General features: G+C 69.6%; 91 protein-coding genes and 2 pseudogenes (2 of these 93 only partly in view). 34 read left to right on the top strand and 59 right to left on the bottom strand.

Annotated elements, in window-relative coordinates:
* From F1734_RS13635 to F1734_RS13560, 16 genes are all read right to left on the bottom strand, one after another.
* Window positions 1–126, bottom strand: the beginning of a protein-coding gene (locus tag F1734_RS13635) for a primosomal protein N' (RefSeq protein WP_203010684.1). It extends 1,893 nt beyond the left edge of the window; 126 of the gene's 2,019 nt are visible here — the first part of the coding sequence; it begins with the start codon at window positions 124–126; its stop codon lies off the left edge, out of view.
* 21 nt (window positions 127–147) lie between these two features.
* A complete protein-coding gene (gene metK / locus F1734_RS13630) occupies window positions 148–1,362 on the bottom strand; it encodes a methionine adenosyltransferase (protein WP_003935404.1) in 1,215 nt (404 codons plus the stop codon).
* Window positions 1,363–1,577: 215 nt separating this feature from the next.
* Entirely contained in the window at window positions 1,578–2,861 is a 1,284-nt protein-coding gene (coaBC, locus tag F1734_RS13625) for a bifunctional phosphopantothenoylcysteine decarboxylase/phosphopantothenate--cysteine ligase CoaBC (protein ID WP_203010683.1), read from the bottom strand.
* Window positions 2,858–3,160, bottom strand: a complete 303-nt coding sequence (gene rpoZ, locus F1734_RS13620) for a DNA-directed RNA polymerase subunit omega (protein WP_003935406.1) — start codon at window positions 3,158–3,160, stop codon at window positions 2,858–2,860. Before rpoZ ends, coaBC begins: the two co-directional genes overlap by 4 nt.
* The gene (gmk, locus tag F1734_RS13615; protein WP_216534801.1) at window positions 3,157–3,804 is read right to left on the bottom strand and encodes a guanylate kinase; all 648 of its coding nucleotides are present in this window, start codon (window positions 3,802–3,804) and stop codon (window positions 3,157–3,159) included. The genes rpoZ and gmk overlap by 4 nt, the downstream gene beginning before the upstream one ends.
* A gap of 67 nt (window positions 3,805–3,871) precedes the next feature.
* Window positions 3,872–4,192, bottom strand: a complete 321-nt coding sequence (gene mihF / locus F1734_RS13610; protein ID WP_003935409.1) for an integration host factor, actinobacterial type — start codon at window positions 4,190–4,192, stop codon at window positions 3,872–3,874.
* Window positions 4,193–4,603: 411 nt separating this feature from the next.
* Window positions 4,604–5,428, bottom strand: coding sequence for an orotidine-5'-phosphate decarboxylase (gene pyrF, locus F1734_RS13605; protein WP_010595126.1), 825 nt, complete (start codon window positions 5,426–5,428; stop codon window positions 4,604–4,606).
* Window positions 5,425–8,832, bottom strand: a complete 3,408-nt coding sequence (carB, locus tag F1734_RS13600) for a carbamoyl-phosphate synthase large subunit (protein WP_017682102.1) — start codon at window positions 8,830–8,832, stop codon at window positions 5,425–5,427. The genes pyrF and carB overlap by 4 nt, the downstream gene beginning before the upstream one ends.
* Entirely contained in the window at window positions 8,833–9,996 is a 1,164-nt protein-coding gene (carA, locus tag F1734_RS13595; protein WP_017682103.1) for a glutamine-hydrolyzing carbamoyl-phosphate synthase small subunit, read from the bottom strand.
* A 96-nt stretch (window positions 9,997–10,092) separates the two neighbouring features.
* Window positions 10,093–10,599 (bottom strand): PH-like domain-containing protein, encoded by a 507-nt coding sequence (locus tag F1734_RS13590; RefSeq protein ID WP_203010682.1) that lies wholly within the window; start codon window positions 10,597–10,599, stop codon window positions 10,093–10,095.
* Complete coding sequence (locus F1734_RS13585) at window positions 10,599–11,918, bottom strand: dihydroorotase (RefSeq protein WP_010595130.1); 1,320 nt, start codon at window positions 11,916–11,918, stop codon at window positions 10,599–10,601. The genes F1734_RS13590 and F1734_RS13585 overlap by 1 nt, the downstream gene beginning before the upstream one ends.
* A 65-nt stretch (window positions 11,919–11,983) precedes the next feature.
* Entirely contained in the window at window positions 11,984–12,928 is a 945-nt protein-coding gene (locus F1734_RS13580; protein ID WP_010595131.1) for an aspartate carbamoyltransferase catalytic subunit, read from the bottom strand.
* Window positions 12,925–13,524: a bifunctional pyr operon transcriptional regulator/uracil phosphoribosyltransferase PyrR gene (gene pyrR / locus F1734_RS13575; protein ID WP_010595132.1), complete on the bottom strand. Its 600-nt coding sequence runs from the start codon at window positions 13,522–13,524 to the stop codon at window positions 12,925–12,927. Before pyrR ends, F1734_RS13580 begins: the two co-directional genes overlap by 4 nt.
* 191 nt (window positions 13,525–13,715) lie before the next feature.
* Window positions 13,716–14,225: a transcription antitermination factor NusB gene (nusB, locus tag F1734_RS13570; RefSeq protein ID WP_017682106.1), complete on the bottom strand. Its 510-nt coding sequence runs from the start codon at window positions 14,223–14,225 to the stop codon at window positions 13,716–13,718.
* Window positions 14,226–14,789, bottom strand: a complete 564-nt coding sequence (gene efp / locus F1734_RS13565; RefSeq protein ID WP_010595134.1) for an elongation factor P — start codon at window positions 14,787–14,789, stop codon at window positions 14,226–14,228.
* Between the two features lie 35 nt (window positions 14,790–14,824).
* Entirely contained in the window at window positions 14,825–15,919 is a 1,095-nt protein-coding gene (locus F1734_RS13560; RefSeq protein WP_124259416.1) for a M24 family metallopeptidase, read from the bottom strand.
* A 101-nt stretch (window positions 15,920–16,020) separates the two neighbouring features.
* Between F1734_RS13560 and F1734_RS13555 the strand changes: the two genes are divergently transcribed.
* Together F1734_RS13555 and F1734_RS13550 are read left to right on the top strand one after the other, a co-directional pair.
* The gene (locus tag F1734_RS13555) at window positions 16,021–16,599 is read left to right on the top strand and encodes a B-4DMT family transporter (protein ID WP_203010681.1); all 579 of its coding nucleotides are present in this window, start codon (window positions 16,021–16,023) and stop codon (window positions 16,597–16,599) included.
* A gap of 72 nt (window positions 16,600–16,671) precedes the next feature.
* Complete coding sequence (locus F1734_RS13550; RefSeq protein ID WP_124259418.1) at window positions 16,672–17,892, top strand: patatin-like phospholipase family protein; 1,221 nt, start codon at window positions 16,672–16,674, stop codon at window positions 17,890–17,892.
* Between the two features lie 21 nt (window positions 17,893–17,913).
* On the opposite strand, the gene F1734_RS13545 is transcribed toward F1734_RS13550, so the two are convergent.
* A complete protein-coding gene (locus F1734_RS13545) occupies window positions 17,914–18,798 on the bottom strand; it encodes an oxygenase MpaB family protein (RefSeq protein ID WP_225222418.1) in 885 nt (294 codons plus the stop codon).
* 110 nt (window positions 18,799–18,908) lie between these two features.
* On the opposite strand from F1734_RS13545, the gene F1734_RS13540 reads away from it, so the two are divergent.
* The 3 genes from F1734_RS13540 to F1734_RS13530 all read left to right on the top strand — a co-directional run bounded on the left by F1734_RS13540 (window position 18,909) and on the right by F1734_RS13530 (window position 20,521).
* Window positions 18,909–19,529, top strand: coding sequence for a TetR/AcrR family transcriptional regulator (locus F1734_RS13540; RefSeq protein ID WP_010595139.1), 621 nt, complete (start codon window positions 18,909–18,911; stop codon window positions 19,527–19,529).
* Between the two features lie 160 nt (window positions 19,530–19,689).
* Window positions 19,690–19,833: a hypothetical protein gene (locus tag F1734_RS13535; RefSeq protein WP_017682110.1), complete on the top strand. Its 144-nt coding sequence runs from the start codon at window positions 19,690–19,692 to the stop codon at window positions 19,831–19,833.
* A 130-nt stretch (window positions 19,834–19,963) separates the two neighbouring features.
* Window positions 19,964–20,521 carry a hypothetical protein gene (locus F1734_RS13530; RefSeq protein WP_010595140.1) on the top strand — a complete coding sequence of 186 codons (558 nt, stop codon included), beginning with the start codon at window positions 19,964–19,966 and terminating at the stop codon, window positions 20,519–20,521.
* 110 nt (window positions 20,522–20,631) lie between these two features.
* Here F1734_RS13530 and thrS read toward each other — a convergent pair.
* The 5 genes and pseudogenes from thrS to F1734_RS13505 form a co-directional block, all read right to left on the bottom strand.
* Window positions 20,632–21,870, bottom strand: a pseudogene (gene thrS, locus F1734_RS13525) (threonine--tRNA ligase); the annotation flags it as partial.
* 425 nt (window positions 21,871–22,295) lie between these two features.
* Window positions 22,296–23,405 carry a 3-dehydroquinate synthase gene (gene aroB, locus F1734_RS13520; protein ID WP_124259437.1) on the bottom strand — a complete coding sequence of 370 codons (1,110 nt, stop codon included), beginning with the start codon at window positions 23,403–23,405 and terminating at the stop codon, window positions 22,296–22,298.
* Complete coding sequence (locus F1734_RS13515) at window positions 23,402–23,986, bottom strand: shikimate kinase (protein ID WP_017682112.1); 585 nt, start codon at window positions 23,984–23,986, stop codon at window positions 23,402–23,404. Before F1734_RS13515 ends, aroB begins: the two co-directional genes overlap by 4 nt.
* Before the next feature lie 4 nt (window positions 23,987–23,990).
* A complete protein-coding gene (gene aroC / locus F1734_RS13510) occupies window positions 23,991–25,178 on the bottom strand; it encodes a chorismate synthase (protein WP_026138085.1) in 1,188 nt (395 codons plus the stop codon).
* Window positions 25,179–25,225: 47 nt separating this feature from the next.
* Entirely contained in the window at window positions 25,226–25,831 is a 606-nt protein-coding gene (locus F1734_RS13505) for a prepilin peptidase (RefSeq protein WP_203010680.1), read from the bottom strand.
* Between the two features lie 163 nt (window positions 25,832–25,994).
* Here F1734_RS13505 and F1734_RS13500 point away from each other — a divergent pair, with 163 nt between their 5' ends.
* The gene (locus F1734_RS13500; RefSeq protein ID WP_010595145.1) at window positions 25,995–26,369 is read left to right on the top strand and encodes a DUF1622 domain-containing protein; all 375 of its coding nucleotides are present in this window, start codon (window positions 25,995–25,997) and stop codon (window positions 26,367–26,369) included.
* Here F1734_RS13500 and F1734_RS13495 read toward each other — a convergent pair.
* The 3 genes and pseudogenes from F1734_RS13495 to F1734_RS13485 all read right to left on the bottom strand — a co-directional run bounded on the left by F1734_RS13495 (window position 26,362) and on the right by F1734_RS13485 (window position 29,044).
* Entirely contained in the window at window positions 26,362–27,585 is a 1,224-nt protein-coding gene (locus F1734_RS13495) for an RNA polymerase sigma factor (protein ID WP_010595146.1), read from the bottom strand. The genes F1734_RS13500 and F1734_RS13495 overlap by 8 nt on opposite strands.
* Window positions 27,586–27,592: 7 nt before the next feature.
* A complete protein-coding gene (locus F1734_RS13490; RefSeq protein WP_010595147.1) occupies window positions 27,593–27,946 on the bottom strand; it encodes a YciI family protein in 354 nt (117 codons plus the stop codon).
* Window positions 27,947–27,963: 17 nt separating this feature from the next.
* Window positions 27,964–29,044 (bottom strand): annotated as a pseudogene (locus F1734_RS13485) (AraC family transcriptional regulator).
* Window positions 29,045–29,326: 282 nt separating this feature from the next.
* Between F1734_RS13485 and F1734_RS13480 the strand changes: the two are divergent.
* The 9 genes from F1734_RS13480 to F1734_RS13440 all read left to right on the top strand — a co-directional run bounded on the left by F1734_RS13480 (window position 29,327) and on the right by F1734_RS13440 (window position 37,964).
* Window positions 29,327–30,301: a quinone oxidoreductase family protein gene (locus F1734_RS13480; protein ID WP_010595150.1), complete on the top strand. Its 975-nt coding sequence runs from the start codon at window positions 29,327–29,329 to the stop codon at window positions 30,299–30,301.
* A 47-nt stretch (window positions 30,302–30,348) separates the two neighbouring features.
* On the top strand, window positions 30,349–31,239 hold the full coding sequence (locus tag F1734_RS13475; RefSeq protein ID WP_203010679.1) for a TauD/TfdA dioxygenase family protein: 891 nt from the start codon (window positions 30,349–30,351) through the stop codon (window positions 31,237–31,239).
* 52 nt (window positions 31,240–31,291) lie between these two features.
* The gene (locus F1734_RS13470) at window positions 31,292–32,344 is read left to right on the top strand and encodes a beta-keto acid cleavage family enzyme (protein WP_203010678.1); all 1,053 of its coding nucleotides are present in this window, start codon (window positions 31,292–31,294) and stop codon (window positions 32,342–32,344) included.
* A gap of 153 nt (window positions 32,345–32,497) precedes the next feature.
* The gene (locus tag F1734_RS13465; protein WP_102030724.1) at window positions 32,498–33,856 is read left to right on the top strand and encodes an MFS transporter; all 1,359 of its coding nucleotides are present in this window, start codon (window positions 32,498–32,500) and stop codon (window positions 33,854–33,856) included.
* Window positions 33,857–33,898: 42 nt separating this feature from the next.
* Window positions 33,899–34,486 (top strand): RBBP9/YdeN family alpha/beta hydrolase, encoded by a 588-nt coding sequence (locus F1734_RS13460; RefSeq protein ID WP_010595154.1) that lies wholly within the window; start codon window positions 33,899–33,901, stop codon window positions 34,484–34,486.
* Between the two features lie 71 nt (window positions 34,487–34,557).
* Window positions 34,558–35,316 carry a CoA transferase subunit A gene (locus F1734_RS13455; protein WP_003935440.1) on the top strand — a complete coding sequence of 253 codons (759 nt, stop codon included), beginning with the start codon at window positions 34,558–34,560 and terminating at the stop codon, window positions 35,314–35,316.
* Between the two features lie 49 nt (window positions 35,317–35,365).
* Window positions 35,366–35,971 carry a 3-oxoacid CoA-transferase subunit B gene (locus F1734_RS13450; protein WP_048773580.1) on the top strand — a complete coding sequence of 202 codons (606 nt, stop codon included), beginning with the start codon at window positions 35,366–35,368 and terminating at the stop codon, window positions 35,969–35,971.
* 35 nt (window positions 35,972–36,006) lie between these two features.
* Window positions 36,007–37,593 carry a long-chain-fatty-acid--CoA ligase gene (locus F1734_RS13445; protein ID WP_203010677.1) on the top strand — a complete coding sequence of 529 codons (1,587 nt, stop codon included), beginning with the start codon at window positions 36,007–36,009 and terminating at the stop codon, window positions 37,591–37,593.
* Window positions 37,590–37,964 carry a carboxymuconolactone decarboxylase family protein gene (locus tag F1734_RS13440; RefSeq protein WP_029540089.1) on the top strand — a complete coding sequence of 125 codons (375 nt, stop codon included), beginning with the start codon at window positions 37,590–37,592 and terminating at the stop codon, window positions 37,962–37,964. Before F1734_RS13445 ends, F1734_RS13440 begins: the two co-directional genes overlap by 4 nt.
* A gap of 62 nt (window positions 37,965–38,026) precedes the next feature.
* On the opposite strand, the gene F1734_RS13435 is transcribed toward F1734_RS13440, so the two are convergent.
* From F1734_RS13435 to F1734_RS13395, 9 genes are all read right to left on the bottom strand, one after another.
* Window positions 38,027–39,805 carry a glycoside hydrolase family 15 protein gene (locus tag F1734_RS13435; protein ID WP_203010676.1) on the bottom strand — a complete coding sequence of 593 codons (1,779 nt, stop codon included), beginning with the start codon at window positions 39,803–39,805 and terminating at the stop codon, window positions 38,027–38,029.
* Window positions 39,806–39,890: 85 nt separating this feature from the next.
* Window positions 39,891–40,088, bottom strand: a complete 198-nt coding sequence (locus tag F1734_RS13430; RefSeq protein WP_003935445.1) for a DUF4177 domain-containing protein — start codon at window positions 40,086–40,088, stop codon at window positions 39,891–39,893.
* A 78-nt stretch (window positions 40,089–40,166) separates the two neighbouring features.
* The gene (locus tag F1734_RS13425; RefSeq protein ID WP_003935446.1) at window positions 40,167–40,988 is read right to left on the bottom strand and encodes a class II glutamine amidotransferase; all 822 of its coding nucleotides are present in this window, start codon (window positions 40,986–40,988) and stop codon (window positions 40,167–40,169) included.
* A gap of 105 nt (window positions 40,989–41,093) precedes the next feature.
* Window positions 41,094–41,630 carry a hypothetical protein gene (locus F1734_RS13420; RefSeq protein ID WP_010595158.1) on the bottom strand — a complete coding sequence of 179 codons (537 nt, stop codon included), beginning with the start codon at window positions 41,628–41,630 and terminating at the stop codon, window positions 41,094–41,096.
* Between the two features lie 106 nt (window positions 41,631–41,736).
* Window positions 41,737–43,473 carry a SulP family inorganic anion transporter gene (locus F1734_RS13415; RefSeq protein WP_099527974.1) on the bottom strand — a complete coding sequence of 579 codons (1,737 nt, stop codon included), beginning with the start codon at window positions 43,471–43,473 and terminating at the stop codon, window positions 41,737–41,739.
* Window positions 43,474–43,664: 191 nt separating this feature from the next.
* Window positions 43,665–45,410: an alpha/beta hydrolase gene (locus F1734_RS13410; protein ID WP_203010675.1), complete on the bottom strand. Its 1,746-nt coding sequence runs from the start codon at window positions 45,408–45,410 to the stop codon at window positions 43,665–43,667.
* Between the two features lie 31 nt (window positions 45,411–45,441).
* Window positions 45,442–45,774 (bottom strand): three-helix bundle dimerization domain-containing protein, encoded by a 333-nt coding sequence (locus F1734_RS13405; RefSeq protein WP_003935450.1) that lies wholly within the window; start codon window positions 45,772–45,774, stop codon window positions 45,442–45,444.
* 166 nt (window positions 45,775–45,940) lie between these two features.
* Window positions 45,941–46,357: an SHOCT domain-containing protein gene (locus F1734_RS13400; RefSeq protein WP_003935451.1), complete on the bottom strand. Its 417-nt coding sequence runs from the start codon at window positions 46,355–46,357 to the stop codon at window positions 45,941–45,943.
* A gap of 388 nt (window positions 46,358–46,745) precedes the next feature.
* Window positions 46,746–48,320 (bottom strand): MFS transporter, encoded by a 1,575-nt coding sequence (locus F1734_RS13395; protein ID WP_234420186.1) that lies wholly within the window; start codon window positions 48,318–48,320, stop codon window positions 46,746–46,748.
* A 102-nt stretch (window positions 48,321–48,422) separates the two neighbouring features.
* Here F1734_RS13395 and ppk2 point away from each other — a divergent pair, with 102 nt between their 5' ends.
* Window positions 48,423–49,310, top strand: a complete 888-nt coding sequence (gene ppk2 / locus F1734_RS13390) for a polyphosphate kinase 2 (protein WP_010595162.1) — start codon at window positions 48,423–48,425, stop codon at window positions 49,308–49,310.
* A 43-nt stretch (window positions 49,311–49,353) separates the two neighbouring features.
* Window positions 49,354–52,152 carry a cation-translocating P-type ATPase gene (locus tag F1734_RS13385; RefSeq protein WP_010595163.1) on the top strand — a complete coding sequence of 933 codons (2,799 nt, stop codon included), beginning with the start codon at window positions 49,354–49,356 and terminating at the stop codon, window positions 52,150–52,152.
* Window positions 52,153–52,300: 148 nt separating this feature from the next.
* Here the strand turns inward: F1734_RS13385 and F1734_RS13380 are convergent, their stop codons facing one another.
* Window positions 52,301–52,603: an SHOCT domain-containing protein gene (locus tag F1734_RS13380; protein WP_003935456.1), complete on the bottom strand. Its 303-nt coding sequence runs from the start codon at window positions 52,601–52,603 to the stop codon at window positions 52,301–52,303.
* 56 nt (window positions 52,604–52,659) lie between these two features.
* Window positions 52,660–53,109, bottom strand: a complete 450-nt coding sequence (locus F1734_RS13375) for a DUF6325 family protein (RefSeq protein WP_029540091.1) — start codon at window positions 53,107–53,109, stop codon at window positions 52,660–52,662.
* 364 nt (window positions 53,110–53,473) lie between these two features.
* Here F1734_RS13375 and F1734_RS13370 point away from each other — a divergent pair, with 364 nt between their 5' ends.
* Entirely contained in the window at window positions 53,474–53,866 is a 393-nt protein-coding gene (locus tag F1734_RS13370) for a DUF7144 family membrane protein (RefSeq protein WP_017681929.1), read from the top strand.
* 171 nt (window positions 53,867–54,037) lie between these two features.
* Here F1734_RS13370 and F1734_RS13365 read toward each other — a convergent pair whose 3' ends face one another.
* From F1734_RS13365 to F1734_RS13340, 6 genes are all read right to left on the bottom strand, one after another.
* The gene (locus tag F1734_RS13365) at window positions 54,038–54,871 is read right to left on the bottom strand and encodes a shikimate dehydrogenase (RefSeq protein WP_124258895.1); all 834 of its coding nucleotides are present in this window, start codon (window positions 54,869–54,871) and stop codon (window positions 54,038–54,040) included.
* Window positions 54,861–56,624 carry an endolytic transglycosylase MltG gene (locus F1734_RS13360; protein WP_203010674.1) on the bottom strand — a complete coding sequence of 588 codons (1,764 nt, stop codon included), beginning with the start codon at window positions 56,622–56,624 and terminating at the stop codon, window positions 54,861–54,863. Before F1734_RS13360 ends, F1734_RS13365 begins: the two co-directional genes overlap by 11 nt.
* The gene (gene ruvX, locus F1734_RS13355) at window positions 56,621–57,145 is read right to left on the bottom strand and encodes a Holliday junction resolvase RuvX (protein ID WP_190242399.1); all 525 of its coding nucleotides are present in this window, start codon (window positions 57,143–57,145) and stop codon (window positions 56,621–56,623) included. Before ruvX ends, F1734_RS13360 begins: the two co-directional genes overlap by 4 nt.
* Complete coding sequence (alaS, locus tag F1734_RS13350; protein WP_203010673.1) at window positions 57,145–59,811, bottom strand: alanine--tRNA ligase; 2,667 nt, start codon at window positions 59,809–59,811, stop codon at window positions 57,145–57,147. The genes ruvX and alaS overlap by 1 nt, the downstream gene beginning before the upstream one ends.
* A 207-nt stretch (window positions 59,812–60,018) precedes the next feature.
* Entirely contained in the window at window positions 60,019–61,119 is a 1,101-nt protein-coding gene (locus F1734_RS13345) for a cytochrome P450 (protein WP_172603565.1), read from the bottom strand.
* A gap of 74 nt (window positions 61,120–61,193) precedes the next feature.
* A complete protein-coding gene (locus F1734_RS13340) occupies window positions 61,194–62,603 on the bottom strand; it encodes a replication-associated recombination protein A (protein WP_010595172.1) in 1,410 nt (469 codons plus the stop codon).
* Window positions 62,604–62,752: 149 nt separating this feature from the next.
* Between F1734_RS13340 and F1734_RS13335 the strand changes: the two genes are divergently transcribed.
* The 3 genes from F1734_RS13335 (at window position 62,753) to F1734_RS13325 (ending at window position 66,179) form a co-directional block, all read left to right on the top strand.
* Complete coding sequence (locus tag F1734_RS13335; protein ID WP_082170408.1) at window positions 62,753–64,396, top strand: alkaline phosphatase D family protein; 1,644 nt, start codon at window positions 62,753–62,755, stop codon at window positions 64,394–64,396.
* On the top strand, window positions 64,393–65,667 hold the full coding sequence (locus tag F1734_RS13330; RefSeq protein ID WP_082170409.1) for an alkaline phosphatase family protein: 1,275 nt from the start codon (window positions 64,393–64,395) through the stop codon (window positions 65,665–65,667). Before F1734_RS13335 ends, F1734_RS13330 begins: the two co-directional genes overlap by 4 nt.
* A gap of 86 nt (window positions 65,668–65,753) precedes the next feature.
* On the top strand, window positions 65,754–66,179 hold the full coding sequence (locus F1734_RS13325; RefSeq protein ID WP_010595175.1) for a CBS domain-containing protein: 426 nt from the start codon (window positions 65,754–65,756) through the stop codon (window positions 66,177–66,179).
* Between the two features lie 139 nt (window positions 66,180–66,318).
* Here the strand turns inward: F1734_RS13325 and F1734_RS13320 are convergent, their stop codons facing one another.
* Both F1734_RS13320 and aspS read right to left on the bottom strand, forming a co-directional pair.
* Complete coding sequence (locus F1734_RS13320; protein ID WP_017681672.1) at window positions 66,319–67,458, bottom strand: hypothetical protein; 1,140 nt, start codon at window positions 67,456–67,458, stop codon at window positions 66,319–66,321.
* 215 nt (window positions 67,459–67,673) lie between these two features.
* Window positions 67,674–69,452: an aspartate--tRNA ligase gene (aspS, locus tag F1734_RS13315; protein WP_010595178.1), complete on the bottom strand. Its 1,779-nt coding sequence runs from the start codon at window positions 69,450–69,452 to the stop codon at window positions 67,674–67,676.
* 145 nt (window positions 69,453–69,597) lie between these two features.
* Between aspS and ypfJ the strand changes: the two genes are divergently transcribed.
* Window positions 69,598–70,512, top strand: coding sequence for a KPN_02809 family neutral zinc metallopeptidase (ypfJ, locus tag F1734_RS13310; protein ID WP_010595179.1), 915 nt, complete (start codon window positions 69,598–69,600; stop codon window positions 70,510–70,512).
* Between the two features lie 88 nt (window positions 70,513–70,600).
* Window positions 70,601–72,040: a lipase maturation factor family protein gene (locus F1734_RS13305; protein ID WP_017681674.1), complete on the top strand. Its 1,440-nt coding sequence runs from the start codon at window positions 70,601–70,603 to the stop codon at window positions 72,038–72,040.
* A 406-nt stretch (window positions 72,041–72,446) separates the two neighbouring features.
* Here F1734_RS13305 and F1734_RS13300 read toward each other — a convergent pair whose 3' ends face one another.
* From F1734_RS13300 to F1734_RS13290, 3 genes are all read right to left on the bottom strand, one after another.
* On the bottom strand, window positions 72,447–73,853 hold the full coding sequence (locus F1734_RS13300; protein ID WP_017681676.1) for a wax ester/triacylglycerol synthase family O-acyltransferase: 1,407 nt from the start codon (window positions 73,851–73,853) through the stop codon (window positions 72,447–72,449).
* Between the two features lie 43 nt (window positions 73,854–73,896).
* On the bottom strand, window positions 73,897–74,547 hold the full coding sequence (locus F1734_RS13295; RefSeq protein ID WP_017681677.1) for a response regulator: 651 nt from the start codon (window positions 74,545–74,547) through the stop codon (window positions 73,897–73,899).
* Between the two features lie 90 nt (window positions 74,548–74,637).
* Entirely contained in the window at window positions 74,638–75,060 is a 423-nt protein-coding gene (locus F1734_RS13290) for a pyridoxamine 5'-phosphate oxidase family protein (protein WP_010595183.1), read from the bottom strand.
* Window positions 75,061–75,271: 211 nt separating this feature from the next.
* Here F1734_RS13290 and F1734_RS13285 point away from each other — a divergent pair, with 211 nt between their 5' ends.
* Entirely contained in the window at window positions 75,272–76,978 is a 1,707-nt protein-coding gene (locus tag F1734_RS13285) for a sensor histidine kinase (protein WP_017681679.1), read from the top strand.
* 115 nt (window positions 76,979–77,093) lie between these two features.
* Here the strand turns inward: F1734_RS13285 and F1734_RS13280 are convergent, their stop codons facing one another.
* Complete coding sequence (locus tag F1734_RS13280; RefSeq protein WP_017681680.1) at window positions 77,094–78,263, bottom strand: RNA polymerase sigma factor; 1,170 nt, start codon at window positions 78,261–78,263, stop codon at window positions 77,094–77,096.
* A 7-nt stretch (window positions 78,264–78,270) separates the two neighbouring features.
* Complete coding sequence (locus tag F1734_RS13275; protein WP_026137985.1) at window positions 78,271–78,678, bottom strand: YciI family protein; 408 nt, start codon at window positions 78,676–78,678, stop codon at window positions 78,271–78,273.
* 210 nt (window positions 78,679–78,888) lie between these two features.
* On the opposite strand from F1734_RS13275, the gene F1734_RS13270 reads away from it, so the two are divergent.
* Together F1734_RS13270 and F1734_RS13265 are read left to right on the top strand one after the other, a co-directional pair.
* On the top strand, window positions 78,889–79,299 hold the full coding sequence (locus F1734_RS13270; protein WP_059174720.1) for a hypothetical protein: 411 nt from the start codon (window positions 78,889–78,891) through the stop codon (window positions 79,297–79,299).
* 95 nt (window positions 79,300–79,394) lie between these two features.
* Window positions 79,395–80,564, top strand: a complete 1,170-nt coding sequence (locus tag F1734_RS13265) for a carboxylate-amine ligase (protein ID WP_119700299.1) — start codon at window positions 79,395–79,397, stop codon at window positions 80,562–80,564.
* Between the two features lie 6 nt (window positions 80,565–80,570).
* On the opposite strand, the gene F1734_RS13260 is transcribed toward F1734_RS13265, so the two are convergent.
* The 3 genes from F1734_RS13260 to F1734_RS13250 form a co-directional block, all read right to left on the bottom strand.
* Window positions 80,571–81,008, bottom strand: coding sequence for a nucleoside deaminase (locus F1734_RS13260; protein ID WP_010595190.1), 438 nt, complete (start codon window positions 81,006–81,008; stop codon window positions 80,571–80,573).
* A gap of 65 nt (window positions 81,009–81,073) precedes the next feature.
* The gene (locus F1734_RS13255; protein ID WP_040271257.1) at window positions 81,074–82,975 is read right to left on the bottom strand and encodes an ATP-binding protein; all 1,902 of its coding nucleotides are present in this window, start codon (window positions 82,973–82,975) and stop codon (window positions 81,074–81,076) included.
* 111 nt (window positions 82,976–83,086) lie between these two features.
* Complete coding sequence (locus tag F1734_RS13250; protein WP_010595192.1) at window positions 83,087–83,689, bottom strand: LppP/LprE family lipoprotein; 603 nt, start codon at window positions 83,687–83,689, stop codon at window positions 83,087–83,089.
* 118 nt (window positions 83,690–83,807) lie between these two features.
* On the opposite strand from F1734_RS13250, the gene F1734_RS13245 reads away from it, so the two are divergent.
* Window positions 83,808–84,443 (top strand): hypothetical protein, encoded by a 636-nt coding sequence (locus F1734_RS13245; RefSeq protein WP_040271254.1) that lies wholly within the window; start codon window positions 83,808–83,810, stop codon window positions 84,441–84,443.
* A gap of 218 nt (window positions 84,444–84,661) precedes the next feature.
* On the opposite strand, the gene F1734_RS13240 is transcribed toward F1734_RS13245, so the two are convergent.
* From F1734_RS13240 to F1734_RS13225, 4 genes are all read right to left on the bottom strand, one after another.
* Complete coding sequence (locus tag F1734_RS13240) at window positions 84,662–86,188, bottom strand: SIR2 family NAD-dependent protein deacylase (RefSeq protein WP_172603513.1); 1,527 nt, start codon at window positions 86,186–86,188, stop codon at window positions 84,662–84,664.
* 65 nt (window positions 86,189–86,253) lie between these two features.
* Window positions 86,254–89,031, bottom strand: a complete 2,778-nt coding sequence (locus tag F1734_RS13235; RefSeq protein WP_203010672.1) for a DEAD/DEAH box helicase family protein — start codon at window positions 89,029–89,031, stop codon at window positions 86,254–86,256.
* A 50-nt stretch (window positions 89,032–89,081) separates the two neighbouring features.
* On the bottom strand, window positions 89,082–93,989 hold the full coding sequence (locus tag F1734_RS13230) for a DEAD/DEAH box helicase (RefSeq protein WP_203010671.1): 4,908 nt from the start codon (window positions 93,987–93,989) through the stop codon (window positions 89,082–89,084).
* Window positions 93,986–97,402, bottom strand: a complete 3,417-nt coding sequence (locus tag F1734_RS13225; RefSeq protein WP_040271251.1) for a hypothetical protein — start codon at window positions 97,400–97,402, stop codon at window positions 93,986–93,988. Before F1734_RS13225 ends, F1734_RS13230 begins: the two co-directional genes overlap by 4 nt.
* Window positions 97,403–97,662: 260 nt before the next feature.
* Here F1734_RS13225 and F1734_RS13220 point away from each other — a divergent pair, with 260 nt between their 5' ends.
* Genes F1734_RS13220 through F1734_RS13195 form a run of 6 tightly spaced genes read left to right on the top strand, consistent with a single transcriptional unit; the run spans window position 97,663 to window position 111,235 of the window.
* On the top strand, window positions 97,663–101,160 hold the full coding sequence (locus F1734_RS13220) for a helicase-related protein (protein WP_238423947.1): 3,498 nt from the start codon (window positions 97,663–97,665) through the stop codon (window positions 101,158–101,160).
* A 3-nt stretch (window positions 101,161–101,163) separates the two neighbouring features.
* A complete protein-coding gene (locus F1734_RS13215; RefSeq protein ID WP_203010670.1) occupies window positions 101,164–105,750 on the top strand; it encodes a DNA methyltransferase in 4,587 nt (1,528 codons plus the stop codon).
* A 55-nt stretch (window positions 105,751–105,805) separates the two neighbouring features.
* Window positions 105,806–107,350 (top strand): competence protein CoiA family protein, encoded by a 1,545-nt coding sequence (locus F1734_RS13210; protein WP_203010669.1) that lies wholly within the window; start codon window positions 105,806–105,808, stop codon window positions 107,348–107,350.
* The gene (locus F1734_RS13205; protein WP_203010668.1) at window positions 107,341–109,482 is read left to right on the top strand and encodes a coiled-coil domain-containing protein; all 2,142 of its coding nucleotides are present in this window, start codon (window positions 107,341–107,343) and stop codon (window positions 109,480–109,482) included. Before F1734_RS13210 ends, F1734_RS13205 begins: the two co-directional genes overlap by 10 nt.
* Complete coding sequence (locus tag F1734_RS13200) at window positions 109,479–110,573, top strand: hypothetical protein (protein ID WP_203010667.1); 1,095 nt, start codon at window positions 109,479–109,481, stop codon at window positions 110,571–110,573. The genes F1734_RS13205 and F1734_RS13200 overlap by 4 nt, the downstream gene beginning before the upstream one ends.
* A gap of 5 nt (window positions 110,574–110,578) precedes the next feature.
* Window positions 110,579–111,235, top strand: a complete 657-nt coding sequence (locus F1734_RS13195) for a DUF6308 family protein (protein ID WP_203010666.1) — start codon at window positions 110,579–110,581, stop codon at window positions 111,233–111,235.
* A gap of 50 nt (window positions 111,236–111,285) precedes the next feature.
* Here the strand turns inward: F1734_RS13195 and F1734_RS13190 are convergent, their stop codons facing one another.
* From F1734_RS13190 to F1734_RS13180, 3 genes are read right to left on the bottom strand one after another with little or no spacing between them, the layout of a single operon-like run.
* Window positions 111,286–111,729, bottom strand: coding sequence for a hypothetical protein (locus tag F1734_RS13190; protein WP_203010665.1), 444 nt, complete (start codon window positions 111,727–111,729; stop codon window positions 111,286–111,288).
* Window positions 111,726–112,700, bottom strand: a complete 975-nt coding sequence (locus F1734_RS13185) for a WXG100 family type VII secretion target (protein WP_203010664.1) — start codon at window positions 112,698–112,700, stop codon at window positions 111,726–111,728. The genes F1734_RS13190 and F1734_RS13185 overlap by 4 nt, the downstream gene beginning before the upstream one ends.
* On the bottom strand, window positions 112,688–113,005 hold the full coding sequence (locus tag F1734_RS13180; protein ID WP_203010663.1) for a hypothetical protein: 318 nt from the start codon (window positions 113,003–113,005) through the stop codon (window positions 112,688–112,690). The genes F1734_RS13185 and F1734_RS13180 overlap by 13 nt, the downstream gene beginning before the upstream one ends.
* Before the next feature lie 182 nt (window positions 113,006–113,187).
* On the opposite strand from F1734_RS13180, the gene F1734_RS13175 reads away from it, so the two are divergent.
* Window positions 113,188–115,343 carry the 5' portion of a DEAD/DEAH box helicase gene (locus tag F1734_RS13175; protein ID WP_203010662.1) on the top strand. 4,294 nt of this gene lie beyond the right edge of the window, so the window shows 2,156 of its 6,450 coding nt (coding positions 1–2,156); its start codon is at window positions 113,188–113,190; the stop codon falls past the right edge of the window.

Genomic DNA, 115,343 nt, shown 5'->3' with positions numbered 1-115,343 from the left:
CCGCGCCTCGGCATCGAACTCCCGCGGGATCAGATAGTCGAACTCGCGGTCGAGGTGGGGCAACGGCAGCAGCGGCAGGATCCGCGCCACCGGATCCGTCTCGGCCGCGGTCCTGTCGGTGGCCACCCGGACCGTCGGGGGTCCGGGTTACAGACCGGCGGCGGCGCGCAGCTTCTCGGCCCGGTCGGTGTTCTCCCACGGCAGATCGATGTCGGTGCGGCCGAAGTGCCCGTACGCGGCGGTCTGCGCGTAGATCGGCCGCAGCAGGTCCAAGTCCCGGATGATCGCACCCGGTCGCAGGTCGAACACCTCGGTGATCGCCTGCTGGATCCGCGCCGGGTCGGTCTTCTCGGTGCCGAACGTCTCGACGAACAGCCCCACCGGGGCGGCCTTGCCGATGGCGTAGGCCACCTGTACCTCGAGCCGGCCGGCCAGCCCCGCCGCCACGGCGGTCTTGGCGACCCACCGCATCGCGTACGCGGCCGAGCGGTCCACCTTCGACGGGTCCTTGCCCGAGAACGCGCCACCGCCGTGCCGGGCCATGCCGCCGTAGGTGTCGACGATGATCTTGCGGCCGGTCAGGCCGGCATCCCCCATCGGACCGCCGAGGACGAACGACCCGGACGGGTTCACCAGCAACCGCAGGCCGGTGGTGTCGAGGCCCGCGAGGCTCGGGTCCGCCAGTACCGCCTCGACGACGTGGGTGCGCAGATCCGGGGTGAGCAGGTTGTTCAGGTCGATGTCCGCCGCGTGCTGGGTGGAGATCACCACCGTGTCCAACCGGACCGGGCGGTCGCCGTCGTACTCGATGGTGACCTGGGTCTTGCCGTCCGGCCGCAGGTACGGCAGCACCCCGGTCTTGCGGACCTCGGTGAGCCGGCGCGAGAGCCGGTGCGCCAGCGCGATCGGCAGCGGCATCAGTTCCGGGGTGTCCGAGCAGGCGTAGCCGAACATCAGGCCCTGGTCACCGGCACCTTGACGGGCCACCTCGTCGTCGGTGAGCACCCCGGTGCGGGCCTCGTGCGAGACGTCGACGCCGCCGGCGATCTCCGGGGACTGCGCACCGATGGCGATGTTGACCCCGCAGGAGTTGCCGTCGAAACCCTTCGAGGAGGAGTCGTAGCCGATCTCGAGGACCCGGTCCCGCACGATCTTCGGGATGTCCGCGTAGGCCGAGGTGGTGACCTCCCCGACCACGTGCACCTGCCCGGTGGTCACCAGGGTCTCGACCGCGACGCGGGCGCGGGGGTCTTCGGTGAGCAGCGCGTCGAGGACGGAGTCGCTGATCGCGTCACAGATCTTGTCCGGGTGTCCCTCCGTCACGGACTCACTGGTGAAAAGCCGACCGCCGGTCTTGCTCACGGAACTCCCTCTCGACTGGTTGTGTCTAGCTCGAACGGACGAACTGATGTCAACGATATGGGCGACGCTACTGTTCCGGTCGCGCCGACGCGAGACTTTCGCTCACGGGCGCGCCGCCCCCCGGGTCACGGGCGTGCCGCCCCCGGGTCACGGGCGCGCCGCCCCCCGGGTCACGGGCGTACCGCCCCGAGGTCACGGGCGCCCCGCCCCCGAGGTCACGACCGGTTCTGCGCCAGCAGCGGACCCAGCGCGTCGAGGACGCGGCTGGCCATCAGCGCCTTGGAACCGTGCGCGAGGGCGGTCTCGGAACCGTCCGCCGCCAGCAGCCACCCGTCGTTGTGGTCGACCTCGAACGCCTTCCCCTCGCCGACGGCGTTGACGACCAGCAGATCGCAGCCCTTGCGGGCCAGTTTGGCGCGGGCGTGGGTGAGGACGTCGCCCTCGGCGTCACCGGTCTCGGCGGCGAAGCCGACGATGACGGTGCTCGCCGGCAGCGTGCCCTCGGTGCGGGCGGCGACCAGCCCGGCGAGAATGTCCTCGTTCTTGGTCAGCGCGATCGCCTCCGGCTCGCCCGCGCCCTTCTTGATCTTGCTGGTGGCGAAGGTGCTCGGCCGGAAGTCGGCGACGGCGGCGGACATGACGACCGCGTCCGCACCGGCGGCATGCTTGGTGACCGCGGCCTGCATCTGGGCGGCGGTCTGGACCTGCACCACCTCCACCGCGGCGGGATCGGCCAGCCCGGCCACCGCCCCGGCGACGAGGGTGACGTCGGCGCCGCGCTGGGCGGCGAGCCGGGCGAGGGCATAGCCCTGCTTGCCGGAGCTGCGGTTGCCGAGGAACCGCACCGGGTCCAGCGGTTCGCGGGTGCCGCCGGCGGAGACGACGATGCGCCGCCCGGTCAGATCCCGCGGCAACGCGTCCGGTCGTTCGAGCAGCAGCGACGCCAGTCCGAAGATCTCCTCGGGTTCGGGGAGCCGGCCGGCGCCGGTGTCGTGCCCGGTGAGCCGGCCGGAGGCGGGCTCGACGACGACGGCGCCGCGGCGGCGCAGCGTGGCGACGTTGTCCACCGTCGCCGGGTGTTCCCACATCTCGGTGTGCATCGCAGGCGCGAACACGACCGGGCACCGCGCGGTGAGCAGCGTGGCGGTGAGCAGGTCGTCGGCACGGCCGTGGGCGGCGCGGGCCATCAGGTCGGCGGTGGCGGGGGCGACGACCACCAGGTCGGCCTCCTGTCCGAGCCGCACGTGCGGAACCTGCGGCACGTCGGCGAACACGCCGGTGTGCACGGGGTTGCCGGACAGGGCCTCGAAGGTGGCGCGGCCGACGAACTCGAGCGCCGAGTCCGTCGGGATGACCCGCACGTGGTGTCCACTTTCGGTGAACGCCCGGATCAGCGCGCAGGCCTTGTAGGCGGCGATGCCGCCACCGACGCCGACGACGATGCGGCGGCGTTGCGCGAATTCCGAGTGGTCCGCGGTGCCCGCGGCGCGCTGGCTCACTCGCCTTCGGCGTGCTCGAGCAGGTCTGCGTGGATCTCCCGCAGCGCGATCGACAGCGGCTTCTCCTGCAGGCCGGGCTCGACGAGCGGGCCGACGTACTCGAGGATGCCGTCGCCGAGCTGGTTGTAGTAGTCGTTGATCTGCCGGGCACGCTTGGCTGCGTAGATCACCAGCGCGTACTTCGAGGAGGTGCGCTCGAGCAGCTCGTCGATGGGCGGGTTGGTGATGCCCAGCGGGGTGTCGTAGGCCGGCAGGTCGTGGCCGGCGGTGTCGGACACGGCTGCTTGGGTGCTGCTCACTCGGTGTTCTCCTGTGTCGTTCCGGAGCTCTGGTGGGGCCCGGGATTCGGGTTCGAGGCGGGGAAGGTCGTGATCGGCTGCGGACGGTCGGGGCGATCGTCGCGGGGACCGACCAACAAGGATACCAATTCGTCGCAGGCGCGGTCGACGTCCTCGTTGACGATCACCGTGTCGAACTCGTCGCGGGCGTCGAGTTCGGTCCGGGCGGTCTCGAGCCGGCGGCGGACCACCTCGTCCGATTCGGTGCCGCGGCCGGTGAGGCGGGCGACCAGCACATCCCAGCTCGGCGGCGCCAGGAAGGCCAGCACGGCCTCCGGCATGGCGGCGCGCACGGAGCGGGCGCCGGTCAGGTCCACCTCGACGAGCACGGGGCGTCCCGAGGCGAGCGCGTCCCGCACGGGACCGGCGGGGGTGCCCGAGCGTTGCAGCCCGCCGTGGATCTCGGCCCACTCGAGCAGGTCCCCGGACTCGATCATCCGATCGAACTCGTCGCGGCTGACGAAGTGGTAGTCCACCCCGTTCACCTCGCCGGGCCGGGGTTCGCGGGTGGTGGCCGACACGCTGAACAGCAGGTCGGGCACCCGGCTGCGGAGCCGGCGGACAACGGTGGACTTCCCGACGGCGGAGGGGCCGGCCAGCACCACCAGCCGGCCCCTCCGCGTCGTGGAACCGCTGTCCGACACGGTGTGTGCGTCAGCTACCACCGGTCGCTCAGGCGTCGAAGTCGAACCTGGCGAGCAGCGCCTTGCGCTGACGGTCGCCCAGGCCGCGCAGGCGGCGCGTCGGGGCGATCTCGAGTTCGGTCATGATCTCCTGCGCCTTGACCTTGCCGACCTTCGGCAGGGCCTCGAGCAGGGCGGACACCTTCATCTTGCCGAGGATCTCGTCGTTCTCGGCATCGGCCAGGACCTGCTTGAGGTCGGTGCCGCCGCGCTTCAGGCGGTCCTTGAGCTCAGCCCGGGCGCGACGGGCAGCAGCCGCCTTCTCCAGAGCAGCGGCGCGCTGCTCGTCGGTCAGCTGGGGAAGGGCCACGGTTCCTCCGTCTCATCGTTGGCAATCAGTCTCATCCGCCGGTTAACCAGCGGCGATAGCGACCGTACTCACGCCGGACGACGATTGCGAACCCACCCCCCGGCGTTTCGGCTCGAAAACACGTGCGGTAGTGCGCCCGCAGCGTGGCCCGCGGGCAGGTCCGGCCCGGGGACGTAGGCACCGCCCCTCACCTCGGCGAACCCGGCATCGCCGCAGGTAGCGGCGTTGTGGATGGCAGTTCGGCCCGGCGCGGGTGCTGGTCTGCGGGCCGGCGCCGTTTCCGGCGCGTCCACGCCGGAAACGGCCCGGAAAAATTTCCGCGCACGAGCGTGTCGGGGGGGCTCCCACCTGCACCGGAACGGACATCCGGCCCGGAGCCGGGAGCCGGATCCGGGCCGGATGTCCGGGCCGTCAGGCCCGCAGGAAGGCGAACGCGTCCACGGTGCGGGACACGGCGTCGCGCAGCGCCGCGGGCGTCGGGCCCGCCCGCAGCACCTCGCGGGAGACGTTGGGCACGACGGCGTCGAGGCGGTCGCCCGCCAGCCGGCGCACGTCCTCCGCGGTGCCGCCCTGGGCGCCCACCCCGGGCATCAGGATCGGGCCGTGCAGCGCGCTCAGGTCCGGTGCCCGGGTGAGGGTCGCGCCCACGACGACGCCGACGGAGCCGAGCGTGTCGGCGCCGGCGTTGCGGGCCGCGGCCTCGTCGACCATCACCTGCGCGACGCTGCGCCCGTCGGCGGTGCGCGCCTGCTGCACCTGGGCGCCCTCGGGGTTGGAGGTGGCGGCGAGGACGAACACCCCGCGCCCGTCGACGGCGAGGCGCAGCGCGGGCTCGAGCGCGCCGAACCCCAGGTACGGCGAGACGGTGACCGCGTCGGAGCCCAGCGGGGACGCATCGGTCAGCCACGTGCGGGCGTACGCGTCCATCGTCGAGCCGATGTCGCCGCGCTTGGCGTCCGCAAGGACGAGGGTGCCGGCGCCGCGCAGGGCCGTCACGGTGCGCTCGAGCACCGCGATGCCCGCGGCACCGAACGCCTCGAAGAACGCGACCTGCGGCTTGACGAGGGCCACCCGCCCGGCGAACGCGTCGACACACGTCCCGGCGAACCGCTCGAGGCCCGCGACGTCGACCGGCAGCCCCCACGCCGCGAGCAGTTCCGGGTGGGGGTCGATGCCCACACACAGCGGCCCGCGCTCGGCGAGGGCCGCGTGCAGACGCTGCCCGAACGTCGTCACGACGCCGTGTCCGCGAGTCCGTCGCGCAGCCCTCCGACGCCGCCGGACGCCCCGGCGTCCTCGCGGAGGCTGCCCTGGTCCTCCCGGAGCCCGGCGTGCATCTCCTGCAGGGAACGGACCCCGATGTCGCCACGGATGGCGGCCTCGATGCCCTGCACGGCCGCGGAGGCACCCTGCACGGTCGTGATGCACGGGATGTTCGCGGCGACGGCCGCGGTGCGGATCTCGTAGCCGTCGATGCGCGGCCCGGAGTTGCCCCACGGGGTGTTGATCACCATGTCGACCTCACCGGCGCGGATCTTCTCGACGATGGTGTGGGCCCCCTCGGGCCGTTCCTCCTCCGACACCTTGTACACGTGCTCGCACGGGATGCCGTTGCGGCGCAGCACCTCCGCGGTGCCGATGGTGGCGAGCACCCGGAAGCCGAGGTCGGCGAGCCGCTTGACGGGGAAGATCAGCGACCGCTTGTCCTTGTTGGCGACCGAGACGAACACAGAGCCGGAGGTGGGCAGCGAACCGTAGGCGGCGGTCTGGCTCTTGGCGAACGCGGTGCCGAAGTCGTCGTCGATGCCCATGACCTCGCCGGTGGACTTCATCTCCGGGCTGAGCAGCGAGTCGATGCCGGTGCCGTCGGCGCGGCGGAACCGGTTGAACGGCAGCACCGCCTCCTTCACCGCGACCGGGGCGTCGACCGGGGCGTGCCCGCCGTCGCCGTGGGCGGGCAGGATGCCCTCGGCGCGCAGGTCGGCGATGCTCTCGCCCATCATGACCCGCGCGCAGGCCTTGGCGAGCTGCACGGCGGTGGCCTTCGAGACGAACGGCACGGTGCGGGAGGCACGCGGGTTGGCCTCGAGCACGTAGAGGACGTCGTCCTTGAGGGCGTACTGCACGTTGAGCAGGCCCTTGACGCCGATACCGTGCGCGAGGGCCTCGGTGGAGCGGCGCACGTTCTCGAGGTCGGACCGCCCGAGGGTGATCGGCGGCAGCGCGCACGACGAGTCGCCGGAGTGGATGCCGGCCTCCTCGATGTGCTCCATGATGCCGCCGATGTAGACGTCGGTGCCGTCGCACAGGGCGTCGACGTCGATCTCGACCGCATCGTCGAGGAAGCGGTCGACCAGCACGGGCCGGTCCTCGGAGATCTCGGTGGCGCGGGAGATGTAGCTCTCGAGCGCGTTCTCGTCGTAGACGATCTCCATGCCGCGCCCGCCGAGGACGTAGGACGGACGGACCAGCACCGGATAGCCGATGCCGGCGGCGATGTCGCGGGCGCCCTCGAAGGTGGTGGCGGTGCCGAACTTCGGGGCCGGCAGGCCCGCCTCGGTGAGCACCCGGCCGAACTCGCCGCGGTCCTCGGCCAGGTCGATGGCCTCGGGGCTGGTGCCCACGATCGGCACCCCGGCGGCCTTCAACCGTCGCGCGAGCCCGAGCGGGGTCTGGCCGCCGAGCTGGACGATGACCCCGGCGACGGTGCCGGACTGCGACTCGGCCCGGTACACCTCGAAGACGTCCTCGAAGGTGAGCGGCTCGAAGTAGAGACGGTCGGCGGTGTCGTAGTCGGTCGAGACCGTCTCGGGGTTGCAGTTGACCATGACGGTTTCGTAGCCGGCCTGCGACAGGGTCAGGGCGGCGTGCACGCACGAGTAGTCGAACTCGATGCCCTGACCGATGCGGTTGGGGCCCGAGCCGAGGATGAGCACCTTCGGCCGCTCGCGCTGCTCGGCGACCTCGGTCTCGGCGTCCGGGTCGAGTTCGTACGTCGAGTAGTGGTACGGGGTCTTGGCCTCGAACTCGGCGGCGCAGGTGTCGACGGTCTTGTACACCGGATGCACGCCGAGCTGCTCGCGCAGGGCCCGCACCGCGTCCTCGTCGCCGAGTTCGGGGCGCAGCGCCGCGATCTGCCGGTCGGAGAAGCCGTGGTGCTTGGAAAAGCGCAGTTCCCGCTCCCCGAACGTCTCGGCGGCGCGCACCGTCTCCCCCAGCTCGACGATCTGCTGGATCTGATCGAGGAACCACGGGTCGATCTTGGTGGCGTCGAACAGCTGCTCGACGGTGGCGCCGAGCTCGAAGGCCTTGGCGATGCCGTAGAAGCGGCCGTCGTGCGGGACCTCGAGCTCGCCGAGGAGGGTGCCGAGATCGGCCGCCTCGACCTCGGGGCCGGTCCAGAACCCGGAACGCTTGGTTTCGAGGGACCGCAGGACCTTGCCGAAGGCCTCGGTGAAGTTGCGGCCGATCGACATGGCCTCGCCGACCGACTTCATGGTGGTGGTGAGGGTGCCGTCGGCGCCGGGGAACTTCTCGAACGCGAAGCGCGGAGCCTTGACGACGACGTAGTCGAGCGTCGGCTCGAAGCAGGCCGGCGTCTCCTTGGTGATGTCGTTGACGATCTCGTCGAGGGTGTAGCCGATGGCGAGCTTGGCGGCCATCTTCGCGATCGGGTAGCCGGTGGCCTTCGAGGCCAGCGCGGACGACCGCGACACCCGCGGGTTCATCTCGATCACCACGAGACGACCGTCGCGCGGGTCCATCGCGAACTGGATGTTGCAGCCGCCGGTGTCGACGCCGACCTCGCGCAGGATCGCGATCGACAGGTCGCGCATCTTCTGGTATTCGCGGTCGGTCAGGGTCATGGCGGGGGCGACGGTGACCGAGTCGCCGGTGTGCACGCCCACCGGGTCGACGTTCTCGATGGAGCAGACGATCACGACGTTGTCGCGGCCGTCGCGCATGAGCTCGAGCTCGTACTCCTTCCAGCCGAGGATGGACTCCTCGATGAGCACGTTCGCGGTGGGCGACGCGGCGAGGCCGCCGCCGGCGATGCGCTCGAGGTCGGCCTCGTCGTAGGCCATGCCCGAGCCGAGGCCGCCCATGGTGAACGACGGGCGCACCACGACGGGGTAGCCGAGCTCGGCAACGGTGTCGCGCACCTCGTCCATCGTGTAGCAGACCCGCGAGCGCGCGGACTCGCCGCCGCACTTGGCGACGATGTCCTTGAACTTCTGCCGGTCCTCGCCGCGCTGGATGGCGTCGAAGTCGGCGCCGATCAGCTCGACGTCGTACTTGGCGAGGATGCCCTGCTCGTGCAGGGCGACGGCGGTGTTGAGCGCGGTCTGCCCGCCGAGGGTGGCGAGCACCGCGTCGATCGGGGTGCCCTTCGCCTGCTCGGCGGCGATGACCTTCTCGACGAACTCGGCGGTGATGGGCTCGACGTAGGTGGAGTCGGCGAACTCCGGGTCGGTCATGATCGTGGCCGGGTTGGAGTTGACGAGGGAGACCCGCAGGCCTTCCTCGCGCAGCACGCGGCACGCCTGGGTGCCGGAGTAGTCGAACTCGCAGGCCTGGCCGATGACGATCGGGCCGGAGCCGATGACGAGGATGTGGGAGAGGTCGGTACGGCGTGGCATCTAGTTCTTCTCTCCCTCGAGCATGCTGGTGAACCGGTCGAACAGGTAGGAGGCGTCGTGCGGGCCGGCCGCCGCCTCGGGGTGGTACTGCACGGAGAAGGCGGACCCGTCGAGCAGGCGCACGCCCTCGACGGCGCCGTCGTTGGCGCAGGTGTGGCTGATCACGGCCCGGCCGAACGGGGTGTCGAACTCCTGGCCCGCCTCGCCCTCGAGCGCGAAGCCGTGGTTCTGGGCGGTGATCGCGATCCGCCCGGTCTCGTGTTCGATGACCGGGATGTTGATGCCGCGGTGCCCGAACTTCATCTTGTAGGTGCCCAGACCGAGGGCGCGGCCGAGGATCTGGTTGCCGAAGCAGATGCCGAACAGCGGCAGTCCCTGCCCGAGCACTTCCTGGGTCAGGTGCACCGCGCCGTCCGCGGTGGCCGGATCCCCGGGACCGTTCGAGAGGAAGACGCCGTCGGCCTTCAGGTCCAGGATGTCGTGCAGCGTCGCGGTGGAGGGCAGCACGTGCACGCGCATGCCGCGCTCGGCGAACATCCGCGGGGTGTTGGTCTTGATGCCGAGGTCGATCGCGGCGACGGTGAAGCGGGCCTCGCCGTCGGGCTCGACGACGTAGCCGCTGGTGGTGGTGACCTCGCCGGCGAGGTCGGCGCCGAGCATCGACGGCTGGCTCCGGACCCGGTCGAGCAGCTCGGCGTCGTCGGCGAGGGCGTCGCCGGAGAAGACACCCGCCCGCATCGAGCCGCGGGTGCGCAGATGCCGCACCAGGGCGCGGGTGTCGATCCCGGCGATGCCGACGATGTTCTGCCGCTCGAGTTCGTCCTGCAGGGAGCCGGCCGCGCGCCAGCTCGAGGTGCGGCGCGACGGGTCGCGCACGACGTACCCGGCGACCCAGATCTTCGCGCCGGCGGGGTCACCGGTGGGGCCGACGGACTCGTTGTCCTCGGCGTTCCACCCGGTGTTGCCGATCTGCGGGGCCGTGGACACCACGATCTGCCGGTGGTAGCTGGGGTCGGTGAGGGTCTCCTGGTAGCCGGTCATGCCGGTGCTGAACACCGCCTCGCCGAGGGTCTGGCCCACCGCACCGAAGACGGTGCCGCGGAACGTGCGACCGTCCTCGAGCACCAGTATCGCGGTGTCCGTGTCGAAGTTGTTGCCGCTCATGCGTTCTCTCCGTTCTGCTCGACCTCACCGGAGCTCGCCGCATCAGCCGAAATCTCGCGTGCCGTCGTCGCTGTACCAGCCGTCCAGGCTGTCGTCCTAGCTGTCACTGTCCCGGTGATTCTCGTTCGTCTCCTGCACCCACTGGGGGTAGATGGTCTTGTCGTCGCCGCGGAATCCGGTGTCGACCTCGGTGCCGGACGGCAGCTGCCAGCGGATCACCAGCACCCCGTCCTTGGTCATCACCTTTCCCGCGAGGCCACGTTCGGTGCGCACCGCCCGGATCGAGTCCTGCGGGATCCAGATCGGCGAGGCGCCGTCCCGTTCGAGCAGCACCCCGGCGCGGTAGCGGCTGATCTCGCCGGCCGCGCGGTGGCCCAGGTCGCCGACGGCGACCCGGTCCTGCCAGCTCGGCGCGAGGGTACTGCCCACGTACAGGCCGGTGCTCGGGGCCACCAGCTGCTCCCCCAGCTCGGCCGGCACCGGCGGGAGGGCACCGACGGCCTCGGCCTGGCGGCGGCCGCGGCCGCGCCAGCCCTTCCACATCAGCAGGACCAGCACCACCCACAGGGCGACGAAGCCGAGCGTGAGCCACAGGCGGTCCATCACCGCACCCCGCTTCCGGTGCCGGGCCGGACCGCTCCGTCGAGTGCGGTGATGCGGCCGCGCAGCACGGTCGCAACGACCTTGCCGGGCAGCGTCATCGCCTCGTACGGCGTGTTGTGCGCCACCGAGGCCAGCTCCGGTCCGCGCACCGTCCATTCGGCGTCGGGGTCGACGAGCACCACGTTGGCGGGCTCGCCCACCTCGAGCGGGCGCCCCTGGTCGTCGAGGCCGACGATCTCGGCGGGCCGTTCGCTCATCACCTTCGCGACGCCGCGCCAGTCCAGTAGCCCGGGACGGACCATCGTCTCGACGACGATCGACAGGGCCGTCTCGAGCCCCAGCATGCCGGGCCGGGCCTGCGAGAACTCGCAACACTTGTCCTGCTCGGCGTGCGGGGCGTGGTCGGTGGCGATGCAGTCGAGCACGCCCTCGGCCAGTCCGCGGCGCAGCGCCTCGACGTCGGAACGCTCGCGCAGCGGCGGGTTGACCCGGTTGATGCCGTCGTAGGTCTCGAGCCGCGAATCGTCGAGCATCAGATGATGCGGGGTCACCTCGGCGGTAATCGGGATCCCTTGTGCCTTGGCCCATTTCACCAGTTCGACGGTGCCGGCGGTGGAGGCGTGGCAGATGTGCACGCGGGCTCCGGCGTCCCGGGCGAGCAGGGCGTCGCGCGCGACGATCGACTCCTCGGCCGCGCGCGGCCAGCCGGCCAGTCCGAGACGCGCCGCGGTGGGTCCCTCGTGCGCGACGGCCCCGGCGGTCAGCCGCGGCTCCTCCGCGTGCTGGGCGATGAGCACCCCGAGCGAACTCGAGTACTCCAGCGCCCGCCGCATGATCAGCGGATCGTGGACGCAGTGCCCGTCGTCGGAGAACATCCGGACGCGGCCGACGCCGGCGGCCATGGTGCCCATCTCGGCGAGCTGCGTGCCGGCGAGCCCGACGGTGACGGCACCCACGGGGTGCACATCGACGAGGCCGACCTCCTGCCCCCGTCGCCACACGTGGTCGGTGACGACGACGGAGTCCGCGACGGGGTCGGTGTTGGCCATCGCGAACACCGCGGTGTAGCCGCCGAGCGCCGCGGCCGCGGATCCGGTGTCGATGGTCTCGGTGTCCTCGCGGCCGGGCTCACGCAGATGCGTGTGCAGGTCGACGAAGCCGGGCAGCAGGATCCGTCCGGCGCCGTCGATCACCTCGGCGTCGGGGCTCGCCTCGAGGTCGGGGCCGAGGGCGAGGATCTGTTCGTCGCCGAGCAGCACGTCGGTCGGCGCACCCTCCCCGTAGACGAGCACGTTGCGGATGAGCACCTGCGGCGACACCGAATCTTCTCCTGTCCCACTGTTCTTCGTCTTCTGCGCGGACGTCCGGTCCGCATACGCGTCGGTCATGCGATTGCGCTCTCCGTGCCGACGAGCAGCCGGAACAGCACGGCCATGCGCACGTGCACCCCGTTGCTCACCTGCTGCAGCACCGCGGTCTGCGGGGCGTCGGCGACCGCGGAGGCGATCTCCATGCCGCGCAGCATCGGGCCGGGGTGCAGCACCACGGCGTGCTCGGCGAGCATCGCCAGCCGCTTCTCCGACAACCCGTAGCCGATCGAGTACTCGCGCGCCGACGGGAAGAACCCGCCGTTCATGCGTTCGGCCTGCACCCGCAGCATGAGCACCGCGTCGAGGCCGGGCAGTTCGGCGTCGAGGGAATGGGAGACGGTGACGGGCCAGGTCTCGACGCCCACCGGCAGCAACGTGCGCGGCGCGACGAGCACCACCTCGGCCCCGAGCGTGGACAGCAGCAGGGCGTTGGAGCGCGCGACCCGGCTGTGCAGGATGTCGCCCACGATCGCGATGCGCCGGCCGGCGATCGATCCGAGCCGCTGCCGGAGGGTGAGCGCGTCGAGCAGAGCCTGCGTGGGGTGTTCGTGGGTGCCGTCGCCGGCGTTGATCACCGCCGGTCCCCCGCCGTCGCCGTCGCCGGTCCATTCGGCGATCCGGTGCGCGGCGCCCGACGCGGGGTGCCGCACGATCAGGGCGTCGGCGCCGGCGGCGTGCAGGGTCAGCGCGGTGTCGCGCAGCGATTCGCCCTTGGCGACCGACGAACTCGACGCGCTGACGTTGATGACGTCGGCGCTCATCCACTTGCCGGCGACCTCGAACGAGACCCGGGTGCGGGTGGAGTTCTCGAAGAACACCGTCATCACGGTGCGGCCGCGCAGGGTCGGCAGCTTGCGCACCTCACGGCCGAGCAGCGCCTGCTCGAACCGTTCGGCCTCGTCGAGAAGCTCGGTCGCGGACTGCTCGGTCAGGTCCGCGATGGAGAGCAGGTGCTTCACGAAATCTTGCCTCCGGAGATCACCACGGCGTCGCGGTCGTCCTGCTCGGTGAGCAGGACCCGCACGTCCTCGGCGCGGGCGGTGGGGACATTCTTGCCGACGTAGTCGGCGCGCAGCGGCAGTTCGCGGTGCCCGCGGTCGACCAGGACGGCGAGCTGCACCGCGCGGGGCCGGCCCAGGTCGCGCAGGGCGTCGAGGGCGGCGCGCACCGAGCGACCCGAGAACAGGACGTCGTCGACGAGGACGACGAGGGCGTCCTCGACGCCGCCCTCGGGCACCGATGTGCGCTCGAGCGGCCGGTGCGGCTTGGTGCGCAGGTCGTCGCGGTAGAGGGTGATGTCCAGGGAGCCGACGGGCACGCGCACCCCGGAGAACTCGGCGATGCGTTCGGCGAGCCGGTGCGCGAGGGTGGTGCCGCGGGTGGGAATGCCGACGAGGACGACGCGGGGGGCTTCACCCGCGGGGGCGTCGAGCGCGGTCTTCTCGATGATCTGGTGCGCGATGCGGGCGACGGTGCGACCGACGTCGGCTGCGGAGAGCAATTCGCGGGCCGGACCGGGCGGGGATGCCGGTGACCCGTCTTCGGACATGGCCATACTGCGACCTCCTTCTCCGCCTCGCTGGACGGATCGTTAAAGGATGCCTGACGGTGCTCCAGCCTAGCAGCGGCCGGTGCCCGCCAGACACGGATGCGGGGTGAAGCCCGACACAGGCCGGGGTCCCCGAAGCGGCGAGCGGGCCCGGCCGGCGACCTCCGTCGCCGGCCGGGCCCGCTCCCGCTGCGTTGTCAGGGCCGCTCGGAGTCCCGCTGCCCGGCCGGGTCGGCGGCGCGCGACGAGGTGGCCGCCGCGGCGGCACGCACCTGGTCGGCGAGCGCCACGATCTGACCGAGGATGCCGTTGACGAAGGCCGGCGAATCGTCGGTGGACAGCTGCTTGGCCAGCTCGACCGCCTCGTCGACGGCCACCACCGGCGGCACGTCGGGGGCGTGGAACAGCTCCCAGACCGAGATGCGCAGGATCGCCCGGTCCACGGCGGGCAGCCGCTCGAGCGTCCAGTCGTGCAGGTGCTCGGCGATCACCTGGTCGAGCTCGTCGAGTCGCTCCGCCACGCCGCGCACGACGGTCTGCGTGTACGGCGGGACCTGCGCGACCTGGTCGTCGGTGACGGCGAGCGCGATCCGGTCGGCGGCGAGACCGACCGGATCGATGTCGCGGGCCTCGGCCTCGAACAGCAGATCCACGGCGCGCTTACGCGCCTTGTGCCGGGCTCCGAGTTTCTTCTGCGTACCGGACACTCAGGAATTCACTCGCCCGAGGTAGCTGCCGTCACGGGAATCGACCTTGAGCTTGTCACCGGTGTTGATGAACAGGGGCACCTGGATCTCGGCGCCGGTCTCGAGGGTCGCGGGCTTGGTGCCGCCGGTCGAGCGGTCGCCCTGCAGGCCGGGATCGGTGTGGGTGACCTCGAGTTCGACGGTGACGGGCAGTTCGACGAACAGCGGGGTGCCCTCGTGGGTGGCCACCTGCACCTGCATGTTCTCGAGGAGGAATCGGGCGCCGCCGCCCAGGGTCTCCTCGCTGATCGAGATCTGGTCGTAGGTCTCGCCGTCCATGAAGACGTAGTCGGTGCCGTCGTGGTACAGGTACGTCATGTCGCGACGGTCGACGGTGGCCGTCTCGACCTTCACGCCGGCGTTCCAGGTCTTGTCGACGGTCTTGCCGGAGAGCACGTTCTTGATCTTCGTGCGGACGAACGCCGGCCCCTTGCCGGGCTTGACGTGCTGGAACTCGATGATCTGCCACAGCTGACCGTCGATCTTCAGCACGAGCCCGTTCTTGAAATCGCTGGTATCGGCCACTTGGTTTCGCGTCTCCTAGAGTCGAGGTACCGCCCTTATACGACGGTCAATGTCTTGTCGGTGAGTGTGAGCAGCTCCGGTCCCTGCTCACGCACCACGAGCGTGTCCTCGATCCGCACGCCTCCGCGCCCGGAGAAGTACACGCCCGGTTCGACGGTCACCGCCGCACCGCAGGCAAGTGTACCGGTCGCGGCCTGGCCGATTCCGGGTGCTTCGTGGATCTCCAGACCGACGCCGTGGCCGAGTCCGTGCAGGAACAGCTCACCGTGGCCGGCGGCGGCGATCACGTCGCGGGACGCGGCGTCCACGGCGGCCAGGTCGACGCCCGGCACGAGCGCCGCCCGCCCGGCCGCCTGGGCGCGCGCGACCAGGTCGTACACGTCACGCTGCCAGTCGGCGGCCCGGCCGAGGACGTAGGTGCGGGTCATGTCGGAGTGGTATCCGCCGACCTGTGCACCGAAATCGAGCTTGACGAAGTCGCCGGCGGCGAGCACGGCGTCGGTGGGCCGGTGGTGCGGCACGGCCGAGTTCGCCCCGGTCGCGACGATCGTCTCGAAGGAGATGCCGTCGGCGCCGTGGTCGAGCATGCGGGCCTCGAGATCGCGGCCGACCTGCCGTTCGGTGCGGCCCGGGCGCAGGCCGCCGGCGGCGACGAGATCGGCCAGTGCCCGGTCGGCCACGGCGCACGCCGCCGTGAGCAGCCCGACCTCGTGTTCGTCCTTGACCATGCGCAACTGCTCGACCAGCCCGGGCGCGGGGGTGAGGGTGAGCGGGCTGTCCAGCCCCGCCCAGCGCACGTGCGCGTCGACGGTGACGACATGGCTCTCGAAGCCCCACCGGGCCGGCGTCGCCGCGGAACGGACCAGGTGATCGGCGCTGGCGCGGGCGATCTCGGCCCGCAGATCGGGCACCTGCGCGGCGACCTGGGTGAGGTAGCGGCCGTCGGTGCACACGACGGTGCGGGACTCGTCGAGGTCGTCGTCGGTGGTGACGAGCAGCGCGGCGTTCGAGCCGGTGAATCCGGTGAGGTAGCGGATGTTGAGCAGGTCGGTCACCAGGAGCGCATCGAGGTCGCGGTCGGCGAGCAACCGGCGCAGCGCGGCGCGGCGGGCGGAGTGATCGGCGGACATGGGGTCAACGTACTCCCGCGCCGACAGCCGGGACGGCCGTCGACGGTCACGAATGTGGGGCGGGACACATCCGCGCCGATCCAGACGTTACTCTGAGGTACATGAAACCCTGGTTGCTTCGCGGGCTCGGCCTGACCCTCGTGCACGTGCTGGTACGGGTCCTGCTGGGGGTCGCCCTGGTGCAATGGCCGCTGCAAGGCTCGATGCTGCGGATGGTCGCGTTGGCCGTCGTCGTGCTCGCCGCGATCGTGTGGGCCGGGCTCGACGGGATCCGCGATCAGCGGGCGCACCCGCAGTCGGAGGACGGGGCGGACCTGACGATGCTGTGGCTGAAGGCCGCGGCGGTCACCGGTCTCGCCGCCGGCCTGCTGACGTGGCTGATCGACACGGTCAGTCCGATCCAGGTCGGGGTCAAGTCGCTGTTCTTCGAACTGACCTCGGGTGCGGCGTTCACCGTGCTGCTGGTGTTCGTTCCCGCGACGGCCGCGGTGATGCTCGGGCGGCTGCTGGTGCGTCGAGATCAGCGCAAGTCTGCGGGGACGGCGACGGGGACGGCGACGGGGAAGCCGGACGACGGGCCGGCACCGGTCACGGCGTCCGCTGCCCCGGATCAGGGGTGGCGTGACGACGACGCGCCCACCGAGGTGTTCGAGCGGATCGATCCGGACCGCCGCCCCTAGCACCTGCCCGGGTCTGCACCGGTCGCGGAGAATCGGGTCCGCGGTCCGGAGCAGGCAGGTACCGTTCGGCCCATGGCCGGACGCGGGACGAGCGGCACCCACGGACGCCGGCGGACGGCGCTGGTCGTCGCGGGCGCGGGTGCGCGCGGCGCGTATCAAGCCGGCGCGATCACGACCCTTCTCCCCCGGATGACGCGGCACCACGGAGCGCCCCGGATCCTCGTCGGGACCAGCGCCGGCGCCATCAACGTGGTCGGGCTCGCCGCGTTCGCCGACGAGGGACTGCCGACGGCCGCCGAACGGCTCGTGGACCTGTGGACCGGGGTGGTCTCGTCCGACGTGTACTCGTCGGTGCACAGCATGCTCGGCACCGGCGCGGCGTTCCTGGGTCAGGCGATCGGGTTTCCCCGCACGCGTCTCGTCAGCCTGCTCGACACGACCCCGATCCGGGGGACCCTGCAGCGCCTGGTGCCGTGGGACCGGCTGCACGAGAACATCCGGGCCGGGCTGGTGGACGCGGTCGCGGTCGCGACGACGTCCGTGGCCACCGGCGGGACGGTGGTGTTCGTGGAGAAGAACGCCTCGGTGCCGCTCCCCGAGTACGACATCCGCCGCAACATCAGCTACGTCGAGACGACCCTGACCGTCGACCACCTGCTGGCGTCCTCCGCGGTGCCGATCCTGTTCCGGCCCATCCACGTCACCGACCGGTGCGCCCCGCAGCGCTCCGGCTGGTACATCGACGGCGGTCTGCTGCTCAACACCCCGATCAAGCCCGCGCTCGTGCTCGGCGCGAACGACGTCGGCGTCGTGGCGACGCAGCCGCGGATGTGGCCCCCGCCGGTGTCCGCGCGCACCGGCAGGCGCCGACCGGCACCTCCCGACGTGGCCGGCGTCGCGGCCCTGGCGCTGCGGGCGATGCTCGGCTACCGGATGATCGAGGACCTGCACACGCTCGAGTTCCGCAATGCCCGCATCGCCCAGACCCGAGCCGTGTCCCCCACCGACCGTCCCATCGGGATCGACTTCGCCGGCCCGCCGCCCGGCCAGGCCGGGCGGATCGCCGAGATCGCGGAAGGGGTGGTCCGTCGCCGCCCCGCCGTGCGCCGGTTCCTGCGCAACCCCGCGCCGTCCGTCGTCGCACGATTGATCGGTGGCGACGACGAGGATCGCGGCGACCTGCTCAGCTTCCTGCTGTTCGATCCCGAATTCACGTGCGCGATCGCCGAACTGGGTCGCGAACACGGCGCCGAACCGAGCACCGCACAGCCTGCCGCCGAGCTCCGGGCCTGATCCCCGCGCCGATCCGGGCGGTCAGGGCCGTCGCGCCGGGGCCGGGCGCCGATATCCCACCGCATCCCGGTCACGGGGCCCGTACCGCGCCGTCCCGAAGGTCTCCACGAAACTGCGGTCGCGCCGTACCGGCCGCAGCCCGGTGGCGGCGAAGTAGGTGCGCACCGCGGATCGCGCGACGTAGGCCAGAGCGGGCCGCGGCTCGGGCAGGCTCTGCACGGCCCGTAGGCGGTCGTCGCAGAACGTCGACAGCACCTCCGGCGCGAGCGGTCGCAGCGGACCCGGAAACCAGCGGTCCGCGAAGTCGTCGACGAGTCGCCGGGTCACGGCGAGCCCGTCGTCGGTGCGCGCGTATTCCGCGGCCTCGAAGTCGGCGGTCCACCGCGCGAGCTCGTCGCGGGAGCCGGGGATGTCCGTGATGCGCTGGGCGGCCGCCACGCCGCGCCAGAAATGCCACTGCGCTTGAAGTTCCGTCCCGGAGAACGGCCGGGACCCGACGAGCGCGGCGATACGCTGCGGTTCGAGCACGAGCGTGGCGAGCGTGTAGAGCGAGTCCTCGTTGCGGATCGGGAAGTGCCCGTGGATCTCGTTGAGCCGCTCGATCCATGCGAGCCCCTCGGACGTGTCGTAGCCGAGTTCGAGGAACTTGCCGAAGAACACCATCGTGTCGTCGTTGCGCTTCGCCGTGCGGACGACGATGTCGCCGCGTCCGCGGCGGTGCAGGATCTTCGCGATGCCGGGCACGGCCACCTGCCGGATGAACGACACCGTGAACAACGCGTTGACGAGCATCGCGTTCCCGTGCAGGACCTCGAGCGAGAGTCGAGCGACGGCGCGATCGTCGCGGAGCGGATCGAGACGCTCGATTTCCCGTCGGACCTGCCGTCCGATCGTCACATTCCTCATTCGTCCTCCGTCGCTCTCCCGGCCCCCGTAGTGGACAACATATGTTGTCCACTACGGGCGGGTCAACGGCCGTTCCCGGTCCGACCGATCGGTCCGGCAGGATGGGATCCATGCGCACCCCCCCGAGCCGCAGCTGGCACGGCGTCAGCGCCGACGACCGGCGCGCGCAGCGCCGTACCCGGATCCTCGCGGCGGGTACCGAACTGCTCGGCACCGGCGGAGGCCGCGCGGTCACGGTCCGCGCCGTCTGCCGGGCCGCCGGGGTCAGCGAGCGGTACTTCTACGAGAGTTTTCCCTCGCGCGACGAACTGGTCGCCGCAGTCTTCGCAACGACGGCGGAGGGCCTCATGCGTCACATGCAGGCCGTCGTGGCCTCCGCCCCGGCGGAGGTCGCCGCGCGGGCCCGCGCCTTCGTCTCCGGAGCGATCGACTTCTTCGCCGCCGACCCCCGCCGCGGCCGGGTGCTGGTCCGCGAGGCGATGACCGAGCCGGCGTTGTCGCAGCAGGGCCTGCACGCAGCACCCGCCCTGCTCGGCGCCCTGCTCGTCGGCGTCGCTGCGCCGGAACCGGACGCCGAGTCCCGGCTGATCAGCGGCGCCGTCCTGGGCCTGGGCATCGGGGCGCTGATCGTCGCGTGGATCGACGGGCAGGTCGACGTCGAGCGAGAGGCGCTCGTCGAGCACTGCACCCTGCTCGTCCGACGCGCCGTCACCCCCTCGGAGTCCGGGTAGGTTCCCCGGAACCGGACTCGCCGGGCGGAACGGACCGATTCGGACGGAAGCAGTGTCACGGGACGTGCCGGTGGTGTAAATGTGAACTGTCGGGGTCGAGAACCGGGAACCGGCAGGGGCACGCCGGTCACCCGACCGCACGCACCGAGGGGGGATTGCGATGGCCGAATTCGAGCGATGGCCGACCGATCTGCTCGCCGAATTCGTAGCCGACCTCGAACTGGGACGCACCCTGACACTTCCGGCCGCCGTCGAAATCGCCGCGCGCGAGGAACTGGCCCACCGGAGCATCGACGCCGGATGAGTCCGATCCGCGGCACCGGCCGCGGCGGCCCCGCGCACCGGGACATCGGGCACAGGAGCCGCCGCTCCCCCGTCATGCGATCGCCGAAAACCAATCCCTCTGGCGCCCAGCACATTTAAGGTAGGGAAGCATGGGAGAGCGCGCCCCGATACGTCCCGACCGGAAGACGGTCCCGAACGGCTCGGACGAGGGCGGAGCCTTCGCGTCGCGGACCGGCGGCGAGCCGCAGCTGGGGCGACTGCTCGGGGCGATACTGCCGCTGACGCACCCCGGAGGGCTGTGGTCCACGACGCGGGGGCTCGTGAAAGGAACGTGCAGCGCCGCGGCGGCGGTGGGCGGACGGGTGCTCGGTCTCCGCCACCCGGGCGCCCGGCAGGCGGCCGACCCCGTCCTGCCGGCGAACTGGTGGCCCGACGACCTCGATCTCGAGGCGGCGGCCCGGAAGTGCCCGGGGGTGGATCTGTATGCGGTGACCGTCGACTTCGTCGAGCGCCACCACGGGTTCGCCCTGTCGATGCTGGGCGGGATCCCGTCCTGGACCGCCGCCTGGTACTCCCGGGTCGGCGTGGCCTATCTGCAGGCCCACCGGATCGCCCGCCCGGACCGGGACGAACGGGCCCGCCGCGGGGCACCTCCGTCGGCGCGGGCGACCCGTCCCGGCCTGCAGGTCGTGCACGGCGCCGAGTAGCCCGGCCGGGGCCGGCCGCGCCGGCGCGCGGGTGACCGGTCCGCGCGCGCGTCGCCGTCCCGGCCCGGCCCGATCGATCATGGTCCGGCTCGACGACGGCGAGAGCACCCTCACGGCAGTGCGGACGGGCCCAGGACCCGGCCCCGGACGTCGGCCAGCACCCGGCGCACGAACTGCTCGTGCCCGATGCGCGCCCGCTGACCGCACTGCGGCACCAGGACGCTGACGGTGCCGTCCGCGAGTTCCTCGTCGCCGACGATCGCGAGGTAGGGATCGCGGTGCAGGCGCGCAGCGCGGATCCGGCTGCCCAGCGATCCACCGGAGAGCACCTCGGCGCGAATCCCCTCGTCCAGCAGCCTGTCCCGCAACGCGCCGGCCTCGTCGCGGTGTGGGTCACGGACCGGCAGGACCGCCACTTGGCGGGGCGAGAGCCACGGCGGCATGCGCCCTTCGAAGCGTTCGACGAGCATCGCGGTCAGCCGCTCCATCGATCCGAGCACACCCCGGTGGATCATCACGGGCCGGTGCCTGTGCCCGTCCTCGCCGGTGTATTCGAGGCCGAAACGCTCGGGTTGAGTGAAGTCGAACTGGACGGTGGACACGGTCTCCTCGCGCCCGTGCGCCCCGGCGACCTGGACGTCGATCTTCGGACCGTAGAACGCGGCCTCCCCCTCGGCTTCGAAGAAGTCCAGCCCACACCGTTCGAGCGCACCGCGCAGCTGACCCTGAGCATGCGCCCACTGCTCGCCGGAGCCGAGATAGCTGCCCCCGGCACCGCGGAGGGAGAGGCGGTAGCGCCGGGCGTCGAGCCCGAGAACCCGATAGCAGCGCTCGATCGCACTCAACGCGAGTTCCACCTCCGCACCGGCCTGTTCGGGCGCGCAGAACACATGCGCGTCGTCGAGACCGATCTGCCGGACCCGGCTCAGGCCGCCGAGCACGCCCGACAGTTCGCTGCGGAACATCGATCCCAGCTCCGACAGGCGGATCGGCAGGTCGCGGTAGCTGCGGGCCCGCGAGGCGAAGATCTGGGCGTGATGGGGACAGTTGGCGGGCCGCAGGACGAAACTCTCGCCGCCGACCCGCATCTCGGGGAACATGTCGTCGGCGAACTTGGACCAGTGGCCCGACCGGACGAACAGCTCCTTCTTGGCGAGCACCGGGGTGTAGACGCGGCGACAGCCGGACTCGGCCGCCACCTCGGCGGCGAAGGCCTCGAGCTCGGCACGGATCACCGCACCGTCCGGCAGCCACAGCGGAAGACCCGCACCCACAATCGGCGCGCTGGCGAACATGTCGAGTTCGCGACCGAGCACTCGGTGATCTGCACCGTTCATTTCCTGTTCCTCGACTCTCGTCTCGGCGAGAGGGAGCGACGTGCCCGAACACGACGAAAGCCCCGGGACGTCGACTCCCGGGGCTCGCTTGGTGGGTCAGCAGTGAGCGACGCGGCGCCGGAAGGCATCCGGCGTCGTCGTGACCTGCTGAGCGTTCATCACGACCGGAATCGTACGGCCGGTTTCGCCCGGAAATCAACGGCGAAGAGCGATTGCATCCCGGAGCTCCTGCGCGCCCGGGTTTTTCATCGTCTTTTCGGTAGGCGGCCGTTCGGCTCGGGCGGGGACCAGGAATTCGGAGAATTCCTGCGTTCCGTCCAGGGCGAATTATCCGCGCGGTGGTGAACCGGGAAGATCCCCGACGAGGACGCGGGCCGTCGCACCCCGAGGGTGCGACGGCCCGTCGACGACGGTCGGCAGCTCAGCCGGTCAGCAGCTCACAGGAGCACGGTGCCTGCGTCCGCGGTGCCCTCCCGCGCGACCGCCGAGTACGCCGCGGCGAGCAGCGACGGATCCGGTCCCTCGAGGCGCCCGGGCTTGGCGAGGCCGTCGAGGACGACGAACCGCAGCATCCCCGCGCGGTTCTTCTTGTCGGTCTGCATGCCCTCGAGCAGCTGGGGGAAGGCGTCGGCATCGTAGGTGGTGGGCAGGCCGACGAGCTCGAGGATGCTGCGGTGCCGGTCGGCGGTGGCGTCGTCCAGGCGCCCCGCGAGGCGTCCCAGCTCGGCGGCGAAGACGAGACCGACGGCGACGGCGGCGCCGTGCCGCCACCGGTAGCGTTCGCGCCGTTCGATGGCGTGACCGAGGGTGTGCCCGTAGTTGAGGATCTCGCGCAGGCTCGACTCCTTGAGGTCCGCGGCGACGACCTTCGCCTTGACCTCGACCGAGCGCCGGATCAGTTCGGGCAGCACCGTTCCCGTCGGGTCGAGCGCGGCCTCCGGATCCGCCTCGATCAGCTCGAGGATCTTCGGGTCGGCGATGAAGCCGGTCTTGATCACCTCGGCGAGGCCGGCGACGATCTCGTTGCGCGGCACCGTCTCGAGCGTGGCGAGGTCGACGAGCACCGCGGACGGTTCGTGGAAGGCACCGACGAGGTTCTTGCCGGCCTCGGTGTTGATGCCGGTCTTGCCGCCGACCGCGGCGTCGACCATGGCGAGCAACGTGGTGGGGACGTGCACGATCCGCACGCCGCGCATCCACGTGGCGGCGACGAACCCGGCCAGATCGGTGGCCGCTCCCCCGCCGAGGCTGACGATCGCGTCGCTGCGGGTCAGCCCGATGCGCCCGAGCACCTCCCAGCAGAACCCCGCCACCGCGAGGTCCTTGCCGTCCTCGGCGTCGGGGATCTCGACGCGGTGAGCGTCGATTCCCTTCTCCGCCAGCGCGGCACGGACCGCCTCGGCGGTCTCCGCGAGCGGCGGCTGGTGCAGGATCGCCACGGTGCGGGTGCCGGCGAGTTCGTCGACGAGCTCACCGAGCAGGCCCCGACCGATGATCACCGGGTAGGGCTGGGCCGTCTGGACGTCGACGCGTACCGGTTCGGTCACGATTGATTGCTCCGATTCTCTGTACTGGTCGTGCTGGGCGCGGACGGGTGGGCGCCGGTGGCAGCCAGATCCGACTGGGCCTCCAGCTTGGCGAGGACCTGCTGCACCACGCGGCCCGGGCTGCGTCCGTCGGTGCGCACGCGGATGGTGGCCGCCTGCCGGTACAGCGGGCGGCGCCGGCGCATCAGCTCCCGGTACTTCGCCGCGGGGTCCGCCCCGGCGAGCAACGGTCGCGTGGTGTTGGTTCCGGTGCGGCGCAGGCCCTCGGCGACGCTGATCTCGAGGTAGATCACCGTTCGGCCCTGCAGCAGGGCGCGGGTGCGCTCGGACAGGATCGCGCCGCCGCCGAGGGAGACGATGCCGTCGTGCCGGGCGAGCGCGTCGGCCACCACCTCCTCCTCGATCCGCCGGAACGCCGGTTCGCCGTCGGTGCCGAAGATGTCCGGGATGGTGCGGCCGGTGGTGCGCTCGATCTCGGCGTCGGTGTCGAGCAGCGGCAGATCGAGCGCCTGGGCGAGCCGCCGGCCGATGGTCGACTTGCCGGCCCCGGGCGGCCCGATCAGGACTGCGCGTGGCGTCATGGCGTCACCGTGGCACCCGGGCCGCGACGGCCTCGAGGTAGTTGCGGACGTTGGTGCGGGTCTCGTCGATCGAGTCGCCCCCGAACTTCTCGAGCGCGGCCTGCGCCACGACGAGCGCCACCATCGCTTCGGCCACGACACCGGCCGCGGGCACGGCGCACACGTCGGAGCGCTGATGGATCGCGACGGCCTCCTCGCCGGAGGCCATGTCGACCGTGGCGAGGGCGCGCGGCACCGTCGAGATGGGCTTCATCGCCGCCCGTACCCGCAGCGCCTCGCCGTTGGTCATGCCACCCTCGAGGCCGCCGGCCCGGTTGGTCGAGCGGAGCACGCCGTCCGGGCCGGGCCGGATCTCGTCGTGGGCGACGCTGCCGCGCCGGCGGGCGGTCTCGAAGCCGTCGCCGACCTCGACACCCTTGATCGCCTGGATGCCCATGAGGGCCGCGGCGAGCCGGGCGTCGAGCCGGTCCGCACCGCTGATGAACGAACCCAGGCCCACCGGCAGGCCGTGCACCACGACCTCCACGACACCGCCGAGGGTGTCACCGTCGCGCTTGGCGGCCTCGATCTCGGCGATCATCGATTCCTCGGCCGCCTTGTCGAAGGCCCGCACGGGGCTGGCGTCGATGGCGGCGAGATCGGCCCCGGTCGGCTCCGCTCCCACGTAGGGTTCGGACGCGCCGATGGAGATCACATGCGAGACGACCTCCGCGCCGAACACCTGGCGCAGGAAGTTGCGGGCCACGGTGCCGGCGGCGACCCGGGCCGCGGTCTCCCGGGCGCTGGCGCGCTCGAGGACGGGACGCGCGTCGTCGAAGCCGTACTTGAGCATCCCCGAGTAGTCGGCGTGACCGGGTCGCGGGCGGGTGAGCGGTGCGTTGCGGGCCTGTCCGACGAGCAGTTCGGCGTCCACCGGGTCGGCGGACATGATGGTCTCCCACTTGGGCCACTCGGTGTTGCCGATCTCGATGGCCACCGGGCCACCGAGGGTGTGGCCGTGCCGGACGCCGCCGAGAATGGTGACCTTGTCGGCCTCGAACTTCATGCGTGCGCCGCGGCCGTAGCCGAGGCGCCGCCGCGCGAGCTGCTCCGAGATGTCGCTCGACGTCACCTCGACACCGGCGACCATCCCCTCGAGCATCGCGACGAGGGCGGGACCATGGGACTCTCCAGCAGTTATCCAGCGCAGCACAGGACCATCCTTCCACGTTCGCCGCCACCGGCGGGACGCCGCCCCGGTCAAGCCGCCGCGAGGACCCCGGCGACGGCTGCCGCGCACATCGACGGCCCGTGTGGCAGCACCACACCGCGCGGGCGACGGTGTGCCCGTGCCCAACCCACGGCGGCGACGACGACGCCCACCGCGGCGGTGAGCAGCGGCGGCAGCAGGGCCGCCGTCGTCCACGCTCCCGCGCCGGCGGCGCCCGCGGCTGCCCCCAGCCCGGCCGCGAGCTTCACGTCGCCCGCGCCGAGACTGCGCGGGGCGGCCAGGTGGGCAAGCAGGTACGGTCCCGCCAGCAGGCACGCGCCGACGAACGCCGGGACTGCCTGCCCCGCTGCCGCGGCGACCGTGAGGACGACGCCGGTGCCCGGCACGGTCAGCACGTTCGGCAGCCGCCGCGCCGACAGGTCGGCTGCGCTCAGGCACAGGCACCACCAGGTCAGCGCCGCGACGGTAACCGCCCCCGGCATCGTCGAGGTCCCGAGCACGGCCACGGCACCACCGCCCGCGCCGGCCACCTCGCACATCCCTCGTAGTGGGAGACGCCGGACGAGGCGGGCGACGAGCCGCCGCATGCCGGCTCCGGCCACGGCACCGAGAACGGCGAACACCACAACGGTCATGGCGTCAGCGTGCCGTCCGGGTGGCACCCGAACGGCGCTCTCGCCGCCCACGGCCGGAATCTGTGGACGAACGGGCCGGGTGTGGACAACCCGGTTGCCGGGACGGATCGAGCCGGACCTGCGACCATGACCGAATCGTCCCGTCCGCATCCCGGAGGTTCGCATGGAGCTGGCCCGCGTTCTCGAGACCGTCGGCGGCGCCGTCGACGTGGTCGGGGTGGCGGTGATCGTCGTCGGTGCGGCGGTGGCGAGCTGGATCGCCCTGCGGTCCTGGCGCCGCTCGCCGGGTGCGCCGATCTACGAGCGCTACCGGCGTGATCTGGGACGGTCCATCCTGCTCGGCCTCGAGTTCCTGGTGGCCGCGGACATCATCAAGACGGTCGCCGTGACCCCCACCTTCACGTCGGTGGGGGTCCTGGCGATCATCGTCCTGATCCGGACCTTCCTCAGCTGGTCGCTGCAGCTCGAGATCTCCGGCCGGTGGCCGTGGCAGAACGGCAGGAGCGGACCGCAGAGCGAGAAGGAACCGGTCAGCTGAGTTCGGCGCGGCGACGTTGCAGGAAGCCGCGCTCGGCGGCGTTGGTGGCCCGGGCGAGCGCGGCGTCGTATGCCGCGGCGGCCTCCGGGAGACGACCAAGCCGGCGGAGCAGGTCGGCCCGCACCGCGTGCCACAGGTGGTACCGGTCCAGGTCGAGGGCGTCGACCAGGTCCAGACCCGCGGCGGGGCCGTCCACCTCGGCCACCGCGACGGCCCGGTGCAGGGCGGCGACGGGGGTGGGTGCGACGACGAGCAACTGATCGTAGAGTGCGACCACCTGCCGCCAGTCGGTCGTCTCGATCGTGGCGGCGTCGCTGTGGACGGCGGCGATCGCGGCCTGGATCTGGTACGGGCCGGGCCGGCGCAGTTGCAGGCAGCGGCGGACGAGGGACTGTCCCTCGGTGATCAGGTCTCGGTCCCAGAGCGTGCGGTCCTGCGCGGCGAGCGGGATCAGGTCGCCGTCGGCGTTCGTGCGGGCCGGTCGTCGCGCGACGGTGAGCAGCAGCAGCGCGAGCAGGCCCAGCACCTCGGGCTCGTCGGGCAGCAGTTCGGCCAGCAGGCGGGCGAGCCGGACCGCCTCCACGCACAGGTCGTCGCGGACCAGGCGGTCCCCACCGGCCGCGGTGTGCCCCTCGGTGAAGACGAGATAGACGACGGCGAGGACGGAGGCGAGGCGGGCGGGCAGTTCCGCGGGGCCCGGAACGCGGTACGGGATCCGGGCGTCGCGGATCTTGCCCTTGGCGCGCACCAGCCGCTGCGCCATGGTCTTCTCCGGAACGAGGAAGGCGTGGGCGATGTCGGCGGTGCTCAGGCCGCCGAGCAACCGGAGCGTGAGAGCGACGCGGGCGGCGGGCGCCAGCGCGGGATGGCAACACGTGAAGATCAGGCGCAGCCGGTCGTCGGGCACGGCATTCTCCTCGTCGACGGCGCTGGTCCCGACCTCCTGCAGGCGGGCGGCCTCGGCGTGTTTGCCTGCGCGGGCGTTCTCCCGGCGGATGCGGTCGATCGCGCGGCGCCGGGCGGTGGTGACGATCCAGCCGGCCGGGCTCGGCGGCAGTCCGTCGGCGGGCCACCGGGCGACGGCGACGGCGAACGCGTCCTGCACGGACTCCTCGGCAAGGTCGATGTCCCCGAATGCGCGGACGAGCACGGCGACCGCGCGGCCGTGCTCGCTGCGGAACACACGCGCGATCTCCGCGGCCGTCACCGCGGCCACGGCCGACTCACCCGCAGTGCCCGCCCTGCAGCGGCCGCACCTCGATCGGCAGTGTGATCGCGCGGGCGAGTTTGCGGCCCCATTCGAGGGCGGCGTCGAGGTCGGGCGCCTCGACGACGGTGAACCCACCGATGTGTTCCTTGCCCTCGAGGTACGGGCCGTCGGTGGTGAGGATTCCGTCGCCGTCGAGCCGGAGCACGGTGGCCGTGCTCGGCGGGTGCAGTCCACCGGCGAACACCCAGGCGCCGGCGGCGCGCATCTCGGCGTCGACGGCCTCGACGTCGCGCATGATCGGTTCGAGGATCGCCGCCGGTGGCGGGTCGCCGTCCGGCTGGTAGATGCTCAGCAGGTACTGGGTCATGGCACTCCTCCTCACGATCACCGGACCGGCGCCGGTGATCCACCCTCTACACGATCGGCGGGCCGCCGAATCGACATCGCACTCGCCGGCTCGGAACGTCCCTCTTCCTCCGCGCGCCATCGGCTCGGGCTGCACCCGAACCGGTTCCTGAACCAGCGGGAGAAGTTGCTGGGCGCGGAGAACGACAGCAGGTCGGAAACCTCGGTGAGCGAGTGTCGTCCGCTGCCGACCATGCGCGTCGCCAGGTCCGCGCGGGTGGCGTCGAGGACGGACGAGAACGTCTCCCTCTCGTCCGCGAGCCGGCGGTGCACGGTGCGGCGGTCGATGCCGAGACTGCGGGCCACCTGGTCGACCGAGCACCGGCCGGTGGGAAGGAGCAACTCGATCAGCTCCCGCACCCGGTCCACCGTGGTGGTCTCGCGTGGACTTCCGACCGAGTCGAGGAACTGCTGCGCGTACGACCGCAGCAGCGGATCCGCCATGGCATTGGGCGCGTCCAGATCCGCGGTGTAGAGGACGATTCCGTCGAAGTCCTGATCGAAGTCGACGGCGGTGCCGAAGACGCGGTGGTGAGTGTCGCGGTGCCGGGGTGCGGGATGCGCGAACGAGACGGACAGCGGACGCCATTGCGGACCGAGGAAGCCCTGCAGCAGACGATGCATCACTGCTACCGCGAGTTCGACGGATTGGTGGAACTCCCCCGGTCCGGCCGACGTCGAGGGTGATGCGGATGGTGGCGATACCGTCCTGTTCGGTCAGGCGGGTGTGCAGGGCCTCGTTGTACATGTGCTCGTAGCGCACGAGGATTCGCAGCGCGCTGCGGACGTCCGGCTCCTCGCGGACCACCAGGCTCAGCGGGCCCAGGTTGGAGAACCGTCGTCGCTCGGCCAGCACGAGGCCGAAGTCGTCGCGATCGGCTGCCGCGGCGGAACGTTCGAGCAGGTCCGCGATCGCCTCGGCCGGTACCCACCGGTCCTGCAGGCTCAGGCCGGCCAGGTCGAGACCGGACGCGCGGAGCAGCGTCGCCGGATCGATCTTCGACGAATGTGCCAGTTCGACATAGCTGTTCAGTGCGGCGTAGCGCGCCAGTGGTTTCACTACCGGTCCTGTCCCGAAATGAATGGCAATCCGTCCCCAGGGGATAAGCATATCGCCTCGGGACCCCCTACTGTTAGTTGCATCACAAGGTACGGCGAAGTGTGACGGAGCGGATCGAGAGTCCAGACGCCCCAGCAGCTCCGCTTCCATCGCCCCGGGGTCCTCGGCCGCACCCACGGCCGAGAGCCGGGATCGCCGCCACCGGCGCTCCCGTCCCACCGAGTTCATACACATCTGCCCTCCGCCGGCCCCCGGCCTGCGAGTGCGCGTTCAGGAGGAAACATGGCAAAGGCTGTCCGCTTCTACGAGACCGGTGGTCCGGAGGTTCTGCAGTGGGAGGCCGTCGAGGTCGGCGAACCGGGCCCCGGCGAGGTCCGCATCCGGCACGAGGCGGTGGGCCTGAACTTCGCCGACACCTACTTCCGCACCGGCCTGTACCCGGCACCGCTGCCCGCCGGTATGGGCGTCGAGGCTGCCGGGGTGGTCGAGGCGGTGGGCCCAGGCGTGACGTCGGTCCGGGAAGGCGACCGGGTGACCTACACCGGCAGCCCGCTCGGGGCCTACAGCACCGAACGGGTGATGCCCGCCGAGCACCTGATCGCGCTGCCCGACGCCATCGGCTTCGACACGGCCGCGGCGATGACGATGCGCGGTCTGACCACCGCCTACCTGCTGCGGCGCATCTGGCCGCTGGCGGCCGGGGACACGGTGCTGCTGCACGCCGCCGCCGGCGGCGTGGGCCTGATCTTCTGTCAGTGGGCGAAGCTGCTGGGCATCCGGGTGATCGGCACGGTCTCGAGCGAGCGCAAGGCGCAGGTCGCCCGGGCACACGGCTGCGACGAGGTCGTCATCTACACCGAGGAGGACGTGGCGCAGCGGGTGCGGGAACTGACCGACGGCAAGGGCGTTCCGGTGGTGTTCGACAGCGTCGGCGCCACCACTTTCGAGACCTCACTGAATTCGCTGGCCCGCCGCGGCCTGCTGGTGTGCTTCGGCACCGCCTCGGGGCCGATTCCGCCGATCGATGCCATGCAGCTGGCGATCAAGGGTTCGGTGTACGTCACCCGTCCGGCGCTGGCGGACTACATCGCCGACCCGGCCGAGCGGGCCGCCCTCGCCGCGGAGCTGTTCTCGCACGTCGCGACCGGCGAGATCGCGATCGAGATCAACCAGCGGTACGCACTCGAGGACGCGGTGCAGGCGCATCGCGATCTCGAGGCCGGCCGCAGCATCGGCTCGTCGGTCTTCGCCCTCTGACCCGGTCCGGGCCGTACCCGGAGTCCGCCCACTTCCGAAGGACATCCATGACCACCGCCACCCGACCGCCGAGTCCGGTCTCCCCGGCCTTCCGGGTCGAACCACTGACCTGCACGATCGGCGCCGAACTGTTCGACGTGGACCTCGGTGAGGTCTCGCGCGACGACACGCTGTTCGCCGAGCTGCGAGCCCTGTTGCTCGAGCACAAGGTGCTGTTCTTCCGCGATCAGGACATCACCCGTGCCGAGCACGTCGCCCTGGCCGAGCGGTTCGGCCCGCTCGAGGATCACCCGGTGGTCGGCAGCGACCCCGACCATCCCGGGCTGGTGCGGATCTACAAGGACCTCGACAGCCCGCCCGAGCACTACGAGAACGCCTACCACTGCGACGCCACGTGGCGCGACAACCCGCCGCTGGGATGCGTGCTGCGCTGTGTGCAGACCCCGCCGGTGGGCGGGGACACCATCTGGGTGAACATGGCCGAGGCCTACCGGCGGCTGCCCGGCTCGGTCAAGGAGCAGATCGCCGGCCTGCGGGCCCGGCACAGCATCGAGGCGAGCTTCGGCGCCCGGTTGCCGCTCGAACAGCGGCATGCGCTGCACGCCCGCTACCCGGATGCGGAACATCCGGTGGTGCGTACCCACCCCGAGACCGGCGAGAAGATCCTGTTCGTCAACTCCTTCACCACCCACCTGGTCAACTACCACACCGCCGAGAACGTCCGATTCGGCATCGACTACGCCCCGGGTGCCGGCAACCTGCTGCAGTTCCTGACGAGCCAGGCGTCGATTCCCGAGTACCAGGTGCGCTGGCGCTGGACGGAGAACAGCGTCGCCATCTGGGACAACCGCTCCACGCAGCACTACGCGGTGCAGGACTACTGGCCCGCCGTTCGCAAGATGGAACGCGCCGGGATCGTCGGCGACCGGCCGTTCTGAGTTCTTCCCTTCCCTCTCTTCACCGTCCACATTCCGAAACGGAGACCCGACAATGCACTTCCACGACGACGCCCTGTTCCCCGAGAACCAGGAGAAGCTGGTCATCACCGCCGCGCCCTACGGCCCGGAATGGGAGCTCGACGACTTCCGCGAGGATCTTCCCCTGACCATGGAGGAGCACGTCCAGCAGGCGGTGGACTGCTACGAGGCGGGCGCGACCGTGCTGCACATCCACGTCCGTGAACTCGACGGCAAGGGCAGCAAGCGACTGTCGAAGTTCAACGAGCTGCTCGCCGGCCTGCGCGAAGCGGTGCCGGACATGATCCTGCAGGTCGGTGGATCCATCTCCTTCGCCCCCGAAGGCGAAGGCGCCGAGGCGAAGTGGCTCTCGGACGACACCCGGCACATGCTCGCCGAGCTCGACCCGGCGCCGGACCAGGTGACCATCGCCATCAACACCAGCCAGATGAACATCATGGAGCTGATGACGGCCGACGACATCGCCGGCACCTCGATGGAGCGTCCGGAACTCGCGGCGACGTACCGGGAGATGACCGTGCCCGCCGGTCCGGAGTGGGTTGCGGAGCATCTGAAGCGACTGCAGGCCAAGGGTATTCAGCCGCACTTCCAGCTCTCGTCCATCCCGCAGCTCGAGACCGTCGAGCGACTGATCCGGCGCGGGGTCTACACCGGACCGTTGAACCTGACGTGGGTCGGTATCGGCGGCGGCTTCGACGGCCCCAATCCGTACAACATCATGAATTTCGTCCAGCGGGTTCCGGACGGCGCCTGCCTGACCCTCGAGACGCTCATGCGGTCCGTGCTCCCGGTCAACGCGATGGCCATCGCGATGGGCCTGCACACCCGCTGCGGCAACGAGGACACCATCTGGGGCCGCAAGGGCGAGAAGATGACGTCGGTGCAGCAGATCCGGCAGCTGGTCCGCATCGCCGGGGAACTGGGCCGCGAGGTCGCCACCGGCAAGGAGGCCCGCGAGATCTACCGGATCGGCGAGACCTACCGCGACGCCGACGAAACCCTCGCCAAGCTCGGCTATGCCCCCAATCGCCGGCCCGGACAGGTCGGCTTCACCCACCACGGCTGACCCACCGACCCCCGGGGCACGCGACCCGCACCGCGTGCCCCGGGACCCGGCCGGTGACCGAGTCCGTCGAGCCCTCCCTGTCCTCGCCCCTCTCGCGGTGGGCGCTCCCCGATGCGCATCCCCGCCCGCCGCCCCAGCCTTGCAGGAGCACCCATGGGATCGTCCACCTCCTCCCTGGAGAACCACACCGCCACCAGCACCCCCGCCGGTCCGAGGACCCGATCGCGGAAGTACCCGTGGCTCGTGTTCGCTCTCACCTTCGGACTGTTGTTGTCGGACTACATGTCCCGGCAGGTTCTCAGTGCCGTCTTCCCGTTCCTCAAAGCCGAATGGGCCCTGACCGATTCCCAGCTCGCATCGTTGACGAGCATCGTGGCGCTCATGGTCGGACTGCTCACCCTCCCGCTGTCGCTGCTGGCCGATCGGTGGGGCCGGGTCAAGAGCCTGGTGCTCATGGCGGTGCTGTGGTCGGTGGCCACTCTCATGTGTGCGGTGGCCACCAACTTCGAGCAGATGCTCGGCGCGCGATTCCTCGTCGGCGTCGGCGAGGCCGCCTACGGCAGTGTCGGAATCGCGGTGGTACTGAGCGTGTTCGCTCCCCGGGTCCACGCCTCCCTCAGTGGGGCGTTCATGGCCGGCGGCTCGTTCGGCTCGGTCCTCGGTGTCGCCCTCGGCGGCGTCATCGCCGTTCATCTGAGCTGGCGGTGGTCGTTCGCGGCGATGGCGGTCTTCGGGCTCATCCTGGTGGCACTGTTCCGCGCCCTGGTCACCGAGCGCAGGCTCGCCGCGCACGCCGCCGACGACCGGCCCGCTGCCGGCGACGAGCGACCCGCCGGTGCCGCGACCACACCGCCGGACGGATTCCGCGCGCCGGTGTCGAGCCTGTTCACCAACCCCGCCGTGCTGTGCGCCTACGCCGGCGGCGGCCTCCAGATGTTCACCGCCGCGGTCCTGCTGTCGTGGACGCCGAGCTTCTTCAACCGCTACTACGGCCTCGCCCCGGACAAGGCCGGCGTCGCCGCCTCGATCGTCGTCCTGCTCGTCGGCAGCGGCATGGTGGTGTGCGGGATCGTCACCGACCGCGTCGGACGGCACGACATCACCCGCAAGTGGACCACCGCGATCGCCTTCTGCGCCATCTCCCTGGCGTGCCTGGCCCTCGCGTTCCGTCTCGACACGGGCACCGCGCAACTGGTGCTGCTCGGCATCGGTGCGTTCTTCTCCGCCGGATCCTCCGGACCCACCGCGGCCATGGTCGCCAACCTCACGCACTCGTCCGTCCGCGCGTCCGCCATGGGGACGCTGACCGTGGCCAACAATCTGCTCGGCCTCGCCCTCGGGCCCTTCGTCGTGGGCATCCTCGCCGACCGACTCGGCCTGCGGGAAGCGCTGCAGCTGTCCCCGCTGGTCTACGTCCTCGCCATCGGCGCACTGGTAGCAGGCAAACGCCTCTACCCGCTGGGCCTGCGCAAGTTCACCACCCTCGGCACCGGCCCCGGCACGGCTGCCTGAACGACTGTCGTCCCGTTCCCACCCCATCTCCCGGAGTCACCCGTGAACCCCTCCCACTCCCCGACCGTGGTCATCGTCCCCGGCCTGCGCGACCACGTCGCCGATCACTGGCAGACCCTGCTCGCCGAACGTCTTTCCGACGTCCGGACCGTTCCTCCGCTCGAGCGCGACAAGCTCAGCCGCGCTGCCCGCGTCGCCGCACTCGACGACGTCCTGCGTGAGATCGACGGACCCGTGGTGCTCGTCGCCCACAGCGCCGGCGTGATGATCACCGTGCACTGGGCGCAGAACCCGACGCGTCCGATCCAGGGCGCGCTGCTGGCCACGCCGGCAGACCTGGAACTACCCCTGCCCGAGGGCTACCCGACCACCGACGACCTCGACCGGGGCGGATGGAACCCCATCCCCCGCCGCAGGCTGCCGTTTCCGAGCATCGTCGCCGCCAGCCGCACCGATCCGCTCGGTGGCTACCGGCGCATCGCCGGCATGGCCGAAACGTGGGGCAGCCGCCTGGTGGACCTCGGCGACGTCGGGCACCTCAATCCCGCCGCCGGATACGGCTACTGGCCCGACGCCGAGAACCTGCTCCGGCAACTGCTCGACAGCACCGCCCTCCCGGTACACAGCTGAACCCCACCGGCACCGCGACTCCGTCCCCGTCCACACTCCGAGCGCCTCGCTCACGTCCGGAAAACCACGAAATGACCAAGATCTATGAAACGGCCGCCGAGGCGGTCGCCGACGTTCCCTCCGGAGCCTCCCTCGCCGTCGGCGGGTTCGGCCTGTCCGGCATCCCGGACCAGCTGATCGCCGCGATCGCCGCCGGGGACGCGACCGACCTCGAGGTGTTCTCCAACAACTGCGGCGTCGACGGCCGCGGACTGGGAATCCTCCTCGAACGACGACGGATCCGACGAGTGACGGCCTCCTACGTCGGCGAGAACAAGGAGTTCGCCCGGCAGTACCTCTCCGGTGAACTCGAAGTGGAACTGACGCCGCAAGGCACCCTGGCCGAGAAGCTGCGCGCCGGCGGCGCCGGCATCCCAGCCTTCTTCACCCCGGCCGGTGTCGGCACCCCCGTCTCCGATGGTGGCCTGCCGTGGCGCTACCACCCCGACGGCTCGGTGGCAGTCGCGTCCCCACCGAAGGAGATCCGCGAGTTCGGCCGCAAGCAGTACGTGCTCGAAGAGTCCATCACCGCCGACTATGCACTGGTACACGCCCTGCGCGGCGACACCGAGGGCAACCTGGTGTTCAACAAGGCCGCAATGAACTTCAACCCGCTCGCCGCGACGGCCGGACGCATCTGCATCGCCCAGGTCGAACAGCTGGTCGCACCGGGCGAGATCGACCCGGGCCAGGTACACCTGCCGGGCGTCTTCGTCGATCGCATCGTGCACACCGGCGCCCAGGACAAGCAGATCGAAAAGCGCACCGTCTCGACGGGAAAAGGAGCCTGACGTGACCGTAGTAGCAGAACCCAAGATCCTCGGATGGTCGCGGACCGAGATGGCCGCCCGTGCCGCGGCCGAACTCTCGCCCGGCCAATATGTCAACCTCGGTATCGGACTGCCGACACTGATCCCGAACCATCTGCCCGCCGGGGTGAAGGTCACCCTGCACAGTGAGAACGGAATCCTGGGCACCGGCCCCTACCCCACCGAGGAGCAGGTGGACGCGGATCTGATCAACGCGGGCAAGGAGACCGTCACGGTCGAGCCCGGCGCGTCGTTCTTCGATTCGGCGACGAGCTTTTCGATGATCCGCGGCGGTCACATCGACACCGCGGTGCTCGGCGGGATGCAGGTCTCGGCCACCGGTGACCTCGCGAACTGGATGGTGCCCGGCGCGATGGTCAAGGGCATGGGCGGGGCGATGGACCTGGTCCACGGCGCCGCCAAGGTCATCGTGCTCATGGAACACACCGACAAGCACGGCAATCCGAAGATCGTCGAGAAGTGCACGCTGCCCCTCACCGGCCGAGCCGTGGTGCAGCGCATCGTCACCGATCTCGCGGTCGTCGACGTCACCGACCACGGACTGGTCCTGGTCGAGACCGCGCCCGGCGTCACCGACGAGCAGGTCCGCGCCGCCACCGGCGCTCCCCTCGTCTGATCCCCTCGTCCCCTTCCGACAGGACATCGATTCGTATGCTCAATCTCTCCGTGTTGCTGGAGGACTCCGCGCGCCGCTACCCCGACCGGACCGCGCTGGTCCTCGGCGGCGAACGACTCACCTACGCGCAACTCGACGCGCAGGCCAACCGGATCGCCAACCTGCTCGTCGCCGAGGGCGTCGCGCCGGGCGACAAGGTCGCGCTCTCGTGCCCGAACGTCCCCCAGTTTCCCGCCGTCTACTACGGCATCCTCAAGGCCGGCGCGGTGGTCGTGCCCCTGAACGTTCAGCTCAAGCCTCGCGAGATCGCCTATCACCTCGACGATTCCGGTGCCGCCCTCTACCTCTGCTTCGAAGGGACCGCGGAACTTCCCGTCGGCGAATACGGCAGGGCCGGTTTCGACCGGGCCGACCGTTGCCGCACCATGCTGCTGATCACCCGCGATCCGCAGGCCCCGTCCCCGCTCGACGGCGTCGCCACCCTGGCCCACGCCACCGCCGAGCAGCCGGACACGTTCGCCACCGCCGTGCGCGAACCCGTCGACACCGCCGTGATCCTCTACACCAGCGGCACCACCGGCCGGCCCAAGGGCGCCGAACTGACCCACGCCAACATGGTGCTCAACGCCCTGACCGCGAACCGCCTGTTCGACAGCACCCCGCAGCGTCCGGACACCTATCTGCTCACCCTGCCGCTGTTCCACTCCTTCGGCCAGACCGTGACGATGAACGCCGCACTGTCGGTCGGTGCCACCTGCGTGCTCATGCCCCGCTTCGACGCCCCCGCGGCGCTGCACCTGATGGACGAGCACGACATCACCGTGTTCGCCGGGGTGCCGACAATGTACTGGGCGCTGCTCGGTGCGCTCGACGCCGCGAAGGCGGCCGGCGTCGACGTCGAAAAGATCGCGCGGACCATGCGTCGGGCGATCTCCGGCGGCGCGGCGCTGCCGGTGGAGATCCTCACGCAGTTCAAGGACAGGTTCGATGTCCAGATCCTCGAAGGCTACGGACTGTCCGAAACCTCGCCGCTGGCGATGTTCAGCGACCCCGAACGCGCCCCGCGTCCCGGTTCGATCGGCGTACCGGTGTGGGGCATCGAGGCCGCTCTCGTCGACGAACACTGGAATCCCGTCCACGACGGCGTCGGAGAACTCGTCCTGCGCGGCCACAACATCATGACGGGCTACCTCGGACGACCCGAGGCGACCGCCGAGGTGATGCGCGACGGCTGGCTGCGCACCGGCGACCTGGCCCGGCGTGACGAGGACGGGTTCTACTACATCGTCGACCGCGCCAAGGACCTCATCGTCCGCGGCGGTTTCAACGTCTACCCCCGCGAGATCGAAGAGGTCCTCATGACCCACCCGGCCGTCTCCCTCGCCGCCGTCGTCGGCGTCCCCGACGATCGTCACGGCGAGGAAGTCAAGGCGTTCGTCATCCGCGAACCGGGCGCACCGATCACCGAACCCGAGCTGATCGCCTGGTGCAGGGAGCAGATGGCCGGCTACAAGTATCCCCGTCACATCGAGTTCGCCACCGTATTGCCCATGACCGCCACCGGAAAGATCCTCAAACGCGAACTGGTTCCAGCCGTCGCAGGTCAGGGCAGTGGCCGATGACAACCCACGAAGCAGCTTCGTCCATCGTCGACCGCCTCAAGCGCGAGGGCAGTTGGAATCCGATGTGGGACGGACTCGACGAACTCGATCCCGGATGGACCGAGCACTACCTGACTGCGACGATGCAACCCTACGAAAGCGGTGTGCTCCCGCCGCAGGTCGTCCAGTTGCTGTGCATTGCGGTCGATGCCTCCTGCACCCACATGTACGGCCCCGGACTGCAGCGGCACATCCGGGCCGCACTCGATCTGGGCGTCACCGCACACGAAATTCTCGAAGTCCTCAAACTCGCCACGACCGTCGGCATCCACTCGCTCAACCTCGGCGTGCCGATCCTGCTGGAGGAACTGTCCGCGCGAGACTCGTCCTGACCTCCACCGGCCGTGCCGAGGCACCGAGGCCGGCAGTCCTGACATCTCGTGCCGCGTACCGGTCACCTCTCGTCGGCTGCGCCCTCTGCCGCGGCGATCGCGTAGGCCGCACCGATCAGGGTCAGGTGGCTGAACGCCTGCGGGAAGTTGCCGACCTGGCGACGACGTCCGACGTCGTACTCCTCCGCCAGCAACCCGAGATCGTTGCTCAAGGCGGCGAGCCGCTCGAACAACGTCCGAGCCTGCTCGACACGGCCGTTGCGGGCGAGCGCAGCGACCAGCCAGAACGAGCACGCCAGGAACTGGCCTTCGTCGCCGGGCAGACCGTCGTCCGTCCGGGAGGTCGAGTACCTCGAGACGAACCCGTCGCGCCCGAGTTCGCGGGTGACCGCGTCGATCGTGCCAGTCACCCGCTCGTCGGTGCCCGGCAGGAAGCCGACGAGCGGAATCGTCAGCACGCTGGCGTCGAGTTCCTCCGATCCGTAGTACTGGGTGAAGGTGTTGCGCTGCGCATCGTAGCCGCGCTCGCACACCTCGTCGTGGATCTCGTCCCGTAGCCGCCTCCACCGTTCGACCGGACCGTCCAGGTCGTAACGTTCGACCAGGCGGACCGCCCGGTCGAACACCACCCATGCCATCACCTTCGACTGGGTGAAGTGCCGCCGCGGCCCGCGGGTCTCCCAGATTCCGTCGTCGGGTTCACCCCAGATCGACTCGACGTATTCGATCAGAGTGCGCCAGCGCGGCCACAGGTGCGGTTCGACCCGCCCCACGGCCTCGGTGCTGAGGAAGGCGACGCCGATCAGTTCGCCGTAGACGTCGAGCTGGAACTGTTCCGAGGCGGCGTTGCCGACCCGTACCGGGGCGGATCCCTCGTATCCCGGCATGTCGGGCAGCTCGAACTCCGTCAAGCGCCGCTCACCGCCGATGCTGTACATGATCTGGATCTTCGCGGGGTCTCCCGTGCCGACCCGCTGGAGGAAACTGCGGAACGAGAACGCCTCCTCGGTGTATCCGCCGGCGAGAAGGGATTCCAGGGCCAGCACAGAGTCACGGATCCAGCAGAACCGGTAGTCCCAGTTGCGCACTCCCCCGATGTCCTCGGGCAGGGACGTCGTCGGCGCTGCGATCAGCGCGCCGGTCACCTCGTAGGTCATGGCCTTGAGCACGATGAGGGAGGTGAGTACCTCGTCCCGGTACGGTCCGGCGTACTCGAGCCGGCTGCTCCACTCGTGCCACCACGCCTGCGTGCGGGCCAGCGCCGAGTCCGCGTCCTCGACCGACGGCGGGGGACCGAAGGAGTAGTGCCAGCACAGCGTGAAGCGCTCGCGTCGCCCCTCGGCGACGGTGAAGTCCGCCGTCGCATCACCATCCGATATCCCCAGCGGCACCGGAGTACTCAGCCGGAACGAGTCGGGTCCCGCGGTGGCGAGTACACCGTCGGCAGCGGGCTCGACCCAAGGCGTGATCGTGCCGTAGTCCGGTCGGAGCGACAGACGCATCCGCATCGACACCCTGCCGCGCAACCCCTCGACGATGCGCATGAGCCGCGGAGGTCCGTCGCCGCGGCGCGGCATGAAGTCGATCACGCGGACCGCACCGTCCGCGGTCTCGAAGTCGGTCTCCAGGATGAGCGTTCCGGGGCGGTACCGCCGCGTGACCCCCGTGGTCTCGGCTGCCGGGCGCAGACTCCAGTGCCCGTGCCGATCGTCACCGACCAGCGCGGCGAAGCACGACGGCGAATCGAACCGAGGCAGGCACAACCAGTCGATGTTGCCGGCGCGGCCGACGAGCGCGGCACTCTGCAGATCTCCGATCAGACCGTAGTCTTCGATACGCATCGCATACTCCCGCTGGTCGGTCGTGTACCGCCGGTGATGCACACACGTGCGGTTCCGGTGACGCGCCGGGCGCCGCCGGCGTGTCTCAGTCTTCGCGCTCGAACGTCACGAGCATTCCCTCGACGCCGCCTGGACCGAGCCGGCCCTTGATGTCCGCCGACGTGATCGCCTTCAAGCGCCACCCCTGTCGGGCCTGTTCGTTGAGGAGCCGCTCGAGCTTGTCACCCGACATCTTGCCGCCGAGCATCTTCTCGCGAACTTCGATCACCTTGTACGTGTACACGCCGCCTCCTCCTGATTGCCGGATGTGTCCGCCGGGCCGGGTGCCCAGCACGACTCGCGACATTCCTTCAGGTGAATGTCAGACCGGCTCGAGCGGCCGGAACGGGAGGATCTCGTCCGCCCCGGGCCGGACGATTCCGACGGACGCCTCGGGCACCTCGTTCCAGGCACCCGGCAGGTCGCGCAGTGGTTCGGAGACCACGAAGCGGGTCTCGGGGCCGAGGCGATGCAGCACCTCCACCTCCGGATGCAGCGCCCGGACCTTGTCGACCGCCGTGGAAAAGAACAGCGAGCGGCTGCGGCCCACGCTCGAGTACCGGAAGACCCACAGGGATTCGCCGTCGGTGGTGGCCACGGTCATCTGCACCGGGTCGTCGACGCCCTTGGCGCGAGCGACATGTTCGACGGTCCCGACGGCCCTGGAGACCGCGGTGATCGGATCGTCCGACAAGCCGAAGGTCAGGGCGAGGAAGAACAGTACCTCCGAATCCGTCGACCCCTCGATGTCCGGATACAGTTCCGGATCGACCGCCAGCACCAGATCGCGTTTGATGCGCCGGAATTCGCTCAGCACCCCGTTGTGCATCCACAGCCAACGGCCGTGACGGAACGGATGACAGTTGCTGCGCTGAACCGGTGTGCCCGTCGAGGCGCGGATGTGCGCGAGGAGCAGCGGCGTGCGCACATGGGCGGCGAGTTCCCGGAGATTGCGGTCGTTCCACGCCGGATCGACCCCTTTGAACACGGCCGGCTCGTCCTCCTCGCCGTACCACCCGATCCCGAATCCGTCACCGTTGGTGGTGGTCGCCCCGAGCCGCGAGTGCAGGCTCTGGTCGATCAGGGAATGCTCGGGCTTGAACAGCAAGTCCTCCACGAGGATCGGATCGCCCGAGTAGGCCATCCATCTGCACACCACCTCATTGCATCACACCGGCGCCATCCCCGGCTCGAGAATGCCGAGGTTGCCGCCGGAACCGAGCGGTCCGGTACCCCCTCGTGACAAGGGTCAGTGAGTGAGCACGATCTTCACGATCACGACGACGGTCGCGATCGCGGTCAAGAGCGCAGCAGCAACCACCGACGCACGGGTGGGACGTTCGCCCTTCAACCGGCCGATGACCCACACGATTCCTCCGATGCGGACCAGCACCGCGACTTCGGCCACGATCTGGGCGGTCCTCGGCTCGAGCCATCCCAGCAGCGCGGTCCCGAGGACTGCACACGGCAGCACAGCGGAACTGAGAATCGGTACGGAGTTGCGCAGCTCGCGGATCTTGTCCGCTCGAGTCACCGTGATTCCTTCTCGGACACTCTGACCCACGCCTTCGGCGAAGGCATGGGCAAGGAAGGTGGACAGGGCCGTGCCGAGGACGACGAGAATCCCGACGCGCTCACTCGAAGTGGCGATCGGCACCAGCGCCGCAAGGACGAGGACATTGCCGTAGACGTAGGCGCTGATCCGACTCGCCGCGTTCTCGCGGTCCAACGGTCGACGGCGCGAGAACAACGGGCCGTGAAGCAGCGCGTGCGTATCGGTTCCCATCGGATCCCACCTTTCTCCTCAACCGGATCGAGCCGTGGCTCGCAGGTCACATCGTGGGACCGTCGTACAGCGACGTGCCGTTCGGTCGAGCGGACCGCTCCGGGTGTCACGATTCCGCGCCGTCGTCGTCTCCCGGTCGGATCGGGTCGTGCAGCCGATCGCGGGACTCGAAGGCGTCCACGGCAGCCTCGAGCGTGGGATGGAAGCGGGACGGATCGAAGCGGTCGCCCACACCGAACCGCACCAGCCGATCCTTGATCGGGCCCTTCATCTCCGCGAACACCAGCCTGATGCCGCAACTCTCCAGGTAGCGGTCGAGGTCGACGAGTTCGTCGACCGCGGTGGTGTCCAATCCGATGATGGGTTCGGCGGCGAGCACGACCCATTCGACCGGACGGGGAGAATCGGTCACCAGCGAGCGAACGTAGCGATCGAACATCTCCCCGTTGGCGAAGAACAGCGGTGCGTCGAATCGGACGATGACCAATCCCGGGATGCGCCGGCCCTCGGGATGACGGGCGAGGTCGTGGAAGCCCTCCCGATCGGGCACGGCCACCAATTCGGCCCGGTACGGCTGCCACACCCGCACCACCACCGCGAGGAACGACAGTCCGATCGCGACCAGGATGCCCTGCAGGACTCCCACCAGTGCGACGCCGACGAATGCCGCGGCCGCGAGCAACGCCTCCGTCCGGCTCATACGCCACATCTGCACCAGCCCGCGGACGTCGACCAGCGCCGTCGCCGCGACGATCACCACCGCTCCGAGGGTCGCCTGGGGCAGGTACGCGGTCACTCCCGGTGCCAGGAGGACGAACAACAGCACCGCCACGGCGCCGACCACGCCGGCAAGCTGGGTACGCGCCCCGCTCTGCTCTGCCACAGGCGTGCGCGATCCGCTGGCAGAGATGGGAAACCCCCCGAACATGCCACTGGCCACGTTGGCGACCCCGATCGCCTTCATCTCCGTGTTCCCGTCGACGCTTTCCCCCCGCCGGGCAGCGAAGGTGCGGGAGAGCACACCGGAGTCGGCGAATGCGATCAGCGCGATGCCCGCGGCCGGTCCCACCAGAGACGCGACGTCACCCCAGTCGACCCCGCCGAACGAGGGACGCGGCAGGCCCTCGGGCAGTGCGCCGACCATGTCGATGTCGTCGCTCAGATCCGCCACCGCGGCCACGATCACGGCTCCCACGACCGCGACGAGCACCCCCGGGACCCTCGAATGCAGCACCTTGAAACCCACGATGACCAGCAGCGATGCGACTCCGACCCAGGCAGCTGTCGGATCCACCTGCCCGTCCCCCACCGCGCGGGCGATCGCGCCGATCTCACCGAGCAACCCGGACGCGTCCACCGAGAAGCCCAGCAGCTTCGGCAACTGCCCGACGATGACGACGAGCGCGATGGCGTTGAGGTATCCCAGCCGCAACGGCTTGGACAGCAGCTCGGTGACGAAGCCGAGGTTCAGGAATCCGCCCGCGATCATGATGGCACCCACGAGCACGGCGAGGACGCCGGCCAATGCGAGGGCGCTCTCGGGGTCGTCGGTCACGGCCAGCGGCACCACCGCCGCCGCGATCAACGGCGCCAGCGACGAATCGGGGCCGAGGACGAGGATCTTGGACGGCCCCACGATCGCGTAGGCGAGCAGCGGAACGATCGTCGCGTAAAGCCCCGCGTACGCGGGCAGTCCCGCCGCCTCGGCGTATCCCATGCCGGCGGGGATCAACAGGGCAGTGAGAACGAGACCCGCGACGAGATCCGAGCGCAGCCAGTCCCGACGGTAGCCCCGTACCGTCTCGACTCCGGGCAGTCGAGCGAGAGCTCGCCTCCGAGACATTCCGCAAGTATGGCACCGCCCACAGGGCGCTCACCGCACTTCGGGCAGTCCGCATACCTGCTGCCGCGCGAACGAATTTCGTGGCACGGCCTCGCCGGCATCCGACGGGACGCGGCCGCTCGTGCCGCGCTGCGTCGACCGGATCCCGAACGCCGTGCGCGGGAGGACGGCGATCCGCATCGACCGGTGCCCTACTCCCCCGCGTCGATGATGTCCCGGAGGGTGGCGAGTTGCTCGGTGGTGATCCCCACCGGTTGCACGACCGTGTTCAAGCCGTCGACGTACTCGCCGGTGTATTTGTGGCCGTGGCCGCCGGGCACTCCGGTGGAGAACGGCAGATCGGCGGTGACCTGCCAGAACGTGACGAACGGAATCCAGACCATGTCCTCGAGCACGTCCCGGCCGGGTGCCTCCCCGATCCAGTCCGGTTCGCGGAGAATCAGATTCGGGCTCCACCACACGATGGGATCGGACGGATGCATCAGGTACAGCACCCGGCTGCCGTCCCACGGACGATCCGCGGGAGGAATGCCGCCCTGCGGATCGTTGGTGAACCGCACGGTGCGCCCGTCCTTGTAGACCGGTTCGACCTCCGGACTGCCGGGTTCACGCCGGTCGCTGAATTCCCGGAACAGCGTGTTGAAGTTGGGGGGCCCGGCGAACACGGTTCCCGAGGTGCGGTTACGCAGATCGTATTCGCCGCTGAAGGCGGTCTCGCCGCCGAACGAGCCGAGACTCTCTCCGGCGACGAACAGTCGGGGACGGGCGTCCTGGGGCAGCTTCGACCACACGTCGTACACCGCGTCGAACAGATCGCGACCGGCCTGCCGAGCCTTCGATTGGTCCACCAGATAGGAGATCCACGACGGCAGGTACGAATACTGGACCGTCACGGTCGCCGCGGCGCCCCCGGTGAGGTACTCGAACGAATCCACCAGCGCCGGGTCCACCCACCCGCTCCCCGTGGTCGTGACCACGAGCAGATTCGCCCGCTCGAAGCCTCCGGCACGCTCCAGATCCTGGACCGCCGCCGCTGCCCGAGCCTCGGAGTCGTCCGCCGACGCCAGACCGGCATACGTCCGAATCGGCTCCACAGCCGGGCGGCCGACGAACTGTGCGATCTCCTCGGTGGTGGGGCCCGAGCCGATGAAGGTGCGCCCCTGGTACCCCAACGAGTCCCACGGCACCACCGAACCCGGTCCACCCGATCGCAGGCTCGTCTCGGGTTGCTGCACGCCCTCGGGAGTCGTGGTGTCGCGCAGAGAGAATGCGGAGTTGGCGACGTTGACGAGGCCACCGAGCAGCACACCCGAGACGACCGCGTAGACCAGCCAGGCGACCGCGATCCACCCGAGCACCCTCGCCGCGCGATGCCCGATCCATCTGTCGAGCAGAGTGGTCAGCCACCGGTACGCGCCCCGCACGCCACGTCCGATCGCGAGCAGGAGACCGAAGACGAGCACTGCCACGAACGGCGAGAGGACGACGAGCGCGACGTTGTACTCGGTGACTCCCATCAACGTGCGGATCTGGTGCTGCCAGTATTGTCCGGCGGCGAAGGAGCCGACGAACAGCACCGTCGCCGCGGCGAGGAAGACGTACCAGGAGCCGCGCCGCGGGCGCCGGGGACCGCGATCGGCGAAGGCGCGCCACACGTACGCCGCGAATACTCCCAGCCCGTAGCCGATCGCGGCGGTGATGCCGCAGATCACGCCCTGGAGCAGGCCTCCTCGAGGCAGCAGCGACGGCGTGAACGACAGGCACGCGAAGAGCAGTGCGCCCCAGCACCCCGGAAGGGTGACGAACAGCAACCTCCGGCGGCGCCCGGTCTCGCGATCCGTGTCGTCCGCACTCGGCGCGTCCTGGGGCTCGGTGCCGGCAGCACGGACTCCGCTGTTCTGCTTCCCGGGCGTGCTCGCCGCCGGTTCGTCCTCCACCCTGGGTCCGTGCGCTGTCATCGCCGTCCGCCTACGCGAGTTCGATCCGAGACGACGCTGTGCCCTCATCGATCTCGCGGCGGGCTGCCTTCTCGATCAACAGGGACAGGAAGTCCCGGACCTTCGCGTCGGCGAACCGCTTCTCGACGGTCCGCACCACGACCTCGATGTCGCCGCGCGACATCGACGGAAAGCGCACGGCGAGGCGAGTGACGATCAGCTCGAGCTGCACGGCTTCGTCCCCGCCCGGTGGGGGCACGTCCCGGGTGCGGACCCGCCTCAGGTCGCTGGTGGCCGGCTGCGGAGCCGACCGCGCCGACGCGGGACGGACATCGCTCCTCGGGTCGAGGGCACTGTAGACCATGTCGCACTCCTTCCGCGTGCACCGGCCGACTCCGCCGGATCCGTCCCCGAGAGTTGGAATCTACTTCTGCCGCAACGGACCCGATCACGAATTCGACTGCCGGCCACCTGCCCTCACCGACATGATGAAAGGACGATCGCACCGGACTTCCGGTCCCGCTCGCGACTCAGCCGACGGGGACGCCGTCACGACCAGCGGTACCCCGTCCCAGCGCCTGAGCTTTGAGGTGCTCGAACTCGGCGGCCGTGATCGCACCCGAGTCGAGTAGCGCCTTGGCGTCGGCGATCTGCTCGGCCGGGGACTTGCCGGCCGCGACGTTCCGGATGTACTCGTCGGTGGCCTGCTTGGCTTCCGCCTGTGCCTGCTGCGCCCGTAGCGCCATCCCCCGGCCTCGGACGATCAGGTAGACCAGTGCGCTGATGTACGGGAAGAGCACCAGCACGACCACCCACACCGCCTTGGCGAAGCCGGATACGGTGTGATCGCGGAACAGGTCGACGAGAATCTGGAACAGCACGATCAGATACGCCACGAAGGCGAATACGACGACCGTGTACCACACGTAATCCCAGAAGGAATCCATCAGGTCAGCCTCCTCGACCGGACCGGCAAGGTGATTTCCCGAAGCCGGCCGGAATGAAATTCTCGGATCCTGCTACGGCGATCCCGGCGCGCTACGGTACCGCCGTCGTCCGCGACTCGACCGAGTTCAGCGGACCCCGACGGAGGAACCGTCCCCCGGGTTCCGGCAGATCCGACTCCGGAACCCCGCTCGAATTACCGACGCCCACCACCACCGCGGCCTCGAGGACCGCGGGTGGTACATCGCCACCGAAATCGGTGGTAAGCCGATCGACCGTGACAGCGTCGGCACCAGCACCCGGCATGCTCATCTCGCATCCATGTGGCCCCTTTTGCGGGACGACCGTACATATCGTACGCCGCCCATATACGCAAAGCCCCCGAAACCGTCAACGTGGTGCCGGAGTTCGATCGGGTGTGCCGGGGAGAAGCAGCGCCGCCACCAACCCGATCAGACCGAGGACGGCCAGCACTGTCATGGCCAGCGCGTACGCGCGGTCGGGCGAGGTCAACCCGGCGACCAGGACGGTACCCGCCACAGCCGTACCCAGCGACGATCCGAGATTGGATACGCACCGCGACAACCCCGAGATCTCGCCTTGACGCTCCTCCGCGAATGCGGACTGCACCACGTTGACCGACGGCGTCAGCATCGTCCCGAGTCCGATGCCGATGAGCAGCAGCCCTGGCGTGAATGCCCATGCACTCGTCCAAGCCCGCACGAGCAGGAGAAGGACACCGACACCCGCGAGGGTGGTGACGAACCCGGCTGTGATCAGCGTGCGCTGCGGGTACTTCGCCGTCAGCCGCTCCGCCACGAGCGAGGCACCGAGGATGCCGGCGGTGGCCGCGGTGAAGATCACGCCGGTCTCGATCGCGTTGTATCCCCGGACGACCTGCAGGAAGGCGGAAACGACGAACGCGATCCCCATCAGCAGCAGCCACTGGATGTTCTGCGTCACCAGCGCGAGGTTCGAGGTGCGGTTGCGGAACAGTGACAGCGACAGCAGTGGCTCCTTGCCGGCCCGTTCACGGGCCCGCACGTACAGCAGGAACCCCATGATGAACAGCGCTCCCACCACGACCAGGATCGCCATCAGGACGACATCGGTGTCTGCCTGCAGGATCCCCATCACGAGACAGACCAGGCCGGCGGCGGAAAGGAGGGCGCCGACGGCGTCGAACGGTCGCGCCGGGTCGGGAGGCACCGGGTCCACGATCCCCCGGCTGAGCACGAGGATGGCTCCGATGATCAGCGCCTGGAACACGAAGGCCGCGCGCCAGTCGATGCCGGTGGTGATGACACCACCGATCAGCGGACCTGCTGCCGCTCCGATGCCGCCCATCCCGGTGATGACACCGAATGCCCGCGCTCGAGAGGTCAGATCACTGAAGAGCATCGTGGTGAGGATGTACACCGGCGGAATCAGCAGCGCGGTGCCCACCCCTTCGAGGATCGAGTTGCCGATGATCAGTACCCCGAGGTTGGGCGAGACCGCGCTGATCAATGCTCCGATGCCGTACAGAACGAGACCGAGCACAAAGCACCGCTTACGCCCCCACCGGTCGGTCAGCTTGCCTCCGGGGATCATGAACGCGGCCATCACCAGCAGGAACACGGTGATCGCGGTCTGCACACCCTGCACGGTCGTCCCGAGATCCGCACTGATGTCGTTGATCATCACGTTCATGTTCGACCCGGCGAAGCTGCAGATGAACTGTGCCAGAGCGAGCGGCACGAGCATCCGCCGCAGGGTCGAGGACGGGCGCGGAGAGTCGAGACTGTCCGGCATGGCGAGCCCTTCCGCTCGACAAAGAGATGCACTGACTCGTGCACAACGTGGCCAGTGACATTCTGGGGCATTCGAAGAACCCAAGGTGGCAATTTCGAGCGTCCACCGCCGCCGTTGCGTCGCCCCGATCGAGCCGGCGAAATGGTCGAAATCCGGCGGATTTCTCGGCACTGATGGAAAATCGCTTCCATGCACCTTCCGGCGATCGCTCCGGAAGTGCCGGCCGTTCGATGAGGCCCCTCGCCTCCAGTCCACACATCGGGAGAGTCGGTCATGGGTTCCAAATCGGCCCGGAAGAAGGCACCGAAGGGCGGCCACGGCCGGAAGCGCGTTGACGAAGCCGGGGAGCTCCGTTCGCCCGCTGCGGAACCGGGAACGCCGGCGAAGAAGCCGATGAAGAACAAGGAGTATCTACGACGTCTCAAACCGCTCCAGGGTGAACTCGTCGCCATGCAGGAATGGGTCAGATCCTCCGGCGCGAAAGTCTGCATTCTGTTCGAGGGCCGCGACACCGCCGGAAAGGGCGGCGTCATCAAGGCGATCACCGAACGCGTCAGCCCGCGTGTGTTCCGCGTGGTCGCCCTGCCCGCGCCGACCGAGCGCGAGAAGAGCCAGATGTACGTGCAGCGGTACCTTCCGCATCTGCCGGCCGGTGGCGAGGTGGTGATCTTCGACCGCAGTTGGTACAACCGCGCGGGAGTCGAACGGGTGATGGGGTTCTGTACCGACGAGGAAGCGCGGCACTTCCTCGAGATGACGCCCGCGGTCGAACGGGCGATCGTCGACTCGGGCATCGTTCTGCTCAAGTACTGGCTCGAGGTGAGTCAGGAACAGCAGACGGTGCGGCTGCAACGCCGGATCGACGATCCGCGCAGGATCTGGAAACTCTCGGACCTCGATCTACAGTCGTACAGCCGGTGGTACGACTATTCGCGGGCACGCGACGAGATGTTCCGCTACACCGACACCGGCTGGGCACCCTGGTATGTCGCCGACAACGACGACAAGAAGCGCGGCCGGCTCAATGTCGTCAGCCACCTGCTGAGCCAGATTCCCTACGAACCGCTCGAACACCGCGACATCACCCTGCCGGAGCGTCGGGGTCCGCACGGATACCGGACGCCCAGGCAGCAACTGCACTGGATCCCCACGCCCTTCTGAGGAGTCGTCTCCGACGAGTCGTCTCCGGCGAGGAGAAGCGATCATGGCTCTCACCGAACACCCCCCGGATCAGGGGCATCCCACCGACACCGACGACGTGCAGGCCGAGCGGAACACCTGGCACGTCCAGGAGCCGGATACCGTTGTCGCGGTGCTGAACTCGGATCGGCACTCGGGGTTGACCGCGGGAGAAGCCGGTGCCCGCCGCCGCCGGTACGGCCTCAACGAGATCGCCTCCGAGCCCGGACCGTCGATGTGGGCGATCGCGCTTCGGCAGCTCGAAGATCCGATGAACCTGATGCTGGTCGCGGTCGCCGTCGTCAGCATCGTCATCGGTGAGGTACCGACGGCGATCGTGGTCGTGGTGCTCGTCGGACTCAACATCGTGCTGGGCACGCAACAGGAACTGAAGGCTCGTGCCAGCGTCGATGCGCTCGCGAGGATGCAGACCCCGCAGACGCGCGTGATCCGTGACGGCATCCTGGTTCAGCTCGCCGCCACCGACCTCGTCCCGGGCGACATCGTGCAAGTGGAGGCCGGCGACATCGTGCCCGCCGACGGTCGGCTGCTCACGACGGCCACCCTCGAGACGCAGGAGGCGGCGCTGACGGGTGAAAGTACCCCCGTCCCGAAGGACCCCCACACGCTCGACACCACCGATGTCGCCCTCGGCGACCGCAGCAACATGGTCTTCCAGAACACGTCGGTCACCCGGGGCACCGCCACGATGATCGTCACGGAAACCGGCATGCACACGGAGATGGGCCGGATCGCGTCGATGCTGTCGGCCGTCGCACCGAGCAAGTCGCCGCTTCAGCGCGAGCTGGACTCACTGACCAAGATTCTCGGGATCATTGCGTGGGCTGCGGTCGCGATCATCGTGATCATCGGGTTGGTTCGGGGGCAGGAACTGGCGACGCTGCTGCTGCTGGGCATCTCCATGGGGGTGTCCGCCATCCCCACCGGTCTGCCCACGTTCGTCCAGGCCATGCTCGCCTTCGGGGCTCGTCAACTGGCGGACGCCAAGGCCGTCGTGAAGAACCTCACCGACGTCGAGACACTCGGTGCCACCAGCGCGATCAACTCGGACAAGACCGGCACCTTGACCATGAACCAGATGACCGTCCGGTCCCTGTACTTCCACGGCCGCTGGTACACCGTGGACGGCGAGGGCTACGACAAGACGGGGAGGATTGCCCAGGCTGCTGGCCTGGAGGTTCCGGACTTCACCCTGCTCGCGTACGGCCTGTGCCTGGACAGCGACGCCACCGTCTCCGACACCGGCGACATCGTCGGCGATCCCACCGAGGCCGCGCTCGTGGTGCTCGCCGCGAAGATCGGGATCGACGCTCCGCTGACCCGGCGGACGTATCCGCGGGTCGCGGAGGTGCCGTTCGACTCCGCTTACAAGTTCATGGCGACGTTCCACCACCTACCGGTCGACGGCACCACCCGATTCGTGGAACTCGTCAAGGGTGGACCCGATGTCGTCCTCGCCCGCTGCACCAGCGCCTACCAGCCGGGCCGTCGGGAGGTACCGATCGAGGAGGTCCGCGACGACCTGGGCGCGGCCAACCGAACTCTCTCGGAGCAGGGGTTGCGCGTGCTGGCGTTCGCGGTCCGCCTGCTCGACGGTCGGGAAGAGGCGGTGCAGGCCGACCCGATGTCGTTCGTCGGTGAGCTCATCTTCGTCGGGATGGTCGGCATCATCGATCCGCTTCGCCCGGAGGCCGTCGACTCGGTCCGCACCGCGCGAGCGGCCGGCATCGAGGTCCGCATGATCACCGGCGACCACGCGATCACAGCGTCGGCGATCGGTGCCGAACTCGGTCTCGGGCCGGGCGCGATCGGCGGGGCCGAACTGCACGCCATGTCGGACGAGGAACTGACGGCAGCGTTGCCGAACCTGCACGTCTTCGGCCGCGTCACTCCGCAGGACAAGCTGCGGCTGGCCGACCTCATGCAGCGGAGCGGCGCGGTAGTGGCCATGACCGGCGATGCCGTCAACGACGCCGCGGCCCTGAAGAAGGCCGACATCGGGGTGGCCATGGGCTCGGGCAGCGAGGTCACCAAGCAGGCCGGCAAGATGGTGCTCACGGACGACAACTTCGGGACGTTGATCACCGCGATCAGGTTGGGACGCAGCATCTACGACAAGATCGTGTCCTACATCCGCTACCAGATGTCCAAGCTGTTCTCACTCGTCCTGCTGTTCCTCGTCGCGAGCATCTTCGACATCAACGACGGCGTCGCGCTCACGCCGCTGATGGTGCTGTTCCAGCACTTCTTCATCACCCTCTTTCCGGTTGCGGTCATCATGCTCGACCCGCCACCGCCGAACCTGATGACCAAGACGCCCCGCGACCCCGGGGTGCCGATCGCGAACCGCACGGCGCTACTGCAGTGGCTGGCATATGGCATCCTGCAGTTCGCCGTCACCCTCGCTGCGATGCTCCTCGCTCCCGGCGAGATGAGCCCCACCGCGGCCAACGTCCCGATGACGACCGCATTCGTGGTCTTGTCGTTCGGTTCCATCCTGAGCGGACTCGCCCTGCGCCGAGACCCGGACTCGGGGATGACCGCTCCGGTCCTGAGGGCGCTCGGAATCCTGTCCATCCCCGTCGTCGTCACAGTGTTCGCCGTCGAGGCCGGCTTCCTCCAGGATCTGCTGATGACCACCTCACTGACCGGCGGCCAGTGGCTCGCCTGCGTGGGTTGGTCGCTCCTCGTTCCGGTCGTCATCGAAGGCGAGAAGGTACTGCGGCGACGCCGACGTTCGGCGCCGACGGCCCCCATCCCCGTCGCGGCCGCAGTGGCACCGCAGCGTGTCCATCACCGCTGACAGCGAATCACGATCGCGCACCTACGATCCGGCCGCACGTACGACTCGGGAAGCGGATGACCGAGACTTCGAGCATGTGGGGCCCGAAGGCGCCGGGACACGCCCGCCCGCAGGATGATTCACCGCGGTCGGGCGTGCCGTCGGCTGGTCAGGAAGCCAGGATTCGGGCCTTCTCGGCTTCGAACTCGGCCTCGGTGAGCACGCCCTGCGCCTTCAGCTCGGCGAGGTCCTTCAATGCGGCGATCCGGTCCGTCCCTCCTTGGGCGACGGGCGCGGCCGGGGCGGCGGGCGGCGGGGCGGGTTCAGGCGGATACTGCTCGTAGCGTTCGTATCGCGCCTGCTCCTGCCCCGCCCAGCGCTGGCCCTGTCGCCGGGACACACGGTTGGAGACGGCGGTGGCGGTTCCCGCCACCACGGCCGTGCGGGCGACGCCCCGCAGCAGTCCGGGCATGACGCACTCCTCTGCATACTCGAAGGATCGACGTAGCCGAATCCCTCTGTCTGTTCTCAGCTTTCGGACTCGATCCGATCCAGGGACGACAGGATGCTCTGCACGGGAATCCGGCCCGACGCGACGAGCTGGGCGCCGTTGCGGCGCAGAGCGCGAGCAAAGGGTGCTGCCCACGTGTTCTCGTACACGAGCACAGCCGCCGAACAGCCCGGCTCGAGTGCGGCGCCGGCTTCGGCGAAGTCGGTGTCGTCGAGCAGACCGGAGGCGGCCTCCGCGAACAGCGTGACATCGACCTCGCCTTCGAGCCCGACGTCGGCGATGTCGATCCCGGCGACGGAGCCGTCCGGATCCTTCTGGACGAACGCCAGGTCCAGCACTCGGACGATGCCGCGCTCGACGAGATCGCGCAGCAGGGGCAGCGCCGACCCGTCGGGCGGACGGTCGGCGGGGAACTCGATGACGAGATAGTCGACCGGACCCATCTCGTCGATGTCGGAATCGGTCACCGGGTGCCTCGTTTCAGCGACGGGATCGGTCTTCGGCAGCAGTTCGGGCGGTTTCACGGCGCCACACCCGCATGGTGGCGACGCCGACCGGGGAACGGAGAACCGGTCCACTGCATGTTCGACGATAGCTCGCACATGTCTGCGCGCATCCGGTTTTCGGGCAGGCTGTCTTCGGGCAGGCAACCGGATTGCTCCCGCCTCGTCGCCGAAAGAAGGAGCGCGAGGGGTGCGTGACCGCGCCGATACCGAGAATGGGACGAAAGTCCCTGCTGGACCTGTGCAACCCGGCGCACACTCGACCCGTCAGATCCGTTCGGAGAGGGAGACGACCGTGTCACACAACGTGCATGTCGAACCGGAACCCATGTCCACGAAACAGGCCGTCGCGGCGGGGACGTCGATCGGGGCCGCGGTCATCATGACCACGATCGGCGTCCTGCAGTTCTTCCAGGGAATTGCGGCGGTCGCCGAGGACGAGGTGATCGTCCAGGGCCAGGAGTACACCTTCAAGCTCGATCTCACGACCTGGGGATGGATCCACATCGTCATGGGTGTCGTGGTCGTCGTCGTCGGCATCGCACTGATCACCGGCGCGACGTGGGCACGGGTGGCGGCCATCATCATTGCCGCCCTGTCCATCCTGGCGAATTTCCTCTGGTTGCCGTACTACCCGTGGTGGTCGATCCTGATCATCGCCCTGGACGTGGTCGTCATCTGGGCGATCTCGACCTGGAACCCCCGCGCCGATTACTACTGACCGCGCCCCGGCACCGGGTCGTGCGACGGCGATTCGTCCCGTCGCACGACCCGCGCCGTCACACGCGGGCGGCGTCGCGCACAGTCTTCGCGCCGGAACTTTCCGACGATCACCTCGGTCGCGGCGACCGACCCGGGAGCCGACCACGCCGCGTCGTCGACCGGCGCGTCGTCAACCGGCGAGGGCGGCCGCCATCTCCGCCTTCGGCGCGGGGCGACCGGTGAACTGCTCGACCTGGCCGAATGCCTGGTGCAGCAGCATCTGCAGGCCGCCCGCCACGACGGATCCGTGGGCCGCGGCGGCCTCGGCGAGAGGCGTCGGCCACGGGTCGTAGATCGCGTCGAGGACGAACGGCGCGCGGCCGAGTTGCTGCGCGTAGGGCGCGGCCGCGGCCGCCGGCACGGTGCTCACGAGCGCACCCGCGCTCGCGCACACGTCCGCGAGTTCCGGGGCGTCGAACGGCAGCCAACGCGGCTTCATACCCACGGCCTCGGCGCAGTCGAACGTCTCGGCGGCCCGGATCTCGTTGCGGGCGACGACGGTCACCGTGGCGACCCCGAGCTCGGCGAGCCCCACCAGGGCCGGCCGCGCGGTCCCCCCGGCCCCGACCACCACCGCCGACGCGCCGGTCAGATCCCCGACGCCGGCGGCGCGCAGCGCGCCGGTGACGCCGTCGACGTCGGTACAGTCGGCCCGCCAGCCGTTCGCGGTCCGCACCAGGGTGTTCGCCGAGCCGATCAGCACGGCCCGGTCGGTCCGCTCGGTGGCGAACTCGAGGGCCGCGAACTTGCCGGGCATCGTCACCGACACCCCGACCCACTCGGGGCCGAGTCCCGACACCAGGGCCGGCAACTGCTCGCCCGTGCATTCGATGCGCTCGTAGGTCCAGTCCGTCAGCCCCAGCGCCCGGTAGGCAGCCAGATGCAGCAACGGGGACTTCGAATGCGCGATGGGGCTGCCGAGGACCGCGGCCTTGCGGGCGCCGGTCACGATGTCATCTGCCACTGTCGAGGATTCCGCTTTCCAGCGCCTGCTGCGTATTCGTCAGGTGTTCGTCGTAGTTGTCGGCGAACAGGGTCGTGCCCTGAGCGTCGATGGTCACGAAGTACGTCCAGTTCCCCGCCTCCGGGTTCTCCACGGCCTGCAGCGCCTCGATGCTCGGCGACGAGATCGGGGTGGCGGGCAGTCCCGGGCTCGCGTACGTATTCCAGGGGGTGACCTGCGCCCGGTCGGCATCGGTGGTCGCCAGCTCGGTTTCGTCGAGGGCGTAGTTGACCGTCGAGTCGAACTGCAACGGCTGCCCGATCTCGAGCCGGTTGAGGATCACCCGGGCGACCTTCGAGAAGTCGTCCGGCAGGGCCTCGCGTTCCACGAGGGACGCGGCGACGAGCATCTCGTACGGCGTCAGTCCCACCTTCGCCGCAGCCTGGGTGATACCCGTCTCGTCGTAGCGTTCGGCGCTGGTGGAGACGAGGTACCGGAGTATGTCCGCTGCCCCGGCGCCGGGATCGAAGTCCCAGCGCCCCGCCGCGATGAGTCCCTCGAGCTGCCGGCTGCGGTCGGGCACGTTCGCGACGGCGGCCCGCGCCCATTCCGGCACACCGAGCGCGGCGAGGTCGGTGCTCGCACCCGCGGCGTCGAGTTCCTCGTAGGTCAGACACGTGCGTTGCCCGTCGCGTTCGAGGCAACTGGCCTCCGCGATGAGCGTGTAGATCCCCTTGCGCACGGCACCGGTGTTGACATCGCGGATGTCGTGCAACTGCCGGCCCTCGGAGATCACCAGCGCCCCGACCCGGTTCGCGGGGTCGACCAGCGCGGCGACGGCCTCGCGGGCGGGAAGCTTGCTGGCGATCGAGTAGAAGCCCGGCTGCAACGAGTTCATGCCGGGGTTCTGGACGGCGGCGTTGTAGAAGGCGTCGGAGCTGGCGACGATGTCCGCTTCCTTGAAAGCGGCGCCGATCTGCTCGGCGGTGTCACCCGGGTGCACCTGCACGACGACGGCGGGACCGCCCGCACCGGTGTAATCGGGCGGCAGATCGGGGCCGGTGAACTTCTGGTAGGCGAAGAATCCGCCGCCGAGGAGCAGAACCAGTACGGCCGCGACGGCGAGCACGCCGACGATCCGGCCGCGTGTGCGGCGGGCCCGGGCCGAGCGGGCATGGGCCCGGCGGGCCGGGGACATCCCGACGGGTTCGGGGGCGGCGCGATCGGCGGAGTCGGTCCAGTCCCGTCCCGCTGCGGACGCCTCGGGGTAGCCGCGCGGATCGTCGTCGACTGCGGCGTACCCGAACTGGTCGTAGCCCGACTCGTCGTAGGTCGGCGGCTGCTCGTGGTCGTCGTGTCGGTAGGTGCCCGGCGCGGGGTCGTATCCGTCGTGGTCGCGGGGATCGTAGTCGCTGGGCCCGTAGCCCTGGGTCTCGTAGGTCTGAGCCTCGAAGACCTGGGTCTCGGCGCCCGGGTCGTCGGCGGGGTGTCCACCGTAGGGGCGGGGCTCGGGCTGCGACGGGGCGCCGGGGTCGTACTCGTCGAGCCGGTAGACGTGCTCGGTGGTGGGGGCGTCGTCGAAGGGGTGCCCGCCGGCCGGAGGGGTCGGAGGCTCGTAGCGGTGGCCGCCCCCGGCGGCGGACGGCTGCGAAACGTCGGTCCCGTGCCGCGGCCGGTACCACTCGTCCTGCTGGGCGGACCCGAACCCGGGACGGTCTCCGAAGGCGTGGTCCGCCCCGGTGGACTCGTCGTCCGGCCTCCCGTGCCGGCTCATCGTCCGTTCTCCGGCTTGCCGTCCTCGGCCACGTTCACCACTGCACTCCGCTCGTCCAACCAACCCTGCAAGATGGCGACGGCGGCGGCCTGGTCGATCACCGGCCGCGCACCGCGCGCACTGACTCCGCTCTCGCGGAGGGCCCGCGCCGCAGTGACCGTCGTGAATCGTTCGTCGGCCATCCGCACGGGAATCCCGGTCATCCGCCGACGCAACCGTCCCGCGAAGTCACGGGCCAGTTTCGCGGCCTTGCCGGGCTCCCCGCGCAGGGTCTGCGGCAGACCGACGATAACCTCCACGGCCTCGTACTCCGTGACGATGTCCACAATGCGCCGGATATCCGGCGCGTCGGGCCCGCGTTCCTTCGAGCGCGGCACGGTCTCGACCGGGGTGGCCAGGATCCCGTCGGGATCGGACGAGGCCACACCGATCCGGACACTTCCGACGTCGATGCCGATGCGGCGTCCGCGGCCGGGGTCGTCGACACCCGGGCGGTCGGGACCGGCGAAGTCGGCCACGATCAGCCGGCCAGCTCGCTGAGCCGGGCGCGGAACGCGGTCAACGCCGCGGGGATACCGGCGGGGTCGGATCCGGATCCCTGTGCCATGTCGGGCTTGCCGCCGCCGCGGCCACCGATGACCGGCCCGAAGCTCGAGACCAGGTCGCCGGCCTTGATGCCCTTGGCCTGGGCGGCCTTGGTGGTGGCGACGACGAACGGCACCTTGCCGTCGGCCGAACCGAGGAGCAGCACCACGGCGGGCTCGCTGCCGAGCCGGCCGCGGACGTCGGAGGCGAGGCTGCGCAGGTCGTTGCCGGCCACGCCCTCGGGGGCCGTCTCGGCGACGACGAGCAGATCGCCGGTGCGTTGCGCCTTCTCGGCGAACGTGCCGGCCGAGGCGAGCACCGCGGCGGCGCGGGTGCGTTCGAGTTCCTTCTCGGCCGCCTTCAACCGCTCGACCAGGGATTCGACGCGCGCGGGCACCTCCTCGGAGGGCACCTTCAGGGTCGAGGACAGGCCTGCGAGCAGGGCCCGTTCCTTGGCCAGGTGCCGGTACGAGTCCAGGCCGACGTATGCCTCGACGCGGCGCACGCCCGAGCCGACGGACTGCTCGCCGAGCAGGGTGACGGTGCCGACGTGGGAGGAGTGCTCGACGTGCGTGCCGCCGCACAGCTCCATCGAGAACGGGCCGCCGATCTCCACGACGCGGACCTCGTCGCCGTAGTTCTCGCCGAAGAGCGCCATCGCACCCATCTTCTTGGCCTTGTCCAGGTCCGTGACGAAGGTGTTGACCGGGTAGTTCGCCGCGACGGCCTCGTTGGTGACAGCCTCGATGTCGGCCTTCTGCTGCTCGCTGAGCGCTCCGGGCCAGGAGAAGTCGAACCGCAGGTAGCCCGGCTTGTTCAGCGAGCCGGCCTGCACGGCGTTGGGGCCGAGGACTTCGCGCAGCGCGGCGTGGACCAGGTGGGTACCCGAGTGGCCCTGCGTGGCGCCCTTGCGCCAGGACGGGTCGACCTGCACGAGGACGGCGTCGCCCTCGGTGACCTGACCCTCGAGCACGGTCACCTTGTGCACCCACAGCTGCTTGGCGATCTTCTGGACGTCGTCGACCTTGATGCGCAGACCGCCGGCGGTGATGGTGCCGACGTCGGCGATCTGACCGCCGGCCTCGGCGTAGAGGGGGCTGCGGTCGAGGATCAGCTCGACGTTCTGGCCGGCCTGCGCCGCGTGCAACCGTTCCCCGCCGGTGATGACGGCCAGCACCGTCGCCTCGGTCACCAGTTCGGTGAAGCCGGTGAACTCGGTGGGGCCGCGGTCGAGCAGTTCCTTGTAGACGGTCAGGTCGGCGTGGGCGTGCTTGCGGGCACGGGCGTCGTCCTTGGCGCGCTGACGCTGCTCGGCCATGAGGGAACGGAAGCCGTCCTCGTCGACGGTCAGGCCGGCCTCGGAGGCCATCTCCAGCGTCAGGTCGATGGGGAACCCGTAGGTGTCGTGCAGGGTGAAGGCTTCGGTGCCGCCGAGAACGGACCTGCCCTGGGCCTTCGCCGACTCGACCGCGCCCTCGAACAGCTTGCTGCCGGTGCCCAGGGTCTTGAGGAATGCGGTCTCCTCACCGACGGCGACGGTCTCGATGCGCGAGTAGTCCGTCGCCAGCTCCGGATAGGACGGGCTCATGGTGTCGCGCACGACGGCCATGAACTCGGCCATCGTCGGCGTGTCGGCGCCGAGCAGACGCGCGGAGCGCACGATCCGGCGCAGCAGGCGGCGCAGGACGTAGCCGCGACCGTCGTTGCCGGGGTTGACGCCGTCGACGATGAGCATCGCGGCGGTGCGGGCGTGGTCGGCGATGACCCGGAAGCGCACGTCCGAGGCGTGGTCGGCGCCGTAGACGCTGCCGGTGAGCTCGGCGGCCTTGTCGATGACCGGGCGCAGCAGGTCGGTCTCGTAGACGTTCTCGACGCCCTGGAGCAGGAACGCGACTCGCTCGACACCCATGCCGGTGTCGATGTTCTTCTTCGGCAGCGGCCCGAGGATCGGGTAGCCCTCCTTGGCTCCGCCCTCGCCGCGCTCGTTCTGCATGAACACGAGGTTCCAGATCTCGATGTAGCGGTCCTCGTCGGCCTCGGGGCCACCCGGGGCGCCGTATTCGGGGCCGCGGTCGTAGAAGATCTCCGAGCAGGGGCCGCAGGGACCGGGGATGCCCATCGACCAGTAGTTGTCCTTCATGCCGCGGCGCTGGATGCGCTCGGCGGGGACGCCGATCTTGTCGTGCCAGATCGAGTACGCCTCGTCGTCGTCCAGATACACGGTCGCCCAGAGCTTCTCGGGATCGATGCCGTAGCCGCCGTCGTCGACGGAGCCGGTCAGCAACGACCACGCGTGCCCGATCGCCTCTTCCTTGAAGTAGTCGCCGAACGAGAAGTTGCCGGCCATCTGGAAGAACGTGTTGTGCCGGGTGGTGATGCCCACCTCCTCGATGTCGAGGGTGCGCACGCACTTCTGCACCGAGGTCGCGGTGCTGAACGGCGGGGTCTGCTGGCCGAGGAAGTAGGGCACGAACGGGACCATGCCGGCGTTGACGAACAGCAGGTTCGGATCGGCCAGGATCAGCGACGCGCTGGGCACCTCGGTGTGGCCGGCCTTCACGAAGTGGTCGAGAAAGCGCCTGCGGATCTCGTGGGTCTGCACGTCGATGGTCCTCTTTGTCTGACGGTGTGGACTACCGTGCCCGTCCGGACACGGCGAATCGGCCATCGTTCAGCCTATCGCGCCGACGTCGGCGGCCGCCGTGAGCATCCGCCGGGCGTGAGCGAAGTATCGTTCGGCCCTGTCGACCGGCGGCCCGAGGCGGCACAGCGACCGTCGACGGACCGGCTGACACCCGGCGGTACGCGCTCAGTCGAACTGCAGCGGCAGCTTCGCGAATCCGCCGATCGGATAGCGGGCGCGCACGGCGGCGCACCCGTCGGCCGGCATGATCCGCGCGGTGCGGCCGAGCAACTCCTCGAACAGCACCCTCAGCTCGAGCCGGGCCAGCGGGGCGCCCGGGCAGTAGTGCACGCCCCGGCCGTAGACCAGGTTGTCGGCGGGGTCGCGGTCGAGCCGGAACTCGTCGGGGTCACCGAAGACCGCCCCGTCCCGGTTCACCGACGCCCACAGCACCTGTACCCGCGCATCGACGGGCAGCGGGCAACCGGCGACCCGGCGCTCGGCAGTTACCCGGCGGCGGCTGGCGACGAACGGCGGGTCGATCCGCAGGATCTCGTCGCTCGCGGCAACGAGCAGCGTCGGGTCCGCCCGCAGCCGGTCCTGCACCTGGGGGTGGTTCGCCAGGAAGCCGGCGACCACGCCGACGCTCGCGGCGATCGTCGACAGCTCGCCGACGGTCCAGTTGCGCACGATCGAGACGATCTCCTCGTCGCGCAGCGGCCGGCCGTCCACGGTTTCGTGCAGCAGTTCGCCCGTGGGATCGGTGACGGGCTCGCCGCGACGGGCGTCGAGCTGGGCGCGGATGTGGCCGTCGAACTCGACGGCGATCGTCGACAGCGCCGTCCGGTCCCCGGCGCGGGTGGCGCGACGATTCTTCTCCGCCCACGCCCGCAGCGGCGCCCGCAGCGCATCGGGCCAGCCCATGAACGCGCACGTGACGTTGTCGGCGAACGGCTCGGCCAGCACGGACATCACCTCGACCGCGCGTCCGCGGGGCAGTGCGGCGGCCAGTTCGGCGGCGACGGCGCGGCAGGCCGGTTCGAACGCGGCGAGCCGCTCGGCGGTGAAATAGCGGTCGACGACGGCGCGGTACGCGCGGTGCCGTTCCCCGTCGAGTCCGTTGGGGATCTGCAGGTGCCGGGACACGGCATTGGAGAACGTCGCGGGGTCGTCCAGGATCCGCACGGCCTCGGCGTGTCCGAAAACGGTCCAGCTGCGGTCACCGTCGTACGCGATCGGCCCGCGGGCCCGCATCGCGTCGTACCCGGCGACCTGATCCGCCTGCACCGCCTCCGAGCGGGGATCCCACTCCGCGTGCGCCGTGTCGATGGTCGCCTCCTCGCCTCGGTGCCCGGATCACGCTAACGCGCGCCGCGCACGATCCGTCGGAGTTTCGGCACCCGCTGTGCCAGCTCGCGCTCGGCGCCGTGGCCGGTCGGGGTGTAGTAGTCGACGCCGACGAGTTCGTCGGGCGCGTACTGCTGTGCCAGCACGCCGTCGGGGTGGTCGTGCGGGTAGCGGTAGCCGACGGCGTTGCCGAGCTTCTGGGCGCCCGCGTAGTGGCCGTCGCGCAGATGCGCCGGCACCGACCCGGACCGGCCGGCCTTGACGTCGGCGATCGCGGCGCCGAGCGCGGCGGTGACCGCACCCGACTTGGGTGCGGTGGCGATGTGGATGGTGGCCTGCGCCAGGGCGAGCTGGGCCTCGGGCATGCCGACGAGCTGCACGACCTGCGCGGCCGCGGTCGCCGTCTGCAGCGCGGTCGGATCGGCCATGCCGACCTCCTCGCTGGCCTGGATCATCAGCCGCCGCGCGATGAACCGCGGGTCCTCCCCCGCGACGATCATCCGCGCGAGGTAGTGCAGCGCGGCGTCGACGTCGGAGCCGCGCAGCGACTTGATGAACGCGCTCGCGACGTCGTAGTGCTGGTCGCCGTCGCGGTCGTAGCGCACCGCGGCCTTGTCGATGCTCGACTCGACGGTCGGCAGGTCGATCGTCGCGCCCGTACCGCCGCGGTCGAGGGCGGTCTCGGCGGCCGCCTCGAGGGCGGTCAGCGCGCGGCGTGCGTCGCCACCGGCGAGGCGCACCAGGTGCTCGAGCGCGTCGTCGGTGATCTGCACGCTTCCACCGAGGCCGCGTTCGTCGGTGCGGGCCCGCTCGAGCAGGGCCCGGATGTCGTCGGGGCCCAGCGGTTGCAGCTGCAGCACCAGGGAGCGGGACAGCAGCGGGGCAACGACGGAGAACGACGGATTCTCGGTGGTGGCGGCCACGAGCAGCACGATCCGGTTCTCCACCGCGGCGAGCAGCGCGTCCTGCTGGGTCTTGGAGAAGCGGTGCACCTCGTCGATGAAGAGCACGGTCTGCTCGCCGGCGCTCAGGCGGCGACGGGCCAGGTCGATCACGGCCCGCACGTCCTTGACGCCGGCCGACAGCGCGGACAGTGCCTCGAAGCGTCGACCGGTGGCGCCGGAGATGAGGGAGGCCAGGGTGGTCTTGCCGGTCCCGGGCGGGCCGTAGAGCACGACGGACGCGGCGCCGGAGCCCTCGACGAGGCGGCGCAGCGGCGCGCCGGGGGCGAGCAGGTGCTGCTGGCCGACGACTTCGCTCAGGTCGGCCGGGCGCATGCGGGCGGCGAGCGGTGCGTTCGGTCCGCCGCCGCGGGGCGGACGCGCCGCCGGTTGCGCGGGGTCGGGTTCGGGTTCGGCCGGGCGGGGGGCCTCGAACAAGGCGTCCGGGCCGGTGGGTTCCTCCGCTCCGAAGAAGGTGCTCACCCCACGAAGCTACCGTCCCGTCCCGACGGCGGTCCGGGCCGACGGGACCGTGAACCGACCGTGAACGTTCAGGACGTTCGGCTGTGGTGCTTGCTCATCGCCGGGCACGCTGGTCTGATCGTCCGGTGCCCCCCACCGAACCTCGTGCCGTGTCGCGACGGACCGCGCTGCGCGCGGGCGGCGCCGTCCTCGGCGCCGCGGCCCTCGCGGCCGTCTGCGCCTCCCCCGCCTCGGCGCAGAACTCCGTGTTCGCACACGGCGTCGCCTCCGGCGACCCGCTGCCCGACCGGGTGATCCTGTGGACCCGCGTGACCCCCGCCCCGGGCGCCGTGCCGGGTTCCGGCCTCGGCGCGGCGACGGCGGTCCGCTGGGAGGTCGCCACCGACGGCGATTTCCGCGACGTGGTGGCCTCGGGGTCCGTGACCACGTCCCCGGTGTCCGACCACACCGTCAAGGTCGACGCGACGGGCCTGGAACCGGACACCGCCTACGTCTACCGGTTCACCGCCGGCGACGTGTCCTCCCCCGTCGGCCGTACCCGCACCGCGCCGGGGCCGGACACGGACCCGGACCGCCTGCGGTTCGCGGTGGTGTCGTGCTCGAACTGGGAGGCCGGGTTCTTCGGCGTCTACCGGCATCTGGCGGCGCGCCCGGACCTCGATGCCGTCGTGCACCTCGGCGACTACCTGTACGAGTACGGCACGGGCGAGTACGCCGCCGGTGACCGGGTGGTGCGCCCGCACGATCCGCGACACGAGATCGTCACCCTGGCGGACTACCGGATCCGGCACGGCCAGTACAAGAGCGATCCCGACCTGCAGCGATTGCACGCGCTGGTGCCGTGGATCGTGGTGTGGGACGACCACGAGAGCGCCAACGACGCCTGGTCCGGCGGCGCGGAGAATCACGATCCGGCCGTCGAGGGAATCTGGGCGGACCGGCGGGCCGCGGCCCTGCAGGCGTACCTCGAATGGCAGCCCGTCCGGCCGGGCGGCACCACCGACGCGCCCCGGTTGTACCGGCGGCTGCAGTTCGGGAGCCTGGCCGAGTTGTCGATGCTGGATCTGCGCAGCTACCGATCCGAGCAGGTGAACGGGCGCCGCCTCGACGACCCGGAGCGCACCATCACCGGCGCCGAGCAGATGGCGTGGCTGACCGCGGGCGTCGCCAGTTCGGGCACGCGATGGCAGCTCGTCGGGAACCCGGTGATGATCGCACCCGTGCTGCTGCCGCCGCTGGACGAGCGGACCACGGCGGCGCTGACCGCCGTCGCGGGGATCCCGGCTGCGGGGGCGCCGTTCAACGTCGACCAGTGGGACGGCTACCCCGCGGACCGGCGACGGCTGCTCGACGCGATTCGCGCCTCCGGCCGGGACGTGGTGTTCCTCACCGGCGACATCCACTCGTCGTGGGCCGCCGACATCCCTGTCGACGCCGCGAACTATCCGGGCGCAGGCACCGTGGCCACCGAGCTCGTGGTGCCCTCGGTGACCTCGGCGAACATCGACGAGTTGCTCGGCGTCGCGCCGCGCACCGTCTCCCCGTCGATCGAGGCGGCGGTACAGGCGACGAATCGCCACATCGGGTACGTCGAGCTGGATTCGCACGGCTTCGGAATCCTGGACGTGACCGCCGACGCGGTGCAGATGGACTGGTTCTACGTCCTCGATCCGACCGACCCGGGGACCGGCGTGCGGTACGGCACGAGCCGACGGGTCGCAGCCGGCACGCCGCGGCTCGCCCCGGCCGGCCCGCTCGACCCCGGTGCGCACCGCCGGGCGGACCGGCCGTGAGGCGGCCCGCCGGGGCGATCGACCGGCGCACGATGCTCGCGGGCACGGCCGTGCTGGCCGGCGCGGCCCTGATCGGCGCGGCACCGGCGAGGGCGGCCACGTCGGCGCTGGTTCCGGACGCGGACGTGCACGTCCTCGTCGTCGACGGGATGCGTCCGGACGAGCTCGCGCCGGGTCTCACGCCGCATCTCGTGGCGCTCGCCGACGCCGGCACCCGGTACACCGCGGCCCGGGCGATTCCGGTGGCCGAGACGCTGCCCAACCATGCGGCGATGATGACCGGTGTGCTGCCGCACCGGAACGGGGTGCCCGCGAATTCGGTCTTCGACCCGGCGCTCGGACGCACCCGGGACCTGGATCGGCCGGCCGACCTGCGCGCCGCCACGGTGCTCGACCGGTTGTCCCGCGAACTGGGGTTGACGACGGCGAGCGTGCTGTCCAAGCGGTACCTGCACGGCTTGTTCGGCGGTCGCGCGTCGGTGGCGTGGGATCCGGTGCCGCTGCTCCCGCTCACCGAGCACGCCCCGGACCGGTTCACGGTCGACGCGCTGATCTCCGTGGTGGACGAGCGGTCTCCGCGGTTCACGTTCACCAATCTCGGCGACGTGGACCGCGTCGGGCACCTGGACGTGCTCGGCGCGTCACTGCGGCTCGCCCGGACGGCGGCGCTGCGCTCGGCGGACGAGCAGGTGGCGCGGTTCGTCGAGTTCCTGCGCGCGACAGGGCGGTGGGAACGCTCGGTGCTGATGGTGCTGGCCGACCACGGGATGGACTGGTCGGCGCCGGACCAGGTGATCGGACTCGTCGACGTGCTCGGCGCCGACCCGCTGCTCGCCGGCTCGGTGCGCACCGCGCAGAACGGTGGCGCGAACCTGCTGTACTGGGTCGGCGATCCGGCGGCCCGTCTCGAGGCGGTCGCGCGGATGCGGGAGGTGACCTCCGCCGTGCCGGGCGTGGCCGAGTTGTACGCGGGAGCGGATCTGGGTCTCGGGGCGGCCGCGGGCGATCTGGTCGCGCTGTGCGACGCGGGGTGGCGGTTCTCCGATCCGAGCCCGCTGTCGAATCCGATCCCGGGCAATCACGGTCACGCCGCGACCGTCGAGATCCCGTTCTTCGTCGCCGGCGGGCACGCCAGCCTCCGCCGGGGCTCGACGGTCTCCGAGCCCGTCCGCACCCTCGACGTCGCCCCTACGGTCGCGGCGCTGTTCGGGCTGGCCGAGCCGCCGGGCGGCTGGGACGGCCGCGCGGCGACGCACGCCTTCGCCGGGTGAGTTCGATGGCCCCTCCCCCCTTCCACCGCCCGCCGCCGCGCGTGACAATGGAAGGGCAGTAACCGTTTTCAACGGAGGAGGCAGTGATGACCACCGCACGCGACATCATGCACCGTGACGCGGTCTGCATCGGTGAACACGACACCCTCGAGACCGCGGCCCGGCGGATGCGGGAACTGGATATCGGCGCGTTGCCGATCTGCGGCGACGACAATCGGCTCCACGGCATCATCACCGACCGCGACATCGTGCTCGAGTGCGTGGCAGCGGGCGGCGACCCGCGTTCGATGACGGCCGGTGCGCTCGCCCACGGCAAGCCCTACGTGGTCGACGCGGACGCGGACGTCGGCCGGGTCCTGACGGTGATGGAGGAACACCGCATCCGCAGGCTGCCCGTCGTCGAGGAGCATCGGCTGGTGGGGATGATCAGCGAGGCCGACCTGGCCGTGCATCTGCCCGAGTCGGAGGTGGGCCGGTTCGTCGAGGCGATCTGCGCACGCACCGCGCCGTGACCCTTCGAGCGTCCCGCGCCGTGACCCTTCGAGCGTCCCGCTCCGTGACCCTTCGAGCGTCCCGCTCCGGAGCCCTTCGAGCGTCCCGCTCCGGAGCCCTCCGAGCCTCCCGCGCCGGGGCGCTCCGGGCGTGGTGTGGTCAGTCGCCGACGCGCTGCTCGAGCCGGTCGAGGACGTCCCGGGCATGCCCGGCGACGTCGTCGTGTCCGGCGTCGCCGGCGAAGTCGGCGAGCAGCGACCAGCGGGTGCGCAGCGCGTCGGTCCACGGCACGGACAGATGGTGGTCACGCACCGCAGCGATGCGGGCCGGGTCCTCGGGAACGAACAGGTAGGTGCTCAACCACACCCACGCGAGTTGTGCGTCGAGCAACCGCTCGGCGAGCACCTCGTCGAAGCCGAGCGAGGGCCACATGCCCACCACCTCGGCGCGCCACGCGTCGGCCATCGCGCGGGCCCGCTCGAGGGTGAGCGGTGCCTTGCACAGGCAGGCCGGGAAGGAGGTCAGGGCATAGGCGATGTCGAGGGTGGCGTCGCGGAAGCCGCCCCATTCGTAGTCGAGGAACTGCACGCCCTCGTCCCCGACGACGATGTTGTCCGGGCACAGATCCGAGGGACTGAACGCCCGGAACCGGCCGGCGGTGAACAGCTTCGCGGCCCGCTCGGCGCGGTCGATCACGCTCTGCGGCACCTCGAGCCCGAACTCGGTGGCGAAGCGGTCCGGCACCCCGCGGAGCGCGCCGGTGGCCTGCTCGACGACGGCGTCGGCGAAGTGCGCCACCTCGGCGCGACGCAGCAGCGCGGCGAAGTCCTCGTCGCGCCCGACGGTCGCGGCGTGCATCCGGCCGAGGGCCTGGGCGAAGGCCATGAGGGTGTTGGTGACCGTGTCGGTGTCGTCGCTGCGCAGCAGTGTCGCGATCGGAGTGGCGTCGCCGAGATCGCTGAGCACGAGCAGACGGGATTCGAAGTCGTAGGCCAGGAGTTCGGCGCCGGGCCGGTCGTCCTTGGGCAGGGCGGTAGCGAACTGGTAGGACACCGCCTCCCGAAGGAACGCGACCTCGTCGTCGGTGGCGGCACCGCGGAAACCCACCTGCCGGTTCGCGCGTGGCGGCACCTGCTTGAGCACGAGGGTGCGCGGCAGGGAGAACGGGTTCGCCGCGACCCGCACGCGCAGGACCACCGAGCGGCCGCTGCCGCCGAGATCCACCGGATCGGCCAAGGTCACGGGTGCGCCGGTGCGCCGGGTCAGCAGCTTCTCCGCCGCCTCCACCACTTCCGACATGGGCTCCGCCAATGTTGCAGTCATCGCCTGACAATCTACCCGGTTCGGACGACGATCAGTTCGTGCACGAACCGCATCTTGACCGAAACGTGCGTGGGCAGCACGAACGGATGCCGGTCCCGTGACCCGGTGCACCGGGTCCGGCGACGGCCGGTGCCCCGGGGGCGCCACCCGGGGATCCCGGGCGGCGCCACCGGGACGGCTCCGCCGTCCTCTTACTTCCCGGCCGGCTTCGGCTCCGGCTTGAAGTCGATGCCCGAGTCCTTGCGCTGTTCGGCGGTGATGGGCGCCGGGGCGTCGGTCAGCGGATCGACGCCACCCCCGGACTTCGGGAACGCGATGACCTCGCGGATCGAGTCCGCGCCGGCGAGCAGGGCGGTGATGCGGTCCCAGCCGAAGGCGATGCCGCCGTGCGGCGGCGCGCCGTACTTGAACGCCTCGAGCAGGAAGCCGAACTTCTCGTTCGCCTCCTCCTCGGAGATTCCCATCACCTTGAACACCCGCTGCTGGACGTCCATGCGGTGGATACGGATCGAGCCGCCGCCGATCTCGTGACCGTTGCACACGATGTCGTACGCGTAGGCGAGCGCCGAACCGGGGTCGGTGTCGAACGTGTCGAGGTGCTCGGGCATCGGCGAGGTGAAGGCGTGGTGCACCGCGGTCCACGCGGAGGTGCCCAGCGCCACGTCGCCGGACGCGGTGGCGTCGGCGGCCGGCTCGAACAACGGGGCGTCGACGACCCACACGAACTTCCAGTCGTCGGGATCGATGAGATCGAGCTTGCGGGCGATCTCGCCGCGCGCGGCACCGAGCAGCGCACGCATGGGCTTGGTGGGGCCGGCGGCGAAGAAGATGCAGTCCCCCGGCGCTGCACCGACGTGCGCGGCCAGCCCGGCCCGCTCGGTGTCGGTGAGGTTCTTCGCGACCGGTCCGGACAGCTCGCCGTCCTCACCGACCAGTACGTACGCCAGGCCCTTCGCACCCCGCTGCTTGGCCCACTCCTGCCAGGCGTCGAGCTGGCGCCGCGGCTGGCTCGCACCGCCGGGCATGACGACCGCACCGACGTACTCGGCCTGGAAGACCCGGAAGGTGGTGTCCTTGAAGAACTCCTTGCACTCGACCAGTTCGAGACCGAAACGCAGGTCGGGCTTGTCCGAGCCGAAGCGGCGCATCGCCTCGGCGTAGGTCATGCGCGGGATCGGTGTGGTCAGCTCGTGGCCGATCAGGCGCCACAGCGCGTGCAGGATCTCCTCGGCGAGCAGGATCACGTCGTCCTGGCCCACGAAGGCCATCTCGATGTCGAGCTGGGTGAACTCCGGCTGGCGGTCGGCGCGGAAGTCCTCGTCCCGGTAGCAGCGGGCGATCTGGTAGTAGCGCTCGATGCCGCCGGCCATCAGCAGCTGCTTGAACAGCTGCGGCGACTGCGGCAGCGCGTAGAAGCTGCCGGGCTGCAGCCGGGCCGGCACCACGAAGTCGCGTGCGCCCTCGGGGGTGGAGCGCGTCAGCGTCGGAGTCTCGACCTCCACGAAGCTGTGGTGGGCGAGCACGGCACGCGCGGCGGCGTTGACCTTGCTGCGGAGCCGGATCGCCTTGCCGGGGCCCTCGCGTCGCAGGTCCAGGTAGCGGTACTTGAGGCGGGCTTCCTCCCCGACCTGGTCGTCGAGCTGGAACGGCAGCGGTGCGGCCTCGTTGAGCACCTCGAGCTGCGTCGCGTTCACCTCGACGGCGCCGGTGGGGATGTCGAAGTTCTGGTTGCCCTCGGGGCGGACCTCGACGACCCCGACGACCTTGATGCAGTACTCGGCGCGCAGACGGTGTGCCTGCTCGAGGACGTCGCCCTCGCGGAAGACGACCTGCGACACGCCCGACGCGTCGCGCAGGTCGATGAAGATCACCCCGCCGTGGTCGCGGCGCCGGGCCACCCAGCCGGTGAGGGTGACGGTCTGCTCGGCGTGCTCGGCTCGCAACGAGCCGGCGAGATGGGTGCGCAGCACGGAATTCCTTTCGAAACAACTTTGGCGAGGGACGTCGTCGCTGCAATCCTACGAAAGGCACATATCCGCCGAGGACACCCGTACCCGATCGGCCGTGCCAAGCTGAACCGGTCGGTCACCCTGCGACGAGAAAGCGAAGGCGGCGATGACGTTCAACGAGGGCGCGCGGATGGAGGGCGGCCGGATCCAGCTCGGCGGCGGGGGCAGCCCCGGCGGGCGGATCGCGATCGGCGGTGGCGCCGGCGGCCTCGTGGTGCTGATCCTGGCACTGCTGTTCGGGGGTGACCCCGGTTCCCTGCTCGGCAGCGGCGCCCCGGAGCAGTCCGGACAGTACGGTTCGGGCACCCTCGAGGGCTGCGAGACGGGTGCGGACGCCAACGCGAGCGTCGACTGCCGCGTCCAGTTCACCGTCGGCAGCCTCGACGCGGTGTGGGAACAGCAGCTCGGTCGGCAGACCGGCGTCGAGTACGTCCGGCCCGACGTCGTGCTGTTCTCCGGCGCGGTCGCGACGGGCTGCGGCAACGCCACGAGCGACGTCGGGCCGTTCTACTGCCCGGCCGACCGGACCGCGTACTTCGACACCAGCTTCTTCCAGGATCTGGTCACCCGGTTCGGTGCCAACGCGGGCCCGCTCGCGCAGGAATACGTCGTCGCGCACGAGGTGGGTCACCATCTGCAGAACCAGCTCGGCGACCTCGGCCGCGCGCAGGCCGATCCGCGTGGCGCCGACTCCGGGGCGGTCCGCACCGAACTGCAGGCCGACTGCTACGCCGGCGCGTGGGCGTACCACGCCGACAAGCAGCCGGATCCGAACACCGGGGAGCCGTTCCTGCAGCCGCTCAGCGACCAGGACATCCGCGACGCCCTGTCGGCGGCCTCCGCCGTCGGCGACGACCGGATCCAGGCCTCCGCCGGCGGGCGGGTCAACCCCGAGGGCTGGACGCACGGCTCGTCCGAACAGCGGCAGAAGTGGTTCCTCGCCGGGTACACGACGGGGCAGATCGCGGCGTGCGACACGTACACGGCGCGGGACCTGGACAACCCGCCGGCGCTGCGCTGACGCCGCCTCGCACCGCGGGGATTCCGTACCCGGAACGCGGTGCGCGTGCCATGCTCGAGGGGTCCGCACCGGTACGAGGTGACCTGCCGTGGAATGGTACGACGCCGAGGGGTATTCGCTGGGACGGTTGCTGTGCACGCGCGCGCTCGCCCTGGTCTACCTCGTCGCGTTCCTCGTGGCGCTCAATCAGTTCCGGGCGCTGCTCGGATCCGCCGGCCTGACGCCGATCCCCCGCTTCCTGAGCGCGACGTCGTTCGGGCGTGCCCCGAGCGTGTTCCACCTGCGCTACTCGGACCGTCTCTTCGCGGCGGTCGCCGGTCTCGGCGCGGTCCTGGCCGCCGCGACGGCCCTCGGGGTGACGGACCGGCTGCCGCTGATCGCCTCGATGCTCGTCTGGTTCCTGATGTGGCTGCTGTACCTGTCGATCGTCAACGTCGGTCAGGTCTGGTACTCGTTCGGCTGGGAATCGTTGCTGCTCGAGACCGGATTCCTGGCGATCTTCCTCGGCAACGCGGACACCGCCCCGCCGCTGCTCGGCCTGATCCTGCTCCGCTGGCTGCTGTTCCGGCTCGAGTTCGGCGCGGGCCTGATCAAGATGCGCGGCGACCGGTGCTGGCGGGATCTGACGTGCCTGTACTACCACCACGAGACCCAGCCGATGCCGGGCCCGCTGAGCTGGTACTTCCATCGTCTGCCGAAGCCGCTGCACCGGGTCGAGGTGGCCGGGAACCATGTCACCCAGCTGGTGGTGCCGTTCTTCCTGTTCGCGCCGCAGCCGATCGCGGGGATCGCGGCGTCGATCATGATCGTCACCCAGCTGTGGCTGGTGGCCAGCGGGAACTTCTCCTGGCTGAACTGGCTGGCGATCGTGCTGGCGCTGTCGGTGATCCCCGACGACTGGTGGGAGCGTCTGCTGCCGCTCGAGCCGGGCACGGGGTACGGGCCGACACCGACGGTGTTCGTGGCCGCGGTCCTGGCGCTGACCGGGGCGGTCGCGGTGCTGAGCTACCTGCCGGTGCGGAACATGCTCTCCCACCGGCAGGCGATGAACGCCTCGTTCAATCGATGGCACTTCGTCAACACCTACGGTGCGTTCGGCAGCATCACCCGGCACCGGCACGAGGTGATCGTCGAGGGCACCTCGGATCGGGACGTCGGTCCCGGCACCGTGTGGCGTGAGTACGAGTTCAAGGGCAAGCCCGGCGACGTGCACCGCCGGCCCCGTCAGTACGCGCCGTACCACCTACGGCTGGACTGGTTGATGTGGTTCGCTGCGCTGTCCCCCGACTACGCGCGGTCCTGGTTCGGGCGGCTGCTCGAGAAGCTGCTCACCAACGACGAGCACGTGACGGCGTTGCTGCGCCGTAATCCGTTTCCCGACGAGCCGCCGCGGTGGGTGCGGGCCCGGTATTTCAGTTATCGGTACACCACGCGGCGCGAGCGCCGGGAGACCGGCGCGTGGTGGGTGCGTGAATACATCACCGAGTACATGCGACCGGTGACCCTGGCCGAGGGCGACGTCGGCTGAAACTGCCGCGACGGCGACGTTACCGATTGTTTGTTTTCCGAAATCGAGATATTTACCCGCGGGAATTCACAAGAAGGCGGCCTGCGGTTGTGCAACCGCAGGCCGCCTGCTCGTCGAGTCGAGCCTACGCAGCAGCCTCGGAGCTGCCGGCGGCCTCAGCCGAACCCGAGAAGAAGTCGAGCGCGTCGAAGAGCGTCGACACGGCGTCGAAGAATTCGCTGAGGAAAGCGAGGTCCATTAGGTAACTCCATTTCTGATGCTGTACACGGCGGTGCGGGTCGCGCACCGGCTCAATTGTTACCGGAGGCTCCGAGCGTCTGCAATTCGAGACACAATCCGGCAGATACGACGTTCCGCGGAATTCCCGCAATACGGACCGCGGTGGCAATGCCCGTCGCGTCGCAATTCACGCAGGTCGTCCCGCTTCGGGGCGCGCAATCGGCGCCGCACACAATTCGTCGACGGCGGCGGAGAATCCTTCGGCCACGATCTCGAGATCGGGAACGAGCACCGCGTCCGCAACCAGATCGATATTCAGCCGGCCCGCGTAGGAGAGGACGCCGACGGCGAGCCCGACATTGCCCTGCACCACCCCGATCTGGAACATCTCGCGGATGCGGGCACCGACGAAGTGCAGCGGCACGGGCGGGCCGACCAGATTGCTGACGAACAGGTTCACCAGTCGTTGACGCCGCATGACCCGCACCGTCCAGCGCTGGAGCAGCCGGCCCCCGGGCTGCAGCGGCGGCTCCCGCCGGAGCCGGGCCGTCTCGCGGGCAATCGCCGCGAGGCGGGCGGCGACCGATCCGGCGCCCACCGGAAGGGCCACGAGCAGGATCCCGACCCGATTTCCCGGGCTCCGGTCCTCGGCGGTACGCAACGACGCCGCCACCGACGCCGTCAGCACCAGGTCCGGGTCGCGTACGCCGCGTGCGTCGAGGAGGCGCCGCACGCCGGCCGCGACGGCGGCGAGTACGACGTCGTTGACCGTCGCTCCGTGCGCGTGGGCGACGCGACGGATCTCGGCGAGGTCGCAGCGCACCAGGCTCAGCCGGCGGTGTGGTCCGACGGGACCGTCGAACGGTACCCTCGGGGCCTTGCTGCGCCGCACGAGCGCGCGCACCTGCCGCATCCGCAGGGCGGCCCGTCGCGCCGCCACCGTCGGCCGCACCGCCCGGATCCGATGCCGCGCGGCCGTGGTCCGGCGGCGCAGGTTGTCGCGGACGAGGGCGTGCACCGAGGGCACCTGCACCGGGGTGGGCACGGGAACCTGCCCCTCGTCGGCCGGCCCCTCGTCGGCCGGCACGGAGGCGGTGTCGAGGAGCGCGCCGAACAGTTCGAGGGCGGCGATACCGTCGGCGACCACATGGTGCAGCCGCACGAGCAGCGCGATCGTCTCGTCGTCGCGACCGGTGAGCAGCCACATCTCCCACAGTGGCCGCGACCGGTCGAGGCGCGGCTCGTCGAGTTCCGCGCACGCGCGCACCAGGGCTGCCTCGTCGCCGGGCGCGGGCAGGGCGCGGGTCCGGACGTGGTACGAGATGTCGAAGCGCGGGTCGTCGACCCACACCGGCGGTCCGGCACCCGGCGGCGGCCGGTGCAGCCGCTGGCGCAGCCGCGGTGCTCGACGGGTGCGGCGCTCGACGTGGTCGCGGATCGCCGCCAGGCGGAGCCGTCCGGCTGCATCGCACAGCGGCGTCCCGTCCACGACGACGAGCGCCGCCACGTGCATCGGCACCCCGCGGTCCTCGACGCGCAGGTTGCCCACGTCGAGCGGACTCAGCCGCTCGAACCGGGGCCGCTGCTCCGCCATGGATTCGTCCTGCCGTCGTGGCCGCGCGGGGCCCGGGGACCGCTCAGCGCCCCCCGGGGCGTCTCGGTGGCATCTTCGTCGCCAGGACCGCGGCCTGGGTGCGGCGCTCCACACCGAGCTTGGCCAGCAGCCGCGACACGTAGTTCTTCACCGTCTTCTCGGCCAGGAACATCCGTTCGGCGATCTGACGGTTGGTCAGCCCCTCGCCGAGCAGCGCGAGCAGGTTCCGCTCCTGCTCGGTCAGGTTCGCGTACGGGCCGTCGCCGCCGCTGGTGTCGGCGCGCAGCTTCGCCATCAGCGTGGTCGCGGCGCGGCTGTCGAGCAGGGACTTGCCGGCGCCCACGTCCCGCACGGCCCGGATCAGCTCGGTGCCGCGGATGTCCTTGAGCGCGTATCCGCTCGCGCCGGCGAGGATCGCGTCGAGCATCGCCTGCTCGTCGGTGAACGAGGTCAGCATCAGGCAGCGCAGTTGCGGCATCTGTGAGAGCAGCTCCCGGCACAGCTCGATGCCGTTGCCGTCCGGGAGCCGGACGTCGAGCACGGCCACGTCGGGTTCCGCGGCCGGAACCCGGACGAGGGCCTCGCCGTACGACGACGCCTCCCCCGCGATCGTCAGGTCGGGATCCGTGGTGAGCAGATCCGCGATGCCACGGCGGACCACCTCGTGGTCGTCGACGAGAAAGACCCTGACCATGCGGCAGCCTCCAATCCCCGGACAGCACGGTACCGCACGGTGAGCCCGCTCACACCGGCTCGGACCGGGCGGTCGACGGCCGCAGAACGATCAGCTGCCCGCGCCGGGCCACCACGGCAGCGTGGTGCGCCGCCCGCTGATGTGCTCGACGTCGATGACGAGGAGCGGATCCGTCGGGCCGATGCCCCACGGCACACCGTGGTCACCGTCGAATCCGAGGAGGCCGTCGGTGCCCCGCACGAGCCGGGCGCGGCCGATCGCGACCACGCTCCATCCCGTCCGGACCGCCTCCTCGAGCTGCTCGGCATGGAAGGCGAGCAGCCCGCCGTCGAAGCGCTCGAACCACCCGTCGTCCCCGGTGGGAACGACGATCTCGCCGTTCGGGGCGGCAAAGGTCACCGGATGCACCGCCGGCAGTGCGCCGTCGGTGTAGACCAGACGGCCGGTCGGCACCGAGCGCAACAGCGCCATGCACCGCCCCGGGGGGAGCGGGGATTCCGGACCCGTCGTCATCCTGGACCTTCTTCACCTGTGGAGACGTTCTCCGACTCCACAGTGGTCCGTCGTGTCCGCAAGCAGCAGGGTCGAAAGTCGTCACCGTGGGGGCGCAAGTCACCGCGGCGGCGGCGGTCCGCGGATTACCCTCGGCACAATGGGAGAAACCGGGCCTTCCGAAGCGGCCGGGGCGGGGCCCGGGGCCCGGGATCCACTGAAGGGGTGAGCGATGGCTGCCGACGAGGAACCGTTGCTCTCGGGCACGCTGTCCCAACTGCGGCTGCGGGAGCTGCTCGCGGAGGTCCAGGACCGCATCGACCAGGTGATCGTCGCGCGCGATCAGATCGACGGGCTGCTCGAGGCCGTGCTCACGGTCGCGTCCGGCCTCGAGCTCGAGGCGACGCTCGCACGCATCGTGCACGCGGCCATCGAACTCGTGGACTGTCGTTACGGCGCCCTGGGCGTGCTCAATCGCCGTGGCGACGGACTGCAGAACTTCGTGTACGAGGGCATCGACGAGGACGCTCGCGCGTCGATCGGCGACCTCCCCACCGGTCACGGCCTGCTCGGGCTGCTGATCGAGCAACCGAAACCGATCCGTCTCGACAACCTGGCCCAGCACGTGGCCTCGTCCGGCTTCCCGGACCACCACCCGCCGATGCGGGCCTTCCTGGGTGTCCCGGTCCGGGTGCACGGGGAGGTGTTCGGCAATCTCTACCTCACCGAGAAGGCGAACGGCCAGTCCTTCACCGAGGACGACGAGGTGATCGTGCAGGCCCTCGCGGCCGCGGCGGGCATCGCGGTGGACAATGCGCGCCTGTTCGAGGAGGCCCGGCTGCGGCAGCGCTGGCAGGAGGCCACGAGCGAGATCCGGGCGGAACTACTGGCCGATACCGCCCCGCAGGACGTGCTCGACCTGATCGCCCGGCGCGCGCTGGTGCTGGCGGAGGCGGACCACGTCCAGATCGCCCAGCCCGAGGACACCGACGTGCCGCCGGAGGAGGTCTCGGCCCTGGTCGTCACCGCGTACGCCGGTTCGGACCCCGCGGCGTTCGAGGGCAAACGGATCCGGGTGGAGGGCACCGCGACCGGGGTCGTGTACCGGGGCGGGCGACCGCTCCAGGTCACGGAGTTCGACGGCGACGGCGACCGGCACGGACCGGCGCTGCTGCTGCCCCTGCGTGCCTCGGCCGACACCGTGTCGGGGGTGCTGTCGGTCGTTCGCACCGCGGGTCGGGAACCCTTCGACGACCGTCAGCTCTTCCTCGCCACGTCCTTCACCGACCAGGCGGCGCTCGCGCTGAAGCTGGCCGACGACCAGCGGCGACTCAATTCCCTGACCGTGTTCGCCGACCGGGACCGGATTGCGCGGGATCTGCACGACCATGTCATCCAGCGGTTGTTCGCCCACGGCCTGAACCTGCAGAGCACGCATGCCCGCACCCGCTCCCCGGAGATCCGCGGGCGCCTGGCCGACATGATCGACGACGTGCAGAGCATCATCACCGATGTGCGCACCGCGATCTTCGACCTGCACAGCGGGCCGGAGAGCGGCCGGCAACTGCGCCAGGCCCTGCAGGACATCGTCGCCGAACAGACCGCCGATGCGGGCCTGCGCACCGTGGTGCGCATGTCGGGGCCGCTCAACGTCATCACCGGTCCCCTCGCCGACCACGCGGAGGCGGTGCTGCGGGAGGCGATGAGCAACGTGGTGCACCATTCCGGCGCGGACACCGTCACCGTCACCGTGTCGGTCGACGACTACCTCACCCTCGACGTCACCGACAACGGCATCGGTCTTCCGGCCACCGTCGCGCGCAGTGGACTGCACAACCTCGCCTCCCGGGCGGAGGACGCCGCCGGCACCTTCGCCGCTGCCGCGCTCGCCACCGGTGGCACCCGTGTGCTGTGGTCGGCTCCCCTGCCCGAGGACTGAGCTCGCGCCGCCGCGATGCGAGCATGGCCCGCCCCCGCCGCTCACCCGGGTACCGCCACCCAGTTCAGCGGCCTCTCCCGTTCAGCGGCCTCTCCCGTTCAGCGGCCTCTCCCGTTCAGCGGCGCACCCGGGCGTTGAGCCGGGCCGCCTGGCGGGTCAGGTGGTCACGCTCGGCGAGGTTCGGAGCCTTCCGGGCTGCCTCGGCGTACAACCGCGCCGCCGTCGCCGGGTCGCCGGCACGCTCGTGGAGGTACGCCGCCACCGCGCTATAGCGGGGCAGCGAGTCGTCCAGCGCCGCGAGCGCGGCGAGGCCGGCCTGCGGCCCGTCCGCCTCACCCACGGCCACCGCACGGTTGAGCCGGACGACCGGGTTGTCGGTCAGCCGGACGAGCTCGTCGTACCACTCGACGATCTGCACCCAGTCGGTCTCCTCGGCGCTGGGGGCATCGGCGTGGAGTGCCGCGATGGCCGCCTGGGCCTGGAACTCGCCCAGCCGGTCACGGGCGAGCGCCGCCTGCAGGATCTCGACACCCTCGGCGATCGACTCGGTGTCCCATCGGTTGCGGTCCTGCTCGGCGAGGGGCACCAGACTGCCGTCGGGTGCCGTCCGGGCGGCGCGCCGGGCGTGGTGGAGCAGCATGAGAGCGAGCAGCCCCGCCACCTCGGGATGGTCGATCGCGGCGGCGAGCTGCCGGGTGAGCCGGATGGCCTCGGCCGCGAGATCGACGTCGCCGGAGTACCCCTCGTTGAAGACGAGATAGAGCACGCGCAGCACGGTGGCGACGTCGCCGGGCCGGTCGAACCGCACCCCGGAGACGGTGCGCTTGGCCCGGCTGATGCGCTGCGCCATGGTCGCCTCGGGCACCAGATACGCGCGGGCGATCTGACGGGTGGTCAGTCCGCCGACGGCACGCAACGTGAGGGCGACCGCGGACGACGGCGTCAGCGACGGGTGGGCACACAGGAAGTAGAGCTGGAGAGTGTCGTCCACCGCAGGAACAGGCGCCGGCTCGGCGCCGTGGCCGCTCGGCCGGCTTCGCTCCGCGTAGACGAGGTCCTCGCGGCGCCGGCGGGCGCCGTCCGTGCGGGCGGCGTCGAGGAACCGGCGCCAGGCCACCGCGATCAGCCAGCCCTTCGGGTCCCGGGGTGGGTCGGCCGGCCAGGTGCGGATCGCCTCGACGAGCGCGTCCTGCACGGCGTCCTCGGCCGCCGCGAAATCTGCTCCGCGGCGGACGAGGATTCCGAGCACGCTGGGCACGAGAGTGCGGAGTTCGAGCTCGTTCACCGGACGGTCACTCCGTCACGTTGGGCGGTGCCGTCAGGAAGGGGCGCACCTCGAGCCACTCGTGGATCGGCTTTCCCCCGGCGCCGGGGGCGGCCGACAACTCGCCGGCGAGCTCGACGGCGCGTTCGTAACTGTCGACGTCGATCACCATCCAGCCGGCGATGAGGTCCTTCGTCTCGGCGAACGGGCCGTCGGTGACGGGGGGCCGGCCCTCGCCGTCGTACCGCACGAACACCCCCTCCGGGGCGAGTGCCTGACCGTCGACGAACTCGCCGGACTTTTCGAGCCGGGCCGCGAAATCGTGCATGAACTGCATGTGGGCCGAGATCTCCGCCGGCGTCCACTGGTCCATGGGCACGTCGTTGACGGCAGCCGGGGCGCCGCGGTAGTGCTTGAGCAGCAGGTACTTGGCCATCGTGTTCTCCTCGGTGCTGGTGCGACCCATTGTGGTCGCATTCGATTCGGGGACGGAGCCGGTCGCGGGTTCTCGACATCGCCGTCCGAATTCTCTCGAATTCGGCCCGAATCCGGGATGCGCCGCCCGGAGCCGAAAGGTCGCGTTTCTCCGATATGCGCCGGATCGTCGTGGCGCAGGGACTACCATCGAATACGGCGAGGGAACCCGATGAACACGAATTCGAACGCACTGGACGACCAGGTCCGGGCCGTACACCAGTTGGTACGCACGCAACTGCGCATCCTCGAAATCCGCCACGCGCACAGCACACGTCCGAGGGCGAAGCGGCACATTGCGGCGGACATCCGCCACGTTTCCGAACGATGCGACGCGCTCGAACGAATTCTGCATTCGCGCACGACCTCTGCGACCGGATCGTCGTCCCGGGCAGCGCGGCTGAGCGACTGCATCTCCACCATCGCCGGGTCGGCGGACAGGCGCAGCGTCGTCGCCCTCGAACACGTCCTCGCGGACCAGCTGGCCGACCGGCTCCACACCCTCGAATCCCTCGCGATCGCCCTCGGGGACCGGCCGCTGCAGCAGTGGGCACGTGGACTCCACTCCGTCGGCGCCGCCTGATTCCGCTGCCGTTTCCGTCCCGCCCGCCGGGGTGACGTGCCAGGCTGGAGCCACGGTCCTGCCGAGCTGTGTCGGCGGCCCGGTTGGAGGAGACGATGACGTCCACGCTGCCTCGACGTGCCGGATCCGACCGCGACGATGTCCGGATGCTGACCATGGGCGTCGAGGAGGAGTTGCTGCTCGTCGATGCCGACTCCGGCCGGCCCCGGCTCAACAGCGCGGCCGTCGTGGCGGGTGCCCGCGACGCCGGGCTCGACCTTCAGCTCGAACTGTCGCGCTGCCAGGTCGAGACCGCCACCTCGGTCTGCACACGGATCGACGAGCTGCGCCGGGAACTGCGCGTCTCGCGGGCGGTCGCGGCGGCCGCCGCCGCGAGCGCCGGGTCCCGCCTGCTCGCGGCGGCCGTACCTCCTCTGGAGACCACCCCGCCGGGGGCGCTGACCGACGCCGCCCGGTACCGGCGGATGGCCCGGCACTTCGGGGCGGTCACCGACCAGGTGATCTGCGGCTGCCACGTCCACATCGGCGTCCCCGATCGCGAGGTTGCCGTGCAGGTCTGCAATCACCTGCGGCCCTGGCTGCCGGCCCTGCTCGCGCTCACGGCGAACTCGTCCGTCACGGCCGGCGCCGACACCGGCTACGCGAGCTGGCGACACATCCAGTGGGGGCGCTGGGCCAGCGGCGGGCCGCCGCCCTACTTCCGGTCGGCTCGGCACTACGACGACGTCGTCGCGATGATGCTCGACGCCGGCGTCGTCCTCGACCCCGCGATGGTCTACTGGGACATCCGGCTCTCACCGCACCTGCCCACTCTCGAGATCCGGATCTGCGACGTGCCCGCCACGATCGAGGAAACCGTCACCGCCGCCGCACTCGTCCGTGGGCTCGTGTCCACCGCACTCACCGCGGTCCATCGCGGGGACCCGGCACCCCGGCTCGAGGCCGAGCGGCTCGAAGCCGCGTGCTGGCGCGCCGCCCACGAGGGCACCGACGGACACGGAATGGACCCGCTGACGCAACGGCCCGTCCCTGCCGCCCGGTTACTGGGTTCGCTGCTCGCACACGTGCGACCCGGCCTCGAGGAAACCGGCGACTTCACGTCCACCCGCGCGTCCGTGCGGCGGATCCTGCGCCGGGGCAACGGCGCGCGACGGCAGCGGCGCGCGCTCGCGATGTCCCGCACCGCCGCGGACTTCGTCGCGGAACTGGCCCGCATCACCGTCGAGGACTGTGCACCGTCCGCTCCCCCGCCGCCGGCCCGGTGAGCGCCCCTACCCGGCCGGCGCGGCGCCGATGTCCTCGTGCCACAGATCCGGGTGCTCGGCGACGAACGTCGTCATCATGTCGATGCAGCGTCGATCGTCGAGCACCGTCACCTCGACGCCGTGCTCGGCGAGCCAGTCGTGGCCGCCGGTGAAGGTGACGCTCTCCCCGATCACCACCGCGCCGATCCCGAACTGCCGGATCAGGCCACTGCAGTACCAGCACGGTGACAACGTCGTCACCATGATCGTCGCACGGTAGTCGCGGCGGCGGCCCGCGGACCGGAAGGCGGCGATCTCGGCGTGCAGCGACGGGTCGTCCTCCTGCACGCGCCGGTTGTGACCGCGGCCGAGCAGGGTCCCGTCCGCGGCGAACAGGGCCGCGCCGATCGGGATGCCGCCCTCGGCGAGGCCCAGCCGGGCCTCCGCGAACGCGACGTCGAGCATCGCGTCCGCCGAAGGGCTCCCCACCGACCCGCGTGCGTTCGTCACGGCACCACCCCGAATCCCGGTCAGGTGAACGACTTGTGGATCTGCGCGCCGTAGCGGCGGACGATCTTCTGCTTGGTCGCAGTGTAGGCGTGGACGTCGTCCTGCAAGCCCCTGTTCTCGAGGGATCGTCGTGCGAGTTCGCCGGCGATCACATCGAGGAACAACTCGGCCAGCAGCAGCCGCGCCGAGTCCCGGAACCGGCCCCGGCCGTCGAGGTACAGCTGCACGGTGGGATCGCCGGTGTTGATGAGAATCGTGCGATGCTCGGGGTCGTACACGGCGCGTCCACCGTCGTCCCCGAGATAACGCAGGTCGTAGCCGACGAACATGTCCTCGCCGTGGTCCCGGGACACCCGCCGGCGCTGCACCGGACGAGGCGGCGCCGGGTGCGGCCGCGGGACATGGTGCGGCGACGGCGCGTCCTCGGCGACGACGATCTCACACCACGCCCAGAACGCACCGGACCGCACCATGATCTCGCCGCGCTCCCCGGGTGTGTCGCCCACGACGGTCCATTCCAGCCGCTGCACACCGGTCCTCTGCTCCACGGCGATCTCGGTGGGCCGTGGGTCGATCCGCAGCGAGTCGGGCAGCGTGTACGAGATCGTCAGCCGGTCGTCGCCGGGAAGGCGCTCGGTGTCGACCTCCAGGGTGACGTGGAACGGGTGGCCGGGCCGGCGGTAGTAGAACGGCGTCGTGAACTGCAGGACGACCGCGTCCTCCGTTCCGGTTGCCGCCGGCGGCGCCGAGGCCGGCGACGGGCCGAGACCGAGGTCCCGGATCGCGGACTCGCTCATCCGGTGCAGCAGGCGGTCGATCATGTGCGCGGTGGTCCCGGAGGTCGTCGCGTGCTCGAGACGTGTGAGCTGATCCCGTTCGGCGAGAACGTATTCGGTGAGCCGGGCGCTGACCGCCTTCGCGAACGCGGCGACGAACGGATCCTTCTCGTTGAGGCCCTCGCGCTCGTCGCTGACGACCGGCTCGCCCCGACCGAGCCGCTCGATCAACGCCTCGCAGCGCACCGTGCCGAACAGGTACTCGGCGCCCACCTGGTTCTCGTACGCGAACAACTGGCAGTCGAGCACGGCGAGGCCGGACACGACGACGAGGCCGTTGGTGCGCTCGTCGCCCGACATGGTCAGTTCGACGCCCTTGGCCCGCTTCACGGTGAGGGTGAAGCTGTGTTCGGTGCCGTCGTAGACGAAACTGCCGGGCGCCTCGGGACCGATCAGGACGACCGCCGGGGGTTCGTCGAAGAGCACCCTGCCGCTGCGCTGGATCTCCCGCCGGCCGGCGACGTGCACCACCTCGACGGTGCGCCGCGACAGCACCTCCCGCAGATACACGTTGTCGGACAGTGCCTGCACCACGGTCTGGAACCGGGAGATGACCACGTGCGGGTTCTCCACGACCAGGGTCACCCGGGTGCCGTTGCCGTCGAGACCGAGGCGTTCCCGGTCGTCGTCCTCGACGGGCCGGTCGCCCCCGTGGTCGTCGTACAGGTAGCCGCCGTTCTCGCCGCGGAAGAGGTCGATGCGGGTGAACCGGCCGCCCCTGACGGTCTCGAGCGTCCCGGCGCCGACCCCGAACACGGCCTGTTTGAGGCCGCGCCCGAAGTAGCCGCGGCCGTGTCCCTCGCCGCGCGAGAGCGGACTGTGCGCGCCCCCGTACGCCAGGATGCGGGCGGCCTGGTCGAACGGCATCCCCTCGGCGTGGTCGGTGACCTGCAGGACCGCACCCGACTGGTGGCGCTCGTAGGTGATGTCGATGCGGGCCTCGGCTGCGGCGCCGCCGTTGCCCAGACGCGAGTAGCTGTCGTCGCTGTTGGTGATCAGCTCGACGAGCGCCTTCTCGATCGAGGCGAAGCGTCGCGAATCGATGCCGATCACGCGCTGGTCCACGGGAATGGGGGCGACTGCCATCGTTCCTGCCTTGTCTGTTCCGTCGGGAAGCCCCGGGGGCGGCGTCCCGAACTTGCCGTGATCGTACCGACGTCCGCGCCGATCCCGGCGCACCCGCATCGCCGGGCGGCGTCACCGCATTTCGTCGCACCCCGTCGACTCCAGGTACTCGTCCGGCAGCCGTCCTTCGGTGACGACCTCACCGCCGGTCCACGTGAACGTCAGCTCCGCGAACCCGGTGGCGGCCGCGTGCGGCTCGCCCTCGCGCGGGTAGGTGTATTCGACGTCGAGGGAGTCGAAGGCCGTGGCGACCACCGCCGGGTTCAGCGCGCATGGCGTGGCCGTGCCGACGTACTCGCCGCGGTGGAACAGCAGCAGGTGGGTCGGTGACGACCCGGTCGCCCCCACGATGCCGACCTGCGCGTAACTGAGGTCGCTGCAGCGGTTGTAGTTGCCGTTGTACGCCCGCAGCCATGTCGCGTCGGGGATCTGTTGGGGCGGGGGCAGCTGCTCGATCACCGCGAACACCTCCGGCGCGTCGAGGTCGACGGCGGGATCGCACGGCTGCTCGTCCGCCGTCGTGGCCGCCACCGACCCGCCGACAGGTGCCTGGCGTGAGGAAGTCGCGGTGGCCGGTTCGGCCACCGGCTGCCCGTCCTGGGTCTGCGCGCATCCGGCGAGGAATGCAATCGCGGCGACCGACACGACGCTGAGACCGGCTGTGCGACTCGACATGGGGCTCCTCGGGCACTCGGGTGCGACGGCGGTCGCCGCGACGGGAACGGATTCTGTCAGTTCGGACCGGTCCGGACGAGAGCTGCGTGGAAGTGTCGCCGTGTGGAAGTGTCGCGGAATGGATGTACCGAGCCTCGACGCAACGCCCACGGTCCCGAAGGCGGGGAACGAACCGCTGCACGAGTCCGGGCGCCTCCTCGGGCAACAGTTGCGGGACTTCTGGGCGTGGGCGTACTCGGACCTGCTCGGCAACGCGATGCGAGGCGTTCTCGCCGAATACCTCGTCGGCACCGCGCTGGGGTGTGTGCACGGTCGTACCCGGCTCGAGTGGGACGCATGGGATCTGCGGACGGAAGGCGGCATTCGGGTCGAAATCAAGTCGGCGGCCTATCTGCAGAGCTGGCGCCAGTCGGCGTACTCCCGGATCAGCTTCGACATACGCCCGACGACCGCGTGGTATGCCGAGACCAACACCTATTCCCCCGACCGGAGACGACAGGCCGACGTGTACGTGTTCTGTCTGTTCGCGCATCGGGACAAGGCAACCGCCGACCCCCTCGACGTCGGTCAGTGGGAGTTCTATGTGACGAGCGCCCACCGGCTCGACGAGACGGTCGGCGCGCAGAAGCGGATATCACTCGCAGCGCTGTTGCAGCGGGTGCGCCCGATCCGGGCGGGGTTCGGTGAACTGCGAGCGGCGGTCGAGGCGATCCCGCCCGGACCGCGGGATACGCCGAGACAGGACCCGGAATGAGGCACGGAGGCGGAGGAGGGTGAGAGGTCCGCGGCGATGATCGACGACCTGACGCCGGTGATCACGCCGCCCATCGCGCTGCAGCACGACCTCGTAGCGGACATTCGGCTTCGGAATGTGCCGTGGATCGAGCCACGATGGGCGAACCTGAGCGTCGACCACGCGCGGAGTGCCCAGCCGACGTGGCCGTACCGGTGTATCGAACAGGAGAGTGGTCCTCACCGCTGTTCGGCGACCCGCGGCCGTCCTCCCAACTCCGTCAGCATCTCTTCGACTCTTCTCCAACCGCTGGACCTTCGAGCAGGGTCGTTCGCCGGCAGCGCGACGAGCGGCTCGAGCACCTCACGCAAGCGTACGGACGGGTGGTCGTCCTCGAACAGGTCGGCATAGTCGGGATCGAGTAGGTACGCATCCGACCTACTGCTGTGTCGAGCGGCCGCCCACGACATCCGGTCGAGGAAGATCTCGAGCCGGCGGGCGGCATCTCGGGCGCTGCCCGTCGACGACATCGGGACCGTGGTGAATCCCTGGTGAGTGGAGACGGAATCAGGATGAAGGGCGAGCACCGTGGCCAGATTGCGCTCGCCGCCCGCTCCAGCCAGGGACCGGACTCGGCGTACGCGATCCACAGCGTCGGCAAAATCTTGATCCGCCAGGCTGTAGCCGACGAAAACCAGGTGACTCGTCATCAACAGGGACTCCACCACTGCGAGTGTGGCGCTGTGGTGGGTCTCCAGTCTCCGATAGTCGTTCTCGGTCACGACGATCGACGACGGGCGTCGCACGTCACCGTGGAGCTTCAACAGCCATGGGGCAGGCTGATCGGCGATCTGACGGGTCATGACTCGATAGGCGGCCGACCCGATGCTCCCGTCGAAGGCCAGTTCGTACGCTGCGTCATAGTTGGTGGTCACGTTCTGCCGAACCGCGAGACCGGCAAGTAGGAGGTGCGCCGGCGCGCACCCGGAAACGGCCACCTTTCTCATGATTTCGGCCTCCAGGGGTCCTCGGCCGATTCTCGCCTCGAGCTCTTGGGCAATGGCAGGTGCCTTCTCCGGCGTGTAGTCGGAGATTTCCTCTCCGGCAATCTCCTCGAGCAGTCCCTTCCAATCGGGTAGGCCCAACGGAACACTGACGCCGGAGCCGAGGAACAGGGACAGTTCCTGACGGGCCGCTCGCGCTCCGAGTTCATCAGCAACCCGGAGTTCATCGGCAGCGAAGCCCTCCCAGTCCGTGCTGGATCTCTGGCCCTGGATGGCGACATGATCGCGGTCGTCCCGCAACACCAAGGCCACGTCCACATCGGCCCGATGAGCCACTGTGCGTAGGGCAGGAAGCAGTGCACGGATCAGGGTGCCACGGCGATACTCGAAACCGCCTGCGCCCGTGCCGACCAGCGGAAGCGCGATCAGCGGTTTGACGCGACCCGCGACGAGTCGCCGGTCGGTCGCGAACCGCTCGACGGCTTCGGTGACGCCTGCGGCCACCCAGTCCGCGTCGTCTCGTCCATCCGCCGTGACGACAAGGCAGATCCTGCGCTCGTCGTGTGTCCAGACGTCGGCGGTCCGGCCTCGGGCTCGGCCCTTCCACCGCCGGCCCCAATAGGACGGCTCGAATTGATCCTCAGGAAGCAGCGCTGACCAATGTTCCCAGATCACTTCCCAGTTCGAATCACACGGTACGAGCAGTGCGTTGCATTTCAGGTGCGTGAGATCTCCGCGGATCACGAACAGATGACCGGCCATAGCGCCCATTGAACAGGACCGCAAGGATCGGGACGCTCGGACCGTCCCGGCAGTCCCGCCGCACGTCAGACGGATGTGCTCGCCCAATCGAGGTCGTAACGCTCCGGCAGGCTGTCCAGCTCGTGGTCGAGCCGAGCGAACTCCGGCCACATCGTCAGAAGGCGGTAGAACTCGGCATCGTGTCCGTGGGCCGGCAAGAGGTGATGGCACAGCTCGTGCCACAGCAGGTACTCGAGCAGGTCGTCGGGCACCTGCGTCTTCGGTGCCTGCAGCAGCCGGTTGACGCGCACCACAGGTGCACCCTTCGACTTTCCACCGATGTTCGGGACCCACACCGCGAAGGTGGACCGGACCGGTCTGCGTGTCCAGCGCACTGTCGGGAGATTCGACGGCGTGAGCCAGTCGGCGTAGTCGTGCTCGCCGGCATCCCACAGCAGTTCGCGACCCTTCGCCGCCGCGGTCCTCGAGAGCGGCTCGATCTCGCGCGAGGTCTTACGATGAAGACGCGGCAGTCCTGGCTCGGGCACGGCCACCCGCGGGGCCTCCGGATTTGCGACGCTGCGAATCGCGCCGGACGACATGAGGACGTGCTGTCCCAATGCCTCGCTGAAGGCGTGAAATGACGCGAACGCCGTGCGGGCGAGGGTGGACTCGTATTCCTTCCGCAACCAGTCGATCCGTGCCTTCTCTGTCATCGCCGGTGCATTCAGCAGACGCCGGGCGGCCGCATGCATCGAGAAGACGGACTTGATCTCGACCAGGGTCGGCCACTTGCCGGTCGCCAGCACCTCGGTCACGACCGCGTCGACGTCCCTCCGTGTCGGGCGCGGGGCTGCCAGATCACCGAAGAGGTCGAGGACGCTCTTGACCGGGAGCTTCGAGCCGTCGAGCTTCGCCTCGATCAGCTCGTTCCACGCGTCGAGGGTGTGCTCGAAGACCGGGACGTTGACGTCGCTGAGCTGGTAGTAGCCGATCAGCGTGGCCGATTCGACGGTGAACAGGCGGTTGTGAACAACTTCGGCATACGCGCGCTCGACGCGCCGCAGGATGTTCTCCGGGATCGGCTCACCGGAGATCTCGTCGGGTACAGCAGGCAGCCGGTGCGCTCCTTGCCCCTCACCGTCGACGACGACCTCCGGGGGCGGGACCTCCCGGATGTCGACCGGTGACAGCACGTCGATCCCGTCGAGCCAGTGGTCCTCCAGCGCGACGACGTGCGCGCACTCGTCCCCACCGGCCGCCGGTCCCCGCAGTACACGCCCGATCATCTGTCGCATCAGGATCCGGCTCAGCGTCGGCCGCGCGAGAAAGGCTGTCCGCGCGTCCGGTATGTCGACCCCTTCCAGGAGCATTCCGACGCTCACCAGGACGATCGGTCCGTTGGCCTCCCGGAATTCGTGGAGGACGTGGATGCGGTGCAGTTCCGATTCGCTGTGCAGGACGAGACACTCCACACCGGCACCGAGGAAGGTCTCGGCCAGATGGTCTGCGTGGTCGATGCTGCCCACGAACACGAGGGTCTTGCCCCACTGCTCCTTCCGGTAGGTCCAGGTGTCGACCACGAGCGTGTTGCGGCGCTCGGTATCCAACCGGCGGAGCATGCTTGCGGAGAAGTCGCCACGCCGGAGGATCTCGAGCTCGCCCTCCTCCAACTTGACCTGTTCGTCCGTGACGACTGTGTGCACGATCGGCTGCGCCAGGATGCCGTCCCGCATGAGCTGCAACGTGTCGACCGAGATCAGATGCTCGGGAAATGTCGACTCGAGTAGCGCCACCATGCCCTGCCCGCTCGGCCAGGGAGTCGCGGTCAGGCCGATCCGGACCGTCGTCGCGTCCACGTCCCTGATCACGCCCAGCAGGTCCTGATACGTCCTGGCTACCGCATGGTGCGCCTCGTCGATCACCACGATCGTCGGACGGGACAGGAACGACTCCAGCAGCCCTCGGAGCAGGTCCGCCGACTTCCCGGCGATGAGCGACTGGCGTGTCACACAGGCGACGTCGAGATCCGGATCGGCGAGTGCGCTCTTCGGACTCGCACCGCTGTGGATGACCCGCAGCCGGCGCACGAAGTCGTCGGGCATCGTCGCGGCGTCCCGTTCGAACTCTCGGGCTGCCTGCTCGACGAGCTCTTGTTGATCGGCAACCCACAACACCCGCAGATGCGGATCAGCTTCCAGCTGTTTCAGTAGCCAGTGCACAGCGGTGAACGATTTCCCGGAGCCGGTGGGTAGTACGAGGAGACCCGCCCGATCGTCCGCCTGTCTCGTCAGGAGGCGGTCGAGGTTCGCCCACGCCTCGCGTTGGTGCGGATACGGTGCGATCGGGGTCTCGTCGAGACCGACGAGCTCGCGAAATGCGACATGCCCCCCACCTTTCGCTCCGGGCTTCGACTGCGCGGGCTGAGGCACCTTGTGGGCACGCAGGAACGCGGATCGGAGATTCTTGCGGAAGTTCTTGGTGTTGTTGCGCTGCCGCAGAAACTCGAGGCGCTGCGCCTTGGTGTTCGGCGTCGCGGAGCGCTCGGGTTCGTACAAGGAGAGCTGGATACTCCAGATCAGGTCGTCGAGAGCGTCGTTCGACAGCGTCGGGATCCACTTGCTCCGCAGAACCTCGACCACAGCCTTCGTTTCGAGATGCTTCGCGGCGAGGGGTCGGCCGAGAGCCTTCGCGGCGTGCTCCGCGAGCCGCTCACCGTCGAGCTTCTTGACCTTCGGGATTTCGCCCTGCTGCCCCGAGGCGCCGTACGCCGCGGTCAGCAAGGCCCGCGTCAGGGGCGCGTCCACCGCTTCCCAGCGAAAGACGCGGACGGTGCGCGCAACCTGCTCGTCGACTTCGTTCACAGGCACTCCGATCCGGGGCTGGTGCGTCATGTGGAATCGAGTTGCGGAGCCTATGCGGCGAACCGCGTTGCGAGTTCGTCCGCATCAGCACGTTCGAGGGGGATCACCGAGTATCCGCGTGCGGTCAGCCAGGTGTCCCGCTCGTCGTCGTCGGTCACCACGACCGCGACCTTGACGTCCTCCCACAGAACTTCCAAGGGCCAGCCGTCACCCACTTCGGTCCCGATCGTCGGCACGGGCGCGCCTCGCTCCGCGAGCTGCGCCAGCAGCGGTCGCGCCTCGGCATCGACGATGTCGAGCGCCGACTGCCACGGCTGGGACAGACCACCGGCAACCGAGATCTCACGGAAGATCGCCAATGCGCCGCCGCGGGTGAGTCTGTCGTGGTGCCGGGCGTTGCGGTAGGTCCGCAGGCACCCGTAGCAGGAGGTTTCTTCGCCACAGTCGCAGGAGTTGAGTCGTTCGACCGCCCCGGCAAGGACGACCTCGAGGTTCTCGGCGATCTTCTTCGCCGCTCCCGCACCGGCGGGGACGGTGTCGAACAGCACGATGCTGCGGCGGCCGTCGCGGCTCCACGACAGCGTGCCGTCGATGTCGTCGCGGCTGATCTCGAGTACCTTCGATGCGCCCTCGAGCAGCGCGTACAGCACGGACAGCCAGCGCGCCTCGCTGTCCTTGTCGTAGGCCACGTCTCCGAAGGTGAACTCGGCGACGTCCGTCTGGTACCGATGCGCGAGTGACACGCGTTCGAGCGGTCCTTCGCACGGCTGTCCGGTGACGGGCCGTTCGTGTTTGCGCGGTGTGCCTCGTCCGGAGTACGCGGTGGCCCAGCCACACCATGCGCACAGCAGGAAGCCGGCACCCTCCCCTTCGGAGATCACCGCCATGCGTGCCCGGATGCCGGCCTTGGCTTCGACGGCGATTCCGCCGGTGGATTTCCACGTGAACGTGTTCACGACATCCCCGATGTCCTCGACGTAGCTCGCTCCGTTCCACCTCCGTTCCGGCGGTGCGGTACCGACGTCGGTCGCCCTGCGGTCGGCGACGAATCCGTACTCCGGGATCACGAATTTCCGGACGGTGGTGAAAGGCTCCTCGCAGCCCGCGCACACCACGCCGACGTCGAGCGTGCGACCGGCCTCGAATCGCGTGCAGTTGCGGCACACCCGGTACTCGAACTGCTCGAGTTCACGCTTGGGGACTCGGTGCACGCCACGCGAGGTCCACACCTTGCCGCCGGCGACGATCTGGTTGCCCGGTGCGTAGTCGTAGATCGCCTGGCTCAGGTCCCGGGACAATTCGAGATGTGCGCCCACCGGTTCCTGGCAGTGCTGGGTCCGCAGCTCGACCGTGTCGACGGGAAAGCCGTACTTGGGCAGGATGTTCTTGTTGGCCAGGAATCCGAGCAGCTGCCGCTGGTCGATCGTCCGCAAGGTCTTCTGCAGATGCTCGGCGATCCGGAACTGCTCGGCGTTCTTGGCCTCCTCGATCAGTTCGCGGAAGGTGCGGAAGTCGTTTTCGACCTCCTGCTCCACCTTGTCGAGGAGTTCGGCGAGCTCGTCGACCCAGGCGTCGGTGTCGACTCCGATCTGTGTCTGCACGTCGGGGGGCAGGATCTGCCGCAAGTCCTCGCGCATCTCCGCGGGCACCGGGCTCAGGAAGGCCTTGACGCGCGACGCCGGGGAGGCCTCGCCCTGCGGCCCGGACCGGAAGAACTGGCCGGTTTCCTTCCAGGGTGTTCCGCTGGTCTCGGCGCCGTGCCGGAAGTACGCCGCCAGCGCCACCGAGTGCGCGTGTCGTCGGCCGATGCGCTCGTTCTCGATGGGGATCCACGGGATCCGCATCTTCCCCGCGATCATCGACTTCGGGTCCTGGAACTTGGCCAGGTCGTGCGAGTTGCGGGTGGCGTAGGTCAGCACGAGAGCCGCCGACGAGGCGCGTCTGCCGGCACGTCCGGCCCGCTGCACATAGTTGGCGGTCTTCGGCGGCATGTTCCGCATGACCACGGACTGCAGATCGCCGACGTCGACGCCCAGCTCGAACGTCGTCGAACAGGACAGTACGTTGATTTTGCCGTCGATGAACTCTCGCTGGATCTCGGCGGCCTGCTGAGCGGTCCACTGTGCCGTGTGTTCCTTGGCGGCCAGCGGGGCGGGGCTGAGGGTGCCGTAGATGTTGCGGTAGTGGTTGGTGTCCTGCGCGAGCGGGGGGATGTCGTAAGGCAGCAGCTTGCCGGAGCAGCCGCTGTTCGGGCACACACCGCGGACGTTGAACGCGGTGATCCGTCGACACCCGTCACAGCGGTGCCATCGGCAGTCCATGCCGTTGTGGACCGTCAGGAATGTGTGCTCGATCTGGTGCGCGTCGGTTTCGAACTTGTCGGGTGTGTGCGTGATGTATCCGTTGTCGACGAGGAAGCGCCAGCATCCGTCGAGGACCTTCCCGGCGTCGATGTCGTGCCCGAGTGCGGCGAGGACCTTGGTCACGAACCGCACGCGGTTGTTGGTGCTCCCGGCGCGTCCGCTCGGCAACCACGAGATCACCTTGCTCTTCGGGTTCGAGCCGACCCGGGTGATCCGGATACGCATGTTGCGCGGCTCGAAGCGCTCGCTCGTGATGTCGACCTCGTCGAGAAGGTTCACAGCGCCTTGCAGCCGGACGGTCTTGAGCAGTTCGTCGAGCAGATCCCATGCCTCGTCCTCCGTGAGGCCGAGCTGGGTCAGCCCGCGTGGAGCGGACACACCTTCCTTGCGCCGCACCGCCACTCGCATCAGTCCGAGACCCTCGAGGGACTGCTTGTGGTCCATGGTCATGAGCTCGCCCATGACCCACTCGTTGGCGGCCTTCTCGGTGGTCACCCGGCCGGCGGTTTCCGGAAAGTGGTGCGCCGCCTTGGCCTTCTTCAGCGCGATGATCGCGAGATCTTCGACGGTGAGATCCTCGTCTTCGTACTTGCGGTCCTGCAACGCCATGGTCAGATAGCGTCGTTCGAGCAACCGCCCGTAGGTGCGGCCGAGGTACGGAGCGGCGAACGCCGCCGCCTGGCGGGAGTCGGAGAACATCAGCAGTTTGCGTCCGTCACCGACCTGCCCGCGGGCGGTGGTGCCCGCTTCGGCTGCGGGGAGTTGCTGGTACAGGGCGGTGGTGATGACAGCGGGCGCGGCGTTCACGTCGGTGCGCAGCCGCCGGATGATCTGCCGCGCGCTGGCGCCGCATTCGGTACAGGTGCTCATGACCTTCTTGGTGCCGCGATGCTCCCGCACCCGCCGGATCGTGCCATCGGGACAATCCGCGATCGGGCAGAGCCCGTCGACGTCGCTGAGCAGACCGCATCCGGTGCACAGGTAGCGGATGCCGGAATCACCGGCACCGGGGCTGTCCCCGAGGGTTTCGTCGTCCTCGTCCACGCTCGTGTCGGGGGCGTCGGTCAGGACGAGCCACTTGACCGAGGCGTCGTTCTTGACGCTGGGTACGAAGAACTTACCGTTCTTGCGGGTATCGAGATCGCCGGCCAGGTGCACGGCCCCGCAGCGCTGGCAGGTGCCGAACTCGAACATCGCCCGCCCCGTCGTCGGGTCGATCTCGTGCCGGCCGAGGAGAACGGTCGGTTCGTCCCCGAAACTGACGAATGCGCCCTCGGTGGCCCGCACGAACATGTGGTAACGCGCGGAGAGCACGGGGTTGCCGCTGTGATCGGTGACCGACGAGCCGAGCGCGACGAGCGCCTGCAGTTTCTCCCGCGAGCACGGGTCCCCCGGCCACAGCCGCTCCGCCAGCGCGACCGCGTCGAGCGGCCCGCCGGCGAGCACGGTGCGCAAGGTGACGACCGTCTTCTCCGCGTGCAGCGCCTCGGCCGCGTCCCCGTCCGGGGAGCGGGCGGCGAGCGCCGCGAGGTCGGCACCGGGCCTGGACCATTCGAGCAGCTCGTCGTCGCTGAGCTGCCAGGTGCCGGGTTCGCGGCGGTCCGACCGGGTCGGCGTGACCAGGTCCTGCCGGTCGGGGTCGCCGTCGACGTACTCGAATTCGGCCTGGAAGAGATTGCGCGCAAACGTCATCGCCTCGTCGGGGTCTCCGTCGAGGGAGGCGGATGTCGCAACGCACTGCAGTGCCGAGTCCGGTGCGACACGCTGCCGCAGCCGTCGCAACAGCAGTGCGACCTCCGACCCCTGGGCTCCGTCGTAGACGTGTGCTTCGTCGAGCGCGATGAATCGCCATGTCCCGGCGTAGGGGCCGTCGAAGAGGTCGAGATCCGCGGGGCGCAGCAGCAGATACTCGAGCATGGCGTAGTTCGTGAGGAGGATGTGCGGGGGGCGGGCGCGCATCTCCTCGCGGCTGAGCAGTTCGTTGGGTAGTCGCTCCTGCCCCGGGTTCAGGTCCCGAAATCGGCTCGCTGCCTTGTCCGCGTACTCCAGCGTTTCGCCGGTGTAGCGGCCGAAGGTGATGTCGGGCAGGTCTTTCAGCATGTCGCGAAGGCGCTTGAGCTGGTCGTTGGCGAGGGCATTCATCGGATAGAGCAGCAGGGCCCGCACGCCCGGGCCGAGCGTGCCGGCTTCCCGCTCGGCGACGAGTGAGTTGATGACGGGCAGGAGGAAGCTCTCGGTCTTGCCCGAGCCGGTGCCGGTGCTGACCACGATGTTGCGGCCGGCCGTGACCTTGCGGATGGCGCGTTCCTGGTGCTGGTACAGCGGTCGGCGCAGATCGTGGGGGTTCGGGTAGAGCGCTGTCAGCCCGGGATGGAGCACGCCCTCGGCGACGAGTTCGGGGATCGACTTTCCCGGCGCGTACGGCGGGGTCAGCTCGAGCAGCGGTCCTTTCGTGAGCAACCTGGTCTCGTCGATGGCACTGTCGAACGCCGCGGCGATCGCCGGGTCACTCGGCCCGAGCAGGGTCTTGAGGTAGCGTTTGTAGCTGCCCTCGATCTGTTGCGCTGTTGCGAGCGGATCCAGCCGTCCGGTCATGCCTCTTCTCCGATCAGGTCACCGTGGCACGCGTGGGTCACGAGAGCTTCTGCGATCAACAGGTCGGTCATCACGAGCCGGGGGCACAACTGTGCCATGCGTGCCCATGCCTCCTGGAAGTCCGACGTCACCGGCGCGTGCCGCAACATCCGGTGGGCGTCGAGTCGAGCGAGGACCGCCAACGTCAGCGATTGCAGGGGCAGAAGCATCCACTTGTGCGCGCTCGTGTCGACCCCGTCGAGCTTCTCGTTGCGCGCGGCCACCTCCCGGTGGATCAGTCCTCTGGTCCTGCGGACGATGTCGAGCGACCGCACAGTGGCGGACCCGAAGGCCGACGACCATCCGTCCGTCAGCCATTCTCGTCGGGCGTGGAAGGCGTCGATGACGGCGCTGACACGCGTGTCCGTGTCGAGCAGTGCCCCGGGAACGAACCGGGCGGCTGCGATGATGCTCTCCACCTGCGCCTTCGGCAGGGTATCGAACAGCACGGTGTCCTTGTCGAACACGCCCTCGTACAGGGACATCGACTTGCCGTGGCGCAGCACCTCCATCAGCGCTGCGCCGCCCTTGTCCTCGAGGTAGTCGAGGGTCTCTGCGCGTTCCTCGGCAACGTAGGTGCGACGGGCGAACAGAGACGGCAGGTCCGCGATCTCCACCATGCACCCGACCCACGGATCGTGATGCAGATCGTTGAGGGTGTAGTCCGCCCCGTAACTCTTGAACACCAGTCCGGTCCGGATGTACAGCGACATCATGTCCGGGAGGGGGATCGTGCTGTTGCCCAGTGCCTCCAGGGCAGCACGGGGGTTCTCCTTCAGGATGCGGCTCAGCGCCGACCGTGTTCTCTGCGTGTGTACGTCGTGGGCGTCCTGCGGCAGCAACGCCAGCGCGGACCACACTTCGGGCATGCGGACCGCGTCCGACGGCGCGGGCCCTTCGCCGGCCAGGAACCGGGCGAGGTTGTCGCGTTCCCGTGACTCGTCGGGCATCCAGCCCGGCTGGGTGACTTCGATGGCCGACTCGTCCGGCCACGAGGGCGGGGTGATCGTCACCCAGGGGTCGTCGACGAACACCTGCACCAGCAGTGGTCCGGCGCCCACGTATCGTTCCGGCAGGCGGGCTCGCGATGCGCTCACGGTCAGCGTCTGCACGGGCCGCCACGGCGCGGTCCGTGCCCACACGTTGAGGGCGAGGTCTTGCTCGTCGGCGGGATCCTCGAGCACCAGGTCACCGCCGTCGATGCCGATGCCGGCGCACAATGCCGCCGGACGCACGTGCGACAGCACGATCTTGGTGGTGCGGCCGGCCTCGTCGTCGACCAGCGCGACGATGCGGCACCGACCCGCATTGCGGGCGGCATCGACGAAGACGCGGCTGGAAGCCTGGAAGTAGTCGTAGTGCGGGGCGTCGGGGGTGACGTCCTTGAGCAGACGCCCGTTCGGGTCTTCCAGGTGGAAGACGGCAGCAGCGGCACCCGGCGTGTGCACGGCGACGATCCGGTCCTCGTCGAGTTCGGCGGGCGTGAGCACCGCAGCGCTGGTGCGCCACTGCGCCGGCGCTCCGACCGGATCGACGCGCATCTGCACGTACGGCGGCGTCAGTCGCAGCCGGTAGGTACGTCCGGGCCTGGCGACGGTCACCTGCTTGTCGCGTTCTCCGGCGGCGAAGTCGATGCGAGGAGGAGCAACCGTGAGGTCCCATTCGCTGTGCACGGTTGCGGTCACCGGCTTCAGACCACCGCCGACCGGGAATCGGAAGGGTACGCCGTACTCGACCGAGATCCCTTCGGCGTAGAACGCCTGCTGCCGCAGGTCGGTGCCGACGGGACCGGACACTCGAATGTCGAAGAGCCCGAGCACGGCGTCGTCGAACTCTTCGAACGGGTCGACCACCAGGTCTTCGTCGGCGCCGCGGATCTCCGCGTCGATCAACCACGTCGGTGAGTCGGGCCGCTTGACCCGCACCCGCCACGCGATGTCCTGGACGCCGGGGTTCGCCGGCAGAGTGACCTCGGGCCGCGACCCGTACACGGTGAGTCCGTTGAGCGTGGTCAGACCCGCCACGGCCGCACCGTGCTCGAACGTCGGGGTGGCGGGGTCCCGGACGGTGCGCACCGCACCGGGTGGACGGGTCCCTCCGCGCTCGAGCGCGATGGACCCGCTGGTGGACAGATCGAGCTCGGCGACCACCCAGCCCCGCCATCCGGTCACCGTCTCGGCGGGCGCGAGCGGGGTCAGGGTGCGACCGGTGCCGACGTCGACGACCTGCGCATCACTCGGATGCACGGCGAACACGCATCCCCGGGGCAGGGTGGTGTGCCGCGGGATCCACCTGCCGTCGAGGTCGAACACGAGCAGCGGGTCGGTCTTGTCCACGACCGCCACCTGGGCGGTCGCGGCGCTCGGGGTGTGCTGGAGGAGGATCTCGCGCACCGGAGCGGGCACCGGCACCGGCGTGGGCGGGTGCTCCTCGCCCGGCCGGACGCCCCACCCGGGTTCGGCGAGCACCGGGCGGGTGTCACCGTCGAACGACAGTCGCCACGGCACGTCCGGTTCGACGTCCGGGTAGGGCACCTCGACGACGATCTGCCGATCGAGCGGAAGGAAGGCGATGGTCGGCTTGCGCATCCGCCGCCGATGCGGCACGACCGGACGTGGACCGCTGCCGAACGGCCGCTCCTCGACCAGTTCGATCAACCGGTCGAGCAGAATGGTCGGCAGGCCGGTGGTGGAGGTCTCCAGGTCGATGTCGGCCGCGGCCCAGCCGTCGGTGGAGGCGGTGAAGATGAGGAACTCGATCATCCGGTTGAGGATGTCGATGGCGAGCTGGCCACCGTACTGGATGAAGTTGCGGACCGGCACGTCGAGGTCGTTCATCCGGTGTTTCTTGCCGGGCTGGAGCAGCCATTCGATCACTGCGGCGCCGGTCATCTCCGTGCCGCCGACCATGCGATCTTCCAGCAGGTCGACGACGTCGCGCAGGCAGTACACGGGAAAGCCCGAATGCAGCGCCATGAGCTGGACGTACTCGTTCTTCAGTTCGGGAAAGTCCCGCAGCCGGAATTTGCGCAGCAGATCGCGCAACGATCGGCGCAGGGCCTGCTCGAACACCTGGTCCCGCTCGAGATCGAGCTGCAGAAAGAACTCGTCCCAGTAGCGGTGCTGCTCGTAACCCACGCAGGCCTGCCCCACCAGGATCGCGAGCGTCAACGCCGGATACGCGCGGATGACGTCGTTCGGAACGGAACCCCTGCGCAGCATCTCTGCGGCCTCGGCGCCGTACATGCCCTGCAGGTCCCGCAGCTCGTTCTCGTCGAGATTGATCTCGACGACCAGCGATGCCTTTTCCAGCCGCTGCCGGAACTCGAATTCCCGGTCGGACAACCAGTTCTTGCGGAACGACGTACTGCTCAAAGAACCTTGCCCCTCCTCACGATCCTGCGCGCACTGTGCCACATCACACCGACAGACGTCGCAAACAGGGCGGAGTTGTAACCGGTCCGGCCACGGTGGATCGATTCAGAGACTCTGCCCCGACCAGCAGCGGGCACAGCCGCCGCCGGCCGGGAAGTTAACGTGTCCTGCGCGTCCCACGATGAGAAGTGTGTCCCACTCGGGTCGTCCGAGGACGGACCGAAGTCCGACACCGGTTCACGCGGAAGCTCGAGGTTGCGGTGCCCAGGTACAAGTTCAAGTGGTCGAACCTCCCACCCGCGCTTCTCCGGGACCTGAGCGATGCGCTTCTCGAGATCTACGACCCCGATGCAGGCCCGGCCGACGCGCTGCGAACGGTCTACGGCGCTCGCCCCACGGTCGAATTCGTTCGCGAGGCGTGGCCCACGCTCAGGGAATCCTGGCTCCGGAGCGACAAGGAATCCCGGCACCGGATCGTCGACGCGCTCCAGAAGGCGCGGAACGAACACGGCCTGGTCAAGGGCACCAGGGCCCAGATGACGTACCTCCGGGATCTGAGGAACTCCAAGACACTGCGGGACATCGTATGGGCGGAACTGATCGAGGCTGGTGAGGTGGACCGGCACGACGAGCCCGGCCCGCGAGGAGCGATCGGCACGCCGGCGACCCACCCACCGACCGGACAGCGCGGGGAGGACGACACCGTCCGTCCCCGACCGGGCGCACGCGGCGCCGAGGAGGGTGCTGGCATCATTCCTCGGAACGGACCGGTCCTTGTCGATCACACCAGAAAGCGGGTAGCCGAGTTGAGCGCCACGTCGAATTCCGCCGAGCCGCCGGCACTGGACGCGGCGGAACTCAACGTCGCCCCCGGCTCGATCATCGTGGTGCGGGACGAGGAGTGGCTGGTCACCCAGGCCGAGCAGGGCTCCGACGGGTGGCTCGTCCGAGCCCGGGGCCTGTCGGAACTCGTCGCCGACAGCACCGCCGCGTTCTACTCGAATCTGGACCGGATCGAGGTGCTCGATCCGGCGAAGGCTCAGGTGGTGGCCGACGGCTCCGACGGGTACCGCAACAGCCGGCTCTGGCTCGAGGCGCTGCTGCGCAAGACGCCCGTCCCCTACGGCGACCAATCCCTGGCGGTGTCGACCCGCATGCTCGCCGACTCGTTGGCCTACCAGCGCACGGCGGTCGCCAAGGCGCTCGACCCGCAGCACATCCGGCCACGCCTGCTCATCGCCGACGCCGTCGGCCTGGGCAAGACCCTCGAGATCGGCATGATCCTGTCCGAACTGGCGCGGCGCGGCCGCGGCGAGCGCATCCTCGTCGTGACCCCCAAGCATGTGCTCGAGCAGATGCAGCACGAGCTGTGGTGCCGGTTCGCGCTGCCGTTCGTGCGACTGGACTCGGCCGGCATCCAGAAGGTGCGGCAGAAGCTGCCGGCCACCCGCAACCCGTTCACCTATTTCAAACGGGCGATCATCTCGATCGACACGCTGAAGAGTCCCCGCTACAAGGCCCATCTCGAGCGTCAGCGCTGGGACGCGGTGGTCATCGACGAATCGCACAACCTCACCAATGTGGGCACCCAGAACAACGAGCTCGCCCGCGTGCTGGCGCCGAACACGGAGGCGCTGATCCTCGCGTCGGCCACCCCGCACAACGGGCGCGAGGAGTCGTTCGCCGAACTGCTGCGCCTGCTCGACCCGACCGTCGTCGCCCCGGACGGCTCCTTCGCCAAGGAGGACGTCGAACGGCTGTTGATCCGCCGGCACCGCCACCACCCGGAGGTCGCGGCCGAGGTGGGCGGCGACTGGGCCGAGCGGGCCGAGCCGGTGCACCGGCTGGTCGCGCCCTCGCCGGCGGAGGATGCCGTGGCCGCGGAGCTGTCCCGGACGTGGCTGCATCCGCGCTCCGGCAGCTCCCCCTACTCCGGCGATACCAAGGCATTGTTCCCGTGGACGCTGGCCAAGGCGTTCCTGTCCTCCCCCGCCGCGCTCGCCGAGTCGATCCGGCAGCGGCGCGGCAAACTGAGCGACTCGGATCCGCAGCAGCGCGCCGAGCTCGCGGCACTGGCCACACTCGACGAGCTGAACGCGCGCGCCCTCGACGAGACGGCCGGCAAGTTCGCCGCCCTCGTCGAACGACTGAGCGAGATCGGCGTCGGCCCCGGCTCGACGATGCGCGCGGTGGTGTTCGCCGAGCGCGTCGCCACTCTCCGGTGGCTGTCCGAGCACCTGCCGAAGGCGCTGAAACTGAAGCCGAAGAACATCGCCATGCTGCACGGCGGCCTGTCGGACGTCGAACAGCAGGAGATCGTCGAAAGCTTCAAACTCGAGACCTCACCCATCCGGGTGCTCGTGACCGGCGACGTCGCCTCGGAGGGCGTGAACCTCCACGCCCAGTGCCATCACCTGATCCACTACGACATCCCGTGGTCGCTCATCCGCATCGAACAGCGCAACGGCCGCATCGACCGCTACGGGCAGAAGCATCCGCCGGTCATCGCGTCGCTGATCCTCGAGCCGTCCGACCCCGACTTCTCCGGCGATCTGCGAGTGCTCTCCCGCCTGCTCGAACGCGAGAACCAGGCGCACTCCACCCTCGGCGACGTCGCCTCCCTCATGGGCAAACACAGTGTGAGCGAAGAGGAATCGGCGATCCGCAACGTTCTCGCGCGGAAGGCGACCATCGACGACGAGGTGCGCAGCGTCGACGACATCCTCGACGGCGACGACCTCGACGCGTTCTTCGCGCAGTTCGACACCGCGCCCCCGTCGGAGGAGCACCTTCCCGAGGCGCCGCGGCACAGCCTGTACAAGGACGACGTCACCTTCCTCGACGAGGCGTTGCACGCGGCGTTCCACGACGCCCCCGGCCACGCCCCGGCCCACGGCGGCGTCGGCTGGGTCCACCACGAGACCCACTCGATCGCGGAACTGATTCCGCCGAAGGACCTTCGCCAGCGCCTCGGTCAGCTGCCGCAGAACTACCTGCAGCAGGGCCGGATTCTCGAGCGGCTCAAACTCGCCACCTCCCCCTCCGTGGGCGACGCCCAGTTGCGGATCGCCCGCGAGGGCAACGGCATCAACGACACCACCTGGCCCGAGGCGCACTATCTCGGCCCGCTCCACCCCGTCCTCGATTGGGCAAGCGACCGGGCACTGACCGCGCTGGGCCGCAACCAGATCTTCGTCGTTCGCGGCGACGTCGACGTCCCCACGGTGCTGCTGATGGGCACGCTGACGAACAAGCGGGGCCAGCTCATCTCGCGGGTGTTCTCCACCGCCGAGTTCCCCAATCGCGGCAACCCGGATTTCTGCATGGTGGAGACCCGCGAGGATCTCGGGTTTCTCACCGAGGAGACCGGGCTGCGGCCCGACTCGGCCAATCCGGGTCCGGTCGCCGGCGTCGAGCGCTACCAGGCGTTGGTGCCCAGCGCGGTCGCGCACGCCCAGAAGGCGATGCACATGGTGCTCGCCGAGCACGAGGCGGCTGCCGAGCGTCGCCTGGCCGCGTGGCGGCAGCGCGCCGACCGCTGGCACGCCGACGCGGAGCAACTCGAGATGTTCGGCGCCCAGAGGACCCGTGTCGGCAAGCTCGCGCAACGGATCCGCGAGGAGCAGCGCCTGGCCGAACTGCTCGCCCCCACCCAGCAACTCGTGCGGCCGCTCCTCGTGATCGCCCCCGCCGACACTCCCGTCGCCCACGACGCCGGCGGCGCCCCGTCCTCCCTCACGTCCGGAAAGGTTCAGTAGGTCGTGCCTTCTTTCGACTCCCTCGTCATCGGCGAGGACTGGATCAGCGAGCACTACTTCACCACCGACTCGGTGAAGGAATCGTTCCAGGGCAGGGTTCTCGACCTGCGCAAGCACTGGGACGCCGAAGCCAAGGAGGGCCGCACCACCGTGCGGCAGGAGTTCGTCTCCGCGTGCTCGGATCTGCAGGTCCGGCTCGCCGGACTGGCCGAGAACCCGGACGCGGCCGCCGCCGCACACGCACTCGTCCGGCGAGCCCTCGGCTTTCCCGGCGACCTGAGCGAGTTCCACGGCGACCGCGCCGGCACCGAACTCGTCGTGCCGGCGGCCGCGCTGCCCAAGGCGAGCGGTGTGCTGTTCCTGCAGGCCCAGCCGGTCGACTCCGTCGACGAGTTGCTCGACCCAGAGACCGGCCGGTTGATCGAACCGGCGACGGAGGAGAACAAGCCGCTCGCCGCCGTGTCGAAGGTGGTCTCGGCGGTGTTCCGCGCCGACGAACCGCCCGCGTTCGTCGTGGTGCAGGCCGGGCGGTGGATGCTGCTCGCCGAGGCCGAACGGTGGGCCGAGGGCCGTTACCTCGCGGTCGATCTGCTGGTGGTCGTCGAGCGCCGCCACGAGGCCCGCGGCGGCGAACTCGACCGCGTGGTCGCGATGTTCGGCCGGCACGCCCTCACCCCGGACGCCGACGGCAACATCTGGTGGACCGGGGTGCTCGAGGATTCGGTCAAGCACACCGTGGGGGTGTCGAAGGATCTGCGCGAGGGCATCCGGCTGTCCATCGAGATCATCGCGAACGAGGTGGTGCGGCGGCGGGCGGCGCGCGAGCTGCCCCTCGACGGCATCGACGGCCAGGAGCTGGCGAAACACTCGCTGCGCTTCCTGTACCGCATCCTGTTCCTGCTGTACGCCGAGGCGTCGCCCGAGATGCGGGTGCTGCCGACAGGCGCGCCGGAATACGGCGAAGGATACGGCCTCGACCGGCTGCGGGAGCTGACGCTGACCGAGCTGGTCTCGCCGCAGGCCAAGCAGGGCACGCACCTGTACGAGTCGCTGGCGACGCTGTTCCGGCTGGTCGACCGCGGCCACACGCCCCACTCGGCGGACGTCGGGGCGGACGATCCCGCGCCCGGACTCGAGTTCCAGCCGCTGCGTGCCGACCTGTTCGCACCCGCTGCCACGGCGTTGATCGACGAGGTCGGGCTCGGCAACGAGGCGATGCAGCAGGTGCTCGAGCATCTGCTGCTGTCGAAGGAGGCGAAGGGCCGCAAGGGCGCCGACCGCGGCTTCATCAGCTACGCCGAACTCGGCATCAACCAGCTCGGCGCGGTGTACGAAGGCCTGATGTCCTACACAGGGTTCTTCGCCGAGGAGGACCTCTACGAGGTGGCGAAGAACGGCGACCCGGAGAAGGGCTCGTGGGTGGTGCCCGTGACGCGGGCCGATCACCTCTCGGAATCCGACTTCGTCAAGATCCAGAACGAGGCGACGGGTGAGTGGACTCCCGTCGTCCACCACAAGGGCACCTTCGTCTTCCGCCTGGCCGGGCGCGAGCGTCAGCAGTCCGCGTCGTACTACACCCCCGAGGTGCTGACGAAGTTTGTGGTGTCCCAGGCGCTCGAGGAGCTGCTGGACCAGAACGACACCCGCACGACTCCCGACGAGATCCTGCAGTTGACGATCTGCGAGCCGGCCCTGGGTTCCGGCGCCTTCGCGATCGAGGCGGTCCGGCAGCTCGCTGCCGAGTACCTCAAACGCAAGCAGGAGGACCTCGGCAAGCTGATCGACGCCGATCAGTATCCGGTCGAATTGCAGAAGGTGAAGGCGCACATCGCGCTGCACCAGGTGTACGGGGTGGACCTCAACGCCACCGCCGTGGAGCTGGCCGAGATCTCGCTGTGGCTCGACACGATGGTCGCGGGACTGCAGGCCCCGTGGTTCGGCCTGCACCTGCGGCGCGGCAATTCGCTGATTGGTGCGCGGCGCTCGGTGTATGCGCCGACCCAGCTCACCAAGAAGACGTGGCTGTCCACGTCGCCGAAGGACGTGCCGCTCGGCGAGGAGATCGGCGCCGGCATCCATCACTTCCTGCTGCCGAGCCAGGGCTGGGGTGCGGTGATCGACACCCCGGAAGCGAAGACCTACGCGCCGGACAAGCGCGAAGAACTGCGCCTGTGGCGCAACGGGATCCGCGCGAATCCGAGTTCTGCGATCAAGAAGCGCCTGGCGGCACTGGCGCAGCGAGTCGAGACACTGTGGCAGTTCACGCTGCGACGCCTGACCATCGCCGAGTCGGAAGCGCGCCGCACCATCCACGTCTTCGGCGCCGACGAACCCGAGCACACCCCTGCCGTCACGCGGGAGCAGATCGAGCAGGTGCTGCACGACGAGAACGGCGCCTACCGCCGGTTGCGCCGCGCGATGGACGCGTGGTGCGCGCTGTGGTCGTGGCCGTTGACGACGGACATCGCACCGCCGGACTGGGATCAGTGGCTCGGCGGCCTCGAAGCGATCCTCGGTGTGCCGCCGAAGGAAGGCAAGTTCGAGAAGTACGGGCAGACGAGCCTTGCGGGGGATCTCGATTGGCGTGAACTCGACGTGGCGGAGGACACCGACCGCACGTTCTCGCGGTCGCTGCCGATCACCAAGGCCCTCGACGGGTTTCCGTGGCTGGCGGTCGCCGAGACCATCGCCGACGCCCAGGGCTTCCTGCACTGGGAACTGGACTTTGCGCCGGTGTTCGCGCGTGGCGGCTTCGACCTGCAGGTGGGTAATCCGCCGTGGGTGCGACCCGATTGGGACGAGTCCGGGGTGCTGGCCGAGTTCGACCCGTGGTGGCAACTGGCGGACAAGCCTGCAGAGGCTATCAAGCGCCGTAAGCGTGAGGAGACGCTTGCTCGAGAAGGAGCGCTGGGTGCCTTCCTGGACGAGCGCGCCCGGCAGTCCGGGTTGAAAGAACACCTTGGTTCCAGCGTGGATCGTCCGGTGCTGGCGGGACTGCAGCCCGATCTGTATCGGTGTTTCATGGAGCACACGTGGCGGTCGATGACACCGGACGGGATCGTGGGGCTTATTCACCCCGAAAGCCACTTCACGGAGTTGCGAGCGCGCAACCTGCGTCGCGAGACATATCGACGACTGCGACGCCACTGGCAGTTCAAGAACAACGCATATATCTTCCGCGAAATCAGCGACAAACGCGACTTCGGCGTGCACGTCTACGCAGCAATCGGTCGCCAGATCGCATTCTTACAAGCAGGTTGGATATTCCACCCCAGCGTCCTCGAGAGATCTTTCCACCATGATGGTTCAGGACAGCCTCCGGGCGTTCGCGATGGGGACGACAATTGGGATATGAGACCTCATCGGGAACGTATTGTTCAAGTTGATGATTCAGTTCTTGCCCGCTGGGCCGACCTTATCGACGAACCCGGTACCCCCGCCGCCGAAGCCCGCATGTTGTACCCGGTGAACCGGGCCAGCGCCGAGGTGCTCGACAAGATCGCGGCCGCACCCCGCCTCGGCGACTTGGACTTCGACTGGACCGCGGGCTGGCATGAATCAGCCGACCGCAAGCTGGGGTTCTTCGAATCTGCCTCCGCGATCCCCGCCCGCTGGGAAGACGCCATCCTGCAAGGACCACATCTCACAGTCGCCACACCACTGAATCAACAGCCCAACCCGACAATGCGCAGCAACCAGGATTATTCGCGCATCGACCTCGACTCAATCGGCGAGGACTTCATTCCTCGCACCAACTACCAGGTCGCGAAACCGTACGACGAGTACATCGCCGCCTACCCCAAATGGCACGGCGAACCCAGCTCGTCGTACTTCCGCCTCGCGTGGCGCGAGATGTGCGATTCGGCGACCGTCCGCACGTTGCACTCGGCGCTGATCCCGGTCGGCCCTACCCATGTCGGCGGACTGCTCTCGCTGTCGGTTGGCGACTCGATCGATCTCGCAGTAATGGCGGCATTCACCGGCTCGCTAGTCGCCGACTTCTTGATCAAGGTAATGGGAGTCGGCCACGTGAAGACGTCTGCACTTGGGAAGGCTCCACACGTTCGCGATCACCAACTCGAACCGCAACTCATACTGCGCACCCTGCGCCTGAACTGCCTCGTCCGCCCCTATGCCCCGCTATGGGACGAGTTGTACAACGACGCCTGGACTTGCGACTCCTGGGTCCCCCACATCGGCGTCGACTACGCCGATCGTGCCCCGCTCGGCGCCATAGGTCCGACGTGGAAGTGGTCCACTCCCGTACGCCGCGCCGCCGACCGCCGGCAGGCACTAGTGGAGATCGACGCCATCGTCGCGATCATGCTCGGCATCACCGCCGAAGAACTGCTGACGATCTATCGCACGCAGTTCCCGGTACTGCAGAAGTACGAGCGCGACGCCCTGTACGACGCGAACGGACGGCAGCTTCCGGGCAAGCTCGCATCCGAATACCGGAAACGCGGCGCCTTGAAATCGTCGGAGCTCACCGTCGACGGAATCACCTACGTAGAACCCTTCGTAGGCGTCGATCGCGAGCGCGACATGGAACTCGCCCACAAGCATTTCACGTCCCTGTTGTCGGACTGATCCGTCACTCGGGCGGCACTTTGACGGATCGCTGCGCGAAAGGTGCACTGACACTGTGGAACACGCTTTCGACCTGGCCTTGGAACGCCTGGTGTCCGCCGCCGATGCCGGCCGCCGCCGTGCCTACGTGTGCCCGTGCTGCTGCGGCCGGGTGCACCCACGCGGCGGATCGAAGGTTCCTCACTTCGCGCACAATCCGGGCGAGGGCACGCCGCTGTGCGAGCAGTACCATCCCGGATCCGGCAACTACGGGTCGCCCGGTGGTTTCTACGGTGAGGCAGGTACGCCCCTGTTTCTGCACCTGCACGAGGACGGCACCGGGTGGACCCTGTTCTTCGACCTCGAGCCACTATCCTTAGCGGAGAGTCGCCGCTCTTTGCCGTCGGTTCTCGCATTCGACGGACTCGAATTGCACCGGCCCGGTTCGCGTCCTCGGAAACTGCGGGCAGAATCGCTGTGGCCCGGCGCCGGTCGCACGACAGTGAAGGTAGAACCGTCACGGCAGCACACCACTGTCAACACAGTGGGCCAGTGGCCATCGGGCATCCGACCCAACCGGTGGCGAAGCACCCTGACCGGGCTTTCACCGAACGGGGTACTGTTCGTCCCCTACCGCGGCGGAACCTTCCGTCGATACGACTGGGCGACACCGGTTCATTGGGGTGACAGAGTGGTGCTCGTCGGCCCGGCACATTGTGCTCCGCCCGGCGCGCTCGACGTCGTTTCCCTGTCGACGACCTCCACTGCCGAAGGCACGTGGCACGCGTGGCTGGTTCGCCTGCCTCGATCGTTCGACCTCACCGCCTACCGGTGGCTGAGCAAGTTCGGGATCACCATCGAGCAGCGCCGGGAGAAGACACGAATCGTGTCGCCGCCCATCGAGTACGGCGCCGGTGGTGTGCCTCGCTTTCTTCTCGGCGATCCGATCGTCGTCGCGCCGTCACCTCAGGCGGGCGTTCTGGCCGCGGAATCGTACGCAACCATGAATGCGAAAAGCCTGGGACGCAGGCGGGTGGCGGGATCAGCGCCCGCCTATGCAGTCACCGCTGTCGAATCAGGCGCGTTGCGCATTCGGACCGATGCGGAACGGGATGTCGCCCGGGTGGACATCGTCACCGAAGGCGACATCGAACTCGATACTTCGGCTGCCGTCTGGTGCGTGCGACATGCCGACGGTGTTCTGCTCCCCTACACGTCGCACCGATTCGCAACCCGCGACGTGGCACCAGTTCTCCATTCCGACATCCCGGCCCTCCGATATACCGTCACAGCAAAACTCCCTGACGATCGCACCGAATCTGTTCGGTCGGTCGGTTCCTCTGCGGCGACGGACTGGATCCGGCAACGAGTCGCCACGGCGACGGGCATCGAGATCGAGGCGGGAAATCTGGGGTTCCTCCGCCTCGAGCTTCCGCGGTCCGGGCGCTCCCGCCCCGCTGAGCCCCCGCCGGTGCATGCTCGTCGATCCAACTGGCCTGCCGCATACGCCCTCTCGTTGGACACCGAGTCGAATCCAGTTGTCCCCCATTGGCAGATCGGCACGGGCAGGGCAGCTGCGACCCGGATACGCCGATTGCCTAATGTGGGTCCATGGCAGTGATCTCCGGTACGCGCGTCGTCGGCCAGGTCGACTTCAGAAATGACCGCTTCGCCGTCGTGACACCCGTCCACGACGACAACGGCACCGGTTGGAAGGCCGCGGACCCGGATCACTACCCGACTCGGGGCAAGGTCTTCTGGCGGCAACCGTGGCCCGACATTCACACCGGTGCGGTGGTGTTGTTCGAACTTGCCGAGGGAAAAGGCGAGCCGGACCACTTCGCAGTATCCAGGGCGGAATTCCTGTGTCCGGTTCTGGACTACGGACTCTTCTCGTACGACGAGGCGATCGAGCGTCTGACAAGCAATCGCCAAGAAGTCAGCGAGGAAATCAGGGCGGGCAAGGACGTCTATGCGTGGTGCCGGGACGAACTCCTCGTGGGGCCGCTTACTCCGAGAATCGACGGGGCGCGGTTCTTCGTTCCTCCGGATTCCGTGCGACTCGAGCGTGTCCCGTACCGCGAGGAGGAAAGCGCGATATTCTCGATGCCCAACGGGCGGTACTATTGCGCCCCCACCTCGCCGGTGACCGGGCACCTCGATTGCCGATCCGATGCCGAGATCCTGAGGACGGCTGTGCGCGATGCCGTCGCCGTCGCCGAGAAGTCCTCGATCGGAATTCCCGGATTCCTGGCGACCAAAGCCCTGATGCAGAAGGCAGCCGATGCGCTGCGTGAAGGTGACCGTCTCGACGATCGGCAGTACAAGCTCGACCGCATCACGAGGGCACTGAAGATCTGTAGGGAAAGCGATGTGGTGCGATCGAAGGCAAAGGACATCGCCGCGACCCTACGAGAGCACCCCGAGGTCAAACCGGAGCTCGACCGGCAGATTGCCGAAGTGCGGGAGAAGGCCATCGAGGCCGCCCAGCATGAGATCGGCAAGGAGCTGGAAGCCGAACGGCAGGCGCTGAACCAACTCCGCGAGGAGGTCTCGGCTCTTCATAAGCAGCGGACCGAGCTGCGGTCGGAGGTGGAGCAGACGAAACGGCAGTTGGCGGAGTCCGAGGACGCCGTGTCCCGGCAGCTCGAGTCGCTCGAGGACTCGGTGACCGACCGGATCGCCGTACTGGTCGACGGTGCCACCGACCTCCTCAGCGATTCCATCCTGTTCCGTGCGCTCGGCGTCGGTTCTTCCGGTGGCGGCGGGGACGAGAAGCCGACTTACTCGACAGCGAACCCGTTCGCCGGTGGCCGGGCCCGCCCAGTGCCGCACGGTAAACCGGTGACACAGATGTTTCAGGCCGCCGCCGACGCCGCCGGCGTCGGCCTGAGCGCCCTGATCCGACTCCATGCCGCAATGAGGGCGGGGCTGATGCCCATCGCGACAGGCAACGGAGGCTCGGCCGCGCTCTCGGCATACGCAACCGCAGCGTTCGGCGCTCGGGTAGCAACTCTTCCCGTTGCGCACGACTTCCTCCATCCCGTCGACCTCGTCGGTGTCCGGGCATCGAATCCCGCCGTGATACGGATGCATACTGGCCTGCTGGTCGGCGCCGACGCGGGTGTGCGCGACGGAGGTGCCGGTGTGCTCGTCCTCGAGTCGTTCAACCAAGCCCCGACCGAGTCCTACCTGCTGCCGTGGCTGCAAACCCCCGACCGGGCGATCGTCGTTCCGGAAGCCGCGCGGCGGATTGTCGGTACGTCCCGCGTGACGCCGCATTCGGATCTGTTCGTGGCAGCGACGGCGGCCGCAGGAACGACGACTGCGCCACTGAGCCCCGACATCTGGGGTTTCGCCGTAGCAATCGACGTCCCGCGGGCGGTGCCCGACTCGTCGCGCCGCGTGGCGCCGACGGTCATCGAACGCATGCCTCTTCCCTCCCTGTCGTCTCGGGTCGCATCGACGATTTCCAAGATGGAAGCTGCGCTCGGTGACTACTGCGAGATCGACGAGGGAGTGCTCGGCACGGCCCGAAAATTCGCCGCCGGGCTCGCGGAGTTCCAGAACGACGGTGGCGTTGTCTCGTCGCTCGTGGAATGCGTGATGATTCCGGCACTGGCCTCGAGCCTGTCCGGCCCCGAACTGACCGAGGCCGTCGACATCGCGCTCGAGTTCGATGGTTCGAAGGATCCGAAGCGGCGCCGAGCAGTTCATCACCTCGCTCGGCGTTTCCAGCGGCGGTTCGCATGATCACCGGCGCGCCTCGGATCGAGGAGCTTCCTCCCGGGTCCGCTGCACAGCACGTGCGCACCGCGCTCAGGCTCCCGCCTGTCACGCCTTCGGCCGAGCTCAGCTACGAATTGCTGCGTGCCGTGGCGTGGGCGTCGACCGGCGGTCGCGTCCCGGTCTCGACGCGGACATTGCTCGACCGCGCGGTCGGGCTCGACGCGGCGCTTCACGACGGCGACGTCGACGCGACGGCTCGCAGGCACCTGCTGCGGGACCGGCTCGAGGATCTCGCCGCGGTCGGGGATCTCGCCCCGCTGCCCCGTGGTCAGTGGTTGGCCGTTCCCGGGTGCATGGTGCAACTCGATGCGGCCGACCCGGACGGTCGCCTGCTGGTGAGCGGTGTGCCTGTACGTCACCTCGACACCAGGCTGCGGAACGCCGTCGCGCTGGACGGTGCGAGACGAGTCTTGAACAGGCGCATCAGGGCGGCAGACGTAGGCATGCCCGTCCTCGGCTTCGAGGACTGGGCGCGCCGACCACGCCGGTCGCTGAGGGACTGGACCGAGAGTCTTCTCGCCGACAGTCTCGGTGCGATCCCGGAAGACGTCGAGGTTTCCGCACTTCGCTTCTACGTTCCGGCACACGCACATCCCGGCGCTCGCCAGTCCGAGCGTTGGTTCGGTACCGACCCTCGCCTCGAGGGTCGGTACCTCGCGCGGGCCGACGCGCTCGGTGGCTGGACGCAGTTCTTCGTCGTCGAACTCCGTGCGGGCACCGTCGCCGGCATGCGTGAGCAGGATCCGCACGACGTCCGCCGGCTCATGTACGGGCTGGACCGCAACGCTGGGAATCCGACGGTGGTCCGCTGGGTGGAAGCGAAGCACGAGGTCCAGCTGCGACCGACGAGCCCGCTGCCGTACGCCGAGACCCGGGTGCTGACGGCGCTCGCCGATTCACGGACCGACAGGGGGTGGGTGTTGACCCGTCATGCCGGCACGATCCGCCGAGTCCTGACGGAGCTGGGCGTCACGCTGCAGACCGGTCCCGTCCAGGGCGCCGGCTCGGCACGGAGACCGCGGCACACCACTCGCGCCACCCCCCGACGGAGCTGACGTCCATGCTGACACTGCCGCCTGCCCTCCGGCAAACCGACGACACCGAAGCCGTGGCCCTGCTTCGGCAGTACTGCCGCGAGGACAACCAGGGACGCACACGTACCGGGGTGCAATGGGATACCTGGGATTCCACCGGCACACGCACCACGGACGTCGATGTGTTCACTGCCGACGATCTCGTGGCGGTGACGTTGTTGTCGGTCCGGGTCTCGGGCGAAGGGGCACGGATGCTGCTCGCCGAGCGGCGCGAGGAGTTCGGCGCGCTGCTCACCGCGGTCGGGCCGGACCGCGACCTCGTCGACGAGGAGGACGAGATGACTCCGGCCTCACCGGTGTGGCAACTCGAGCAGGCGTTGCGCACCGTGCCGAGCGTCGGCCGCACCACCGCGTCCAAGCTGATCGCGCGCAAGCGCCCCCGGCTGTATCCGATCTACGACGCGGTGGTCGGCAACGTCCTCGGTACCGAACGCGCCTACCTCGAGCCGACCCGACGCGCACTGCGCGCCGAGGGGCGCCGGCTGCACGCCCGACTGCTGTCGCTTCGGGACGCGGCGGGCCTCGACGGCACCGTCCCGGCCGTCCGGGTGCTCGACATGATCGCGTGGATGCACGGCAAGAACTCCGGCGTTCGCCGAGCAGACCCTGTTGCGGGCGGATAGCCAGGGTCGTCGCGCAGGGGCGTCTCACGGCACGGTGGTCGGGATCGGGCTCAGTCCTGCCACGGCGGGAACTCCCCCTCCGCGCGCATGTTCGGATCGTCCCACCACGGGTCTCCGTAGATTTCGTAGGGATCGCCGAGTTCGCGCAGCCGCGTCTCGCCGAGGGCGGTGATCTCCGCGCGGAACACCTCTGTGGTCGCCGCCTGACGGGGGGATGCCTCCAGGTAGCCGACCTCACCGTTGAAGCCGTGCGCGATCCGGTCCATCGCCTCGTCCAGTGGAACGTCCCACGGCTCCCACGGCCGGCCGTCTCCGGGCCAGCCGCCGAGACGGAGATATCCGCGTTCCGCCAGGTCGCGAATGATCGCGAGAACCCGACCGGACGAGCAGTCGTCGGGGGTGATCCGTTCCGTCAGGGCGACGAACGATCCCAGCGGCATCCAGTCGTCGGACAGTTCGTAGAGCAGGAAATGCTCGAGCCGGGGATCGATCATGCGACATGCACCTTCATTCTCCTCAGATTCGGAAACACCACGTCGATGGTGGTGCCGCCCGAGCTGCTCGACTCCCGAATTCTCACCTCGGTGCCGTCGGGAAGGACCACCGCCCTGCCCGCGTACGATCCCGTGTCGATCGCCCGGCCTTCCTGCGCGAGTCGGTCGTACAAGTCCCGGATCTCCTCCTCGGTGGCCATCTGCCGGTTGGGCTTGTTGCGACCGGGCTCGGTGTTCTCCTGTAGAACCTCCCGGACGCCATCCTGGTCGACCGGACCGGAATCGGCGAAGAAGTCGCCCGGTATCGCGTCGCTGATCGCCCCCCACGCGTCCGCCCCGAACCGGTCGACCAGAGCGAAGGCGAGCGCACCCAGCGACACCACCCCCGCAGCGACAAGCGCCTGGGCCGCCGCATCGACGGCCACCGCCACTCCGATCGCGACGGGCACGAATCCTTGGATCGTTTCCGACGATGCGAGGGCGTCTGCCGCGCGAACAATGTCCTGTGCCGCCGCGACGTCGGCGTCCTCGACGGCCACGCGTCTGTCGTCGATGATCTGCCGCCACTGCATGACCACCTCCCGAGGCATCGATTCGGCCGCACGGATCGACCAATCGTCGTCGACCGCCACCCCGGCCGCCTCCGCGTCGACCACGACGGCCCGCAATTCGCGGCGGCGCCGCTCCAAGGCGCCGAGCCCGGCCGCGATCGTCGCGCGAAGATCATGGATGGCCTGCGCGTCCCGTGCCACCGCCGTCCGGACACGTCGCATGCGGTCGGCGGCCGCCGCCTGCGCGTTGCCGCGCCACGCCCCATTGCCGTGCAGGGCGTCGATCTCGCGTCGCAGGGAATCGACACCGTCGGCGATCAGCTCGCCGGTCCGGTCCAGGTCGGCGCAGGCGTCGACGACCGCGCCGGGGTTCCACGACTCGACGAGGCTACGCGGGGACGAGGTCTTCACGTCCGACACGCCTGCGGCATATCGGATACTCCGGCGAGGCGCGCGAACTCCGCGGCGACCTCGGTATCGCAGCGGGCGTACGCGGCGGCGCACTCGGCCGTGAGCGATCCCAGACCGGTCATCGCCTCCGCGAGAGCGCCGAGCGTCGCGGCGACACGTGCGTCGGCATGCCGCAACGCCGCCGACACCGCGGTGCCGACGAGGGCATCGTCGGCGGTGCGCAGCGCGGGGTGCGCCGCACGCTGCCGCAGCGTCTCCCCCACCGCCTCGAACCTGCGGGCAACGGTCCGCAGGTCGTCCAAGACGACCACCACGTGGTCGTGTTCTTTCCCCATCCCGCCCCCCGACGTCGCGCGAACCGGCCCCCGACGACTGCTGCGGTCGTCTCCGGCGCCGTCGGATTCTGCCCTTCCGGCGTGCCCCGGGCAACACGATGAAGGTGCCATGATCGAATCGCAGGCGAATTGTCGAAGCGTGAAAGGACCGCGAGCGCGTCATGGGGGCATTGCTGCCGACACTGCAGGCCGAGCACCTGCGCGAAGGGCTGACCGACTATCTCGCCACGACGTTCGCGCTGACCGATCCGGATGCTCAGGGCGCCCTGACCGACTTCATCGGCGATCCCGACAACGGCATGTTCAAAGGCCCCTACGTGCGGCTGCGTCTTCCGTTCGCACCGGCCGGTGGCAACTGGGGCATGCACCTCGACTGGTGGCCGACCGGATTCACCCCTTACGGGCATCAGGCCCGCGCGTTCGAACGGTTGTCGACCAAGTTCCAGGATCGCCCACAGCCGACGATGGTCACCACGGGCACCGGCTCCGGCAAGACCGAGGCATTCCTCGTCCCGATCCTCGACCATGTGCTGCGCGCCAAGAAGGCCGGCATCACCGGGATGAAGGCGCTGATCTTGTATCCGATGAACGCGCTCGCCAACGACCAGGCCGAGCGCCTCGCCCGGCTCATCACCACGAACTCCGAACTCGGCGGTGTCACCGCCGGCCTCTACACCGGGGAGCACTCGACAAGCGGACGCACCCGTGTGTCGGAAGATGGGCTGATCACCGACCGCGCCCTGATGCGCGATGCGCCGCCCGACATTCTGCTCACCAACTACAAGATGCTCGACCAATTGCTGCTGCGGCCGGCCGATGCGCCGCTGTGGGAGCTGTCCGCCGACTCCCTGCAGTATCTGGTCCTCGACGAGTTCCACACCTACGACGGCGCCCAAGGCACCGATGTCGCAATGCTGCTGCGGCGTCTCGGGCTGGCCGTCAAGAGCTACTGGACGGCCTCGTCGAAGGTCACCGATTCCGACCGTGCCCGCCCCCTCGGCAAGCTCACCCCCGTCGCGACGTCCGCGACGCTCGGATCCAAGACCGATCCCACCGCCATGCTCGGCTTCGCGCACACCGTGTTCGGCGAGAGATTCGACGAGACCGCGGTGATCGGTGAGACCCGTGTCGGCGTCGAGCAGTGGCTCGCCGACCGGCGCACCGACCGGCTCTACCGGCCGATCGACCCGGTGATCGTCGACGCCGTCGACCGGATCCACGCCGCGGCCGCGGCCGACCACTCCGGACGGGACGCGAACGTCGTCCTCGCGCGCGCCGTGCTTGCCGAGTTGTTCGAGCGGACGGACGACATCGCGACCGACCGGTCCCTCACCGAGGCGGATCTCAAGGTCGTCAGTGCTCCCTCGGAGGTGCTCGACCTGCTCAAAGGGCACCCGCTCGTGGCTGCCGTCCTCACCCACGCGACCGACGCCACCTCCCTCGCCGACCTCGCCGCGCGAGTGTTCCCCGCTGCACCGCTCGAGCGGGACGCACGCCGGACGACCGCGCTGCAACAGAGATTCCTCGATCACCTGCTGGCGCTGCTGTCCCACGTGCGGGCCGAGGTCGGCCGCGCCGCACTCGACGTGCACGTGCATCTGTGGATCCGCGAACTGAGCCGGATCGACCGCGCGGTGAGCCCCACCACCTGCTATGCGTGGTCCGACGACGGCGACACCGAGGGCGATCACGAGCTGTATCTGCCGGCGATCTTCTGCCGGCACTGCGGCCGCTCGGGGTGGGGCGCCCGGCTGGGCCCCACCGGCAATGCCCTCGACGTGACCGACGACGCGATCCGCGCCGACCACGCCGCCGGCCTCGCCCGCTTCCGTGCGCTGATCTCCGCACCCACCGAGGCACAGCTCGATCGGGACGTCGAGGGTCTGCGCTGGTTCCACATCGAGCAGCGCGACATCCTCGCGGTCGCCCCCGATCCCGACAGCGACGAGATGCTCGAGGGCCGGGTGCTGCCGATCCTGACGCTCACCGGCCCCGACTCGGACGAGAAGTCGACCAAGGACGTGTGCCCGGCCTGCGGCGCCGACGACGGCATCCGCTTCCTGGGCAGCGCCGTCGCCACCCAACTGTCGGTGACCCTGTCGAACCTCTTCGGGGACAGGAACCTCGACGCCGGCGAGAAGAAGGCGCTGATGTTCACCGACAGCGTGCAGGACGCCGCCCACCGGGCGGGGTTCGTCCAGGCGCGTTCGCACAGCCTGAGTCTGCGCTCGGCCCTGCGTGGCGCTGTCGCGGCGGGACCGCTCGACCTGACCGAGCTGTGCCAGGCGGTCGTCTCCCGAGCCGGCGACGATCCCGT

The organism is Rhodococcus ruber (assembly GCF_016804345.1).
Classification (GTDB): Bacteria; Actinomycetota; Actinomycetes; order Mycobacteriales; family Mycobacteriaceae; genus Rhodococcus; species Rhodococcus ruber.
Note: the sequence above shows the minus strand (reverse complement) of the source record. Positions and strands in the feature narration are given on the sequence as shown.

Coding starts and splice junctions, on each gene's coding strand:
- carB (WP_017682102.1), bottom strand. CDS start 8,832: ATGCCACGCCGTACCGACCTCTCCCACATCCTCGTCATCGGCTCCGGC.
- carA (WP_017682103.1), bottom strand. CDS start 9,996: ATGAGCGGCAACAACTTCGACACGGACACCGCGATACTGGTGCTCGAG.
- F1734_RS13590 (WP_203010682.1), bottom strand. CDS start 10,599: ATGGACCGCCTGTGGCTCACGCTCGGCTTCGTCGCCCTGTGGGTGGTG.
- pyrR (WP_010595132.1), bottom strand. CDS start 13,524: ATGGCCATGTCCGAAGACGGGTCACCGGCATCCCCGCCCGGTCCGGCC.
- F1734_RS13560 (WP_124259416.1), bottom strand. CDS start 15,919: ATGTCCGCCGATCACTCCGCCCGCCGCGCCGCGCTGCGCCGGTTGCTC.
- F1734_RS13555 (WP_203010681.1), top strand. CDS start 16,021: ATGAAACCCTGGTTGCTTCGCGGGCTCGGCCTGACCCTCGTGCACGTG.
- F1734_RS13550 (WP_124259418.1), top strand. CDS start 16,672: ATGGCCGGACGCGGGACGAGCGGCACCCACGGACGCCGGCGGACGGCG.
- F1734_RS13545 (WP_225222418.1), bottom strand. CDS start 18,798: ATGAGGAATGTGACGATCGGACGGCAGGTCCGACGGGAAATCGAGCGT.
- F1734_RS13540 (WP_010595139.1), top strand. CDS start 18,909: ATGCGCACCCCCCCGAGCCGCAGCTGGCACGGCGTCAGCGCCGACGAC.
- F1734_RS13535 (WP_017682110.1), top strand. CDS start 19,690: ATGGCCGAATTCGAGCGATGGCCGACCGATCTGCTCGCCGAATTCGTA.
- F1734_RS13530 (WP_010595140.1), top strand. CDS start 19,964: ATGGGAGAGCGCGCCCCGATACGTCCCGACCGGAAGACGGTCCCGAAC.
- F1734_RS13515 (WP_017682112.1), bottom strand. CDS start 23,986: ATGACGCCACGCGCAGTCCTGATCGGGCCGCCCGGGGCCGGCAAGTCG.
- F1734_RS13505 (WP_203010680.1), bottom strand. CDS start 25,831: ATGACCGTTGTGGTGTTCGCCGTTCTCGGTGCCGTGGCCGGAGCCGGC.
- F1734_RS13500 (WP_010595145.1), top strand. CDS start 25,995: ATGGAGCTGGCCCGCGTTCTCGAGACCGTCGGCGGCGCCGTCGACGTG.
- F1734_RS13490 (WP_010595147.1), bottom strand. CDS start 27,946: ATGACCCAGTACCTGCTGAGCATCTACCAGCCGGACGGCGACCCGCCA.
- F1734_RS13480 (WP_010595150.1), top strand. CDS start 29,327: ATGGCAAAGGCTGTCCGCTTCTACGAGACCGGTGGTCCGGAGGTTCTG.
- F1734_RS13475 (WP_203010679.1), top strand. CDS start 30,349: ATGACCACCGCCACCCGACCGCCGAGTCCGGTCTCCCCGGCCTTCCGG.
- F1734_RS13470 (WP_203010678.1), top strand. CDS start 31,292: ATGCACTTCCACGACGACGCCCTGTTCCCCGAGAACCAGGAGAAGCTG.
- F1734_RS13465 (WP_102030724.1), top strand. CDS start 32,498: ATGGGATCGTCCACCTCCTCCCTGGAGAACCACACCGCCACCAGCACC.
- F1734_RS13455 (WP_003935440.1), top strand. CDS start 34,558: ATGACCAAGATCTATGAAACGGCCGCCGAGGCGGTCGCCGACGTTCCC.
- F1734_RS13450 (WP_048773580.1), top strand. CDS start 35,366: ATGGCCGCCCGTGCCGCGGCCGAACTCTCGCCCGGCCAATATGTCAAC.
- F1734_RS13445 (WP_203010677.1), top strand. CDS start 36,007: ATGCTCAATCTCTCCGTGTTGCTGGAGGACTCCGCGCGCCGCTACCCC.
- F1734_RS13440 (WP_029540089.1), top strand. CDS start 37,590: ATGACAACCCACGAAGCAGCTTCGTCCATCGTCGACCGCCTCAAGCGC.
- F1734_RS13435 (WP_203010676.1), bottom strand. CDS start 39,805: ATGCGTATCGAAGACTACGGTCTGATCGGAGATCTGCAGAGTGCCGCG.
- F1734_RS13425 (WP_003935446.1), bottom strand. CDS start 40,988: ATGGCCTACTCGGGCGATCCGATCCTCGTGGAGGACTTGCTGTTCAAG.
- F1734_RS13420 (WP_010595158.1), bottom strand. CDS start 41,630: ATGGGAACCGATACGCACGCGCTGCTTCACGGCCCGTTGTTCTCGCGC.
- F1734_RS13415 (WP_099527974.1), bottom strand. CDS start 43,473: ATGTCTCGGAGGCGAGCTCTCGCTCGACTGCCCGGAGTCGAGACGGTA.
- F1734_RS13405 (WP_003935450.1), bottom strand. CDS start 45,774: ATGGTCTACAGTGCCCTCGACCCGAGGAGCGATGTCCGTCCCGCGTCG.
- F1734_RS13400 (WP_003935451.1), bottom strand. CDS start 46,357: ATGGATTCCTTCTGGGATTACGTGTGGTACACGGTCGTCGTATTCGCC.
- ppk2 (WP_010595162.1), top strand. CDS start 48,423: ATGGGTTCCAAATCGGCCCGGAAGAAGGCACCGAAGGGCGGCCACGGC.
- F1734_RS13385 (WP_010595163.1), top strand. CDS start 49,354: ATGGCTCTCACCGAACACCCCCCGGATCAGGGGCATCCCACCGACACC.
- F1734_RS13380 (WP_003935456.1), bottom strand. CDS start 52,603: ATGCCCGGACTGCTGCGGGGCGTCGCCCGCACGGCCGTGGTGGCGGGA.
- F1734_RS13370 (WP_017681929.1), top strand. CDS start 53,474: ATGTCCACGAAACAGGCCGTCGCGGCGGGGACGTCGATCGGGGCCGCG.
- F1734_RS13360 (WP_203010674.1), bottom strand. CDS start 56,624: ATGAGCCGGCACGGGAGGCCGGACGACGAGTCCACCGGGGCGGACCAC.
- F1734_RS13325 (WP_010595175.1), top strand. CDS start 65,754: ATGACCACCGCACGCGACATCATGCACCGTGACGCGGTCTGCATCGGT.
- F1734_RS13320 (WP_017681672.1), bottom strand. CDS start 67,458: ATGTCGGAAGTGGTGGAGGCGGCGGAGAAGCTGCTGACCCGGCGCACC.
- ypfJ (WP_010595179.1), top strand. CDS start 69,598: ATGACGTTCAACGAGGGCGCGCGGATGGAGGGCGGCCGGATCCAGCTC.
- F1734_RS13300 (WP_017681676.1), bottom strand. CDS start 73,853: ATGGCGGAGCAGCGGCCCCGGTTCGAGCGGCTGAGTCCGCTCGACGTG.
- F1734_RS13295 (WP_017681677.1), bottom strand. CDS start 74,547: ATGGTCAGGGTCTTTCTCGTCGACGACCACGAGGTGGTCCGCCGTGGC.
- F1734_RS13290 (WP_010595183.1), bottom strand. CDS start 75,060: ATGACGACGGGTCCGGAATCCCCGCTCCCCCCGGGGCGGTGCATGGCG.
- F1734_RS13285 (WP_017681679.1), top strand. CDS start 75,272: ATGGCTGCCGACGAGGAACCGTTGCTCTCGGGCACGCTGTCCCAACTG.
- F1734_RS13275 (WP_026137985.1), bottom strand. CDS start 78,678: ATGGCCAAGTACCTGCTGCTCAAGCACTACCGCGGCGCCCCGGCTGCC.
- F1734_RS13270 (WP_059174720.1), top strand. CDS start 78,889: ATGAACACGAATTCGAACGCACTGGACGACCAGGTCCGGGCCGTACAC.
- F1734_RS13265 (WP_119700299.1), top strand. CDS start 79,395: ATGACGTCCACGCTGCCTCGACGTGCCGGATCCGACCGCGACGATGTC.
- F1734_RS13260 (WP_010595190.1), bottom strand. CDS start 81,008: ATGCTCGACGTCGCGTTCGCGGAGGCCCGGCTGGGCCTCGCCGAGGGC.
- F1734_RS13255 (WP_040271257.1), bottom strand. CDS start 82,975: ATGGCAGTCGCCCCCATTCCCGTGGACCAGCGCGTGATCGGCATCGAT.
- F1734_RS13250 (WP_010595192.1), bottom strand. CDS start 83,689: ATGTCGAGTCGCACAGCCGGTCTCAGCGTCGTGTCGGTCGCCGCGATT.
- F1734_RS13245 (WP_040271254.1), top strand. CDS start 83,808: ATGGATGTACCGAGCCTCGACGCAACGCCCACGGTCCCGAAGGCGGGG.
- F1734_RS13240 (WP_172603513.1), bottom strand. CDS start 86,188: ATGGCCGGTCATCTGTTCGTGATCCGCGGAGATCTCACGCACCTGAAA.
- F1734_RS13230 (WP_203010671.1), bottom strand. CDS start 93,989: ATGACCGGACGGCTGGATCCGCTCGCAACAGCGCAACAGATCGAGGGC.
- F1734_RS13205 (WP_203010668.1), top strand. CDS start 107,341: ATGGCAGTGATCTCCGGTACGCGCGTCGTCGGCCAGGTCGACTTCAGA.
- F1734_RS13200 (WP_203010667.1), top strand. CDS start 109,479: ATGATCACCGGCGCGCCTCGGATCGAGGAGCTTCCTCCCGGGTCCGCT.
- F1734_RS13195 (WP_203010666.1), top strand. CDS start 110,579: ATGCTGACACTGCCGCCTGCCCTCCGGCAAACCGACGACACCGAAGCC.
- F1734_RS13190 (WP_203010665.1), bottom strand. CDS start 111,729: ATGATCGATCCCCGGCTCGAGCATTTCCTGCTCTACGAACTGTCCGAC.